This window comes from Streptomyces sp. C1-1 (genome assembly GCF_050214755.1).
Taxonomy (GTDB): domain Bacteria; phylum Actinomycetota; class Actinomycetes; order Streptomycetales; family Streptomycetaceae; genus Streptomyces.
The window spans coordinates 10,035,704-10,134,773 of sequence record NZ_CP189826.1; the positions used below are offsets into that span (position 1 = coordinate 10,035,704).

92 protein-coding genes and 11 pseudogenes (1 of these 103 only partly in view) are annotated in these 99,070 nt (G+C 69.4%); 53 read left to right on the forward strand and 50 right to left on the reverse strand.

The window, feature by feature from the left end:
- The 3 genes from ACQF4J_RS45850 to ACQF4J_RS45860 all read left to right on the forward strand — a co-directional run.
- Positions 1-409, forward strand: the 3' portion of a protein-coding gene (locus tag ACQF4J_RS45850; RefSeq protein ID WP_351583356.1) for an ATP-binding protein. 44 nt of this gene lie to the left of the window's left edge; only the last 409 of its 453 coding nucleotides appear in the window; its start codon lies beyond the left edge, outside the window; it ends in the stop codon at positions 407-409.
- Positions 410-583: 174 nt separating this feature from the next.
- On the forward strand, positions 584-1,051 hold the full coding sequence (locus ACQF4J_RS45855) for a pyridoxamine 5'-phosphate oxidase family protein (RefSeq protein ID WP_351583353.1): 468 nt from the start codon (positions 584-586) through the stop codon (positions 1,049-1,051).
- A gap of 307 nt (positions 1,052-1,358) precedes the next feature.
- Positions 1,359-1,691, forward strand: a complete 333-nt coding sequence (locus tag ACQF4J_RS45860; RefSeq protein WP_427168491.1) for a hypothetical protein — start codon at positions 1,359-1,361, stop codon at positions 1,689-1,691.
- A gap of 104 nt (positions 1,692-1,795) precedes the next feature.
- Here ACQF4J_RS45860 and ACQF4J_RS45865 read toward each other — a convergent pair whose 3' ends face one another.
- The gene (locus ACQF4J_RS45865) at positions 1,796-1,948 is read right to left on the reverse strand and encodes a hypothetical protein (RefSeq protein WP_351583347.1); all 153 of its coding nucleotides are present in this window, start codon (positions 1,946-1,948) and stop codon (positions 1,796-1,798) included.
- A 234-nt stretch (positions 1,949-2,182) separates the two neighbouring features.
- On the opposite strand from ACQF4J_RS45865, the gene ypfJ reads away from it, so the two are divergent.
- Positions 2,183-3,070 (forward strand): KPN_02809 family neutral zinc metallopeptidase, encoded by an 888-nt coding sequence (gene ypfJ / locus ACQF4J_RS45870; protein WP_427168492.1) that lies wholly within the window; start codon positions 2,183-2,185, stop codon positions 3,068-3,070.
- Between the two features lie 63 nt (positions 3,071-3,133).
- On the opposite strand, the pseudogene ACQF4J_RS45875 reads toward ypfJ, so the two are convergent.
- Positions 3,134-3,387, reverse strand: a pseudogene (locus ACQF4J_RS45875) (IS5 family transposase); the annotation flags it as partial.
- Between the two features lie 585 nt (positions 3,388-3,972).
- The gene (locus tag ACQF4J_RS45880; protein ID WP_123971155.1) at positions 3,973-4,563 is read right to left on the reverse strand and encodes a TetR/AcrR family transcriptional regulator; all 591 of its coding nucleotides are present in this window, start codon (positions 4,561-4,563) and stop codon (positions 3,973-3,975) included.
- A gap of 85 nt (positions 4,564-4,648) precedes the next feature.
- Here ACQF4J_RS45880 and ACQF4J_RS45885 point away from each other — a divergent pair, with 85 nt between their 5' ends.
- Both ACQF4J_RS45885 and ACQF4J_RS45890 read left to right on the forward strand, forming a co-directional pair.
- Positions 4,649-5,548, forward strand: a complete 900-nt coding sequence (locus tag ACQF4J_RS45885) for an alpha/beta fold hydrolase (protein ID WP_427168493.1) — start codon at positions 4,649-4,651, stop codon at positions 5,546-5,548.
- 1,489 nt (positions 5,549-7,037) lie between these two features.
- Entirely contained in the window at positions 7,038-7,418 is a 381-nt protein-coding gene (locus ACQF4J_RS45890; RefSeq protein ID WP_427168494.1) for a substrate-binding domain-containing protein, read from the forward strand.
- Here the strand turns inward: ACQF4J_RS45890 and ACQF4J_RS45895 are convergent.
- The 4 genes from ACQF4J_RS45895 to ACQF4J_RS45910 all read right to left on the reverse strand — a co-directional run bounded on the left by ACQF4J_RS45895 (position 7,415) and on the right by ACQF4J_RS45910 (position 11,410).
- Positions 7,415-7,837, reverse strand: a complete 423-nt coding sequence (locus ACQF4J_RS45895) for a PP2C family protein-serine/threonine phosphatase (protein ID WP_427168699.1) — start codon at positions 7,835-7,837, stop codon at positions 7,415-7,417. The genes ACQF4J_RS45890 and ACQF4J_RS45895 overlap by 4 nt on opposite strands.
- 334 nt (positions 7,838-8,171) lie before the next feature.
- Positions 8,172-8,816 carry a CHRD domain-containing protein gene (locus ACQF4J_RS45900; protein ID WP_351806854.1) on the reverse strand — a complete coding sequence of 215 codons (645 nt, stop codon included), beginning with the start codon at positions 8,814-8,816 and terminating at the stop codon, positions 8,172-8,174.
- 540 nt (positions 8,817-9,356) lie between these two features.
- Positions 9,357-10,595 carry an APC family permease gene (locus ACQF4J_RS45905; RefSeq protein WP_427168495.1) on the reverse strand — a complete coding sequence of 413 codons (1,239 nt, stop codon included), beginning with the start codon at positions 10,593-10,595 and terminating at the stop codon, positions 9,357-9,359.
- Entirely contained in the window at positions 10,592-11,410 is an 819-nt protein-coding gene (locus ACQF4J_RS45910; protein WP_427168496.1) for a carbon-nitrogen hydrolase family protein, read from the reverse strand. The genes ACQF4J_RS45905 and ACQF4J_RS45910 overlap by 4 nt, the downstream gene beginning before the upstream one ends.
- A gap of 114 nt (positions 11,411-11,524) precedes the next feature.
- Between ACQF4J_RS45910 and ACQF4J_RS45915 the strand changes: the two genes are divergently transcribed.
- Complete coding sequence (locus ACQF4J_RS45915; RefSeq protein ID WP_427168497.1) at positions 11,525-12,136, forward strand: TetR/AcrR family transcriptional regulator; 612 nt, start codon at positions 11,525-11,527, stop codon at positions 12,134-12,136.
- A gap of 149 nt (positions 12,137-12,285) precedes the next feature.
- On the opposite strand, the gene ACQF4J_RS45920 is transcribed toward ACQF4J_RS45915, so the two are convergent.
- Entirely contained in the window at positions 12,286-12,630 is a 345-nt protein-coding gene (locus ACQF4J_RS45920; protein ID WP_427168498.1) for a helix-turn-helix domain-containing protein, read from the reverse strand.
- Positions 12,564-12,800 carry a helix-turn-helix domain-containing protein gene (locus ACQF4J_RS45925; protein ID WP_427168701.1) on the reverse strand — a complete coding sequence of 79 codons (237 nt, stop codon included), beginning with the start codon at positions 12,798-12,800 and terminating at the stop codon, positions 12,564-12,566. The genes ACQF4J_RS45920 and ACQF4J_RS45925 overlap by 67 nt, the downstream gene beginning before the upstream one ends.
- Before the next feature lie 346 nt (positions 12,801-13,146).
- Here ACQF4J_RS45925 and ACQF4J_RS45930 point away from each other — a divergent pair, with 346 nt between their 5' ends.
- Complete coding sequence (locus ACQF4J_RS45930) at positions 13,147-14,229, forward strand: class I SAM-dependent methyltransferase (RefSeq protein ID WP_351584634.1); 1,083 nt, start codon at positions 13,147-13,149, stop codon at positions 14,227-14,229.
- Between the two features lie 131 nt (positions 14,230-14,360).
- Here ACQF4J_RS45930 and ACQF4J_RS45935 read toward each other — a convergent pair whose 3' ends face one another.
- Genes ACQF4J_RS45935 through ACQF4J_RS45950 form a run of 4 tightly spaced genes read right to left on the reverse strand, consistent with a single transcriptional unit; the run spans position 14,361 to position 17,639 of the window.
- Positions 14,361-15,290, reverse strand: coding sequence for an ABC transporter substrate-binding protein (locus tag ACQF4J_RS45935; RefSeq protein WP_351584632.1), 930 nt, complete (start codon positions 15,288-15,290; stop codon positions 14,361-14,363).
- A gap of 12 nt (positions 15,291-15,302) precedes the next feature.
- On the reverse strand, positions 15,303-15,965 hold the full coding sequence (locus ACQF4J_RS45940) for an ABC transporter permease (protein ID WP_351584630.1): 663 nt from the start codon (positions 15,963-15,965) through the stop codon (positions 15,303-15,305).
- A gap of 1 nt (position 15,966) precedes the next feature.
- A complete protein-coding gene (locus ACQF4J_RS45945) occupies positions 15,967-16,608 on the reverse strand; it encodes an ABC transporter permease (RefSeq protein WP_399902211.1) in 642 nt (213 codons plus the stop codon).
- Positions 16,605-17,639 carry an ABC transporter ATP-binding protein gene (locus ACQF4J_RS45950; RefSeq protein ID WP_351806844.1) on the reverse strand — a complete coding sequence of 345 codons (1,035 nt, stop codon included), beginning with the start codon at positions 17,637-17,639 and terminating at the stop codon, positions 16,605-16,607. Before ACQF4J_RS45950 ends, ACQF4J_RS45945 begins: the two co-directional genes overlap by 4 nt.
- Before the next feature lie 141 nt (positions 17,640-17,780).
- On the opposite strand from ACQF4J_RS45950, the gene ACQF4J_RS45955 reads away from it, so the two are divergent.
- The 3 genes and pseudogenes from ACQF4J_RS45955 (at position 17,781) to ACQF4J_RS45965 (ending at position 21,475) form a co-directional block, all read left to right on the forward strand.
- On the forward strand, positions 17,781-19,451 hold the full coding sequence (locus ACQF4J_RS45955) for an aromatic amino acid ammonia-lyase (RefSeq protein ID WP_427168499.1): 1,671 nt from the start codon (positions 17,781-17,783) through the stop codon (positions 19,449-19,451).
- A pseudogene (locus ACQF4J_RS45960) lies at positions 19,430-19,696 on the forward strand (MurR/RpiR family transcriptional regulator); the annotation flags it as partial. The gene ACQF4J_RS45955 and the pseudogene ACQF4J_RS45960, both read left to right, overlap by 22 nt.
- A gap of 1,035 nt (positions 19,697-20,731) precedes the next feature.
- Complete coding sequence (locus ACQF4J_RS45965) at positions 20,732-21,475, forward strand: SDR family NAD(P)-dependent oxidoreductase (RefSeq protein ID WP_427168500.1); 744 nt, start codon at positions 20,732-20,734, stop codon at positions 21,473-21,475.
- A 289-nt stretch (positions 21,476-21,764) separates the two neighbouring features.
- Here ACQF4J_RS45965 and ACQF4J_RS45970 read toward each other — a convergent pair whose 3' ends face one another.
- Positions 21,765-22,049, reverse strand: coding sequence for a hypothetical protein (locus ACQF4J_RS45970; RefSeq protein ID WP_427168501.1), 285 nt, complete (start codon positions 22,047-22,049; stop codon positions 21,765-21,767).
- A gap of 5 nt (positions 22,050-22,054) precedes the next feature.
- Here ACQF4J_RS45970 and ACQF4J_RS45975 point away from each other — a divergent pair, with 5 nt between their 5' ends.
- Complete coding sequence (locus ACQF4J_RS45975; RefSeq protein ID WP_427168703.1) at positions 22,055-22,465, forward strand: RICIN domain-containing protein; 411 nt, start codon at positions 22,055-22,057, stop codon at positions 22,463-22,465.
- Between the two features lie 65 nt (positions 22,466-22,530).
- The gene (locus ACQF4J_RS45980) at positions 22,531-22,845 is read left to right on the forward strand and encodes a hypothetical protein (protein WP_427168502.1); all 315 of its coding nucleotides are present in this window, start codon (positions 22,531-22,533) and stop codon (positions 22,843-22,845) included.
- Between the two features lie 57 nt (positions 22,846-22,902).
- Here ACQF4J_RS45980 and ACQF4J_RS45985 read toward each other — a convergent pair whose 3' ends face one another.
- The gene (locus ACQF4J_RS45985; protein WP_427168503.1) at positions 22,903-23,691 is read right to left on the reverse strand and encodes an alpha/beta fold hydrolase; all 789 of its coding nucleotides are present in this window, start codon (positions 23,689-23,691) and stop codon (positions 22,903-22,905) included.
- A 517-nt stretch (positions 23,692-24,208) separates the two neighbouring features.
- Here ACQF4J_RS45985 and ACQF4J_RS45990 point away from each other — a divergent pair.
- Entirely contained in the window at positions 24,209-25,825 is a 1,617-nt protein-coding gene (locus tag ACQF4J_RS45990; RefSeq protein ID WP_351584189.1) for a flavin monoamine oxidase family protein, read from the forward strand.
- Between the two features lie 206 nt (positions 25,826-26,031).
- Here the strand turns inward: ACQF4J_RS45990 and ACQF4J_RS45995 are convergent, their stop codons facing one another.
- The 3 genes from ACQF4J_RS45995 to ACQF4J_RS46005 form a co-directional block, all read right to left on the reverse strand.
- The gene (locus tag ACQF4J_RS45995; protein WP_427168504.1) at positions 26,032-26,421 is read right to left on the reverse strand and encodes a hypothetical protein; all 390 of its coding nucleotides are present in this window, start codon (positions 26,419-26,421) and stop codon (positions 26,032-26,034) included.
- On the reverse strand, positions 26,421-26,600 hold the full coding sequence (locus ACQF4J_RS46000) for a hypothetical protein (protein ID WP_427168505.1): 180 nt from the start codon (positions 26,598-26,600) through the stop codon (positions 26,421-26,423). The genes ACQF4J_RS45995 and ACQF4J_RS46000 overlap by 1 nt, the downstream gene beginning before the upstream one ends.
- A gap of 99 nt (positions 26,601-26,699) precedes the next feature.
- On the reverse strand, positions 26,700-27,314 hold the full coding sequence (locus ACQF4J_RS46005; RefSeq protein ID WP_351584181.1) for a hypothetical protein: 615 nt from the start codon (positions 27,312-27,314) through the stop codon (positions 26,700-26,702).
- A 429-nt stretch (positions 27,315-27,743) separates the two neighbouring features.
- Here ACQF4J_RS46005 and ACQF4J_RS46010 point away from each other — a divergent pair, with 429 nt between their 5' ends.
- Both ACQF4J_RS46010 and ACQF4J_RS46015 read left to right on the forward strand, forming a co-directional pair.
- A complete protein-coding gene (locus ACQF4J_RS46010; protein ID WP_351584178.1) occupies positions 27,744-28,292 on the forward strand; it encodes a SigE family RNA polymerase sigma factor in 549 nt (182 codons plus the stop codon).
- On the forward strand, positions 28,289-29,008 hold the full coding sequence (locus ACQF4J_RS46015; protein WP_427168506.1) for a SecDF P1 head subdomain-containing protein: 720 nt from the start codon (positions 28,289-28,291) through the stop codon (positions 29,006-29,008). Before ACQF4J_RS46010 ends, ACQF4J_RS46015 begins: the two co-directional genes overlap by 4 nt.
- A 233-nt stretch (positions 29,009-29,241) precedes the next feature.
- Here the strand turns inward: ACQF4J_RS46015 and ACQF4J_RS46020 are convergent, their stop codons facing one another.
- Complete coding sequence (locus ACQF4J_RS46020) at positions 29,242-29,964, reverse strand: hypothetical protein (RefSeq protein ID WP_351584172.1); 723 nt, start codon at positions 29,962-29,964, stop codon at positions 29,242-29,244.
- 577 nt (positions 29,965-30,541) lie between these two features.
- Complete coding sequence (locus ACQF4J_RS46025) at positions 30,542-30,772, reverse strand: hypothetical protein (protein WP_351584169.1); 231 nt, start codon at positions 30,770-30,772, stop codon at positions 30,542-30,544.
- A 210-nt stretch (positions 30,773-30,982) separates the two neighbouring features.
- Here ACQF4J_RS46025 and ACQF4J_RS46030 point away from each other — a divergent pair, with 210 nt between their 5' ends.
- The 5 genes from ACQF4J_RS46030 to ACQF4J_RS46050 all read left to right on the forward strand — a co-directional run bounded on the left by ACQF4J_RS46030 (position 30,983) and on the right by ACQF4J_RS46050 (position 34,722).
- A complete protein-coding gene (locus ACQF4J_RS46030) occupies positions 30,983-31,249 on the forward strand; it encodes a DUF6959 family protein (RefSeq protein ID WP_351584166.1) in 267 nt (88 codons plus the stop codon).
- 815 nt (positions 31,250-32,064) lie between these two features.
- A complete protein-coding gene (locus tag ACQF4J_RS46035; RefSeq protein ID WP_351806174.1) occupies positions 32,065-33,114 on the forward strand; it encodes a glycosyltransferase in 1,050 nt (349 codons plus the stop codon).
- 46 nt (positions 33,115-33,160) lie between these two features.
- Positions 33,161-33,334, forward strand: a complete 174-nt coding sequence (locus tag ACQF4J_RS46040) for a hypothetical protein (protein WP_351584160.1) — start codon at positions 33,161-33,163, stop codon at positions 33,332-33,334.
- A 12-nt stretch (positions 33,335-33,346) separates the two neighbouring features.
- Positions 33,347-33,937 (forward strand): class E sortase, encoded by a 591-nt coding sequence (locus tag ACQF4J_RS46045; RefSeq protein WP_351584157.1) that lies wholly within the window; start codon positions 33,347-33,349, stop codon positions 33,935-33,937.
- A 53-nt stretch (positions 33,938-33,990) separates the two neighbouring features.
- The gene (locus ACQF4J_RS46050) at positions 33,991-34,722 is read left to right on the forward strand and encodes a TetR/AcrR family transcriptional regulator (RefSeq protein WP_427168507.1); all 732 of its coding nucleotides are present in this window, start codon (positions 33,991-33,993) and stop codon (positions 34,720-34,722) included.
- A 34-nt stretch (positions 34,723-34,756) separates the two neighbouring features.
- Here ACQF4J_RS46050 and ACQF4J_RS46055 read toward each other — a convergent pair.
- The 5 genes and pseudogenes from ACQF4J_RS46055 to ACQF4J_RS46075 form a co-directional block, all read right to left on the reverse strand.
- Positions 34,757-34,944: pseudogene (locus ACQF4J_RS46055) on the reverse strand (short-chain dehydrogenase); the annotation flags it as partial.
- Positions 34,945-35,394: 450 nt separating this feature from the next.
- Complete coding sequence (locus tag ACQF4J_RS46060; protein ID WP_351584011.1) at positions 35,395-36,069, reverse strand: hypothetical protein; 675 nt, start codon at positions 36,067-36,069, stop codon at positions 35,395-35,397.
- A 119-nt stretch (positions 36,070-36,188) separates the two neighbouring features.
- Positions 36,189-36,413: pseudogene (locus tag ACQF4J_RS46065) on the reverse strand (alpha-amylase family glycosyl hydrolase); the annotation flags it as partial.
- On the reverse strand, positions 36,410-37,585 hold the full coding sequence (locus ACQF4J_RS46070) for a Gfo/Idh/MocA family protein (protein WP_427168705.1): 1,176 nt from the start codon (positions 37,583-37,585) through the stop codon (positions 36,410-36,412). The pseudogene ACQF4J_RS46065 and the gene ACQF4J_RS46070, both read right to left, overlap by 4 nt.
- Before the next feature lie 37 nt (positions 37,586-37,622).
- Positions 37,623-37,871, reverse strand: a complete 249-nt coding sequence (locus ACQF4J_RS46075; protein ID WP_427168719.1) for a hypothetical protein — start codon at positions 37,869-37,871, stop codon at positions 37,623-37,625.
- A gap of 294 nt (positions 37,872-38,165) precedes the next feature.
- Between ACQF4J_RS46075 and ACQF4J_RS46080 the strand changes: the two genes are divergently transcribed.
- Positions 38,166-38,960, forward strand: coding sequence for a hypothetical protein (locus ACQF4J_RS46080; protein ID WP_427168508.1), 795 nt, complete (start codon positions 38,166-38,168; stop codon positions 38,958-38,960).
- A 465-nt stretch (positions 38,961-39,425) separates the two neighbouring features.
- Here the strand turns inward: ACQF4J_RS46080 and ACQF4J_RS46085 are convergent, their stop codons facing one another.
- Complete coding sequence (locus ACQF4J_RS46085; protein WP_351584016.1) at positions 39,426-40,124, reverse strand: SDR family oxidoreductase; 699 nt, start codon at positions 40,122-40,124, stop codon at positions 39,426-39,428.
- Between the two features lie 821 nt (positions 40,125-40,945).
- Between ACQF4J_RS46085 and ACQF4J_RS46090 the strand changes: the two genes are divergently transcribed.
- Entirely contained in the window at positions 40,946-41,488 is a 543-nt protein-coding gene (locus ACQF4J_RS46090; RefSeq protein ID WP_351584019.1) for a hypothetical protein, read from the forward strand.
- Positions 41,489-42,344: 856 nt separating this feature from the next.
- Here the strand turns inward: ACQF4J_RS46090 and ACQF4J_RS46095 are convergent.
- Positions 42,345-44,234, reverse strand: coding sequence for a propionyl-CoA synthetase (locus tag ACQF4J_RS46095; protein WP_427168509.1), 1,890 nt, complete (start codon positions 44,232-44,234; stop codon positions 42,345-42,347).
- A 45-nt stretch (positions 44,235-44,279) separates the two neighbouring features.
- On the opposite strand from ACQF4J_RS46095, the gene ACQF4J_RS46100 reads away from it, so the two are divergent.
- Both ACQF4J_RS46100 and dacB read left to right on the forward strand, forming a co-directional pair.
- The gene (locus tag ACQF4J_RS46100) at positions 44,280-44,789 is read left to right on the forward strand and encodes an SDR family oxidoreductase (RefSeq protein ID WP_427168510.1); all 510 of its coding nucleotides are present in this window, start codon (positions 44,280-44,282) and stop codon (positions 44,787-44,789) included.
- A 756-nt stretch (positions 44,790-45,545) separates the two neighbouring features.
- Positions 45,546-47,156, forward strand: coding sequence for a D-alanyl-D-alanine carboxypeptidase/D-alanyl-D-alanine endopeptidase (dacB, locus tag ACQF4J_RS46105; RefSeq protein WP_427168511.1), 1,611 nt, complete (start codon positions 45,546-45,548; stop codon positions 47,154-47,156).
- Between the two features lie 719 nt (positions 47,157-47,875).
- Here the strand turns inward: dacB and ACQF4J_RS46110 are convergent.
- The 5 genes from ACQF4J_RS46110 to ACQF4J_RS46130 form a co-directional block, all read right to left on the reverse strand.
- Positions 47,876-48,583 (reverse strand): cupredoxin domain-containing protein, encoded by a 708-nt coding sequence (locus tag ACQF4J_RS46110; protein ID WP_427168512.1) that lies wholly within the window; start codon positions 48,581-48,583, stop codon positions 47,876-47,878.
- Complete coding sequence (locus ACQF4J_RS46115; protein ID WP_351806160.1) at positions 48,568-49,095, reverse strand: hypothetical protein; 528 nt, start codon at positions 49,093-49,095, stop codon at positions 48,568-48,570. The genes ACQF4J_RS46110 and ACQF4J_RS46115 overlap by 16 nt, the downstream gene beginning before the upstream one ends.
- Before the next feature lie 105 nt (positions 49,096-49,200).
- A complete protein-coding gene (locus ACQF4J_RS46120; protein ID WP_427168513.1) occupies positions 49,201-50,262 on the reverse strand; it encodes a cupredoxin domain-containing protein in 1,062 nt (353 codons plus the stop codon).
- 49 nt (positions 50,263-50,311) lie between these two features.
- Entirely contained in the window at positions 50,312-51,616 is a 1,305-nt protein-coding gene (locus tag ACQF4J_RS46125; RefSeq protein ID WP_427168514.1) for a copper resistance CopC/CopD family protein, read from the reverse strand.
- Positions 51,617-51,642: 26 nt separating this feature from the next.
- A complete protein-coding gene (locus tag ACQF4J_RS46130; RefSeq protein WP_351584831.1) occupies positions 51,643-52,293 on the reverse strand; it encodes a hypothetical protein in 651 nt (216 codons plus the stop codon).
- A gap of 694 nt (positions 52,294-52,987) precedes the next feature.
- On the opposite strand from ACQF4J_RS46130, the gene ACQF4J_RS46135 reads away from it, so the two are divergent.
- The 3 genes from ACQF4J_RS46135 to ACQF4J_RS46145 all read left to right on the forward strand — a co-directional run bounded on the left by ACQF4J_RS46135 (position 52,988) and on the right by ACQF4J_RS46145 (position 57,181).
- The gene (locus ACQF4J_RS46135; RefSeq protein ID WP_351584833.1) at positions 52,988-53,233 is read left to right on the forward strand and encodes an acyl-CoA carboxylase epsilon subunit; all 246 of its coding nucleotides are present in this window, start codon (positions 52,988-52,990) and stop codon (positions 53,231-53,233) included.
- A gap of 617 nt (positions 53,234-53,850) precedes the next feature.
- Positions 53,851-55,764, forward strand: coding sequence for a glycoside hydrolase family 15 protein (locus ACQF4J_RS46140; protein ID WP_351806152.1), 1,914 nt, complete (start codon positions 53,851-53,853; stop codon positions 55,762-55,764).
- A 37-nt stretch (positions 55,765-55,801) separates the two neighbouring features.
- Entirely contained in the window at positions 55,802-57,181 is a 1,380-nt protein-coding gene (locus ACQF4J_RS46145) for an MFS transporter (protein WP_427168515.1), read from the forward strand.
- A 176-nt stretch (positions 57,182-57,357) separates the two neighbouring features.
- On the opposite strand, the gene ACQF4J_RS46150 is transcribed toward ACQF4J_RS46145, so the two are convergent.
- Entirely contained in the window at positions 57,358-57,921 is a 564-nt protein-coding gene (locus ACQF4J_RS46150) for a GNAT family N-acetyltransferase (protein ID WP_427168516.1), read from the reverse strand.
- 51 nt (positions 57,922-57,972) lie between these two features.
- Here ACQF4J_RS46150 and ACQF4J_RS46155 point away from each other — a divergent pair.
- A pseudogene (locus tag ACQF4J_RS46155) lies at positions 57,973-58,645 on the forward strand (transposase); the annotation flags it as partial.
- 384 nt (positions 58,646-59,029) lie between these two features.
- Here the strand turns inward: ACQF4J_RS46155 and ACQF4J_RS46160 are convergent.
- The 5 genes and pseudogenes from ACQF4J_RS46160 to ACQF4J_RS46180 form a co-directional block, all read right to left on the reverse strand.
- Entirely contained in the window at positions 59,030-59,728 is a 699-nt protein-coding gene (locus tag ACQF4J_RS46160) for an integrase (protein WP_427168517.1), read from the reverse strand.
- Between the two features lie 176 nt (positions 59,729-59,904).
- Complete coding sequence (locus ACQF4J_RS46165; protein WP_351806139.1) at positions 59,905-60,177, reverse strand: hypothetical protein; 273 nt, start codon at positions 60,175-60,177, stop codon at positions 59,905-59,907.
- Positions 60,146-60,697: a hypothetical protein gene (locus ACQF4J_RS46170; protein WP_427168518.1), complete on the reverse strand. Its 552-nt coding sequence runs from the start codon at positions 60,695-60,697 to the stop codon at positions 60,146-60,148. Before ACQF4J_RS46170 ends, ACQF4J_RS46165 begins: the two co-directional genes overlap by 32 nt.
- A gap of 26 nt (positions 60,698-60,723) precedes the next feature.
- Positions 60,724-61,095, reverse strand: a complete 372-nt coding sequence (locus ACQF4J_RS46175; RefSeq protein WP_427168519.1) for a PadR family transcriptional regulator — start codon at positions 61,093-61,095, stop codon at positions 60,724-60,726.
- A 249-nt stretch (positions 61,096-61,344) separates the two neighbouring features.
- A pseudogene (locus ACQF4J_RS46180) lies at positions 61,345-61,481 on the reverse strand (IS5/IS1182 family transposase); the annotation flags it as partial.
- 163 nt (positions 61,482-61,644) lie between these two features.
- Between ACQF4J_RS46180 and ACQF4J_RS46185 the strand changes: the two are divergent.
- The 4 genes from ACQF4J_RS46185 (at position 61,645) to ACQF4J_RS46200 (ending at position 67,340) form a co-directional block, all read left to right on the forward strand.
- The gene (locus tag ACQF4J_RS46185) at positions 61,645-62,532 is read left to right on the forward strand and encodes a hypothetical protein (protein ID WP_427168520.1); all 888 of its coding nucleotides are present in this window, start codon (positions 61,645-61,647) and stop codon (positions 62,530-62,532) included.
- Positions 62,529-64,745: a bifunctional serine/threonine-protein kinase/ABC transporter substrate-binding protein gene (locus ACQF4J_RS46190; RefSeq protein WP_427168521.1), complete on the forward strand. Its 2,217-nt coding sequence runs from the start codon at positions 62,529-62,531 to the stop codon at positions 64,743-64,745. Before ACQF4J_RS46185 ends, ACQF4J_RS46190 begins: the two co-directional genes overlap by 4 nt.
- Positions 64,746-64,769: 24 nt before the next feature.
- On the forward strand, positions 64,770-67,001 hold the full coding sequence (locus tag ACQF4J_RS46195) for a protein kinase domain-containing protein (protein WP_427168522.1): 2,232 nt from the start codon (positions 64,770-64,772) through the stop codon (positions 66,999-67,001).
- A gap of 144 nt (positions 67,002-67,145) precedes the next feature.
- A complete protein-coding gene (locus tag ACQF4J_RS46200) occupies positions 67,146-67,340 on the forward strand; it encodes a hypothetical protein (protein WP_351583803.1) in 195 nt (64 codons plus the stop codon).
- Between the two features lie 164 nt (positions 67,341-67,504).
- On the opposite strand, the pseudogene ACQF4J_RS46205 reads toward ACQF4J_RS46200, so the two are convergent.
- From ACQF4J_RS46205 to ACQF4J_RS46215, 3 genes and pseudogenes are all read right to left on the reverse strand, one after another.
- Positions 67,505-68,130 (reverse strand): annotated as a pseudogene (locus ACQF4J_RS46205) (transposase family protein).
- A gap of 195 nt (positions 68,131-68,325) precedes the next feature.
- Positions 68,326-68,949, reverse strand: coding sequence for an NADPH-dependent F420 reductase (locus tag ACQF4J_RS46210; RefSeq protein ID WP_427168523.1), 624 nt, complete (start codon positions 68,947-68,949; stop codon positions 68,326-68,328).
- Between the two features lie 33 nt (positions 68,950-68,982).
- Entirely contained in the window at positions 68,983-69,717 is a 735-nt protein-coding gene (locus ACQF4J_RS46215) for an SDR family NAD(P)-dependent oxidoreductase (protein WP_351583797.1), read from the reverse strand.
- Between the two features lie 144 nt (positions 69,718-69,861).
- On the opposite strand from ACQF4J_RS46215, the gene ACQF4J_RS46220 reads away from it, so the two are divergent.
- From ACQF4J_RS46220 to ACQF4J_RS46240, 5 genes and pseudogenes are all read left to right on the forward strand, one after another.
- Positions 69,862-70,473, forward strand: a complete 612-nt coding sequence (locus ACQF4J_RS46220; RefSeq protein ID WP_351583794.1) for a TetR/AcrR family transcriptional regulator — start codon at positions 69,862-69,864, stop codon at positions 70,471-70,473.
- 497 nt (positions 70,474-70,970) lie between these two features.
- Positions 70,971-71,402 (forward strand): hypothetical protein, encoded by a 432-nt coding sequence (locus tag ACQF4J_RS46225; RefSeq protein ID WP_427168524.1) that lies wholly within the window; start codon positions 70,971-70,973, stop codon positions 71,400-71,402.
- 691 nt (positions 71,403-72,093) lie between these two features.
- A pseudogene (locus ACQF4J_RS46230) lies at positions 72,094-72,750 on the forward strand (IS256 family transposase); the annotation flags it as partial.
- Positions 72,747-73,079, forward strand: a complete 333-nt coding sequence (locus tag ACQF4J_RS46235) for a hypothetical protein (RefSeq protein WP_427168525.1) — start codon at positions 72,747-72,749, stop codon at positions 73,077-73,079. The pseudogene ACQF4J_RS46230 and the gene ACQF4J_RS46235, both read left to right, overlap by 4 nt.
- Before the next feature lie 168 nt (positions 73,080-73,247).
- Positions 73,248-74,027: a methylenetetrahydrofolate reductase gene (locus ACQF4J_RS46240; protein WP_351806121.1), complete on the forward strand. Its 780-nt coding sequence runs from the start codon at positions 73,248-73,250 to the stop codon at positions 74,025-74,027.
- Positions 74,028-74,118: 91 nt separating this feature from the next.
- On the opposite strand, the pseudogene ACQF4J_RS46245 reads toward ACQF4J_RS46240, so the two are convergent.
- A pseudogene (locus ACQF4J_RS46245) lies at positions 74,119-74,382 on the reverse strand (ATP-binding protein); the annotation flags it as partial.
- A 27-nt stretch (positions 74,383-74,409) separates the two neighbouring features.
- Here ACQF4J_RS46245 and ACQF4J_RS46250 point away from each other — a divergent pair.
- A pseudogene (locus tag ACQF4J_RS46250) lies at positions 74,410-75,124 on the forward strand (helix-turn-helix domain-containing protein); the annotation flags it as partial.
- A gap of 744 nt (positions 75,125-75,868) precedes the next feature.
- On the opposite strand, the gene ACQF4J_RS46255 reads toward ACQF4J_RS46250, so the two are convergent.
- Positions 75,869-76,279 (reverse strand): DUF6924 domain-containing protein, encoded by a 411-nt coding sequence (locus ACQF4J_RS46255; RefSeq protein ID WP_351583782.1) that lies wholly within the window; start codon positions 76,277-76,279, stop codon positions 75,869-75,871.
- Between the two features lie 804 nt (positions 76,280-77,083).
- Here ACQF4J_RS46255 and ACQF4J_RS46260 point away from each other — a divergent pair.
- Positions 77,084-78,667 carry an FAD-dependent monooxygenase gene (locus ACQF4J_RS46260; protein WP_427168526.1) on the forward strand — a complete coding sequence of 528 codons (1,584 nt, stop codon included), beginning with the start codon at positions 77,084-77,086 and terminating at the stop codon, positions 78,665-78,667.
- 429 nt (positions 78,668-79,096) lie between these two features.
- On the opposite strand, the gene ACQF4J_RS46265 is transcribed toward ACQF4J_RS46260, so the two are convergent.
- Complete coding sequence (locus ACQF4J_RS46265; protein ID WP_427168527.1) at positions 79,097-79,786, reverse strand: ScbR family autoregulator-binding transcription factor; 690 nt, start codon at positions 79,784-79,786, stop codon at positions 79,097-79,099.
- A 539-nt stretch (positions 79,787-80,325) separates the two neighbouring features.
- Here ACQF4J_RS46265 and ACQF4J_RS46270 point away from each other — a divergent pair.
- Positions 80,326-81,195 carry an NAD(P)H-binding protein gene (locus ACQF4J_RS46270; protein WP_427168706.1) on the forward strand — a complete coding sequence of 290 codons (870 nt, stop codon included), beginning with the start codon at positions 80,326-80,328 and terminating at the stop codon, positions 81,193-81,195.
- A gap of 348 nt (positions 81,196-81,543) precedes the next feature.
- Positions 81,544-82,188 (forward strand): hypothetical protein, encoded by a 645-nt coding sequence (locus ACQF4J_RS46275; protein WP_427168528.1) that lies wholly within the window; start codon positions 81,544-81,546, stop codon positions 82,186-82,188.
- 27 nt (positions 82,189-82,215) lie between these two features.
- On the opposite strand, the gene ACQF4J_RS46280 is transcribed toward ACQF4J_RS46275, so the two are convergent.
- Together ACQF4J_RS46280 and ACQF4J_RS46285 are read right to left on the reverse strand one after the other, a co-directional pair.
- Positions 82,216-82,983, reverse strand: coding sequence for a transposase (locus ACQF4J_RS46280; protein ID WP_427168529.1), 768 nt, complete (start codon positions 82,981-82,983; stop codon positions 82,216-82,218).
- A gap of 56 nt (positions 82,984-83,039) precedes the next feature.
- Positions 83,040-83,756, reverse strand: a complete 717-nt coding sequence (locus ACQF4J_RS46285) for a class I SAM-dependent methyltransferase (protein ID WP_427168530.1) — start codon at positions 83,754-83,756, stop codon at positions 83,040-83,042.
- Between the two features lie 74 nt (positions 83,757-83,830).
- Between ACQF4J_RS46285 and ilvY the strand changes: the two genes are divergently transcribed.
- The 3 genes from ilvY (at position 83,831) to ACQF4J_RS46300 (ending at position 86,746) form a co-directional block, all read left to right on the forward strand.
- Positions 83,831-84,730 carry an HTH-type transcriptional activator IlvY gene (gene ilvY / locus ACQF4J_RS46290; protein ID WP_427168531.1) on the forward strand — a complete coding sequence of 300 codons (900 nt, stop codon included), beginning with the start codon at positions 83,831-83,833 and terminating at the stop codon, positions 84,728-84,730.
- A 253-nt stretch (positions 84,731-84,983) separates the two neighbouring features.
- Positions 84,984-85,472, forward strand: coding sequence for a hypothetical protein (locus tag ACQF4J_RS46295; protein WP_427168532.1), 489 nt, complete (start codon positions 84,984-84,986; stop codon positions 85,470-85,472).
- 635 nt (positions 85,473-86,107) lie between these two features.
- Positions 86,108-86,746 carry an NADPH-dependent F420 reductase gene (locus tag ACQF4J_RS46300; protein ID WP_351584657.1) on the forward strand — a complete coding sequence of 213 codons (639 nt, stop codon included), beginning with the start codon at positions 86,108-86,110 and terminating at the stop codon, positions 86,744-86,746.
- Positions 86,747-87,175: 429 nt separating this feature from the next.
- On the opposite strand, the gene ACQF4J_RS46305 is transcribed toward ACQF4J_RS46300, so the two are convergent.
- The gene (locus ACQF4J_RS46305; RefSeq protein WP_427168533.1) at positions 87,176-88,132 is read right to left on the reverse strand and encodes a proline dehydrogenase family protein; all 957 of its coding nucleotides are present in this window, start codon (positions 88,130-88,132) and stop codon (positions 87,176-87,178) included.
- Between the two features lie 132 nt (positions 88,133-88,264).
- Here ACQF4J_RS46305 and ACQF4J_RS46310 point away from each other — a divergent pair, with 132 nt between their 5' ends.
- Complete coding sequence (locus ACQF4J_RS46310; protein WP_427168534.1) at positions 88,265-89,221, forward strand: GlxA family transcriptional regulator; 957 nt, start codon at positions 88,265-88,267, stop codon at positions 89,219-89,221.
- 330 nt (positions 89,222-89,551) lie between these two features.
- Here the strand turns inward: ACQF4J_RS46310 and ACQF4J_RS46315 are convergent, their stop codons facing one another.
- Complete coding sequence (locus ACQF4J_RS46315) at positions 89,552-90,052, reverse strand: hypothetical protein (RefSeq protein ID WP_351806938.1); 501 nt, start codon at positions 90,050-90,052, stop codon at positions 89,552-89,554.
- 619 nt (positions 90,053-90,671) lie between these two features.
- Positions 90,672-91,673: a ScbA/BarX family gamma-butyrolactone biosynthesis protein gene (locus ACQF4J_RS46320; protein WP_427168535.1), complete on the reverse strand. Its 1,002-nt coding sequence runs from the start codon at positions 91,671-91,673 to the stop codon at positions 90,672-90,674.
- Between the two features lie 908 nt (positions 91,674-92,581).
- Between ACQF4J_RS46320 and ACQF4J_RS46325 the strand changes: the two genes are divergently transcribed.
- From ACQF4J_RS46325 to ACQF4J_RS46345, 5 genes and pseudogenes are all read left to right on the forward strand, one after another.
- Entirely contained in the window at positions 92,582-93,220 is a 639-nt protein-coding gene (locus tag ACQF4J_RS46325) for a ScbR family autoregulator-binding transcription factor (protein ID WP_427168536.1), read from the forward strand.
- Positions 93,221-93,384: 164 nt separating this feature from the next.
- Positions 93,385-93,747 carry a type II toxin-antitoxin system prevent-host-death family antitoxin gene (locus ACQF4J_RS46330; RefSeq protein WP_427168537.1) on the forward strand — a complete coding sequence of 121 codons (363 nt, stop codon included), beginning with the start codon at positions 93,385-93,387 and terminating at the stop codon, positions 93,745-93,747.
- A gap of 242 nt (positions 93,748-93,989) precedes the next feature.
- A pseudogene (locus ACQF4J_RS46335) lies at positions 93,990-94,202 on the forward strand (ATP-binding protein); the annotation flags it as partial.
- A gap of 156 nt (positions 94,203-94,358) precedes the next feature.
- Entirely contained in the window at positions 94,359-94,901 is a 543-nt protein-coding gene (locus ACQF4J_RS46340; RefSeq protein ID WP_427168538.1) for a hypothetical protein, read from the forward strand.
- 726 nt (positions 94,902-95,627) lie between these two features.
- The gene (locus ACQF4J_RS46345; protein WP_351581712.1) at positions 95,628-96,089 is read left to right on the forward strand and encodes an iron chaperone; all 462 of its coding nucleotides are present in this window, start codon (positions 95,628-95,630) and stop codon (positions 96,087-96,089) included.
- 61 nt (positions 96,090-96,150) lie between these two features.
- Here ACQF4J_RS46345 and ACQF4J_RS46350 read toward each other — a convergent pair whose 3' ends face one another.
- On the reverse strand, positions 96,151-96,390 hold the full coding sequence (locus ACQF4J_RS46350) for a hypothetical protein (RefSeq protein WP_427168539.1): 240 nt from the start codon (positions 96,388-96,390) through the stop codon (positions 96,151-96,153).
- A gap of 1,052 nt (positions 96,391-97,442) precedes the next feature.
- Between ACQF4J_RS46350 and ACQF4J_RS46355 the strand changes: the two genes are divergently transcribed.
- Together ACQF4J_RS46355 and ACQF4J_RS46360 are read left to right on the forward strand one after the other, a co-directional pair.
- The gene (locus ACQF4J_RS46355) at positions 97,443-97,955 is read left to right on the forward strand and encodes a hypothetical protein (protein WP_427168540.1); all 513 of its coding nucleotides are present in this window, start codon (positions 97,443-97,445) and stop codon (positions 97,953-97,955) included.
- Between the two features lie 184 nt (positions 97,956-98,139).
- Positions 98,140-98,505 carry a DUF4440 domain-containing protein gene (locus ACQF4J_RS46360; protein ID WP_351581718.1) on the forward strand — a complete coding sequence of 122 codons (366 nt, stop codon included), beginning with the start codon at positions 98,140-98,142 and terminating at the stop codon, positions 98,503-98,505.
- Positions 98,506-99,070 lie beyond the last annotated feature (565 nt).

Sequence of the window (99,070 nt, forward strand, 5' to 3'; positions counted from 1 at the left end):
GGCCGCCCCGCAGACCTCCCTCGCGCTGGAGGGCGACGCCGAGTGCATTGCCCGGGCCCGTCACCTCGCCGCGGACTTCCTCCTCACGGCCAGCGCCGAGCACGGTGCGGTCGTCTCCGATCGGGTGGTGGATGTGACGCGGCTGGTGGTCAGCGAGCTGGTCACCAACGCCTGCAAGTACGCTCCGGGCCCGATCCTGCTGCACCTGCACATCAACGGTGGCGCGGTGGAGGTGGTGGTGTGGGATTCGGCTCCGGTACTGCCGGCAGCCCGCGCCGCTGATGCCGGCCGGGTGGGCCAGCACGGTCTGGAGATCGTGACAGCTCTCGCCCAGCGTCTCGTCGCCGAGCGCCAACCGGTCGGCAAACGCATCACCGCCCGTATCCCCCTCACCGGCACCGACCGATGAGATTCGCACCCGGCACGGCGGCGGGTGCCGCCTGAGGTACTATGCCACCTTTCCAGCTTGTGAGCGGGGCCCGGATGGCGAACGGTGGGGCCCAACTGGCCCTGCCTTGTATCACTCCCTGAGCGGCAATCTCGAAGTCTTCGGACCTGTGTTCGCGGCCTTGATGGAGCGGCCATGAAAAATGAACCCGTCGCCGCCGTGCCCGCCGCCCGCATGATCGAGCTGAGCCGCAAGCAGTGCCTCGAGCTGCTGGCGCTTGTCCCCTTCGGCCGGGTGGGTTTCACCCGCCGGGCGCTGCCGGTGATCCGCCCGGTCAACCATCTCGTCGACGGCGACACGATCGTCATCCGCACCCATCCCGGGTCGGCGCTGGCCCGCCACACGACGGTGGACGAGATTGTGGTCTACGAGGCCGACGACCTCGATGCGCGTACCCGGACCGGGTGGAGCGTGATGGTCACCGGCCGGGCCGGCCCGGTCACCGCACCCTGGGAAGCCGCCCGCTACCGGGCGCTGCTGATCCCCTGGACCGACCGGGACGTCGATGACATCGTCCGCATCCAGGCCGAACTCGTCACCGGCTACCGCCTGACCCGCTCACCAGCCCTCTCTTCGCCGCATCTCCAGGCGGCGGGACTGTAGGTGTCGGCGCACCTCTGAACACGGCAAGCGAGGTACGGAGATACATCCCCACCTGAAGAAGGCCACGTGCAGGTAGGAGAGCCGGGGCCGCCCGATCTCTGAGGGTGCGTGACGGGAGGGTCAGTCGAGGGCGCCCTCCGGCGTCGCTACGCGATGGGGCGCCGCCCCACCCTGGACAGCCCGCCCCGTCACGAGGCTGGCTGGCTATCAGCCGGCCCCGGCCCCGTGGCGGCCAGGCAGTTAGCCACGTTCACGTGGGGGCGCCGCCGAGGACCCGGACGGGGTCCTCCTGGAGATCGTCCGCGCCTTGCCTCGTATCGAGGAGACCGGCGTCGTGCCCCGCCCGCTGGCGGTCCGCGCCGAGAACCTGCTGGAAGCCCTGTTCGAGCCCGCGGACACCGTACCGGTGTTCGCCGGGCTCTCCCCTGGGCGCCGGGAGTTGCTGAGGGTCCTGGCCGAGTTGGTGACCGCCGCGGACTTCCAGCCCGTACCGTTCGGCTCCGACCCCCACGAGCGGTTCACCCAGTACGGCCTCCCCGGTACCCGCCCCGCCCTACGCGCCTACGTCGGGCTGTCCACCGAGGGTGGGGACCCGAGCGCTCCCCTCCCCGACCCTTGGGCACCGTTCCGCAACCACTGATGCCACCGCCCCTCACCGATCGCCGTCAGCCTCCTGCTGGGCCTGCTGGACGCCCCCGCCGCACGGCTGACTGCCTCGGACGCCGCAGTACTGGCCGAAGTCCCCTACCTGCACCCCCACCACGCCACCTCCATCCTGCAGGAGACCGGCATCCTGCACCACGAACCGGTGTGCGCGATGACCGCCTGGGCCACCTCGTACATCGCCGAGCTGCCGGCGCCGATGGCCGCCCAGATGGAGGTGTGGCTGACCGTCATCCGCGACGCCTGCACCCTCCCGCCGCGCCGCCGCTGCGCGGTGGACGGCGTGGAGGGGCCGTCACCGCGTACGGCGGTCCGCCGTTCACCCACAGAGCGGCGTCGCGACGTCGCCCGCAGGCTCCTTCGAGAGGCGGAGCATGAAGAGGTCGGGATGGGGATGTCCTCGTACGGGGTAGGCGAGCGGGACGACGCGGGGTGGTCCGGCGCGCTGCTTGAGAGAGGGTCAACGGGATGCAATTCGACGACGATGCTGCCCTGGACACGTCCGAGGTCGAGGACGGTCGGGGAGGTGCGCTGGGCGGGATCCCGGGCGGCGGGAAGACCGTCGGCGGGGGACTGGTCGGGCTCGTGGTGCTGGTCGCGTCCGTGCTCTGGGGTGTCGACCCCGGCATGTTCGGCTCCGGCAGCAGCGACACGTCCTCGTCCGGCGAGTCAGCCGCGGACCTCACGGCGCACTGCCGGACCGGTGCCGACGCCAACCGCAAGGAGGAGTGCCGGATCGTCGCCGTGGTGGACAGCGTGCAGGCATTCTGGAAGCAGACGGAGACAGCCGCCGGCAAGCCCTACCAGCAGGCCCCGACGTTCCTCTTCACCGGCAGTGTGAATACCGGTTGTGGGAACGCGACGTCCGACGTCGGCCCCTTCTACTGCTCAGCCGATGACAAGGTCTATCTCGACCTCGGCTTCTTCAACGACCTGAGCAGCAAGTTCGGCGCCAAGGGCGGCCCGTTCGCCGAGGCCTACGTCATCGCGCACGAATACGGCCACCACTTCCAGGACCTCAGCGGAACGATCTTCCGCGGCAGCGGAAAGGGCCAGAACAGCGGCTCGGTGAAACTCGAGTTGCAGGCGGACTGCTACGCCGGAGTGTGGGCCCACCACGCAACCACCACCCCCGACCCCAAGAGCGGTGAGCCACTGATCACCGACTTGACGAAGGACGACATCAACCGCGGGCTGGATGCGGCCGCCGCCGTCGGAGACGACCGTATCCAGCAGCGCTACCAGGGCAAGGTCACACCCGACACCTGGACCCACGGCTCCGCGAGCCAGCGCCAGCAATGGTTCTCCACCGGCTACCGCTCCGGCCGCGTCGCCGCCTGCAACACGTTCAGCTGACCACGCTGACAACAACGGTACGACACCCGGTTGGTGGGCCTCGCTGTGGGCAGATTGCGTATATATGGCGAGGTGGATCATGGCTTCGGAGCGGCGGACGCGCTCTGGTAGTCGCACGTGAGGCGGCGGTGGAACACCAGCCAGCCGTAGGTGCGCTCGACGGTCCAGCGTTTGGGCAACGGGGTGAATCCCCTGGTTCGGGGGGCGCGTTGGACGATTTCCATGTCGATGCCGAGGGTGGCGGCGTGTTCGCCGAGGTGCTGGTGGTAGCCGCCGTCCACCCGGGCTTTGCGGATAGGGGGATGGGCGGCGGCGACCAGGAGCCGGACGCGGAGAGCGTGACATTCGCTTCGAGGGCTTCGTGACGCAGAAGCCGGCTGAGGAGACGTCGGCGGGCTCGGGACGGTGGGCGCTCGGAGTCGAGTTGTGGCGGCTGTGGGCGGACTCGGGGCTCCACAAGGGCGTCGTGGTCGCCCGGGCCAATCACCTGCTCGATGAAAGGGGGGGTACGGCGTGTGAGCGCGTCCCGCTTCACCGAGCGGCTGTCGGGTCAGCCTGGGTCCAACTTTGCGCAACTGTGGGCACTGGTCGCGGTGATGCTGGTGGCCCGGGGCGATTTGACGCAAGAGGATGCCGCGCTCCCGCTCCGGAGCAGGACCGCAGCGGGCGACGGCCCACAGGTGCCAAGAGCCCTGGCAGGGCAAGCAAGCGGTCAGTCTTCCGCACCCCGGGCTCGTGCCGGGCGCACTTCGGGGGCCGGACCCAGTCGTGCCCGGGTGCGTTACGAGTACTGGTATGAACTATTGGGAGAGCGTGAATGCCGAACTCGGCCCGAACACTGGCCGACGGCTCGGCGTCTACCTTGAGGCGGCCGCCCGCGCACACTGCGGTCGATATGCCAGCTATCCGACCGGTCTCAGCGCCCGCGCGAGCGCGTCGACGGTCACCCCGACGATCGCCCGGAGTTGCTCCGGGCTCGACCCGGCCCTACCCATCACCGCGAGAGACTGGTTCACGGCCGCTACGTGTACGGCGAAGTCCTCGGCGTTCTCGTCGGACATTCCGCCGGCCTTCAGCGCGGTGCGCAGGCGCGGGCGCTGGAGGCCGAACAACTCTTTGACATGCTCTGCGACGCTCGGGCTCAGCGCCGGACTCGCCATGACCGACTGGGCCATCAGGCATCCGTCAGGCACGGCGGGGTCGGCGATGCGCCCCAGAGTGACGTCGAAGAACGCACGGACGGCGGCGACGGGGTCCTCGGCCGCGCACGAGAGGGCGGCGTCGAACTTGTCGCCGTAGCGCGTGGCGTAGCGATCCAGGCAGCGAAGGAAGAGCGCGTCCTTGTCGCCGAGCGAGGAGTAGATCGAGCTGCGGTTCAGGCCGGTCGCCCGGGACAGGTCGTCGAGCGAGGTGTCGGCGTAGCCGGAGCGCCAGAACTGGATCATCGCGGCGTCGAGCACCGTGTCCATGTCGAACTGTTTCTTGCCTGCCATGCGGCCCATCCTCCCATCTTGGACTGATCAGTTCAAGACGTGCTAGCGTCGAATCACGGTCCACCCGCCTCGATGGAGGATTCCCATGACCAACCCCGTCCCCGCCCTGCCCCTGCATGACCTGGCCGGATTCACGCACCGCTGGGTCGACGCCGACGGCGTCCGCCTGCACGCCGTCGAAGGCGGTCGGCCGGACGGACCGGCCGTCGTCCTGCTCACCGGGTTCCCGCAGACGTGGTGGGCCTGGCGAAAGGTCATGCCTGCTCTCGCCGATCGGTTCCGGGTCATAGCGATCGACCGGCCGGGCCAAGGCAATTCCGAGCATCCGGAGCTCAGCTACGACACGCACACGGTCGCCGCGCACATCCAGGCCGCCGTGAACGCTCTCGGCGTGCGGGACTACTGGCTCGCCGGGCACGACATCGGCGCCTGGGTCGCCTTCTCCCTCGCCCTGAACTACGAGAGCCGACTGCGCGGGGTCGCGCTGCTCGACGCCGGAATTCCCGGTATCACCATGCCGGAAGCGATCCCCCTCGACCCGACTCTGGCGTTCAAGACCTGGCACTTCGCGTTCCACGTGGTGCCCGATCTTCCCGAGACGCTGATAGCCGGCCGCGAGCGGGAGTACATCAGTTGGTTCCTGAAGACCAAGTCCCTCGCGCCCGACGCGTTCGAGGAAGCAGAGCTCGACCACTACGGCGCGGCCCTAGCCGTCGATGGCGGCCTGCGCGCCGGCCTCGCCTACTACCGCGACGCTGCCAAGTCCGCGCGCAAGAACCGCGCGGCACTCGAGCAACGGCGACTGACCGCGCCCGTCCTCGGAATCTCCAGCAGCCACGGCTCGATCCCGGATATGGCGGCCTCCATCAGCCCGTGGGCCGAGAACGTGACCGGCGTCATCGTGCCCGACGCCGGTCACTACATCCCCGAGGAGCAGCCCGAGGTCGTCGCCGCCGCCCTCACCGACTTCTTCAGCGGCCGTTAGTGCTCTAGCGGGAGGGCGATCCCCATCGCCGTCGGGGGCCCGTCAGTTACGGGGCCGCCCCGCGCGTCTACGGACGTGCCGTGAACCGCCCGTCGCCCCGCTTATGCAGCCACCCCCGGGCGGCGAGCTTGGTCATCTTCGCCCGCTAAGGTTCCAGCTTGCCGTGTACCGAGGCGGCCAGCCCCAGCCGCTCGCCGACCGCCCTGACCTACACCGGGCCGTCTGCCTCCGGCACGATCGCCAGGATCTTGCGGTAGTCGCCGGGCAGCCCGCCCTCGTCGGCCGCGTCGCCGCGGTGTGGGATGAGCAGGACTGCCCGTCCGGCCACCTTCGCCGATGCCGGAGCGACAACTCGGCGTCGGCCCGGGCCTGCTCGGCCAGGCGGTTCAACACTCCGCTCCGCGTCGCCAGTTCGTGCCGCTCGGCCTGCCTCCTGGAATCGCTTGCCCAACTCCTCGGCGAGAGCGCCCAGTTCGCTCCGGCGGGCGGTGATCCGCTGCCGCTCCTGCATCCCCCGCGCCCTCCCGCGTTCTCACGGCGTGCCGACCTGCTGACGGACCGTATGCGGGGGCCGGTCGTGGGCGCAGCCGACCCCGGCATCCAGCCAGAGCCGGACCTGCCCGATGATCTACACCATGGTCATCGGCCGCCGACCGCCACGAGTACCCAACTCGCCATTCACACCAGACCCGTGACCTGCGACTTCACGATGCACACCGCTCAATGGCGAACTGGACAAACCGCCCGCAGCGACGCGTACACACGCGATCGGTTCATCTCGTTGGCTGAGAACGCATCAGCCCTGGGCCGGGGCAAGTGTTCGGGACGTTGGCGGGCTCAGCTGGCGAAGTGCGAGGACTTCCCGCACTTGGTGCAGGCCCTGAATGCCGTGCTGCGCAAGCTGGGCTGGACAGCACGGCGGTGGCGGCTCGACCGCATGTCGACGGTCTGTTATCCCTCCAGCGGGCAGATCACCGCGGCATTCGCAACGAGGAACAGATTCTGCGCGGTGCTCACGGTGCCTGCCCGACGCTCAGCGCCTCAGCCACAGACCGCGGGACATGGACTTCGTCCACCCAAGCGGACCGGAGTACTTCGGCAACCACTTCTTCCCAGTGCTCGATGATGACTTTCCGGATTTCCGGATCGTGGTAAAGACGGTGGCAGAACTGGCAGTGGTGGGCGGTAACGCCCCTCCCACTCGATCTCGGGATTGTGGCGTGCTGCCCAGGCGACGATGCGTTCCGGCCCCTCGTAGTGGATCCACAACTTCAGCAGATCCTCTTCGGCCTCCGTGATCGCCCGGGCCAGGGAATCGGGCTGACGTACATGGCTCACGTTGAGTTCGGGGATGGCCCGCATGCCGAGGCCGCAGCAGGCGCCGATTCTACCGTCGGCCTGGACGGTATAGGTCTGGAGCAGGTTGTCGCACCCGGAGCGTCTGCCGATGTTGTGCCGGTCCACCACGGCGCCTACCGCATATGTGTGCGTGGACGCGTGGGTCATCGGCATCCAGGGGCTGAACACGACTGAAAGGTGCGCGAGCTGTTCGGGGCTTAGCGCCGGGGCACTGCGGGCCGCGCGAGGGCTCGGTAGCCGGGTTCCCGATGACCTTGCGGTCATCGGCTTCGACGGCCTCCAGCTCGGCACCCTCGTCGAGGCCCTGACCATCGTCGCGCTGGACACCCGCGAACTCGGCGCGCTCGCCGTCGAGCAGGCCGGACGGCTGCTGGCCCGCAGCGGACCGCTCAGCCACGACGAGGCGGCGGTCAAGGCCACACTGCGGCTGCGCGAGTCCGCCTGGTGGTGCCTCCCCCCAACGGGGCCGCTTGCTCGCCCGTGTCCGCGGTCGTTCGCCGTGCCGGTTTAGAACAGGAGCTGGTCGCCGGGCTGAAACCGGAAGCGTCGAGGGCGGTGGACGGTCGAGTTCAGCATGCCGAGATTCAGGGGAGGAGCAGGATCGCCTGTGTTGAGGAATTCGACACCGCCCGGGTGCTTCAGCAGAGGCGGGGGGTGGCCGCAGCTGAGGATCGTGATGTTGCCGCTGCGGCGGGGGATCTCTGCGAGTACGGCGATCGCGAAGAGTTCGCCCGGGTGGCTCGGGGCGAGGGCGGCAGCGTCGTCACGCAGCAGCGTGGTTTCCAGGCGCCCGGCAAGGATGGCCAGGTCGGCGGCCTCATATGCTGCTTCTCGAAAGGAGCCGAGTACCGCCGCGGCCACCGCCAGGGCCGGTAGCCCTTTGCCCCGGACGTCACCTATGACCACACGAATGGCGTGCGGGGTGTCCACCAAGGCGTAGAAGTCCCCGCCCACGCGAGCGTGCGGCGCTGCGGCCAGGTACAGACTCGCGATCCTGAAACACCTGCCTACCGGCAACCACCCGGCCCCGGACGCCGGTTCCTACACGACCTTGCGATGGGGACGCCGGCTCATCCTCCATGTGCTGGACGACTCAATGTCGGTACCGGGGACACACCGGAAGCCGAGTGGTGGGACCGGTGCGGTGAGTCGCCTGAAGGGTGCTTCCTGTTGCCGAACCACCGGCATGCTGTGCGCCGGTGCCCGGCCCTTCGAGAATGGCTCGCGCAAGGAACGCGAGCCGCCGACGTCGTACGAACATCGGTCACTGACCGGATGAGACAAGGGAGTTGAGGGTGTCCTCGCTGATGGAGTCGGGGACGTGCGTGCTGGAGGGAAGCTTGTAGGCCTGGCCGCGAACGGCGCCGCCGGGGCGCTCGTCGGTGTGGAGGTTGAAGTACCAGTTGCTCGGGTGGGCCTTGATCCGCTGGAGTAGGTCCGCGTCCTCAACGGTGACGGTGCCGTAGGTGAACTTCGAACCGTCCGCCAGCTTCTTCGTGAAGAAGGGGATCTTCACGTCGCCGTTGACGCCCTTCACGCCCTGGTGAAGGTGGCCCAGGGTCGGCGTCTGGATGCCGGTGAACGTGAACGCGTAGGAGACCTGGTCACCCTGGATCCGCATGAGCGCGAGGGCGTGACCGTCCTTGTCGCCCACGGCGGGGCCGCCCTTGACCGGTACCTCGGAGGCGCCGTCGAGGAGCGAGCCGAAGAAGGAGGCGCCCGCCTGGTTCTTGGCCCACCCCCCGGAGCCGTGCCCGGCGGCGGCGGCGGTGTCGTGTCCGGTGCTCTGCGAGGAGTGCGCGCCAGAGCTGGAGGCGGCGCCGGTCCCTGTGTCCTCGCCGTTGCAGGCGGTAAGCAGGGCGGCGGCGGTAAGGGTCATGGCGACGAGTCCGAAACGCTTGCTGTACATGGTGGTTATGGCCTCTCAGGTGGTTCAGCCGCGCCGATTCGCGGCCTGACATCCACATCACGGGCCGACCAGGAAGGCTGGCTCACGTGATGACGTGCCTGAGACACTTCTGGGACCGCATGCGGTCACACGGAACATGATGTTGACATGCCGGCTGCGCTGAGTCCTGGTCTCGGCCCGCCGAAGATACGAGCGACCCCCATGTCGGTCGGCAAGCCGCGCAGCGCCTGAACGCGACGGGCCCGTGCCGGCCAGCCGGGAGCAAGCTGGTGGCGATCACGGGTGTCAACAGCGAGATCGGAGCCGCGACGGCGACGTACCCCGTCGGGAAAGGCGCCTGGGGCGTGCTCGGAGCCCGCGCGAAGAACGGCTGCGCGAAGTGGTGGACCAGATCGTCGCGCAGGGGGGTTCGGCCGTCGGCGTCGTCATCGACGTGACGCGGCGGGAGGATCTGAAGCTCCTCACGGACACGACGGTCAGTCGCTTCGGCCGGCTCCGGGGCTCCCGGCAGCCGACAGCGGCCGGGAGCCCCACACCGGGTCAGGCAGTCGGCAGCAGGGGGCCGGAGCCCTCCGGCGTCACGGCTCCGGGGTCCTCGTCCGACCCGAGCCGCACCTCAGGAGCCGGACGCCGGAAGCCCTTGGTGATCACAGCAAGCCAGACGATGCCGATGACCAACCAGCCGAGGCCGAGCCGGACGGCGGTGCCGCCGAGCTGGGTGATCAGGTAGACGTCGACCGCGGCGCCGGCGGCCGGCAGCACGAAGTACCGCACGGGGGAGTGCCGGGTTCCGGAGCGCCACTGCCGCACGGCGTAGGCGATCATGCAGATGTTGACGAGGGTGAAGCCCAGGAACGCGCCGAAGTTGATGAATGAGGTGGCGTCGGCCAGCGAGAGGTTCATGGCCGGCAGGCCGACGGCGCCGATGACCAGCACGTTGACGACCGGGGTGAGCAGCCTGCGGTGCAGGCGCCCGAAGACTCGGCGCGGCAGGGCGCCGTCGCGGCCCATGACGAACATCAGGCGGCTGGTGCTGGCCTGGATGGCCACGCAGGAGGCGAACCCGCCCAGCATGCCGACGATGTTGGCGATGTCCGCGAAGGTCTTCCCGCCGACAGTGGTGGACAGCAGGTATCCGGCGGAGTTCTCGTCGGGGAAGGACCCGCCCGGGTGGGCCCACTGCATCAGGAAGGAGATGACCACGAAGACCGTGCCGCCCGTCAGCACGGTCAGGACGATGCTGCGCGGGATGGTGCGCTGCGGGTCGTGCACCTCCTCGCTGAGGGTGCTCACCGCGTCGAAGCCGAGGAAGGCGTAGGCGGCGACGGCGGCAGCCGCGGTGACGGCGGACACGCTGGTGGCATCGTTCCAGAAGGCCTGTCCGGCCGCGGGGGTGCCACCGTGGCCGAGTCCGTAGTGCACGCAGAGCACCGCGAGCACGACGAGGACGGCTGTGACGCCGAGCAGCAGTACCCGGTTGACCCGGTCGGCGACCTTCAGTCCGATCACGTTGATGGCTGTGGCGAGGACGACGTTGATGACCAGCCACGCCCACTCCGGGACGGCCGGGAACTGGGCGTGCAGGTAGATGGCCTGGAGCAGCCAGGCGACCATCGGCAGGAAGAGGTAGTCCAGCAGCAGGGCCCAGCCTGACAGGAACCCGAGGCGGGAGTCGAGTTCCTGACGGGCGTAGGTGTACACGGAGCCGGAACTGGGGTGCACCTTGGCCATCTTGGCGTAGCTGAGACCGGTCAGCAGCATGGCGCCGGTGGCGATCACGTAGGCGGTGGCCGCGGCACCCTTGCTGGTGGCGGCGATGACGCCGAAGATCGAGGTGACGACGGCGGGGGCACCTCGTCCAGGTCGATCACGTCGGTGAGCGTGGTGTCGCTGTCGGCCGCGGCCTCGGAGCGCACGTTTCCCTGAGGGTCCACGAGGATGCTGCGGCCGGTGCCGGCGGGCGCGGCGCGTTTGACGCTGGCGACGAATACCTGGTTGACGATGGCGTTGGCGCGGGCCAGTACGGTCTCCTGGGCGCGGTCGCTGCCGGATGTCAGTACGCAGTTCAGGACGAGCTCGGCGCCCATTCCGGCCAGGTGGCGGATGGTCTCCGGGAACCATGCGTCGTAGCAGATCGACAGGCCCACGCGGCCGACGCCGCCGAGGTCGAAGACGGTGAACTCGGCGCCGGGGGCGACGGTCTCGTAGGGTCGCCACGGGAAGATCTTGCGGTAGGTGGCGATCCGTTCGCCGCGCGGCGAGTACACGGGGGCGGTGTTGTACACGAGTCCGTCGGCTGCGCGCTCGTAGACGCTGCCCGGGGCGAGCCAGACACCCAGGTCGCCGGCAAGCTCGGCCAGAGCGTGGTCGCGCGGGCCGTCCATGGGTTCGGCGAGGGCTTCGGGCAGTTCGGCGGGTGTGAGTACTGCACCGCCCGCCGGGGCGCCCAAGTGCAGCTCGGGATAGGCGACCAGCGGTGCGGCCGGCAACCCCGCGGTGCGCCATCGCACGTCGGCGGCCAAGCCGTCCAGGTCGTCGGCGGTGCGCTGGGCGGCCTGGGCCAGCACTAGGGGAGGGGTCGGGACATGGGGCACCAGGTCTGGACTCGGTGATTAGTTAAACGAAATTTAGTTAACGAATGAGGGGCGGTCAATGGGTCGGCACGAGTGGATACGGGCGGCCTCCGGCGGTATGCGAGCATGTCAACCATGGCCCGACCCAAGAACCAGGCGGAACGCCGCGCCCAGCTGATCGACGCGACCGCCAGGACCGTGGTGGAACTCGGGGCCACCGCCACGAAGCTCAGGGACGTCGCCAGGGTCGCCGGCGTCACCCCCGCGTCGGTGCTCTACTACTACGCCGACATCCAGGAATTGTTCGCCGCCGTGTTCGAGCGCAGCGCCGCGACGTACTTCGTCAGCCGCGAGCGTGCCATCGTGCAGGCCGAAGGGCCGGTGGCGCGGTTGCGTGCCTGCGTCCGCAGCGGCGTGCCCTGGCCCGGTGAAGGCGAGCAGAGCACCCGGCTGCTCTTCGAACTGTTCCCGGTGGCCCTGCGCAACGAGGGCGCCGCCGACCGGCAGCGCGCCTTTGTGCACCAGCAGACCGAGCTCTACCGCCAGGTCCTCGAACTCGGCCACAAGAGCGGCGAGTTCACGCTGATCGGCGACGCCTGCGCCCTGGGGCGCTCCTTCGTGGCACTCGAGGACGGCTACGCGATGGACCTGTTGGTCGGCGACGCGACCGCCCAGGACATCGAGGACCGCCTGCTCGACCACGCCCGCATCGTCACGGGCAATCCTGCCTTCGGCCGCAGCGGATGACCGGCCAGCACACGAGCTCGCCCGATGGAGCCTGAAGGCATGTGAGAGGGGCTCCAGCGCCGGTGACTACTGACCTTGCTGGCGTGATGTCGTCAAGGCGAGTCCGGTTTCAGCTAGGCATCCATCTATGAGGTTGCTGCGGTAGCGGATCACACGGAGGCGGTGCCGAAGGGGGCGTATCGGGTGGTCGGGGTCATCGAGAGGCCGGCCTCGTCTTCGAAGCAGAGCCAAGCCCTGAGAGCCGCCACGGACTTTTCCGCTTGAGGCCAAGTCTCCGTCCCCCAACCGGTTACGGCTTCCTCGTCGCGCTCCACCGCGCGGCTGGCTGGAACCTGGTGGCTGAAGCCGTGCCGGTGCCGCATCTGCGCGATGGCCGACAACGTTATGTTCTTGTGAAACGGACGTCCGATCAGCGTCTTGATCCGTGTCAGCGTCCGCGTCTGGTCCGACCGGCCATCCGCCACCGGCCCCTTGGGCAACTCCTCCTCGAGCACCGCAAAGAGAGCCTGACTCGGCTTTGGGCCTGGGGCGCAGGTCCCGTCGACTCCAAGGCTGACCTATCACCGTGCTCCCATGCCTGGTGCCACCGCTGCACCGACCGCACGCTGACACGTAACTCCTCGGCGATGACAGCATTGTTGTGTCCCAGGGCGGATGTACGGATACCTCATGCCACCGGCCAACCACGTCAAGTGCAACTCGTCGACGCTCACGACATCACGCCAGCAGGGTCGGCAGTCTCTGTCGCGTCTGCTGGCGACGTCAGGCGGTCAGGCTGCCGCAAGATCACGCCGACTGAAGTGACGCCTTACGAGACGCGATCACCAAGTGGTGGCCGTTGAGATGCCACTCCTCGGGCGTGACGGAGTCGAGTCGGCGTGGATTCGCCGCCATCGTGGGGCGGGCGTTCTCGCTTCGTAAGATTCATGGCTTTGTGCCGGGCGTAGTGTGACATATGGGGCGCTGGACTTTTCCGGTGCACCGCGGCCGGTACGGCGGAAGGAGTGATCATGTCCACTATTGACGGGCAGCAGGCTCCCCTGGACCCCGCCAAGCAGGAGGCGTTTGCGGGCGAAGTCGTCGATGTCCTGAACAAGGCCGCGCTCGCTATGCTGGCCAGTGTCGGCCACCAGTGTGGCCTCTTCGACACCCTGTCCGCACTTCCGCCCTCCACCAGCGCTGAGATCGCAAAGGCGGCGGACTTGGACGAGCGGTATGTGCGCGAGTGGCTGGGCGGCATGGTCGTCGGCGGGTTCGTCGAGTACGAGCCGGAGAGGCAGACTTACGTCCTGCCACCCGAGCACGCCGCTTCGCTCACGACCGCGGCGGGACCGGACAACCTGGCCGGGATGATGCCCTACTTCGGCCTCATGGGCGAGGTCGAACAGCAGGTGGTGCGCTGCTTCCGCGAGGGCGGCGGCGTACCGTACTCGGCCTATCCACGCTTCCAGGCCCTGCAGGCCGAGGAGACCGCCCGGATCTACGACCTGGCACTGGTGGACACGATCGTGCCGCTGGTGCCCGGACTTGATGAGCGGCTGCGCGCCGGCATCGACATGCTCGACGTGGGCACCGGGCAGGGACACGCCCCTCTGGTGCTGGCCAGGGCCTTCCCGGCCAGCCGCTTCCACGGCCTGGACCAGTCGGAGGCCGGCATCGAGACCGCGCGAGCCCAGGCGGCTCGTGCCGGGCTGGACAACCTCCGTTACATACAGGCCGATTCGACGCAGATCACCGGCGAGTACGACTTCATCACCGCCCTTGACGTGATCCACGACCTGGCCCGGCCGGCCGAGACACTGGCAGCGATCGCGCGGGCCCTGCGCGCGGGCGGCACCTTCCTGATGGGCGACATCGCCGCGTCCAGCAAGCTGGAGGAGAACATCGCACACCCCTTCGGGCCTGCGCTGTACGGATTCTCCGTCTTCTACTGCATGACGACCTCGCTCAGCACGGGCGGAGTCGGCCTGGGCACCGCGTGGGGACAGCAGACGGCAGTGCGGATGCTGAAGGAGGCCGGCTTCGGGAACGTCGACGTCGAGGCCGTCGAGGGCGACCCGATCAACGTCTACTACGTTGCGACGAGGAATTGACGGTTGGCTGACGCCCGCCGACGCAGGCGCCAGGGCACAAGGAGTGCTGCCCTGGCCGCGCCGCGGCAGTGCCGTCGTCCTGGTGGCGACGGTGGTCAACTGACTGCTGTGCTTGTCGAGCGGACCGGCGATCAGACCAGCCCGTGCTGCTTCGCGTACGTGTTCGCCACGTCCTCCGGGTCCTTCTTGTCGTTGTCGACCCGGCTGTTGAGCTGGGTGAGCTGCTCGGTGGTGAGGACGTTGCCGAGCTTGGCCAGCGCCCTGCGGACCGTGTCGTCGCACTTGCGGTCGGCGATGAGCGGGACGATGTGCTGGCTGGGGATCAGGTTCTTCGGGTCGGCCAGCACCACCCAGCCGTTGGCGGCGATGTCGGTGTCGGTGGTGAAGAGGTTCGCCACGTCGACGTCCCCCTTCTTGAGGGCGCCCTTGACCAGGGGTCCATCGGAGTCCAGGGACTTGAACTCCTTGAACTCCACGCCGTAGAAGTCCTTCAGGCCCACGGCTCCCACCCGGCGCTTCTTCACCTCGGGCGCGGCACCGATGACCAGCTTGCCGTTCTGTTCGGCCAGGTCGGCGAGGGTGGTCAGGCCGTACTTGCGGGCGGTCGCCCGGGTGACGACGAAGCAGTCCGAGTCGGCCGCCTCCCCGTACGGCAGCACCTGGAGGCCGGCGGGCAGCGCGAGGGTGAGCGCGTTCTGCATGGTGCCGGGCTCCGAGGAGTTGTCCTTCGGCGCGAGGTAGTTCAGGAGGGCGCCCTGGTACTCGGGCAGCAGGTCGATGTCGCCGGCCTTCAGCGCGGGGATCACGATCTCCCGGGTGCCGAGGTTGGGACGGACCTTGACATTGACGCCCGCGGCCTTCAGGACGGCCGCATAGAGGTAGCCGAGGACCTGGTTCTCGGTGAAGTTGGCGGTGCCGATGGTGATGCCGCTCTTGCTGGAGCCACCGCCGCCGGACGTGGAGCCTTGACTGTCGAGCGAGGTGATGCCGCTCGCGCAGGCGGACAGGGCCGGGACGGACGCGGCCGCGAACAGGCCGCCGAGGAGGGTGCGTCGGTTCATGATCGGTGTTCCCTAGGCGGTGCGGTGGCGGAAGAGGAAGCGCTGCAGGCCCGACAGGGCCAGGTCCAGGGCGACGGCGACCACGGCGACCAGCACCGCGCCGCCCAGCACCTGCACGAGGTCGCGCTGGGCAAGGCCGTCGAAGACGTAGCGGCCGAGGCCGCCGAAGGAGACGTACGCGGCGATGGTGGCCGTGGCGACGACCTGGATCAGCGCGAGACGCAGGCCGGTCATGATCAGGGGGAGCGCGAGGGGCAACTCGACCTGGAACAGGACCTGGTGGCCCCGCATGCCCTGGCCGCGGGCCGCGTCCTTCACGTCCGGGTCCACAGCGGTCATCCCGGCGTAGGTGTTGGTGACGATCGCCGGGACCGCGAGGGCGACCAGGGCGACGTACACCGGCAGCATCGACAGCCCGCCCGCCAGGAAGACCAGCACGACCAGGCCGACGGTCGGCAGCGCGCGGCCGAAGGACGCGAGGTTGATCGCGATGAAGGCGCCCTTGCCGGTGTGGCCGATGAGCAGGCCGAGGGGGAGGCCGATGGCGGCGGCGATGAGGGTCGCGAGCAGCGAGTACTGGAGGTGTTCGGCGAGGCGGTGGGCGATGCCGTCGGTCCCGGACCAGCTCGCGCCGCTGGTGAGCCACTTGCCGAGGTTCTTGAAGAGCTCGTACATCTCAGGCTCGCCTCCTGCGCCACGGGGTCAGCACGTACTGGAGCGCCACCAGCAGCGCATCCGCGACCACGGCGAGCAGGATGGTGAGGACCACGCCCACGATCACCGGGGTCGGGAAGTCGCGCTGGAAGCCGTCGGTGAAGAGCTGGCCGAGGCCGCCGTCGCCGATATAGGTGGCGACCGAGACCAGCGAGATCGACATGACGGTCGCGATCCGCACGCCCGCCATGATCACGGGCAGCGCGAGCGGGAACTCTACGGTGAGCAGCGTGCGCAGGGGGCGCGTGCCCATCGCCTTCGCCGCTTCCTTTGTCTTCGCGGGGACCGAGTCCAGGCCCTCGACGGTGTTCCGCAGCAGCACGACCAGGGTGTAGACGGTCAGGCCGATGACCGTGGTGGTGCGGGTCAGGCCGCTGATCGGCAGCAGCAGCACGAAGATCGCGATCGACGGGATCGTGAAGAGGACGTTCGAGACGCCGAGCAGGAAGCCGCGCAGCGGGCGGATCCGGTGGGCGATCACCGCGAGCGGCAGCGAGATGAGCACGCCGAAGAAGACGGCGGTCATGGCGGCCTGGAGGTGGGAGAGCGTGAGGGAGGTCAGGTCGTCGGTGTGGTCGCCTATCCACGACCAGTCGATGGTCATGCCGCCACCCGTGCTTCCGTGTGCGCCCGGCCCGCGTGCTCGTGGATGTCGTCGCGGGAGGACACCCCGGTGAGGACGCCGTCTGCGTCGACGCGGGCGACCAAGCCGGTGGGGGAGGCGAGGGACTCGTCGAGCGCGGACAGCAGCGAGTCGGTGTCGCGCAGCGGCCGTACGGGGAGTTCGGCCTCCTTCGACGCCCAGTGCCGGGGCTTGCGCTGCTCGTCGAGGACGAGGGTCCAGGTGCCGCTCTCCGGCGCCGGGCCCTGCGGGACGTCGGCGAGGGTCTTCAGCGACAGCAGCTTCAGACCGCGCTCGGCGCCGAGGAAGCCGGCCACGAAGTCGTCGGCGGGGCGGGCGAGAAGCTCGGCGGGGGTGGCGCACTGAACCAGGTGGCCGCCGGTGCGGAAGATCGCGATCTGGTCGCCGAGGCGTACGGCTTCGTCCACGTCGTGGGTGACGAAGACGATGGTCTTGCTCAACTCCTTCTGCAGCCGCAGCAGTTCGTCCTGGAGCTGGGTGCGCACCACCGGGTCGACGGCGCCGAAGGGCTCGTCCATGAGCAGGACCGGCGGGTCGGCGGCCAGGGCGCGGGCGACGCCGACGCGCTGCTGCTGGCCGCCGGAGAGCTGGTGCGGGTAGCGCTTGCCGGCGTCGGCGGCCAGACCGACGGTCTCCAGCAGCTCCGCGGCGCGGGCGCGCGCCTTCTTCCGGTTCCAACCGAGCAGGAGCGGCACGGTGGCGACGTTGTCCAGCACCGTGCGGTGCGGGAAGAGGCCCGCCTGCTGGATGACGTACCCGATGGAGCGGCGCAGCTCGGCGGCGTCCTGCCGGGTCACGTCCTTGCCGCCGACCCGGATGGTGCCCGAGGTCGGCTCTATCATCCGGTTGATCATCCGCAGGGTGGTCGTCTTGCCGCAACCGGAAGATCCGACGAGGACCGTGACACCGCCTTCCGGCATTCGGAGGGAAAGGTCGTGGACTGCTGTCGTGCCGTTGGGGAAGCGCTTGTGGACCGCATCGAACTGGATCATGAGATGTCCCTTGCCCGGCTGTATAACGTCATGCAGAGTTCTCTGTAGCTGAATAGCTTGTCAACGGTTTGGTGTTAATCCGAAGTAACGGATGACCGCACGGCAAGACCGGATATCCGGTTAGGGGAGGGTTTCGGCGTGATGTCGTCTCAGATCGTGGACGTGCCGGATGCTGTGCACACCGGACTGGTGATCCTCGACGGGATCGGACTCGGCGTCGAGGACGTCGTCCGCCTCGCCGACGGCGCCGCGCGTCCGGTGCCCGGGACCGACGCCATGAAGCGGGTCACCGAGTCCTGGGACGCGGCCCGCCGGATCGCCGCGACGGGACGCGTCTACGGCCGCTCCACCGGCGTCGGCGCCAACCGGAACGAGGACGTTCCCACCGAGGCGGCCGCCGAACATGGGCTGCGGCTGCTGCGCAGCCACGCGGGCGCGATCGGTGACGAGCTGCCGGCCCGGCAGGTCCGGGCGATGCTCGCCGTACGGGCCAACCAGCTGCTCGCGGGCGGGGCGGGGCTGCGGCCGACGGTGGTGACGGCGTTGTGCGAGGCGCTGGCGAACGGGGCGTATCCGGTCGTCAACGAGTTCGGGTCGGTCGGCACGGGGGACATCGCGGCCCTGGCGCAGGTCGGGCTGGCGCTCGTGGGGGAGCATCCGTGGCTGGCGAGCGGAACCTGCGCGGATGCGGGCGGGCCGTCGGGCGGCCTCGGCGAAAAAGCCTTCGGCAGGTCGACCGCCGCCCACGGATCCGCTGCGGCCGGCGCCGCTGGGTCCGTTGCGGTCGGCGCCACCGGGTTCACCGCTGTCGACGCGCCTGGATCCGCCGCTGTCGGCGCCCCGGATCCGCAAATCCTCGATAACAACGACGCGTTGGCCTTCATCAGCAGCAACGCCCTCACCCTCGGCCAGTCCGCGCTGGCCCTGCACGAACTGCGTGCCCTGGTGGAGGCCACGCAGGTGGTCGCCGCGCTGTCGCTGCTGGCCGTGGACGGCTCCCACGAGGCCTACGCCGCCCCCGTGCACGCGGCCCGCCCGCACCGCGGCAGCACCGAGGTGGCCCGGCGCATGCGGTGGCTGATCGGCGCCGCCGACCGGCCCACCCCGCCCCTGGGCCGTATCCAGGACCCGTACGGCTTCCGCTGCCTGCCCCAGATCCACGGCCCGGCGCACGACGCGGCCGACGCGCTGGAGAAGGTGCTGGACGTGGAGATCAACGCGGCCGCCGAGAACCCGCTGATCTCGCCCGAGGACATGGCCGCCTACCACCACGGCGGCTTCTACCAGGCCCAGCTCGCCCTCGCCCTGGACCACTTCAGGCTCTCGCTGATGCAGGTGGCGCGGCTGTCGACCTCCCGCCTTTCCACCCTCAACGAACCCGCCTTCACCCGCCTGCGGCCCTTCCTCGCCGACCACGAGCCGGCCGCCTCCGGCGTGATGATCCTGGAGTACGCCGCCGGTGCCGCCCTCGGCGACCTGCGTGCCTTCTCCGCCCCCGCCTCCCTCGGCCACGCTGTACTCTCCCGGGGCGTCGAGGAACAGGCCAGTTTCGCCTCGCTCGCCGCACGCCAGACACTGCGCGCCTGTCGCGCGTACCGTCTCGTCGTCGGCTGCGAACTCGTCGCCGCCGTAAGGGCGTTGCGTCAGCGCGACTTCAGACCCGACCCGGAACTTCCGGTGGGACGTGCGCTTCGGCTCGCCGAATCCGTACTGGCACGGGACCAGGCCGACCGGCCGCTCACGGACGACGTGACGGCGGCGGCCGCACTGCTGGACCGGTTCCCCGGCATCTGGAGGGGGAGCGAGTCATGAGCCTGGAAGGGGACATGAGCGTGATGGACAGTCCTGCGGGGCGCCTGCAGGCGCTCTTCGAGGGGCACCGGCTGACGCCGACCCAGCGGCGCATCGCGCACAGCATGGTGCGCCGGGCCGCCGACGTGCCCTTCCTGTCCAGCGTGGAGCTGGCCGAACTGGCCGGGGTCAGCCAGCCGTCCGTGACCCGCTTCGCCGTGGCCCTCGGCTTCGACGGCTACCCCGCCCTGCGGTCGCTCATCCGTCCAGCTGGGACGCCCGGCCATGGCCAGTAGAAGGTCCGCCCGCCGTTGCCGGGCAGGGCGTAATCACCATGGCACGCGCGCACCAGGAAGTGCGTCGCGGGAACCCCCGGTCCAGCTGCCTGAGGCCGCTCTGCCCCTGCACCCCACCCTCGGACTGCTGACCGGCGGCCTACGACTACTGTCCGCCGTGCCCCGGCCCGGGTGGGTCACGCGCCGCCGCGCCACCTGCAACGCACCATCCGGAAAAGGACCTTGTATGCCCATCGCCTACGAGCGCATCGGCCCCGCGCCCGTGAGCGCGACGGCCACGCAGCACATGGTGCCCACACGCGACACCGTCGAACTCGCCACCGACGTCTACCTTCCCGCCTCCCCGGGCCGTCACCCCGCGGTCCTGTTCCGCCTGCCGCACGACAAGAACAGCCGCTATGCCCGTCGAAGAATTCGCGTACCGGCGCGACGTAGTGGGCGATCGTCCGTGCGCCGCATGCCCGGCCGGCCGAAGTTGCAGGCGACGAGGACGCGGCGTAGCCGTCCTCGGATTCGTGCACGAAGGGCACGGTCTCGCCCGGCGACGGAACTTGCCGCACACGTCCTGGACGACCGCGGCGCAACCGTGCGCGGTGAGTTTCGCGGCGATCTGCTCCATGTACGGCGGCCGTGCGGGCTCGGCATTGCGAGCGTCCGCGTACCGGCGTGACGGATGCCTTCACGGCAGCCGCGAGGGCGCGGGCCAGCGGGTGCTGAGGGTACGGAATGACGGGGGCGTGCTGAGGCGCATGCAGGCTGCCGCGTCACCCGGCCGGCCACGGGCGGCGACACCTGTACGACCTCGGCTTGTCACCCGGACGAGCCGCGACAGCGGCTCCCGGCTTGGTTTCGAGCGCGCTCCAATCCCTAGAGTTCCGGGGATGGACTTCCGCCCCACGGGTACGCCCTGCCACCGAGGACCACGGTCGCGAACGGCGACCGTGAACGCGGCGGTGAGCGCGACGTTGACCCGGCCAGGCCGGTTGTCAGGACAGAGGTGATCCTATGAAGGTGCTGGTGACCGGCGGGACGAGCGGACTCGGACTCGCCATGGCCTCAGCCCTGGCCGCTGCGGGAGCCTACGTCGCGCTGACCGGGCGGTCCGGCGAGCGTGCGGAGTCCGTCGCCGCGGGGCTGCCGGGGGCGACCGGCGTCGAAATGGACGTGCGCGACGATTCGTCGGTGGCCAGGGCCGTCGACCGAGCGTGGTCGCGGCTCGGCGGCATCGACATGCTGGTGAACAACGCCGGCATCGGCATGCGCACGGTCAACCCGCGCTTCATGACACAGCCGCAGGGCTTCTGGGAGGTGCCGTCCGACGCCTTCCGCGCGGTGATCGACACCAACCTGACCGGCTACTTCCTGGTCGCCCGCGAGATCACGCCACGGATGCTGGCATCCGGCGGTGGCCGCATCGTCAACATCTCGATCAACCACTCGACCATGCAACGCGCTGGCTTCGTTCCCTACGGGCCGTCGCGTGCCGGCAGCGAGGCGCTGTCCCGCATCATGGCGGCAGACCTGCGGGGCACGGGCGTCACCGTCAACCTGCTGCTGCCCGGAGGCGCGACGGTCACCGGGATGCTGCCCCCGGACGTCGCCACCGAGGGCCACGGGTTCCTGAGTCCCGCGGTGATGGGCCCGCCCATCGTCTGGCTGGCCTCCGACGACGCAGCCGGCGTGCATGACGAGCGCATCGTCGCCGCCGAGTTCGAACAATGGCTGCGGGACTGGGAGAGCCGACAGTGAGGGCGTGAGCGTGCGTGGGTGCCTGGATGCCGTGGATGTGCCGCATGAACGCGGAGCCGGTGCGGACGTCCGGAAGAAGGGCGCTTGCCACGGTCGCTCCGACATGGGACTCGCGCTGTCCGGCAGGATGACCGCGGAGGTGAAGGTCGCGGAGCGGCCCGGCATCAGCAGTTTCGGCGCGGTACCGGTCGGGCGAGCGGTCCATCCGGTGGGGGTAGCTGGCTCGACGTGGGGAGCGAAGACAGACCGGGGGCTGTCGTTGCGGACCTCGACCTCGACCGGCGCCTCATCACCGCCGGCGCCCACGGGGCAATGCCGTCCGGCACCGTGTCGCCGCCGGCCTTGGTGCCTGGGGCAGGCCGGCGACGACGTGCGGGACGCCGGACTTGCCTTCGGCCCGGGCGACGCGGAAGAGGGCCGCGCCGTGGGCCGGGCCGGCGGCGCTGATCGTGCCGGCGCTCTCGGTGACCCGGCCGGTCCAGGCGTTCTTCAGGGTGAACCGGCTTCCGTTCAGGCTGACCGAGGACGCCTTCATGGTCAGGGTCGCCGGGCTGGCGCCGCGGTTGAGCAGCACTCAAGCTGGTCAACCGCAAGAGCGGCAAGGTCATGGACGTCTCCGGCTCCTCCGCCTCCGACGGCGGGCCTTTCATCCAGGACACGTGGTCCGGCGGCGCGAACCAGCAGTGGAAGCTGCTCCCCGACTACGACGGCTCGTTCCGCCTGTCCAACGTCAACAGTGGCAAGGTGCTCGACGTCCCGGGCGGCTCCAACAGCAACGGCACAGCCCTGGACCAGCGGTCGGACGTCAACGGCACCCACCAGTGGTGGAAGCTCGTTCCGGCGGCCACCAGCGGCTACTACCGCCTCGTCAACATTAAGAGCGGACTGTGCGCAGACGTGCAGAGTGGATCCACCGCCGACGGCGCCAAGATCATCCAGTGGCCCGCCAACGGCGGCTCCAACCAGGAACGGCAGCCAGTCGGACTGTGACGGCCCTGGTCACGAGAGCGGCGGCGACCCGACTCGCCGCCGCGGCCTGGCTCCGGCATCACAGGATGACCAGGTGGCGGCTGGTCAACGGCACGGGCGTATCCGCGCCCCGCCTGCTGACCGAGAAGGGCATCCCCGTCTACGTCCAGCGGCAGGACGAGGTCCAGTGGGCCGACGGGGCCGAATGGAGCGAACGCCTGCTGGACGACACGTACCCTTCGCGGTCCGCCGAATGCTTGACCTCGGAGGCCACGAACAGCACGTCGCGCGGCTCCCAACTCCCCAAGGTCGCAAGCGGACGCTCGACGTACCACCCGCCCCGACACCGTCGGTCTTCGCCGACGCATAACCCGTTGTTCCTCTATGCGCGGGCCGCCTGATGCAACGCAGCCGGTGAGTCACGGCTGACTCGTGCTGTGGTGGCGCATCATCCCCGGCTACGGGCGGGTAGCAGGGGCGACGGCCTCAGCGATGGCGGCGGCCAGCGGTTCGGGAGCCTCCACCGGAAGGATGAACACCGAGCCCGGGATCGTCACCACACGGGCGTTCGGGCAGGCCCTCAGGGTGCTGCGCTCGGCGTCGGTGAGCCCGCCGTCGCCCTTCTCGGCATGGACAATCCAGGTCGGCACGCCAGCCTGACACAGCCGGACGGCCCGCTGCTCATCGTGGCGCAGCCATCGCGTGTACTCCAGCAGGATCCACCGCATGACTGCCGGGTCGTTTCTGTCGAAGTCGGCGCGCAGTTCGGCCTGGCGCTCCGTGGACATCCGCATGTGCTTGAGCATCACGCCGGTCGCCTTGCCCAGCAGCCTGACCGGGATGCCGCCGAGTACGCGGCCCAGCGCCACGAGCGTGCGGAAGAAGGCGGGTTCGTCGGGGGAGCTGAAGCTGACGCCCGACAGCACGACCGGCCCGGTGAACGCGCCGGAGGTGACCATCTCCACCGCGACGCAGGCGCCCATGCTGAACCCGGCCACGACGTCCGCCCGGATCTCGGCCGCCAGCTCCGCCGAAACCCGGGCGTAGGACGCCATGCTGCAGTCCTCCAGAGGTGCCGCCCCTGCGTGTCCTGGCATGGTCGCGGCTACCAGGCGCAGCCGTCCGAGCACGGGTTGCGCCATCACCTCCGCGAACGAGTCGGCGCTGCACATGCCCCCGGGAAGCAGTAGCACTGTGTTGGCGGCGTCTGCCGGGCCGGATTCGCGCAGCTGCCAGTGAGTGCCCATCACCCATCGTCTCCTCCCTGCCGTGCAGGTGTGGGCCCGAAGGCCGGCGCGTTACGGCTGGGCACCCAATCGGACAGAAATGGCGACCGCGGTGGAATGCTCCTTGTTCCACGCTAGAAGCGTGGATCGTGCTGCGCGACCGGCGGGCAACCGGGGGTGGCCCGGGCTCGACTGCAACCAACGGACCAGCCGTTAGCGCGAAGGCTTTGATCTTGAGTTACATGCCATCGCCCCGGGAGGGTGGCGGTGGGTCGGTGAGCGACCGGGCTGTCCGGTTCCGTGCGACCACATAGCGCGCGGTGAGCAGTGCCTGGATGGCGTAGAGATTCCTGGATGGCGAAGAAAGAAGAACCTCGCCGCGGTCGAGCGGGCCCCCGCGTCGGGTGCGTCTGGTCCCGCCCGGCGTCTCTTTGGCTCGGCTCCCGCAGAAACGTGCGGGATACACGAATGCGCGGTACGCCGTAACCGCCCCTTGGCACGCTTCCCTCGTCGTTCAAGATCGGAAGGGGAGCCTCTCATGGCAGATCTTCAGGCCGGAACGGGAACGAGCCGACGCGCGTTTCTTCGCAGTGTGGGTGTGACCGGCGGCGCCGGCGCCATGTTCGCCACGATGGGGGCGCTCGGTCTCGCCCCCACCGCCGCCTACGCAGCAGAGAAGGAAGCACCGTTCCGCGCCCCTAGGCGCAGCGATTTCACGCTCCAGGGTCGCAAGGGCAGGCCCGCCAAGGTCGTCGTCATCGGCGGCGGCATAGCCGGCCTCACCTCTGCCTACGAACTCGGCAAGGCCGGCTATGACTGTACGGTCCTCGAAGCACGCGATCGCGTAGGAGGCCGCAACCTCACCGTACGCGGCGGCGACCGGCTGACCGACATCAACGGTGTCAGCCAGACCGCGCGATTCGGCAAGGGCCAGTACATGAACGCCGGCCCCGCACGCATCGCCCAATGGATGGTGACGCTCGACTACTGCCGCGAACTCGGCGTGCCCGTCGAGGTCTTCACGAACACCAATGCCAGCGCGCTCATCTACAACGAGACCACCGGCATGAAGGCGCCGGTTCAGTACCGCACCGCCAAGGCCGACGTCTACGGCTACGTCTCCGAGCTGCTGTCCAAGGCCACGAACTCCGGAGCGCTGGACGCAGAGTTGACGGCGGACGACAAGGAGCGGCTGCTGACTTTCCTCAAGAGCTACGGCTCGCTCGGTTCCGACTACACGTACACGGGGACCGAACACCGCGGATTCAGCGTCGCCCCGGGTGCCGCCGGCACCCCCGGCGAGGAACTCGGCGACGTACCCTCGCTCTCCGAGGTGTTCGCCTCCAACGTAGGCCGCTACTTCTCCTTCGAGTTCGGCTACGACCAGGCGATGCTGATGTTCCAGCCCGTCGGCGGCATGGACCGGATACCGATGGCGTTCGCCCGCGCCATAGGTGAGGAGAGGATCCGCACCGGCGCAGCCGTCACCGACATCAAGAACACCTCCGACGGCGTGCAGATCACCTACACCCAGAAGGGCCGCACCCGCACCATCACGGCCGACTACTGCATTGCCACCCTTGCCCCGCACATCCTGGCCAAGACCTCGCACAACCTCGGCACCGCGGTGCAGACCGCCCTGCGGGCGGTGAAGCCTTCCTACGCGTCCAAGATCGGCCTCGAGTACAAGAGCCGCTGGTGGGAGAGAGATTTCAGGATCTTCGGCGGCATCACCGAGACCGACCTGGACCTCGATCACATCTGGTACCCGTCCTACGGACACCTGGGCGAACGCGGCCTGATCATCGGCTACTACAACACGGGCGCCCACTCCGAGGTCTACTCGGCGCTCACCCCGGCCCAGCGCCTGGAACGCGCCCTCGACCAGGGCGTCAAGATCCACGGCGGCAAGTACCGCAGCGAACTCGCCGCGTCATACTCCCACCAGTGGAAGCTCGTCCCTTACCTCGAAGGCGCTTGGCACTCCATGCCCGGTGGCCCCGACGCACCGGCGTACGCGCCGCTCAACACGGCCCAGGGGCACGTGTACTTCGCCGGCGACTACCTCAGCTATCTGGACGCCTGGCAGCATGGCGCGATCTCCTCTGCCCGCAAGGTCGTCACCGAGCTGCACCAGCGCGTGCTCGCCTCCTGATGAGCCTTCCTGGCTGCCGACCGTTCCTCTCTACGTGATTGCGGAGTAGACAGCTCTCCAGCCCGCCGTCGGCCCACCGCGGGTCTTCGCGCGACGCCATGCCGCCCGGCGGCCAAAGCGGCCCCTCCGCTCTACGCCCTGGGTGCGTACCCGTCCGGCGAGAGTTCGGAAAGGGGTCCTTCTTCTGCCCCCCGGGGGGCTGACCGCTACCGTCCGGGGTGAACGGCGTGGACGCCGGTGCCCGCGTAGGCCTTCGGTGTCAGGGTGAGCAGGAAGCGTCCGCTGGGGTGGGCGGCGCAGGGCCGGGCGGCGTGCATGGCGGCCCAGGAGTGCCCGAAGCGCAGCAGTTGGGTGGCGGTGACCGCGGCGTCGGTGTCGAACGCCTCGATCCGGATGAAGCGCAGCCCCTTGATGTAGCCGAGCAGGCCCGGCCGTTCGGCGTCGTCGGCGGTCAGCGACAGCACCGGCGCATACAACTCACCCAGTCCGCCGCAGGCCTGCACGTAGAACGCGGCGACCGTCTCGTCGAACGGGTCCTTCGGGTCGTACAAAGCGGCGGCGGTGGTGGGGTCCGGGACGACCGAGATCGCTGCCACTACGCGGCCGTGTGCGGACCGTGCGCCGCGGCGCCCAGGCGCTCCAGCAGAGCCCGGGCCTTGGCCTCGGCCTCCTCGCTCGGTGCGTGGCCGAGGGCGGCAGCGAGCTCGGCGGGGGCCAGTTCGGCCCGCTCGGCGTACTCGGCCTGGGAGGGAGTGCCCTGCGCGAGGTCTTCCACCAGGTGGCGGATGGTGGTGCCGTGCTCGGCCGCCAGCTGGGCGAGCCGGCCTCCTCGCCCGAAGCGGTGCCAGATTGAAACTGCCCGAATACCTCAGGCTCACCGGGTCCGGATGTCCGGCAAGGTGGTATCCGAGGCGGCATAGAGGAACTCCAGGAGCTTGCCGTATGCCTCGCTGTGCGCTCTCTCCTGCTCTGCCTGGTGCTGCGGCGTTTCTGATTCATTGTCAACCGCGTGCAGCCAGTCGATGACTGCACCGAAATAGGGGACCAAAGCGCCAGTAGCCGCTTGCGCGGCAGTGCCCATCTCGCTGGGACCTTCCACGTAAACGATGTGCTGAAGGCGGTCGAGCTGGCGGTGCAGAGCTCGTGCTTCGTTCCAGAGGCGGCGGGCGGTTTGGCGGCGTTCTTCGCGCTCCTCAGGAGGGTCGCTTGCTGCGATGCCTCCAAGTTTGAGGCCCGCTTCGCTCAGCGTTCCGTGTACCAGGTGACAGCTTTCGGCGAAGGCCAGGTAGGCACTCTTGCGCGATTCGCGGAGAGCACGAGCCCGGTCGGCATCTATCTGAAGGCGAGCCTGCCTCAATTGCGTCTCGGACTGGATCTCGGCCTGTTGCTCTGCCTTCCTTCCGGTGATCCAGGCGGATGCCGTAGCACCGAGTGCGCCGACCGCGGCGCCGACGACACCACCGAGGAGTCCTGCAAGTCCTGCGTCCATGGCGTGATTCTGCTGGCCGGGTCGTGCGCTTTACCAGTGTGGCGCGATCATTGCGCCTGGCCACCCAGCGAGGTCGCTGTGCCGGCGCCGGGTCTGCTCGATCCGCACCGCCGGCGCGATGACCAGATGCAACTGTTCGGTCGTGGCCATCCGGTACTGCGCCAGGACCGCCAGCGCCAGCCGGCCGTTCCGGCCGCATCTACGTCCAGCATCAGCGGTGCCTACCCTCCCGTACGGTCCGGCGCCGTTCCTCATCCGGCTACCGCGCGTACCGCCCAGGCCAGCAGCCAGCCCCGACCAAGATCCCGACCACCAGAGCCTGACCAGCGTCAGAATGAGATAACCCCGCCTCCGACGAGAAAGTCCGACAGGCAGGGCAGTCGAACCTCCTCCCGTACCCGTCTTTAAATGGGAACGAGGGAGGGCGCATTGAACGCCGACGAGGAACGCCAGTTCCGCGAGTTCGTGGCGGCACGGTCGAGATCGCTGCTGCACACGGCATACCTGCTGACCGGGGACTGGGAGCAGGGCCGGGACCTGCTCCAGACCGCGCTTGCCTCCACCGCTCGGCGTTGGTCGAAGCTGCGTGACCGGGAACAGCCGGAGATCTATGTGCGCCGGGCTCTCTACAACGCCCAGGTGGATCGCTTCCGGCTCCTCAGCTGGGGGCGGGAGACGGTCACGGACACCCTGCCGGACCAGCCGTCCGGGCAGGCCGCCGACTGGGCCGACACCGTGGTCCAGCGGCAGGACATCATGGCCGCGCTGCGGCGGCTGCCCAAGCGTCAGCGTGCGGTGATCGTGTTGCGCTACTTCGAGGACCGGCCGGACAACGAGATCGCCGCGATTCTGGGCGTCGCCCAGGGGACGGTCCGCAGCCAGACCCACAAGGCCCTGGCCTCTCTCCGCACCACCCTGGCCGAGGCAGGGCCGTCAGCCTCCTCTTCCACCGCCTCCGGAAGGGGCGTCATCGCATGAACGGTTCGACCGAACACCCGGTGCACGAAACGCTGCTGCACGATTCCCTGCACGCGCATGTCCGGGAGAGCGACGGTGACGCCGTCGGCGCCTGTCTGGTCGGCCTGGCCGACGGCGCGTTGCGGGTCGCCCGGCGGCGGCAGTGGCTGGCCCGTACCGGGGTCGGCGTCGCCGCAGTCGCCGTGGTCGCCATCGCCTGGGTGACTGTCGCGGATGGCGCGACCCCCCGCGCGCACGTGGTTCAGCCCGCGGCAGTGGGCGGCACCGGGAACACCGGGAAGGCGGCGCCGGTCTCCCTCCTGCCGGTCACATCGTCCACGGAACAGGCATGCACCCAAGGCAGCGGCGGCTACACCGTGCACGCCACCGCGAACCAACCGGCGTTCTGCGTCCGCGCCGACCGGGCCAGGGGCATGACCGACGTCCGTGTCACCTCCGCGAAGGCGGAGAAAAGCACCACCGACGGCACCTGGCAGGTCGAGGTGACCCTCAGCCCAGCCGACCGGACCCGCTTCGCCGCCCTCACCGGATCCATCGCGGGGGCCCCGGTCCCGCGCAACGGATTCGCCATCGTCATCGACGGCAAGCTCTGGGGCAGGCCCTCCGTGACCTCCTCGATCACCGGCGGCCGTTTCGAAATCGTCGGGGCCTACGTCGGAGACCTCACCAGCGCCACCGCCCACGACCTCGCCCACCGGCTGGATCCCGGCAAATGAGTAGTCGACTCCCCCCGGGCCCCTGGCCGGAGGTTTCACATGGAGTGGGTGACGAGATTCAAGCTCGCGCTCTCAGCTTGGGAAGCTGCGGGCATTTGGGGCTGATTCTCATGCTGACCTGGAGGAACGGTGAGGTTGCGGCCCCCTCCGGCTGTACGACTCTCCCCGTGATTCCCCGCTGTTCCCCGCCCGATCTGGTGCGCCCGTGGTGCGGCCACTGAGGCACAACGAGGTCAGTGCTCGCGTCGGCCGCACTCAGCTGGGTAGAGGACAGAACCCGGGAGTACATCGGACGGTGGCTGCCCAAGGTGGAAGCATGCGGCGCCCGAGACGTCGGTCGTCAACGCGTCGATCGCCACGGCGGTTGCTGCAGGTCGCTCAGAATGTGGGCTGTGCAGCTCGGCCTCGCCCGGTGTTGCGAAGGGTGTGCCCTCGAGTGCGGCGAGGGCGGTCAGAGTGCCGTCAGGCTGGAGCTCTGTCTCCTCGATGGTGATCCGCCAGTGAAGCTCTGCCTCTGCCAGGAGTTGCTTGCCGGATTTCCCATGGACGAGAAGGGCGCTGCGATGGCCGCGGATGAGGCGCGCTATGGCGCAGCAGAGGGGGACGTCGGTTCCGTAGGGGGTGTCCACCCGGTTGTGGCCGGCGGTCGGGAAGTAGCCCAGCGCGTCGTCCAAGAGCCTGAGGGCAGCCTCCTTGATGCGCGGCCGCTGGCCATGCTTGACGAGATCCAGCAGGGCGGGGGTGGCAGCGTAGGCGGCCGGAAACACCATGGCAGAGTGGCTGCAGACGAAGCCTCCATCGGCAAGCAGGGACGCGGCGTCGCCCGTCTCGTTGGCCGTGGTGGACACGGTCAGCAGTCGTAGTGCGTGAGCAACCCGTTCCGGATCGTCGCACTGGTGCCATGTCGGGTTGGGTATCGTCGACCAGTCCACGGCGTCAATGGCGTCAAGGGACACCCTCACATTCTGCCGGACTGAAGCTCTGAGCTCGGGAAGCTTGGGTCCTAAACGGGGATTGGTGGGATGACCTGCAGTGGAGCGGCGCCGACGTCGGATCGGTCGCTCAACTCATCCCCGGTATTGCCCGTGGTTCCCAGCACGATCTGGCACGTGTCTGGCACGGCCCTGCACCGTGAGCAGTCTGCGTCGTGACCGCTGAGGTTCCGTCCGCATGTCGGCTGTCCACTCGCAGGCGTTGCCTGAGTGCTAAATGATCACCGATCTAGAGCTTCGGTGTTCTTCGCGATCAGGTCGAGCTTGGCGACGACCGTCTCTCGATCCAGCACCATACGTTGGATCACGTCGAGATCAATCACGTAGGTCAGAGGCTCGACAGGTCCTCCAGGGCCGGTCGACCTGACTGTGACCGTGTACTGCCGTGGGAGGTCGGCTTTCTCGAAGAAGCGCGGACCGAAGGAGAAGTACCACTCCAGACGCCGACGTGGCGGCAGGTGGGGAATCTTGCGTGCGATAGCCCGAGCAATCTTCTCATCCCAGTCGCTTCGTTCGCCTCCCTGCAGGGGAGGTGTGACGCCTAGCTCGCATCGCGTGCGACGGTCGGTCCAATGTTCTCTACGGTGAATACCAAGAGGCCAGAACCCCCCGCGCGCGGTTGGATATCGGCAACCACATAGGGTTCGGCGGCCTCCTTGCGAACACGTTCGCCAAGCTCCAGTTGTCTGCGGCTATAGACCGCTTGTAGACGGGAGTAGACCAGTGCGGCGATGCTGATCAAGACGGCGATGACGGCGATGGCGTTGCTCATGGCCGGAGAGTACAAGCGGAGACCAACACTCCGGGCGGACCGTTGGTCAACGTACACGCTTTCCAACTGTGGTGGTGGGATGGTGGGCGTCGTTCAAGGGTGTTCACCTGCGTTCAGCGCTGTTCGAGAGTGCTACTGGCGTCGGCCTCGGGTCCGCTGCGAACGGCCCTGAATCAAGCTGAATGAGACGGAAACTGAGACAGGGACCCGATGGAACGAGTGGAAGCCGAGCTGTTCACCGATGCCGGCAACAACGCTGTCGTGCGCCTGCCTGGCCGTCGCTTTCCTGGAGTCCTGGTCCAGGGCGACACCCTCAGGATCCTCTCCGCCGACGTCGCCGAACTCGTCGAACTCTGCGCGGCCGGCGATCTGGAGGAGGCCCGCCAAGCGGCAAGCCTCCTCCACGAGGAACTCGGAGCGAAGCTACAGCGCTACACCGATGCTCTCGACGCCCACGGAGAGCGACACCCGTTCTGATCCGTAGCTCTGTGTGGATCGGTCAGTGGCGGTCATACCGGTTGCGCTACGGCCCTTCAAGGACGCTGCCAGGCGGGGTCGGTTACCGATCTTGCCAGTGCCGATGACGTTTGCCCTGGTCGCAGCGTCGGGCTGTCGTGGTCTCGGGTGGTTTCGAAGGGGCTCGGGGAGCGGTTGGCTCCCAGATGGCTCCCAGGCGTCCGGACTGGCTGGGCCTCGCCGCGCAGGGCGAGGCCGACCGAGAAGCCGGCGTTGTGCAGTCTTTGTGTCGCCCGGACGTCGATCGTTGCGATCCTCGATGGCCTCCAAGACCTGCTGAACTGCTGGACCGGCCTGTGCACCACGTGCCACCAGCCCCTGGCCCGACCCTGGACCACACACCAAACAGCAAGATCCCCCCGACCTGACGGAGTCCTGCCAGGCCGAGAGCCCCTGTTCCCTCAGGGCCGCCGCCGTCCGTTCGGCCACGGCCGCGTCGGCGTCGGTCACCAGGACCCGTGCGCCCGTCGCGTCGGTGAACTCCGTATTTCTCGAAGCGCTTTGTATCGCTCATGAGCCGAACCCACTGCCGGAACGATCAGCCGGGCAGACACCCCGGCAGGCTTGGGCGGCCCGAGCGGCGATGCAGTCAAACTTTGACATTACGCACTAAGTATCGTATGTATGGATACATCGTAAACTTACGAGCGAAGGACGGGACGGCGAGAAGGCAGCCCTCCAGCCGCACGGAGTACGTGGTGATCGACATGACGACGAGTTGCAATCGGCCCTTCCCGAGCCCCCTTCGCCGGCAACCCGAGCCGGGAGCCCCGAGGGTGACGGCGCTCGTACCCGCCTACAGGGAGGCGGACTCGCTCCCCCAAGTCCTCGATGCGCTGCAGACGCAGACACGTCCCGCGGACCGCATCATCGTGACTCTGGATCCGCACCAGGACAGCGGTCGAACCGAAGAACTGGAGCGAATTGCCCAAGAGGCGGGCGCCGAAGTCTGGCATTCGGTCGGCAACAGGCATAAGAAGGCCGGCAATCTCAACGGAGCGCTGGACAGATTGCTGCCGGACATGGCAGACGACGACTCAATCCTCATCCAGGACGCCGACACCTATCTGGATCCTTACTTCATCGAGGTGACCACCCGGAAGTTGGGGCAGGGCTACGGCGCCGTGGGCGGGAACTTCCGGGGTCGTTCGGGCGGCAGGCTCTGTGGCGTCTTCCAACGCAATGAGTTCGCCCGGTACGCCCGGGACACGGCTCGAAAGAACGGCAAGGTACTTTGCCTGACAGGCACCGCCTGCCTTTTCAAGGCCGGCGCTCTGAAAGGTGTGCTCGCCGCCCGAGAATCTGGTCTTCTGCCACCGGCCGACGGAGTGTACGACACGAAGGCACTGACCGAGGACAACGAGCTCACGCTCGCTCTGAAGCATCTCGGATTCCGCATCGTCGCTCCGGCCCGCGCGACCATGAGCACTGAAGTCATGGAAACATGGCGAGCCCTTGCGAAGCAGCGACTTCGCTGGAAGCGCGGAGCGCTCGAGAATCTGATCGGCTACGGCGTGACTCGTTACACCGCAGAAGGTTGGGTCAGGCAGGTCGTGGCGTTCCTCGGGGTATCCGTGTCGACCGTATATGTAGGTTCGGTCCTGTGGTTCCTCGCTTCTGGGTCGGGCCTGAGAATTGCTCCGTTCTGGATCGCCTTCACCGCCTTCTACGCGATTGAGCGGGCGATCACCGCAAAATCCAGGGGTTGGCGCGTGTCGGTTGCCTCGATGCTGGTCATACCGGAATGGTTCTACGACCTGTTTCTGCAGGGAGTGCACCTCCGTGCGCTCGTCGATACAGCTCTTCAACGAGAGCGAAACTGGTAGTTCAAGCAGTCCCCGGAAAGGGACCGAACAGACAGAGGAGACAATCATGGCAAACTATGCAGGCGCAGGGGCCACAATGGGCGGAACCAGTGGGGCAGGGGTTCTGCCCCTCACAGGCGGCCCGGACACCATCTGGTTCTGGATCGTCATGTTCGTTCTGATCTCGTCGGGATTCGCTGTGCTGCGGCTGTTTCCCCGAAAGGTCAAGGACGACTCCTGACCGGGGTCGGACATGAAAAAGGCAAGTCAACTTCTGGGTATCGGCCTGATACTCGTCGGTTTGCTCCTGGGAGGCTTCACGCTTCTCCAGACCTGGCACTCGGACAATCAGTACAGAGCCATCCAGCAGACACTGCACAAAGAGATCCAGATGTCGGCCGAGGTCCCTCACGAAGGCGGCGCGCTCGCGACGCTGAGGATTCCTCGATTCGGCTCGGGCTATGACCCCGTGATCGTTGAGGGCGTGTCTCAGAGTGCTCTTGCGAAGGGCCCCGGGCACTTTCCGGGGACGGCCATGCCGGGCGAAATCGGAAACTTCGCGATTGCCGGTCACCGCACGGGGTGGGGGCAGCCGTTCCATCGGCTGCCGGACCTGACAAAGGGCGACGAAATCAAGGTCTATTGGCACCGTAAGACATACACCTACCGGGTCACCCGGACCGAGGTCGTCAAGCCCTCCGACGTCGGCGTCGTGCTTCCCGTTCCCAACAGGCCGGGTGTCAGGCCGGACAAGGCTCGGATCACGCTCACCACCTGTACGGACCGCGGGTGGAAGGGCACATACATCCACCGGCTCGTCGTATGGGGCGAGCTGGAGAAATGATCACTAGGTGGCATAGGCCCCGGCGCCGCGTCGAGCCTTGAGGAGGCAGGCGAATGGCGAACGAATCAGCCGCCGGCACGGGTCGATCCGGCGACCGCGGGCGTCCTGCGAGACTCAGCCGTGAGCGTGTCCTGGCCAGCGCTTTGGAACTGGTTGATCGCGAAGGCCTCTCCGCACTGAGCATGCGTCTCCTGGGAGCCGATCTCGGCGTGGAGGCCATGAGCCTGTACCGCTATGTGCCCGGCAAGGAAGCCCTGGTGGACGGGCTGGTCGAGGCCCTCTACCTGCAACTGGAGGACCGCCTCGACCAGGCGCCCGTCCCGGCCGCGGCACCGACCGCCGGTGACTTCGAGCAGCGAGCCGGCCTGCAACGCATCGCTCTGACCATGTACCAGGTCTGCATCGACCACCCCCAGGTGGTGCCGCTCCTGTCCACCCGCATGATGGCGGTCCCGCTGGCCCGCAGGCCGCTGCCCGTCCTCAGGCATCACGAACGGGTGCTCACCCTCCTTCGCGACGCCGGACTGGACGAGGCCCAAAGCGCCACAGTCCTCCGCGCCTTCACCGCCTGGGTGCTCGGGTATATGTCGGTGGAACTGCGCGCCATGGTGGACAATCCAGAGGAACCGGACCCCGCGTTCCGGTTCGGCCTGCATCGCCTTCCCGCCCAGGACCTGCCAAAGCTGCGCGAGAGCATCCCCGCCCTCGCCGAACGCGGCGGCCCGGAGGGCCTGGCAGCCGGATTGGACGCACTGCTCGACCGCTTCTCCGGGCCACACGAGTAAGCCCCCGGCCAAGCACGCTCCGGCAGCATGCGGGTCACCAGTATCCGGTCGTGCCCGCCGGTTTGCCCGCGTCCTGGACCTCGACGAGGTAGCGCAAGGAGTCGGGGCGGTTGCCGTCGAGGTCCGTGAAGCCGTAGACCTGGGCGAGTCCGCCGCTGGAGAGGGACCAGCCGTTGAACCGCGCCACGTCGCGAGGGCGACGGCGCGCCCCACGAAGCGCGGCGGGAGCGCCACACCGCGACGTGCGGGCGTGGACACCACGGGAGTTGCGGCACAGCTTCGTGTCGTTGCTCTCTGACCACGGCATCCCGTGGTAGCGGATCGCCCTCTTAGTCGGTCACAGTAGCCAGGCGACGACAGAAGCTGATCTATCAGCACTCCTATGACGATCGATCAGCGTCCTGGCACGAATCTGGCACGCGACCGCTGACCATCACGGACAGCAAGGGGGCCCGGCTCTCTGACCTGGGCCTTGATCGTGGAGCGGGTGACGAGAATCGAACTCGCGCTCTCAGCCTGGGAAGCTGCGGGGATTGGGGACTAGTTGGGCAACGGGGCGAATCACTGGACCGTGGCCTCGTCGAGCCCGACCACTTTCACCGTGTTTCCCCGCTGTTCCCGGCTCGATCTGGTGCGGCTGTGGTGCGGCGTAGGTCAACGGGAGGCAGATGATCATTCGTACCAAAGTCCGGGAAGCGGTCCACGCTTGGTCGTTGCCGGAACCCTGGATATGGTGCTGCCCTTTTCGAGGTCGCCCCGGATGTGCAGATAGAGAGAGGGCGTCGGCAAGCCGACGGTCTGGATCCAGCCCTTGCCGTGCACATGGCCGGCGGCTGTCAGTTCTGCGGCCTGGCCCGGTGGGGCGATGCTCTCCGCGTAGCTTTGGCAGATCGTCTCGCCGCTGTCGGCGAACGCGTAGCGGGCAGCGTAGGCGTAGCCCTCGTGGAGCCAGACATACAACACGATCGGCTTGTCCAGAACCGCGCGGAACCACTCGGCGGCAAGCTCGGCGAGCCGTTCCGTGGAGCCCGTGGCATCAAGTGCCCAGGCGCTGGGGCGATCCGGGAGCAGATACAGCTGATTGTGCAGACGGTCTCCTCGGGCGCGGTCACCGACCAGATGCACACCCAGATCGATCAAGTGCCGGCGGGGCTCTGCCCGGTCGGACAGGCTGACATGGGCGAGGAGCGATTCCCAGTCGTCCGGGCGTCCGACCTCCCCGACGACATCTGCTGGCGCCCAGGCCATGCAATGCCCGCTCAGGGCAGATACGAAGGCTCTCTCAGTGTCGTCGAACTCGAAGTCGTCGTCCGGATCATCGATCTCGAACCAAGCACGCGTCGTCATGGGACGGACCTTATGACGAGAGCGAGGTGCGCACGGAGCTTGGGCGAGCTCGCCGAGGCCACGCGCCGTGATCGGTTCGGAGCCTTTGCCTGGCGCAGGATGCGAACCTGCGACACCCGCTCGGCGATGTCGTAGCCGCCGTCCGCCAGCGGCGAGGGGTAGAAGGGGGTGATCCACACCGCGTCGACCCCCAGCTGCGCCAGGTGGTCCAGGCGGGCGGTGGCTCCTGGCAGATCCCCGGTGCCGCCGCCGTTGCCGTCCGCGAAGGCGCGCGGGTGGATCTCGTAGCAGACCGCCTCCCGCCACCACGGCACGGGACCGGCGGGTTCGGGCACCACCGTCATCGGGCACCTGCCACCGGGACGGGAGAGCTGAGGGACACGGTGCGGCCGCTCTGCGCGGACCGGGTCGCCGCCCGGGCCACGGCCACCGCGGTCAGCCCGGCCGTGGCGTCGGCCTGCGGCGTGCCGCCGTGCACCGCGCAGTGCAGGTGGTCCGTCATGGCCGCCAGCACGCCCTCGGCGTACACGTGCTGCTTGCGGTGCTCCCCGCCCAGGCCCACGACGCAGTCGACCCGGTGCGGGATGCTGCGCGTGACTCCCCGGCAGCGGGCCGGCCGGGCGGGGCCGGCGTCGCGCGCCACGGATACCGTGATGCGCTCATGGCCGTGCGGCCGCAGTCCGGGAACCGTGAGCAGTTCGTGAGCCCGTGCGGGCAGCGCCTCCCAGCGGGCCGCGCCCGGCTCGTCGGTCCACGCGGTGATGGTGGCGTACGTCGGTATCCAGCCGGTGACGCGGGCCTCGGCGAAGCCGTAATCGAGCCGCATCAGCTGACGCTCGGCGCGGTGGGCGTGGGTGAAGGAGTGGGTGTGGGTGGCGACCGCGCCGCCGGGCTGGACGGCGGTGGCTACCACGATGTCCACCGGTCCGTCGTCCCGCCGCACCTGGCTGCCCTGCACCTGGAGCGGGTCGCCGCCCATCAGGGCGTTGGCGGCGTCGAAGAAGTGCACGCCGTGCTCGACGTGGATGTTGCCGCTGTGCGCCGGGTCCCAGAACCAGTGGCCGGCGCCGAGGTCCTCGTCGGAGGCGTCGTTCTCGAAGGCGAACCGCCGCAGCGGGTCCAGGAGTTGCTCCTGTCCGAGCCGCTTCAGCAGCCGCAGGACCGGGTTATGGCGCAGCACGTGGTCGACCACGAAGACGCCTGGCGAGCGGCGGCTCTCCTCCTCGACGCGCGCGGCGTCCTCGACGGTGAGCGCCATGGGCTTTTCGCAGAAGACGTGCTTGCCCGCCCGGAGAGCGGTCACCGCGGCATCCGCGTGCGCGGCCGGCGGGGTGGCCAGGACCACCACGTCGACGTCCGCCAGCGCGGCCACCTCCTCCACGCTCGTGTGGACGGACGCGCCGTACCGGCCGGCGAGCGTCTGCGCCCGCTGCCGGTCGCCGTCGGCGCACGCGGCGACGCGGACGCCGGGAAGGTCGCGTACGGCGCCAGCACGAACGTGCCGAAGGCTCCGCAGCCGACCAGGGCGACGGCGTGCCCGGCGGGACCGTGCATCACTCCGACCGGTCCAGGCGGGCCACGCCGATGTGCGCGTCTGCCATGCCGTAGAAGACGTAGCGCACGCCGTCGATCTCCTCGATCGCGGTCGGGAAGGCCGACTCTCGATCTCCAAACCCAACCGGATCGCCCCCGTTCACCGCCGCCTGCGTCGTCAGGGTGCCACGTCGCGCGGACAGCCAAAGCTCGTGTGAGATGCGCTGGAGGATCCGCGCGGCTCGGCCCGAACGCGGCCGGCGGCCCATGCCTGAGGGCTCATGTGGGGGGCCCTCCCACATCGAGCCCACCCTTGTTCGCCACCAGATCCGAGTCGGCCCAGCGGCACGTCGCGGCCCCACCTGACGGATGAGAGCGGCCGGCTTGAGGGTCAGAAGGGTCCAGACCAGCGGCGGCCAGCCCCCTTGGCTGCTCAGTTGCAAGCAGTCACACGCGACCTGGCAGCCCACGGTCGGCCAGTCTCCAGGACCGTGGGCTCTACGACGGCAACTCCATGGCCTGCTACCCGGTGTTCTGGACCGCGCCCGGAGGCGTGAAGCCCAGTGGGGGACGTCGACGGCGACGGACGGGCCGAGCGCTTCTGGCTGCCGGACCCCACTGACGGGGACGTGAGCGGACCCGTCTACGCCGAGGGCGACGACGGCCGCTACACCGAACTGCCGCTCGTCGACGGCCTGTCCGGGCAGATCGGCGACATCAACGGCGACGGGTACGGCGACCTGGTCACCGGAGTGCCCTACGACGCGTCCCTGACGTCGGGTGCCACCCCCGCCCATCGCGGCGGTGAGATCCAGGTGCTCTACGGGAGCGCGCAGGGCATCACACCCGGACAGAAACCGCAGATCATTCACCAGGACACCGCGGGTGTGCCCGGCGCCGGCGAGTTCGGTGACCTGTTCGGGATGTCCCTCGGTGTCGGCGACACCGACGGCGACAAGTACGCCGACGTCCTGGTCGGCACGCCGGGGGAGTCCGTGGGGTCCGCCAAGTACGCGGGCGGGGTGACGCTGCTGCGCGGATCCGCCGCCGGTCTCACCACGACTGGTTCGCGGGCCTACACGCAGAACACCAGTGGCGTGCCCGGGACCGCCGAGAGCGGTGACAACTTCGGCGCCGCCACCCACCTCGTCGACGTCACCAAGGACGGCAAGGCGGACGTGATGGTGGGCGCCCCCGGCGAGAACTCCGACGGTCTGCTGTGGACCGCCCGGGGATCCGCCTCCGGGCCCATGATCAGCGGATCCACGACCACGAGCGGAACCGCCGCCGGACTCAAGCGCAGATATGCCGAGATCGATTTCGGCGAAGCACTCCCCGGCGCCCGGTCCACCATCTGACGGGCGCAGCGGCCCATGTGCCGGGTGGCGTGCCGCAGTGACGGCCCGCCACCACCGGCCAGTCGAGCAGGCTGACCAGGCAGTACACACTGCACGTCGCAGCAGGCCGGGAGTACATGCGGCGGGACGTCTGGGGCGATGGTCGCCGCGCACGTCGCTTGCATTTCCGATGAGCGTCTCACCGAGAATGCCGAAACCCTCGGTCGAGGAAGTCCCCGCCGAAGTCGAGCGGTGTCGGCACGGAAAAGGCCAGTGCGAGCGAGACCGCGCCCCGGAAGCCGCACCGCGCGCCGACCACCCGGCCCGCTTGCTCATCCGGCGCAGCCGTTGCTGCGGACTGCGGTCCAGCAGCCGGATCAGCGGGCCAAGAGGAAGGCGAACCAGATCCGAAGGCGCCCCAGCCCGCGCCACACGATGCATGGCGGAGCCAACGGCCTTTCCCCGTACGGCCCTTGGAGTTCGTCCTCAGCCAACCTGCCCCGTCGGCCGCACCGTGATGTGGTTGATGTCCACCTCTGCGGGCTGGTTCAGGGCGAACACAATGGTGTCCGCGATCTGCTCGGCGGTCATCGTGGCGGCTGCCTCGGGGGTGCCGCCGCGGGCGTGCCAGAAGGGGGTGTCTACGACGCCGGGGGCGACAACGGTGACTCCGACTCCGTCCTGGCCGACCAGGAGGCGGGTGTTCTCGGCGAGGGCGTGGGCGGCCCACTTGGTGACGGAGTAGAGGTTGCCGGGGGTGTGGCGGACGCCGGCGACCGAGCCGATGATCACGATTCGACCCTTGGACGTCCTCAGGTGGGGCAGGGTCTCCTTGATCAGCAGGGCGGGGCCCAGGACGTTGGTGAGGATCATGTTGCGCATGTCCTCAGGGGCGTGGGTCTCCAAGTTGCCGGGCAGGGAGAAACCAGCGTTGGCTATGACGTTGTCCAACTGGCCCCAGGTGTCCAGCACATGGCGGACGGCGGCGGCGACGTCATCTGCCTCGCCGGCGTCGCCGGTGATCGTCAGCAGCCGCCCGCCCGCCCCAACGGTGGTGGCGAAGGCGGCCAGCTTGCCCGCGTCGCGTCCGGTGACGGCCACGCGGTGGCCCTGCTTGATCAGGGCGCGGGCGGTGGCGGCGCCGATTCCGGTCGAGCCACCGGTGATCAGCGTGACGGGTTCCATGGGACGGCCTCCTCGGCGACGGGGTCATCGGGGCAAAGCGCCTGCACTCTACCCAGCGATCTTCGACGCTCGCTCCCCTCTTCTCCGACGGCTCCGCTCCTGGCTGTAGATCAGGAACTGACAGCGCTTCGTCAAGTGGAGGTGTTTGCGATGCTCAAGAGCATGTCGAGAGTGGACCCCCAGGCCCGCACTGCATGCGCCTTCGTTCCCCAGCCGCTGGCAGGAGACGGCCCGGAATCGCGGCGACGGCGTCTCGCCGTAGCCTCGGCGCGTGGCATCGGGGTTGGGGTCCCAGTTGCTCACCATCCTCTTCCGTCACATTCATCGCACGTTGTGTGACGGGTGGACCGTGCCCCGAGTTCGCCTCCTGCGTGCCCCAAGGCGGTATGCGCAAGGGGGCGCGTGACAGCGCTTGTCCCCGTTTGTTCGCCGTCCTTGTGCGCTGGCGCTGGCTGTATGCGGTGAACTGCACACCTCCCCTCTGGTCCTCCCTTCCACGCACCGTTTCACTGGGCGCTCACGCGCTTTCAACGCATGTCGCACCCAGGAAAACAGTGGCGATGAGTGATCACTCATTGCGTCAGGGGTGACAGCCGGCTCGGACCCCGCCGGCTGTGCCGCACTCCTCAACGAGTCATCCTGCCGACGGCTGGGGAACGAAGACGCGCGCAGTGCGGGTCTGCGTGGCAGCGGCGTCAGTTCGGTGGGAGTGCTCGGTCGGGGCAGCGTGCCACCACCTGTCGTGCGGGGGGTGATCAAGTGATCGGTCGGGTCGGATGGCGGCCGGGTTGTGCGTCCCGCCAGGACGCAGGAGGTTGGGGATGGCGCTGATGCGCTGGACGAACGCGGTCGAGTGGCTGGCTGCTGCATCTCGCGAGCCGGGCTTGTGCAAGAGCGACTGGCAGCACGGCACCACAGGCATCCGCCTTCTGGCCGCAGGGCGATTCTGGGACGTGCTGATCGTTCCCGCCTGCCTCGGGCTGCGTACAGCCGACGTTCTGTCCTGCGTGCCTCGCGTCGAACCCGGGCCCGCGCTGCTCGACAGCAGGAGACAGCACGTCGGCTTCTTCCTGCCGCATGACCCCTCAAGCATCTGGGCCGGACACAACATCCGTTACCTCACCACGGGCGGCTGGATCGCAACGCCTGCTCCGCACTGCCGCTGGGGTGACCTGCGCTGGATCTGTCCACCCGACGGACGTGGCACCCTGAACCAACCTTCAGTCTTGGAAGTCACGCTGCATGCGGCGATGGGCGAACTAGCCCGCGACCACGGCACCACACACCATCGCGCCACCCCCCACCGAAGCACGGACGCATCAGGACTCTCCTGCACCCCGACCCCTGTCATCCCCCATGCGTGACCGGGAGTTCAGCGTGTGATGATCTTGTCTGTGTCCAAGGCGGCGAATCCCCTCGCCAGCGCCTATTAGGGGGCGGTCTTCGTCACCGGTCCGCGCGTTGTAGGCGGTCAGCATGGTCAGCGCGCTGTAGACCTCCGGTGAGGACATGCTGGCTGAGAGAGCAATGAACTGGTCGGGAGGCAGCTCCACCTCCGGTCAGAAAGGGACAGCGGCGGTATCGGGGGCTTCCAGGACGGCAGTCACGATCAACACGTCGTCATCCTCGCCTCGGTCGGTTCAGCTTGCACAGGGGTGTCCCATGGCCTCGGCGTCCCGAAGTCCAAGAGGCAGTTGCCGAGGTCACCAGCAGCCCGCCGATGTCGTACGTCGGTTCGTGTTGAGTAGGCCTCGGTAGTATCAGGCCGCCTACTGCCGCACCGGCCCGTCACCAGCCGCACCCCGGCGGCCCCAAGCCATTTCGCTCAGCCCGCCGCCGTCTGTTCCTTGCCCGACCTTAACGACGGCGCTGTCAACCGCTGGCGCAGATCACCGGCCAGCCGATCACTCGGCGATCAACAGCCGTCACCAATTGGAGACTGCCTCCCAGTACGCCATGATCGCGCAGGCCTTTCGAGAGGATCCCGGCGGCGAGTAGTGCCTGGATCTGACGAACCACTCGTCGAGCCGGGGACGCCTCGGTGCCCGCTGCTGTCGTTGAGCCCGCACCCCGCGGTCGTGTCGCCGTAACTGGGTGCACGAGCCGGTATGCGAATGGAGTCAGTAAAGCAGCCGGTCGTAGGTGCCACGGTAGGTGCGGAGTTGGGCCGCCGGTTGCCGCCTGACGTCCACCGGCGGTCAGGCGGCCCTTGGCCGATGGTTACGGGGTGGGATCCTGGCTGCGCAGAACGGGGCGGAGAGCGTCGATGACGCTCGCGTTGTCCACGGTGGAAGGAATGGGCTCGTCGTGGCCGTCGGCGATGCCGCGCATCGTCTTGCGCAGGATCTTTCCCGATCGGGTCTTCGGCAGGGCGGCAACGACCGCAACGCTCTTGAGTGACGCGACGGCGCCGATGCGGTCGCGCACGAGCTGGACCAGTTCGGCCTCGATCTCGCTCGCCTCGCGGCTGGTGCCGGCTTTCAGGACGACGAAACCGCGCGGGATCTGCCCCTTCAGAGCGTCAGCGACGCCGATGACTGCGCATTCCGCCACATCGGGATGAGCCGCCAGGACTTCCTCCATGCTGCCGGTGGACAGTCGATGTCCGGCCACGTTGATGACATCGTCTGTACGGCCCATGACGAACACGTAGCCGTCGTCGTCGATGTGTCCGCTGTCGCCGGTGAGGTAGTAGCCGTCGAAGGCGGAGAGGTAAGAGGCGACGTAGCGGTCGTCGTCGTTCCACAGGGTGGGCAGGGCGCCCGGCGGCAGGGGAAGCTTCACGACGATGGCACCGTCGACGCCCGGGGGTGCCGGATCGCCCGAGGGGTCCACGACGCGGACATCCCAGCCCGGTAGCGGGCGGGTCGGTGAACCGGGCTTGACGGGCGCGGCTTCGATGCCCATCGGGTTGGCGACGATGGGCCAGCCCGTCTCGGTCTGCCACCAGTGGTCGATCACCGGGATGTCCAGAAGGGTGCTCGCCCAGTGGTACGTCTCGGGATCGAGGCGCTCGCCTGCCAGGAAGAGGTAGCGCAGGCCGGAGATGTCATAATTCGCGGTGAGCAGCCCCTTCGGGTCCTCTTTACGGATGGCCCGGAAAGCTGTGGGCGCGGTGAACATCGACTTGACGCGGTACTCGGCGGCGACGCGCCAGAACTGCCCCGCGTCCGGAGTGCCGACCGGCTTGCCCTCGTACAGGACCGTGGTCGCGCCGACCAGCAGCGGGGCGTAGACGATGTACGAGTGGCCGACGACCCAGCCGACGTCCGATCCGGTGAACATCGTTTCGCCTGGGCCCATGTCGTACACCGCACCCATCGACCAGTGCAGGGCCACCGCGTACCCGCCGCTGTCGCGGACAACTCCCTTCGGCTTTCCGGTCGTTCCAGACGTGTAGAGGATGTAGAGGGGGGCGTTCGCAGGGACGGGCACGCAGTCGGCCGGTGGTGCCGCGGCTACCAGGTCGGCCCAGTCGAGATCGTCGGTCCCCAACTCGGCCCGCTCCTGAGGGCGTTGCAGGATCACGTTCTTTTGCGGTTTGTGGACCGCGAGTTCGATGGCTCGGTCGAGCAGCGGCTTGTACGCGATGACCCGCTTGCCCTCGATGCCGCAGGAGGCGGAGACGACGACCTTGGGGGCGGCGTCGTCGATGCGGAGGGCGAGTTCGTGCGCGGCGAACCCGCCGAAGACCACCGAGTGGATCGCACCGATCCGTGCACAGGCCAGCATCGCGATGGCGGCCTCAGGGACCATCGGCATGTAGATCACCACGCGGTCCCCCTGTCCAACACCCAGTCGCGCCAGCCCTCCTGCGAAGGTCGCTACTTCGTCCCTCAGTTGGGTGTAGCTGTAGGTGCGCCGGGTGCCGGTCACGGGCGAGTCGTAGATGAGTGCGGGTTGATCGCCATGTCCCGCTTCGACGTGACGGTCCAGCGCGTTGAAGCAGACGTTCAGTCGCCCGTCGGGAAACCAGCGGTAGAACGGGGCGCCGGAGGCGTCCAGGGCGCGTCGCGGAGCGACATCCCAGTCGATGCCCTGCGCAGCCGCAAGCCAGAAGCTCTCAGGGTCTTCGCTGCTGGCGTGGAAGACATCCTCGTATTTACCCATTGCGCACTCCTTCGTGGCACCCCGGGGGCTGGGGGAGGGGACAGCGTGCAGCATGCTGTCTCCACCCATACCTCAGATTGGCCAAGATGGCCGAGCAGGTTGCCGGAGACTGTATTCCGGGTCGCCGGCGTCCCGGTAGCGTCGACGAGCCTCGTCCGCGGGTCCTGTCCTGAGGCCCTGGTCAGGCGCCTAGGTGAGTGCGGGGCCAGTGCCCCACCGCCCGATCGGCTCGTTCGCCGCGGGCGCACGGCTCGCGCCGAGGGCGAGGCCGCGCTGCGTTCCTTCACCCGCAGCTGGGTGGCGGAACTCTTCACCCGCGGTATCCGCGTCAGCAGCATCGCGCTCGGCCCGATCGAGACGCCCGGCCTGAGCGGTCTCGCGGGGGGTCCCGAGGCCGCTGAACAACTGCTGCAGGGCCTGGCTGCCGGGGTTCCCATGCAGCGGCTCGGTCGCCCGGAGGGGATCGCCGAAACTGTCCTCTTCCTTGCCGGCGAGGCCGGCAGCTACATGACCGGTGCCGAGATATACGTCGACGGCGGGGCCAGCCAGATCTGACCACCGCAGCCGGTCCTCTGAACCCCGCCCCCTGGCCCGCCTGTCCCGGGAAGGCCCGCCGAACTCCCTGAGCGGACCCGGCAGGCGGGCAGGCCGGGGGTGGGGTGGGTCGTAGTGGATGTGCAGGAAGGCGAAGACGGTGTGCAGAGTGGAGGCGGTGTTGATGCAGCCGGCCGGCGTCAACACCGGCCACCGCAACCTGCTCATCGTCTGCGGCTGGTCAGGACAGCAAGGCCGACGCGGATGCGGAGGGGTGGCTTGACGGTCCATGAGGGCCCCCTGCAGTCGGGTCATCGGTCGACCTGCCAGCCTCTCGCCGGTCACTGCCCGCCGTGGAACGCGAGGAAGCACAACGGCTCTTCCGCGGGACGTCCGCCCCTGTCAGGACCGCGGTCAGCAAGCCGGCGGCTGCTCGGACCCGCTGTGAGGGATCGCCATGCATGCTCACCGTGTACTGCCGCCAGCCCCCAGGGCCGGTACGGCGTGGGAGTGCCGCTGGACGGCGAACCTGCACGGCGGATCGATCGTCGTCTCAGGGCCCTTCTGTGACGCGAACCGATTCTGTGTGGTGGGTCGGCGGCGCGGGCTCGGCTGTGATCGGCTGAAGGGATGATCTGTGCCCGACATGCCGTCATCGGGGAGTGGAGCCGGAAGGGTGAGTGGGGCCTGGCCCGTACGATTCTGCCGAATTTGTCGTATACCTCACGGCTTTTCGGTTTGGACTGCTTCCTCGAATCGGCGGTGTGCATGAAATCGATGTTCCGTAGTCGGCTGCGGCCCTGGGCCGCAGCCTGCGCGACGCTCGTGACCCTGGCGGGCGTGGCCGTCACCGCTCCTGCGGCGCTGGCGGCCGCGCCGGCACGCACACTCGAAACGGGGCACGTCAGCGACCTCCCGCCCGCCGTCGAGGCGATCATGCACAAGCCCGGCTACGAGAGTGCGCAGTGGGGCGTCTACGAGGTCGACCCCTCGACCGGGGAGGTGATCCACTCCCGGTTCGCGCGGCAGTCCTTCGTCCCCGGCTCGGACACCAAGCTCGTCACCCTCTCGGCCGCTTGGCACAGCCTGGGCCCCGGCCACCGTTTCACCACGCCCGTGTACGCGGCGGGCACGCGCCACGGCTCGACGCTGAAGGGGAACCTGGCACTGGTCGCCCAGGGCGACCTGACGATGGGCGGGCGGACCAGGCCCGACGGTTCGGTGGACTACACCGACATCGACCACACGTCCGCCAACGACCTGCCCGGCGCCACGCTCACCCCGGAGAACCCGCTCGCCGGCGTGGACCAGATCGCCCGGCAGGTGCGTCATGCAGGCCTCACCCGCGTCCAGGGCGACGTCGTCGTCGATCCCAGGATCTTCACGCCCCCGCAGCTGGACCCGCAGCCCACCCCGCTGATCATCAACGACAACCTCATCGACCTGCTCACCACCCCCACCACCCCCGGGCACCCGGCCAAGCTGTTGTGGCGCCCGCAGGTCAAGCCGTACAGCGTCGACTTCAAGGTGAAGACGGTGGCCGCCGGCGGGACGACGAACATCACGGTCAAGGCCTCCCCGGACGGCACCAAGATCACCGTGTCCGGTCGGATCGCGGCCGGGACGCAGCCCGTCCTGAGGACCTCACCCATCCAGGATCCCAACGCCTTCGGCCGCACCGCGCTGATCGAGGCACTCGGCCGGGCAGGCGTCAGTGTCAGCGCCCGGCCAACCGGCCCCAACCCGGAGCGCAAACTGCCCGCCTCCTACGACCACGATCCGCGGGTGGCCGCCTATGTCTCCCCGCCCTACCGGCAGTACGCCAAGCTGATCCTGAAGGTCAGCCACAACCTCGGCGCCAACCTGGCCCTGTGCAACATGGCCGGTCTGCGGGGCAGCAAGGACTGCTTCGCCGGCGGATTCGGGGTCGAGCACGACTTCCTGACCCGGGTCGCGCACGTCGACCCGACGCAGTTCCAACTCGACGACGGACGCGGCGGCGACGCGACAGAGAAGGCCACGCCAGTCGGCCTCGCCCAGGTTCTCGCCTATTGGCTGCACACCCCCGACGCGACCGCCTTCCGGCTGTCGCTGCCCATTCTGGGGGTCGACGGCTCGAACGCGAGCTCCTGCACTCACTGCCCGGCCAGGGGCAAGGTCTTCGCCAAACCGGGTACCGTCATCGGCCTGGACCGGCTCAACGGCCGGCTCGCCGTGGCGGACCAGAGCCAGGCCGGCTACTTGCTGACCGACGACGGCCATGTGGTCATCTTCGTTGAACTGGTCAACTCCGCCACCGCCCCCGACATCCAGGGCGTCATGCGCATCTTCGACGACACCAACCAGATCTCCGCCCTGCTGCAGGAGGAGGCCTCGGCACACCCGTGACGGCGCGTGGCAACCGGCACCTGCGCCGACGGTACGGAAAACGCCCGGGACAGGCGCCGAGGTCTTCGCCCCGGACGATGAGTTCACCCGCGGCGGCCGGGAGTCCGGCGCCGGCGCGGGTGCGGGCGGGGGTGAGCGGGTAGCAGCGCTGCCTGGCCACGTCCCGCCCGTCCGGGGCCCAGCCGAGGTCGATGGCGTCGAGGGCTTGCATACGCTCGGGTGACAGCTCTCCGGCATAGGGGACGCCCATTTCCCCGGCATCGCGTCGTGCGGCGTTCTCGCGTGTCTTGCGGGCGGCGGTGCGATGGTTCTTCGCCCATACTCCGATCGGGAGCCCAGGTCGTCGACGAAGCGTTCTCCGCCCGCGGCATCCCGCCTGGCGCGGTGCGGGCCGACATCAACGGCCGCCGGTGGGGCCTGACCGGGTACATGCTCCTGAGGGCGACGCCAGCCGTAGTGGTGGCGCAAAGGTAGTCGGCATGGACGGCGTCCGTGATGGCCCGCTGCGTCGTCTCGGATGTGGTGCCGACGTGGAGCGGCCGTGTATCCGAATCAGGGTCGGTTTGTGCCGCCGAGCCGCGCTTGCAGCACCCCGTGGACGATCGCGCTGAAGAGCGACGCTCCGATCGTCTGGCCGCCCCTGCTTCACGCTCTGCTCGTCCTGTCTCCTGCTGAGGGGGCGAGCAGAGCGTTGTGAAGCGTGTGCTCTTCCAGTGGCGTCAGTCTTCTTTCCCGTTGTCGGAGGCCGCAGTCGCGGCCGCGGCGGAGCGGGATCCCACCAGGAGCAGGCACAGGACGGCGACGCCGGCGATGATGCCGGCCAGGCCCAGGAGCGGGTCCAGTGGGCGGGTCGCGCCGGCGGGCTGCGCCGCCGGTGTTGCTTGCGGCTGTGCGGCGGCGGCCGGGACGGTGGAGGCGGTGGGGCTGTCGCTGGCAGCGGGCGCGGGGGCCGTAGCACTGCGGTGTGCGGGTGCGGCGGATGCCGGGCTGCGGGTGTGTGCGGGATTCGGCCGAGGCGTCATTGGCGTGTCGTGGTGGGAGGTCGGGCTCGGAGCCGGAGCACGGGCGGCAGCGGCCCTGACGACGATCTGCGCGGTCATGCCGGGGTGGACGGTGCAGACGTAGCCGTACGTTCCGGCGGTGGTGAAGGCGTAGCTCCAGGTACCGCCCTTGTTCAACATCGGTGAGTGGAACGAGGCGGGGCCCGAGGCGGACTTCACGTCGTGCGGTGCGGTGTCCTGGTTGACCCAGGTGACGGTGTCGCCGGCCGTGATCGTGAGCGAGCGGGGGCCGAACGCGTAGCCGGACATGACGATCTGGTGGCCGGCGGCCTGCGCGGCGGGCGCCTGCAGGAAGGTGAGGGCGGCCGTCAGGAGCAGCGCGGCGAGCAGGGCGCCCGGGATGCGGAGGGTCAGGCGGGGCGGCATGTGAACTCCGCGGCGATGAGCAGACGCAAGCGGTCTGCGGGGCGGATGCGGGACAGGGCGAAGCCGGTGGTGCGGCGCAGCGGGCGGTAGCGGAGGCGGATGGTGCCGAGGACGAGGAGGCTGGTGTCGGTGCGTTCGACGACGCGTAGGGCCAGCGTCCCGGGAAAGCCGGGGACGGTCGTATCGCCGGTGGCGAGTTCGCCCGAAACGCGCAGCCGCGCGTCGTTGGCGCAGGGTTCGATCGCGGTGCTGACGAAGGTCAGCTCCTCGCCCTCGAGTGCGGTGCCGGTCAGCTTCAGGCTCAGGGCGCAGTCGTCGAGGGACGGCGCGACGGTGAGGGTCGCTCCGTCCGCGGTGACGCGGCGGCGCAAAGTCGGCAGGGGACCGAGGAGGGTGGTCAGTTCGACGATGCGGCGGTCGCCCGCGGCGCCGTAGGTACCAGGGTGAGGCAGCCAGGACGGGCCGGGGACGGGAGGGGGAAGGGCGTGGGTGGGAAGGGTCTGTGTGTTCACGGCGGGCACCTCGGTGTGCGAGGGAGGCGGGGGAGGGGACAATGGCCGGTGGCGGGCCGGCCGACTGCGACTCGGCCGGCCCGCCACCTTTCTTCAGGGACCGCTTCAGCAGGAGTTGGTGAGGTAGTCCTCGGTGGGGGTGAGCATGTGCTCGGCCCAGACGGTGTGCATCTTCACGTAGGCGTCCGGGTTGAGGAGGTCTGAGACCTGCTGGCCCAGGGACTCCTGCAGGTGCGCGGAGTTGATGTGCTGCAGGAGCACGGTGAGGGTGTCGTCGCCGACGGAGCCGGCGCCGTTGACGGCCGGGGTGAGAATCGACTCCACCCAGACGGTGTGCATCTTGAGGTAGCTGTCGAGCTTGAGCGCGTCCTGGACCTGCTGGCCGGGGGACTCCTCCAGGTGGGCCTTGTCGATGTGCTGGAGGATCGGCAGCAGGACCTGCTGGATGCTGACGCACTGCTCGGAGCCGCCGTTACCGCTTCCGCCGCTCGTACCGCCCGAGCCGCTGCTCCCGCTGGTCGAGCCCCCGCTGGAGCCGCCGGAGCTCGATCCGCCCGTGCTGCCGCCGGTGGAACCTCCGGTCGTGCCGCCGGTCGAACCGCCCGTGGATCCTCCGGTCGAACCGCCCGTGGAGCCGCCGCTCGAACCCCCTGTGCTGCCCCCGGTGGAGCCGCCGCTGTCGGCGACCACGGTGATGGAGGCCGTCATGTCCGGGTGGACGGCGCAGTAGTACTTGTAGGTGCCGGCCTCGGTGAAGGTGTACGACCAGCTGTCGCCCTTGTTCAGCGTGCCGGAGTCGAACTTGGCCGGGCCGCTGGTGGTGGTGACCGTGTGCGGCGCGCTGTCCTCGTTGATCCACTTCACGGTCTGGCCGACCTTGACGGTCAGCTTCGGCTGGGCGAACTTGTAGTTCGTGATCTTGATGGTGTAGTCGGCCGCCTTGGCCTGCGCCGCCGCCGGCTGTGCCATCGAGTGGGCTTCCGCGGCCGGCTGCGCGGTGGCGGGAGCCGGGGCTCCACTGGCCGTCTGCAGGAGCGCGAGGCAGCCCGCGGAAGCCAGGGCCGCGCCCAGGCCGACCGTCAGCAGTACCCGGTCGCCGCGCCGGGCACGGGATACGTGCCCTCGCTGCCGCCGAGCGCCGTCGGCGGCGGAGTCGTCAGTGCTCATAGGGATGGTTCTCCTTCAAGAGAAACGGGTGGTACGGGTGGTGCACCGATCAGCGGCCAGGGGCGGACGTGACCAGCAGACTCGTCGCGGCAAGGACGACGAGGACAAGCCCCGTCTCCGCCGCGACCGAGTGGACGAAGGGCCGGACGGTGGCGCGATCGCCGCGCAACAGAACGGCGATGTCGAGCCGGGTGCGCACCCAGCTCCGGCTGCGCTGGGCGCCCACCAACACGGCGCCCAGCACGGCGAGTTTGATCAGCAGGAGATGCCCGTAGCCGGTGTCGACGAGCGCGCTGAACGAGCCGACGACCTGCCAGGCGAGCACCGCTCCGGCCACTGCGATCGCCGCGACGCAGACGCCGGCCAGCGTGGAGTAGCCGTGCACGGCGGCCGACAGTTCCGCCGGCCGACGCCGGGGCAGCACGCCGAACAGCAGGAAGGCGAGACCGCCCAGCCAAAGGCAGACGCCGAGCAGATGGACGAGATCGGCCACAGCACCCCAACCCGGGTGACTGCCTTCGGAGTTGTGGCCCGCCATGCCCGTAGTACGCAGCAGACCCAGGCTGACGGCCGCCGCGCCGACCCGCCAGCCCGGCGACCGGGCCGCCCGCTCCCCGCCCTGCATCAGCGCGGCCAGCACCACGGCCGCTAGCACCCACATCAGGGCCCGGCACGCGAGTACGACACCGACCTCGCTGGTCAGCAGGTCCGTGTACGTGGACACCTTCAGCGCGTCACCGAGACCGCCCAACGCGCCGTACGCGCCCTGCAGTCCGGCACCCGCCAGAGTGGCGACGAGCCCGGCCGCCCAGGACACGGCCAGGATCCGGCGCGTCCTGCGATCCTGGGAGCCCTGCGGCCACAACATCGCCAAGAACCCGAGGCCGCCGACGAACAGGGCCAACGCCAGATAGTCCACCCAGCGGACGGCGACCCACACCTTGCGCACGGCATCGGAAGGCGCGGGAGCCGCTGCCGCGTCGTTCCCGGCCGCCGGCGCGGAGGCGGAGGCACCTGCACCGATGACGAAGGACACGCTGCCGGAGGTCGGATGCCCGTCCTCTTCATCAACGACATGCCAGTCCAGAGTCACTCGGCCGGCCTCGACGGTGGCATGGGGGAGGGTCACGACGACGGACGCCGCGCGGCGTTGCCCGGTGGCCGGCCTCGCGACGGTCAAGGGCCTGCCGCCCGCCGCCACGTGCACGTCGGCCAGGTCCAGGGCCTCGCTGAAGGTGAGCGTCACCGTGCCCGGGGCGTGGGACAGCCGGGCGCCGTCCTTGGGGGTTGACGACTCCAGTTCGGTGTGGGCGGAGGCGACGGGCGCGCCGACCAGCAGAGCCAACAGAGCCATAACGGCTGTTACCACGGCGCGAGTTCTCACCGCGTCAGCTCCGCAACCACGGCCGGGTCGGACGCCACACCGACGCAGACCCCCGTCGAATCGACCGAGTCGGCCGCTGAGTCAGCGGCCGCGGACGCGGACGCGGAAGGAGCGGGCGACGGGGAACTGCCGCCCGCGAGACCACTCAGGCCGTTCAGAAGTCCGGTCACGGGAGTGATCACCCCGTCGAGAAGCGGCTGCACCAGATGCGCATCGCCGTCCTCGCAGGACGGCGACGGAGCAGGAGAAGGGGATGAGGAGGCAGGCGACGAGGGCGAGGGTGAGGGCGATGCGTTGCCGGAAGGGCCCGGAAGACGGCCCGCACCGGCGTCCCCGGCAGGGCCACCGCCGTCCTGCGTGCCGCTGCCCGTAGGCACCGCACCGACGGGCAGCGGCCAGGAACCGTCCCACGTCCCGCCCCCGGAACCGCCGGGATCGGTACCGGTATCGGCAGGGCCGGAGCTGCTGCGCTCCGACGGGAGCGTGGGGGCCTTGGCGGCCGGAGGAGCGGCCATGTTCACGCTCTGGCCGCCGGTGCCGCCGATACCCGACGCGTATCCGAGGACGACGATCACCGCCGCGACGAGCGCACCGGCGACGATCTCGTCGCGGTGGTCTCCGGGCCAGGACATTCTGGCGAAGGGCATGACTCCTCCTGACGGCGGCACGCGCTGGCAATGCCGAAGAACGGGATGGCAATGCCCAGGAGTGGACCGACACAACGAGTCCCTGTGAATACGCGTCAGTTAATGCGCCGTTTCATTGCCTCACTTCCGCGCCATGGCGAACTGTGAGAACGGGCCTCACCGGTCGAATACGCGATTACCGGTCATGGAGTAATCATGGAGCAATGGTGAATGCGAATGGAGTAGTCATTATTCCTTCACCGAATTCACTTGCCTGCATATGCGGCCGTGCAGTTGGAGGTGCGGCAGATTCAGCGATCGACCCCCGCTCGCGCTGGTTTCATAGGCGGAAACCAGGAACGGTCCGGCCTGCCCTTGCGCACGCCCCCGTCGATGATCAGCCGCTGGAGATGAGCAGCAGGAGGCCAGGGGTCGCCAGGAAACTCGTTCGACCACGAGAACGAAGATGATGTGGGTGAGCAGCCGGCCGACGCGCGCGGCGCAGCCCGCGGGGGAGCGGGCCGGTTCTGTCGCGGGAGCGGATAGTGCTCACGGTAAAGGGCCGCCGCGGTAGATGTGCTCACCTGAAACAACGGCTCGTGATGCCGCTTGCTACGCCGGAACATTGCTGGTGCACGTGCCGGAGAGCAGGGACGTTCACCCGAACAGCGTAGATGCGGCTGCAGAGCAACCTGTTCGAGCGCACGGTGAGGGCATGTTCACAGTGCCTCAGCCGGGCGAGCTGATTCGTGTGGTGCGCGGTACACCCGACGCTGACGAGATTGCGGCGTTGCTGGCGGTCATCGCGGCGGTCGGTAACGCCGCTGACGAGCGAAATGGCGTCGACTGCCGCCGGCGCGCTCGCTGGGATCGTGGAGTGAGGCCATATCGGCCGCCCGGCTCCTGGCGCCAGGAGGCAGGCTCTTCGATGAACGGAGTCCCTCGCAGGACGCAACGCTGACCGCCGTGAGCGCGACCCTCGGCAGCCCGGTGCCGCTCCAGGACGTCGGCGCCATGCTGCGCGCTATGAGTCCCGGCATGCCCGCCAATCTGTTCGCCTCGCCCGTCGAGACCACCCGTCAAGACGTCCCTGAGACCGCTCCAAGGTCCTCGCGGACCACGGCTCGCCGGCCTTCCTCCCCGACGGCGACCTCCGGGACGTCTTGCGGGACCTGGACACGGCGCCGCTGGAAGACCTCTCGGCCGGCTGGCGCACGGCTGCCCAGGTGCGGGCGTGGGCTAGTCGCGCAGTTGAGATGATGCCGACCCGACGGCGCTGCACAGGCATCCGCTGGCGTCTTCGGCAAGCAGGCCGCCATCCGGCGGCGACGCGCCATCAAGGCCCTGCTCGTCACTGCGCAGCGGCAAGCCAGGCAGCGCCGACAGTGGCCTAGTCAAGAAAGCAGCAGGTCGGCCCAGCGTTGCGCAGCCGCGATGCCCATTTCGGCACGTGGGCGTGGGGTTTCACCCGCAGTGGGTGAGGCGGCGGTCATGGACTTGCCGAAGGCTTGCCTGCCCAGGTCCGTGACGGCTTCCTGACGTGTCGTCGCGGCGTTCCTGACCGAGCAGGGGGACCACGTGAACCGGTATCCGCCCATCGCTGAGCACGGCATGGTCGGCGATCTCCAGACCGCCGCCCTGGTGTCGTCCGACGGCACCGTCGACTGGTGGTGCACGCCCCGCTTCGACTCGCCCAGTGTCTTCGCCTCGCTCCTGGACGACGAACGCGGCGGCCACTGTCGCCTGGCCGCGGAGTTCCCCGATGGCGACACCATGACCGTCCGGCAGCTGTATCTGTCCGACACGGCCGTCCTGGTCACCCGCTTCATGGCGCCGGGTGGGGTCGGTGAGGTGGCCGACTTCATGGTGCCGAACGACTCGTCGGCCCCGACGGGCGTCCACCAGCTGGTGAGGGTCGCACGGGTCGTCCGGGGCAGTCTGCCCTTCGTGCTGAGCTGCCAGCCCCGCTTCGACTACGGTCGCGCCACGCACACGTGCTCGCGGACCGACGGGCACTCAGTGGCCTTCCACGGCCCGGGAACGGACCTGCATCTGCAGTCCACGGCCGGCGTCGTCCTCCATGACGACGGCAACGACATCAGTGCCCGCTTCACCCTCTCCGCCGGCCAGGCGGCAGCAGTCGTGCTGACGAGCACGCCTGGCCAGGATCCCGCTCCACCCCGCCCGTCGCTGGAAAGTGTCGCCGACGCCCTGGAGGCCTGCCGTACGTTCTGGCTGTCGTGGCTGCGCTCGTGCACCTACCGGGGCCGCTGGCAGGACATCGTGAACCGGTCGGCGATCACCCTCAAGCTGCTCACGTACGCCCCCAGCGGAGCGCCCATCGCCGCCGCGACCATGGGTCTGCCCGAGCAGATCGGCGGCGAGCGCAACTGGGACTACCGCTACACATGGATTCGGGACGCGTCGCTGTCAGTCAGAGCCCTCATCGACCTGGGCTTCCATGAGGAGGCGCATGCCTTCCGCCGCTGGCTGCGCGAGCGCATCGAAGCCAAGACCACGCCGTCGGCGGACCCGCTGCAGATCATGTACCGGATCGACGGTGACCCCCATCTCACCGAGGACACCCTCGACCATCTGGAGGGATACCGGGGATCCCGCCCGGTGCGTGCGGGCAACGCAGCCGCCGACCAGCTCCAGCTCGACATCTACGGCGAGGCGTCCGACGCGCTGATCGTGGGCGGGGACATCGGCGCGGTCCGCGGCTGGCAGGCACTGAGTGACGTACTGGACTGGCTTGCCGACCACTGGGACCAGCCCGACGAAGGCATCTGGGAGACCCGGGGAGGGCGACAGGACTTCACCTACAGCCGACTGATGACCTGGGTGGCATTCGACCGCGGCATCCGCGCGGCCACCGAATTCTCCCGGCCCGCCGACATCACCCGATGGACCGACGCCCGCGACACCGTCTTCCGCCAGATCATCGAACGCGGCTGGCACGACAAGCGCCAGGCCTTTGTCCAGCATTACGACACCGACGTCCTGGACGCATCACTCCTGCTGATGCCACGCGTCGGCTTCGTCTCACCGCACGACCCCGACTGGCTGAGCACCCTGGACGCCATGGACAGGGAACTCGTCAGCGACAGTCTCGTCTACCGCTACGACCCGGCGGCCTCGCCCGACGGACTGCGCGGCTCGGAAGGCACTTTCAACCTGTGCAGCTTCTTCTACGTCGAAGCACTCGCGCGCAGTGGCCGGCTGAATCAGGCCCGCCATGCCTTCGACAAGATGCTCACCTACGCCAACCACGTAGGCCTGTTCGCCGAGGAGATCGGCCCTTCGGGCGAGCAGCTCGGCAACTTCCCGCAGGCGTTCACCCACCTCGCTCTGGTCACCGCGGCCATGGCGCTCGACGAAGAGCTGGAGAAAGCGCAGAGCGGGTCGCCTCACGCCAGCCATGGGAACCCGGCAACGCATGGACTCACGGCACCGGACGAGGACACAGGCCGGGGCGTCACCGGTGGCTGAGACCGCCAGGACGGGCCGGCCGACAGGGCTAAGACGAGTGCTGGCCGCCCTCGCGCTGGCACAGTTCATCTGCAGCTTCGCGGGCTCCAACATGAACGTGATGATCAACGACATCAGCAAAGACCTGGACACCACCGTCCAGGGAGTCCAGGTGGCCATCACGATCTTCCTGCTGGTGATGGCCGCGCTGATGATCCCCGGTGGCAGACTCACCGACCGCTACGGCCGCAAACGCTGTTTCCTGACCGGCCTGGTCATCTACGCGATCGGGGCCCTGCTGAGCGCCGCCGCTCCGGGACTCGGCGTCCTGATCGTCGGTAACTCGATCCTCGAAGGCATCGGCACCGCGCTGCTGATCCCGCCCGTCTACATCCTCACGACCCTCCTCTACCCCGACGTCACCTCCCGGGCCCGTGCCTTCGGCGTCATCATGGCCCTGGGCGGCATCGGAGCGGCGGCGGGACCGCTGATCGGCGGTCTCATCACGACCGCGATCAGCTGGCGTGCGGCGTTCGTGTTCCAGGCCCTGGTGATCGCGGTGATCGTTCTGCTCAGCCGTCGCATCGACGACCCGCTGCCCCCGGACCCGACCCGTTCCTTCGACATCGGGGGCGCGATTCTCTCCGCCGTCGGCCTCGTCCTCGTGGTCATGGGCATCCTGGCCGCGGACAACAGCGTCTGGCTCATGATCGCCCTGCTGGTGCTCGGAGCCCTGGTGCTCTTCTGGTTCTTCCGCTCCGCCCGGGCCAAGGAGGCGTCCGGCCGGGAGCCGCTGCTGTCCCTGAGCCTCTTCCGCAACCGCACCTCCAACCTCGGGCTCGTCACCCAGAACATCCAATGGCTGCTGCTCATGGGCACGTCGTTCACGGCCGCCGCCTACCTTCAGGTCGTGCGCGGCTACGACGCCATCCAGACCGGCGTCGTCTTCACGGCGGCCACCCTGGGCCTGCTGGCATCGTCCCTGTCCGCCGAGCGCCTGGCCCGCCGGCTCCTCCAGAGAACACTCATCACGTCCGGCTTCGTCATCTCCATCGCCGGCGTGGTGGTCCTGATCATCCTGGCCAAAAGCTTCTCCACCGCGTGGGCGTTCGTCCCCGGGCTGCTCCTCGTAGGGATCGGGCTGGGCGTGATGCTGACCCCGTCCGTCAACGTCGTCCAGTCGAGCTTCCCCGAGGAGCGACAGGGAGAGATCTCAGGCCTGTCCCGCAGCGTGTCGAACCTCGGCTCGTCCTTCGGTACGGCCATCGCGGGCACCATCCTCGTGGCCGGCCTCACCAAGGGCGCCTACGCCGCCGCGATGATCACCCTGGCCGCCATCGGCCTCGTCGGTCTCGCCGCGGCCGCGCTCTTGCCCCGAGAACCACGTCCGCCGACCGCCCGAGTCACCCGTCCCGCTGCTCCCAGGGCCCACACCTGACCACCCTCTCACCGAGGCGCGAGCGCCCCCGCGATCTGCTCGGCCCAGCCCTCGGCATCGCCAGGTTGCACAACCTCACCCTCGCCGGATAGGCCAGCGGGCCAGCGGAGGCCAGGCATGTCCAAGCGACCTGGAGCACCCCTTGGCCCCGCGCTGGCTTGTGAGCGCCAGGGTCGTCACTGGGTATCGACGCACAGATCCCGTACGTACCAGTCGAGCCGTGTCCCGTCCGCGCCGTGTGTGTGCTTGTCGGGGGTAAAGCCCGCCCGACGGGCGACTGCGGAAGACGCGGCGTTCTCCGGCTCTACCCGGATCACAGCCTGCTTCGCTCCTTCACTCGTCGCATATCGGGAGACCAAGACGACCGCGCGGGTGGCCAGGCCGCGCCCTCTCCATGACGGGTAGAGGCCGTAGGCGACATTCACCTGGGCGGGAGACAAGCCCTCTGCTGTGAAGCGCAGGTCGATCGTCCCCGCGAGCGCCTCGTCGATGCCTACCCGGATGCCGAAAGCGCGGAGTGGGCCGGCCGTGTCCCACTGTTCCAGGCAGTGCCGTATGTAGGCTTCGACACCCTCGCGTGTGCCGGGACCGCCGCTGAGCCAGCGCACCAGCTGCTCATCCTCCCCCGCGAGGTGTGCCTCCGCATCGTCCAGGCGTAGCGGGGACAGAGTGATGATCCCGTCGGACAGTTGCACTTCATGCATCCGGCGATTCTTGACGCCTGAGCTGCGTTGCGCCATCGGATTCTGCGGGACATCGCGCAGGGCCCCACCACAAGAGATGATCTTGGGATGGCTGGTGTGATCACGGCGTCGGAGCCTTTCTGGATAGCCCCGTTCACTGGGCTGAGCCCACGTCAGTTCAGCAAGCTGATCACCGCGCTGCGCTGAGCAGGCGCGGATGCGGTCCGCAGAGGACGGCCGTGGAGTCTTCCACTGGAGCACCGGGCCCTGCTGGTCGCGGCTTACTGGCGCACGAACCTGACGCTGCGGCAGCTTGCGCCGCTGTTCGGCATCTCGAAGTCCGCCGCCGACCGCATCATCGCCCACCTCGGGCCCTTGCTCGCGCTGCAGCCGCGCAGGCGGTTCCCCAAGGACACCGTGCTGATCGTGGACGGAACCCTGGTGCCCACTCGTGACCACCGCCGAGCAGTCGAAGAATTACCGGTACTCAACCAACCACCAGGTCGTCATCGATGCCGACACCCGGCTCGTGGTCGCCGTCGGCCGGCAGGTGCCCGGCAACCGCAACGACTGCAAGGCGTGGGAACTGTCCGGCGCGAAGGAGGCTGTCGGCAGGACCACGGTCATCGCCGACGGCGGCTACCGGGGCACCGGCTTGGTCATCCCGCACCGCCGCGAGCGCGGCCAGGCCGAACTCCCGGCCTGGAAAGGGGAGCACAACGCCTCTCACCGCAAGGTCCGCGTCCGCGTCGAGCACGTCTTCGCCCGGATGAAGGGCTGGCCGACTTCGACGCCCGCCTGCCCGAACTGTTCGCTGGCCATAGCGCCGAAGCAGGCGCACGCCCCGCGCCTTACCCCGCCTCCTGCCGACCGCAGGCATGGGCGGCAGCGTCGTCGGTCCTCGTGCTCCAGTCAGCCCTGGGCCTCGACGCGGACGTGCCGGGCGGCACGGTCACGGTAGCGCCCACCTTCGCACCCGAGTACGGCCCGCTGACGGTGACGGGACTGAGGGTGGCCGCCCACCCGTTGGGCGTTGTTGTCGCAGCGGACGGCACAACAAACGTGGTGGCCTCGGATGGACTGACGGTGGTCAACGAGCTGCCGTGACCAGCAATGACTACCTCGCTTCTCAAGCTTCCCCTACAGTCAGTCGGCGGCATGCGGGTTAGGCGCCGTCCCGGCCGGCGATGTCGCGGAAGGTTGGGATGCCAAGGTCCACGGCGATGCTACGGCGGCCCTGTTCGGCGTCCAGCTGTGCGAGCTTGTCCTGGGCTCCGGCAAGGCTGACTTCGAGTCCTTCCAACTCGCCCAGCCAGCCTTCGCGTTCGGCCTCGGTGATGCGGGCCAGGAGGTTGTCGCGGATCTCGACCAGGCGGCCACGCTGGCCTGGGTCGGGGCGGAGCATGGAGCAGCGAATGCAGGCGTGTTCGTGGATACAGGAGGTGCCGAAGGCGCGGGCGCAGATGCCGACGGAGAGCTTGCGTCTTTCGAAGTGGCCAAGGAAGGCGTCCCATTCCTCGGATGTGGGGGTGCGATATTCCTCGCTGGGGCGCTGGGCCCGGCGGCGGGCGATGAACGCGCGGTGGGCCTCGATGGCTTCGGCCGGGTAGATCGCGTTGTAGCCCAAGGTGGTGTTGATGTCGGAGTCTCCGGCGATGACTTGGGCGATGTGTGGGGGGAGTCCGCTGCGGATGGCGTCGGTGATGAAGATGCGCCGGAAGTCGTGCGGGTCGAAGTCCAGGGGGCAGCCGTCGGCGTCGGTCAGGCCGGTGGCGTCGAGGACGTCGTTGAGGCATTTGCGGAGGAACTCGCCGTTCATGGCGGAGATCTCGCCGCTGCGGTCGTACTGGAACAGCAGCGGCATGGGCGGATTCCATACGCGTTCGTTGTAGTCATAGTCGGCGACCTGCGGGACGGCGCCGGTCCGCGGGTCCCGGACCCGGGCAGGGCGATCCGGCTGCGGCTGGTCGTCCAGCTGCGTGCCGCGTTAAACGAGGTGACTGATGCGGCCTTGGATGAGGGGATGGCCGCGGCGAAGGATCAGCCGGTGGTGTGCTCCCGCGGGCTCCCGCACAGGACGTATGCGGCTGCTCTCTCCAATGGCGCCGCGAGGGCCGCGGGGGCGGGGAACACCGTGCTGGCGAGGACGGCGGTCCGTCCGGTCCGTTCGTTCCAGTAGGCCATGACCTGGTAGCCGAGGATCTCGCCTCCGTGTCCCCAGTCGGCGCCGCACGGGTCCTGGACGCGTTCGATGCCCAGGCCGTACCGGGTGCCGTTCGGGTCAGCAGGGTCTTCCGCGACCGTCGTCTTCATGTCCTTCAGCATGTGCCGGCTCAGCAGTGCGCCGCGCCCGCCAGAGCCGGCCGAAGATCACCGTCCCGGCGGCCAGGCCGAGGTAGTCGACCGGAGTGAACGCGCCGCCCAACGTGCTGGTGCTCTTGCCGTCGGCGAAGGTGAAGGTCATCCCGTCGAATACATAGGCCACCGCGGACCAGTGGAATGTACCGGTCGCGTGCGGGTCGGCCGCCAGGACGCCGGCCCGGTATCCGGCGGCGCCAGCGTCGTGGAGCCAGGTCAGAAAGACCACCGCCGCCAGCAGGAATACCGCCCCGGCGGACCATGCGGGTCGCAGCTGCGCGCCGTATTCGGCGGCCAGGTATTCGGCGGCGAGCCGGCGTACGCTGCCCAGCCGGCGCAGGGCCGTGGCGGTACCGACGTCCGCTGCGGTGTCGTGGAGATTGCCGCGCAGTTCGCGGCGCCCGGCCGTCCTGGAGCGCCATGGCAGGTCCTGGAGGTGATGGTCGAACGTCCACACAACCCGTTCGATGCGCAACTGGTCGGTTCACGGGAGGGAGTTGGTCATTTCTCGACTTCCTCGGAAGGAGGGGCGGGTTGGGTTGGCGCGGGGGCAGTGAGCACCGGATTGACCACGGCTGCCAGCGACAGCCATCCGGCGATGCCCTCCGTCAGGGCGGCGTAACCGGCCTGGGTGGGGCGGTAGTACTTGCGCGCGGGGCCGGACCGGGAGGAGACCAGCCGGGCGCTGACCCGCGCCTCGCGCTCCAGCCGGGCCAGCGCGGGGTAGACCGTGCCCTCGGCGATTCCGGCCAGGCCGACCTCGCGCAGGCGTTGCACCAGCTCGTAACCGTAGGACTCGCGCTCCGAGAGCATTCGCAGCAACAACAAGGACAGGACGCCCTTGAGCAGCTGCGGATCATGTGGCGTCGTCACGCAGCCAGATTAAACCCAGTACTTTGCATCGTCTAGTAGTGGCATGCAACCCGCTGCGAGGCCCCGAGGGATGCCCGTATCCAGACCGGCGCAGAACCGCGCCACGTCCGCCTTCAGGAAACCGATCGTCCGGTCGTCACTCACCCGCCCCAACCTGGCAGCCCGGCTCACACCCCGTCAGAAGTTTTTGACAGCTCCGCCGGTTTCCTGTTCCGTTCCTACCGGGACTCCTGAGTCTTCTCAGCCGGTCTAGCGGTTCGATTCGATGTCGTGCAGGACGAGTTTGGCGAGCACGATTGTGGTGCGCGACGCGGGCAGTAGCGCAGCTTGACCAAGATCTTCCAGGTCTTGAGAGTGGCGATCGCTTGTTCGCCGCAAGCACGGATCTCGCCGGCTCGGCTGGGTCTCACCGGCCCTGCCGGGCGCGGTGCACGACCTGACCGCGGCCATGTGTCAACTCCTTTCCAGGCGGCCCCAGTTGGTGTCGACATATGCCTTGGTGGGTCACACTGCCTCCAAGGGGAACAGCCATACGGACGGGGAGCTGGGATGGCGGAGTGGAGACCGGTCCTGGCCGTGGTGGCGGGGACGCTGCTGCTGGCGGGATGCACGGGTGGGGCGGACGGGAACGCATCGGCCGGCGGGACGCCGAAAGCGGGGCGGAACACGGGCGCCGAGGCCGGTCCGGGGCCGTCCTCCTCGGCTTCCGCCCCCGCCACCGACGAGCCCTACACGGTGGCCGAGGCCCGGGCACCCCGGACCCGCGCTGAGGCGATCGCCTTCGTGCGCGGGATCACCGTACGGCCGGACTACTTCGGCACCGGGTTCCGCAAGGACGAGCCGTACGAGAGCGATCCCGCCGAGTGGGCCGTGCTCGGACAGGACTGCGTGTGGCACCGCCGGCCGCTGCCCGCCACCGCACTGGCCAGTCTCACCAGGAGGTTCGTCCTCCCCGCGCACGGCGGCAAGGGGCCGGTGCACGTGTCGTTGACCATCACCGTGCACAGGGACACCGTCTCGGCACGCCGTGACATGGGCGTGTCCCTGGAGGAGGCGTTGCGCTGTCCGCAGCAGCAGCTGAGCGACACGGAGCGGGTGCGCGGCCTGTACTCACGCGCCGATCCCTTCTCCGAGGCGCGCAACTCCATCGCCGACGACGACCTGACGGAGAGCGGGGAGTACCTCGTGGACGGTGAGAAAGGGGCCCTTCCCTTCGACTGGTACAAGTTACGGCTCGGTCCGGTCACGGTGGCCGCCACGGACCGTGTCGGCGCGGGCCGCGGCAAGGACGAGAACACCGAGGTCTCCGGGAACGTGGGGCAGGGGGTGGGCCTGACCGCCGCCGGGATCGACCGCCGGTACGGGAACCACGCGGGCGCGACGGCGGGCGCGGGCGCCTCCATGTCGCCCGGCGTCGGTACGGAGGGCACGGGATGAGCGAACCGCTGAGGCCCTCCGACCCCTCCCGCATCGCCGGGTTCCGGCTGCTGCGACGGCTCGGCGCGGGAGGTATGGGCGTCGTCTACCTGGGCCGCGACGAGGCGGGGACGCTCGCCGCGGTCAAGGTGATCCGGGGCGGGAGCGCCGGGGACCCCGCCTTCCGGGCCCGCTTCGCGCGGGAGGCCGAGCTGGCCCGGCGGGTGGAGAGCCCCTGGGTGGTGCCGGTACTCGGCGCGGACGCCGAGGCGGACGAGCCCTGGCTCGCGACCGCGTTCGTCCCCGGGCCCTCGCTCGTCGAGGCGGTCGGCGCGCACGGCCCCCTGCCGTCGTCCGCCGCGCGGACCCTCGGCCGGCTGCTGGCCGAGGCCCTCGCGGGCCTGCACGCGGCCGGACTCGTCCACCGGGACGTCAAACCGGGCAACGTGCTGCTGGCCCTGGACGGGCCGCGGCTGATCGACTTCGGTGTCGCCCGCGCCGAGGACGACACGGCCCTGACCGCCTCAGGCCTGGTGGTCGGCACCCCCGGTTTCCTCGCCCCGGAACAGGCTCGCGGCGAACCGGCCGGCCCCGCGAGCGACGTCTTCGCGCTGGGCGGTGTCCTGACCTACGCGCTGACCGGCCGCCCGCCCTTCGGCACCGGCGAGCCGGAGGCCATGCTCTACCGCACCGTCCACGACGAACCCGTCCTCGACGGGATCGAGGACGGACCGCGTGCCCTCGTGGCCCGCTGCCTGGGCAAGGACCCGACGGTGAGACCAACCGCCGAGGAACTGCGGCGACTGCTCGCCGGGCCCGAGGACGGGTCGGACGGGGGCGGCTGGCTTCCCGACGCGGTCGCCCGCGTGATCGCCGTACGCTCCGCCGAAGGGCTCGCGCTGCCCGAGATCGAGCCGACGGCCCTCGACGAGTCCGGCGCAACCCGCCCGGAGACGGACGGCGGCCCCGAGGACGCCGCCCGCCGTCCGGGACGCCGCCGGCTGCTGCTGGCCGGCGGGGCCCTGGTGCTGGCCGCGGGCAGCGCTACGGCCGCCGCGCTGCTCGCCACCGGCGACGACGGGAGGAAGACCCCGAGCACCACTCGTCCCGTCTACGTCCTGGGCGTGCACAGCACGGCGGGCGCCTCCGCGGCCCTCTTCAGCCGGCCCTGCGAGCGCGCCGCCCGGCTCGCGGTCGCCCAGCACAACGCCACCGCCGGCCGCGCCTACGACCTGGAGGTGCGGGTCCTGCGCGACGGCGGCGACGCGGCGAGCGCCCAGCAGGTCGCCGGACGTTTCACGGCGGACCGCGCTGTGGTCGCCGTGTTCGGGCCGGTCGGCGAGATTCCGATGCGGACGGCGTCGGCCGTCTACGGACAGGCCGGACTGACCAACGTCTCCAGCACCACGGGCCAGCAGGACTACTTCGTCACCTCGCCCATGTCGACCTTCCAGACCGGTACTCCGCACACCGTGCTCGGCGGCCTGATCGGGTTGCACGCCCTGCTGACCAAGCAGCTGGGCCGGATCGGCGTGGTCCTCGACCGGTCCGGCGGCACCGCCGTCCAGGACCAGGGCAGCCTGCTGGTCAGCCAGTGGCGGGACACCCTCGGCGGCGCGGTCGTGCCCAGGGTCGTGGCGGAGGACACCGGCGACGGCCCGGCGACGGTGCGTTCACTGCTCACGTCCGACGTCACCGCCTTCGCCTATCTGGGCCCGCTGGACGCCACGGTCCGCGCGTCCCGGGACCTGGCCGCGGCCGGTTTCCGGGGCCCCCGCTGGATGCAGCACCTGCTGTACGGCTCGGACTTCCCGCGCCTGGCGGGCGCCGCGGGCGAGGGCTGGTACGTGGTCGACTCCTCCGTGGACGCCTCCGCACTGACGTCGAAGAGGGCACGCGACTTCACCGCCGCCTGGCGCAGGCGCTACGGCGCCGTCCCGGAGCCGCACGCCGCCGAGGCGTACGACACGGTACGGATGCTGCTCACCGAGTTCGCCCGCACGGTGCCGGCCGGGGCGGGCCGGCGCCCGGGGCGGGCCGAACTCGGCGAGCGGCTGGCGAAGGCCAGGTACCGGGGCATCGCGAAGACCTATGCCTTCGGTGACTACCACCAGTACCAGGCAGGTTCGGACGGCTGGGAGGAGAGCACCTTCGTGCACGTGGTCCACGACGGGCGCTTCCGGCAGGTGGGGTCGATCGGGGATCTGCACCGCGCGAGCAAGGCCCAGGGCTGACGACGGAATCGGAGGGCGCACGGCATGGAACGGCTCCTGTCCTCCGATCCGTCCGTGATCGGCGGGTACCGGCTGGTGGGCAGGCTCGGCGCGGGCGGCATGGGCGTGGTCTACCTGGCGCGCTCCCCGCTCGGGACCTGGTGCGCGCTGAAGTCGATCCGCTCCGAGCACGCCGACGACCCCGGCTTCCGGGCCCGCTTCCGGCGCGAGGCGGAACTCGCGGCGCGACTGACGGGTCGCTGGACCGTGCCCGTCGTCGCGGCCGACGCCGAGGCCCGCTCCCCGTGGCTGGCCACCGCCTACGTGCCCGGTCCCTCCCTCGCGGAGGCGGTCGCCCGGCACGGCCCCTGGCCCGAGGCGGAGCTGTTCTCGCTGGGCGCCGCGCTGGCGGAGGCCCTCGAAGGGGTGCACGCCTGCGGACTGGTCCACCGTGACGTGAAACCGGCGAACATCCTGCTCGCCGCCGACGGGCCGCGGCTGATCGACTTCGGGATCGCCCGTGCGGTCGGGGCGACCGCGCTCACCGCGGACGGGTCCGTCATCGGCTCCCCCGGCTACCTCTCGCCGGAACAGGCACGCGGGCGCACCGTCGGCCCGCCGAGCGACGTGTTCTCCCTGGGCTGTGTCCTCGCGCACGCGGCCACCGGCCGGCCGGTGTTCGGCTCCGGCGGGGCCGCGGGCGTGCTGTACCGGACCGTGCACGAGGAACCCGACCTGCACGGCCTGCCCGACGGACTCGCCGGGATCGTACGGCCCTGTCTGTCCAAGGACCCGGAACAGCGGCCGGGCATCGCCGAACTCCGGAACAGGCTGGGACCGTTCGACGAGCGGGTCTGGCTGCCGGAGGGGCTGCCCGCGCTGGTCGCCGCCAGGGCCGCGCGGGTCCTCGACCTGCCGGTGCCTGACGCCACCGTCGCCGACGGCCCTGCCGCGAACGCCGAGGGGCCGGACGCCGGGGGACCGGACGCCGAAGGGCTGGAAGCAAAGAGGTCCGACGCAGGGAGGCCCGACGCGACGAGGCCCGACGCCGGGACGCGGGGCGACGCGATGGGCCCCGCCGCGGGGGCACCCACCACCCGTCGGCGTCTGCTGGCCGCATCGGGCGCGGTCCTCGGCGTCTCGGCGGCCGGCGCGGGCACCTGGTGGTGGCGGTGGGGCCGCCCCTCCTCCTCCGCTCCGGCCGGTTCCGCTCGGCGTCCCCGGCGGGTGGTAGCCCTGCTGGGAGACCGGTCCGACCCCGCGTTCACGGCCCACGAGCGCGGCGCCCGCCTCGCCGTCGACCAGCACAACCAGAACCCCTCCCGGCCCTTCACCCTCGCCCTGCGCACAGCCGACGACGGCGGCACCGCCCGGAGATCCGCCGCCACCGCCACCGCGCTGGCCGCCGACCCGGACGTGACCGTGGTGATCGGCGCCGGAACGAACGCCACCGTGCCGGCGGCCGTCCCCGTGTGCACCCGGGGCCAGGTGACTCTGCTGGTCACCCGCGCCGACACCGACCAGCTGGACGGCGTCAACGAGACCACCACGCTGCTGCTGCGCTCCACGAGAACCGCCGGGCCACCCGCGATCCTGCGCTATCTGAACCGGGTGGTGAGACCCTCCCGCACGGTGGTCGTCCACGACCTGACCGATGCCGCGGACGCACTGCAGACGGTCCGGATCGTCACCGTCTACGGGAAGCTCGCCGGCGACACCACGGTCGAGGAGGTCCCCGCCGGCCGGGACTTCACCGCAACCGCCCGGCGCATCGCCGCCCGCCCCGACGACGCGGTCCTCTTCGCGGGCGTACGCCCCGACCGCGCCGCCGCCTGTGCCCGCGCCCTGCGGGAGGCGGGGCACCGGGGCACGCGGGTGGCCACCGAGCACGTGCTCGGCGGCCGGTTCCTCGCGGCGGCCGGGCGCTGGCGGGTGGGCACGGCGTACACGGACGCCGCCGTCGATCCGCGCACCGCGACGTTCGCTGCCGCGCACCGCGACCGCTACGGCGCCGCCCCCGCTCCCTGGGCGGCCGAGGCCTACGACGCCGTACGCTTCGCCGCCCATGGCCTGACCGCCGCCGGCGACGAGGCCCGCGCCGCCCTGCGCTCCGAACTCCTGCGCCGCCCCTGGCAGGGCATCACCCGCAGCGTCCGCTACGACCCGGACTCCCAGTTCTTCGAGGCGGCCGAGGACAGCGGCGAGTTCCTCTACGAGGTGACAGGCGGCGCCGCCCGCTTCGTCGCCCGCGCCGGCGACCTCGGCGGTACGGCCTGAACCGGGTCCGGGGAAGCCGGCCGGTGGACCGGGCACGGACGGCCGACCCGCCGGTGCCGGTCGGCGGGTCGGCAGCGCGTGCCATCGAAGGGTGGAAACGGGGGTGGCGCTGGTGGTGCGCGCGGACCGCTTCAATGGCTGCCCATGCCACCGGGGACGATCGGCCCCGACTTCCCTTCGATACCCGTCCCGCTCCCGCTCCCGCTCCCGCTCGGCGCGAGCTTCCCGCTCCCGCTCTGGCCGCTGCTGTTCAACAACGTCACGCTGCGCACGGACGGCCTGCAGGTAGTCGTCGACCTGGTTGGCCTGGGGTTGAGAACCATGGACGTCAGATCGTGAGCTAGACCTGCGTCAGTGGTGGCGACATCCGCCTCGAGGCCGCGCCGGTCCCGACCTCGTGGACGGGGCCGTCCTTCACGAGCGACGCCGAAGTGGCCGCCCTCCTCACCGCCAAGGCAGACGATGGCCGGCCGCTCGGCCAACTGCCCATTGACTGAGCATTTTCAGCGGTGCCGTTCCAGGGTGAGGACGGCTCGGGCGATTGACGTCATTCGATTCGGACTGCACCGGGCGTGACGGAAGATCCGCCAGGCTTTCAGGCGGGCCACTCCTCGTTCGACCGGAGCGCGCGTCCTTGCCAGGGCCCGGTTGAAGGTCTTCTGGGTGGGGGTGAGGTCGCGACCGGGGAGGCGTTTGACGGCCGTCGTCGTCCAGGAGCCGGCGCCTTGGTAGGCCAGGTCTCGTGGGCCCGTCCGGGCAGTGCCGGGGGAAAGCCACAGCAGCCGACCCGCGGGATCGGTCACGACTTGGACGTTCAGACCGTGCCTGCGGTGCTTGGCCGAGTAGTCGGCCCGGCCGAGCCGACCCGGTCGCACTCGGCGAGCGTTCCGTCGAGCAGGACGTACTCCGGATCTCCCTCGCGCAGGGCTTTCAGCAGGCCCGGCGCCAGACCGGCGAGCAGGTCGACGAGGACGGTGACATAGGTGTGCGCGGTGCCGACCGAGATCCCGAAGGCGTCCGCTAGCTGAGAGAAGGTGTCGTGCTTGCGCAGGTACACCAGACCGACCAGGGCACGCTGGTGCGGCGGGAGCTTGCAGCGGCGGTCGCCCTCACGGGTGACGATGAGCATCGTGACCCACTCGACCAGCGCATGCGGAAGGTCGAGTGCGGCAGGCTACGGAACCAACGAGGCTCCCGCACCAGCGAGTTGAGACGTCCAACACCTCCCTCAACGGCACGGGAGCCCTGTCCGTTGCGCACCCCGCCCTCACGCCAGCTCCCCCCGATCGGCAGCCGCTCCGAAAAGGCTCCGTCAATGGTTTGCTCAGGCGGGAAGTTCGGTGATGCTGAGGGCGAAGTCCAAGTTCCCCACCCCGTGGTTGGCGAGGCCTACCGTGACCACGCCCGCTCCTTCCAGCCAGTGCGCCATTTTCAGGCCGCCGACGTCCAGCGGGCGCATCCCGAGGCTCTTGATGAACGCTTCCACACTTGCCTTGGCCTGCGCGCTGTCGCCGGCGATGAAGACGTCGGGCCGACCCTTCTCCAGGACCTGGCGGAAGACGGTGTTGAACGCCTTCACCACGCTTGCGCCGGCCGGGGCGGCCTTGGCGACTTCCTGCGCGATGGAGGTCTCCTCGCGATGGGCCAGCCCATCGAACGTGGAATTGAAGGGATTGCTGATGTCGACGATGACCTTGCCCGCCAGAGCGTCTCCGTACTGGGCGACGACCGGCACGACGCCGTCGTACAACAGGGCCACGATGACGATGTCCCCGACCGGGGCGGTGCCCCATTCTCCCGTTGTGGCGCCGTCGCCGAGAGCCTTGGCCAGGTCGGCGGCCTTGGACTGATCGCGGCCCATGAACTCGACGGTGTGGCCGCCCGCTATCGCCCGCGCGCCGATGGTGCGGGCCATGTTCCCGGTGCCGATGATGCTGATGCTGCTCATGAAAGGTCCTGCCCTGGTTGTGTGTTGTCCGGTTCAGATGGCGGTGGTGCCGCCGTCGGCGACGAGTTCCATGCCGTTGACGTAGCTGGAGTCGTCGGAGGCCAGGAAGAGGGCGGCGGTGGCGATTTCGTCGGGGCGGCCCATCTGGCCGCGGGGGATGAGGGACTCGAACTGGCGCTTGGTGGCCTCGTCGAAGAGTTCTTCCTGCTTGGCGGTGGCGACCTGGCCGGGGGTCAGGACGTTGACGCGGATGCGGCGGTCCTTGAGCTCGTTGAGCCAGACGCGGGCCCATGCCTGCTGGACGGCCTTGCTGCCGGCGTAGACGCTCCAGCCGGGGAAGGCGCCGAGGGAGGCGTTGGAGCCGGTCATGAGGATGGAGCCTCCGTCGTTGAAGAGCGGGAGGGCCTTCTGGACGGTGAACAGGGTGCCGCGGGCGTTGAGGTAGAACGCGGCGTCGAAGTGGGCCTCGGTGATCTCGCCGAGCGGAGCGGGCTCGCCCCCGCCGGCGCTGGCCCACAGCACGTCAAGGCTGCCCTTCTCCCGCTTGACGGTGTCGTACAGGCGGTCCAGGTCGTCCAGGTCGGCGGCGTCGCCCTGGACGCCGGTGACGTTGCGGCCGATCTGCGTCACGGCCTCGTCCAGGGCGTCCTGGCGGCGGCCGGTGATGAAGACGTGCGCTCCCTCGTCGACGAACAGCTTCGCGCCGGCCAGCGCCATGCCGGTGGTGCCGCCGGTGATGACCGCGACCTTGCCGTCGAGCTTTCCCATAGCCATTCCCTTGGGTCGGTGGTGCCGTGTGTACGTGGGGCGACGGCGTTAAGTACACCGCTCTGTGTGCTTACGGTACGGGGTGGGCGGCGGGGACGCAAACTATGTACACCGACCGTTACCCATGCGGGGTATCATGGACCTATGACGGAGTTGGAGAAGGGCCCCACGGGCCGCCGCCGCGGCCGGGGCGCCCGCGAACGCATCCTCAGCGCGTCCCAGCAACTGTTCCGCGAGCAGGGCATCAACCGCACCGGCATGGACCAGCTTTGCGCCGCCGCCGAGGTGTCCAAGCGCACGGCCTACCAGCACTTCACCGGCAAGGACGAACTCGTCGCCGAGTACCTGCGCCGGTTCGACCCCTCCGTTCTGTCCGGCGTGTTCGACCGCACCGACCTCACGCCCCGCGAACGGCTCCTCGCCGCCTTCGACATCCCCCCCACCACCCCCCTGTGCCCCTACATCGCCGCCGCCGTCGAACTCCACGACCCCCAGCACCCCGCATCCCAGTACGCACGTGAGTACAAGAAAGCCGTCGCCGCGCGGCTTGCCGCCACCGCCCGCGAAGCCGGCGCCGCCGACCCTGAACAGCTCGGCGAGCAGCTCGCGCTACTCATCGACGGCGCCGCGGCCCGCACCCGGGTCCTCAACGCCGACGCCTTCCCCACCGCCGCCGCCGTCGCCGCCGTCCTCATCGACAACGCCATCCCCGCCAAAGCCAGCGATGACCGGCGACGGGAGGAAGTGCCAAGTTGACTTGGCACTCCGTGGCCGGGCTGGACGCGCTGCCGGTCGCGCGGCTGCACCCGCTGGTACGCGACACCAGCCGCCCGGCACCTGGCCCGGACCTGCCGGCTTTTACGGAACTGGCCGCTCGCCCACGCTGCCGTAGTGCTGAACAGCCTCAGTGCTCTGCCGGACAGCTCAACGGCACGGGAGCCCTGTCTGTTGCGGACCTCGCCCTCACCCTGCCACCGTCACCGGATCAGTGGCCACGCTGAAAATGCTCATTGCCGCAAATGCCCAGGGGAACGATCGCTGCGGGGGACGGTCTCCTCACGGCCCCCCATGCGCAGTCGTCCAACTCTCCTGACATCAGCGAGCACAGGCGAACCGGCTCCCGCGCACGCACTGCACAGCAAGTAACGGCCCAGCTGCGGGGGCACCGGCCACGACCGCGCCGGCTGGCGGGGGGAGGGCGATCGTGGTGGGGCCGGGCCCGCGCGGGAGGCTGCCGACATGCAGGAGCGGCAGTGGATCACCGCTCGCCGGAGCGACTGGACGCCTTCGCCGAGCAGTTGACCAAGCAGCTGCAGGAGGTGCAGGTCGAGCGGGAGGAACTGGCGATCGCGGAGCGGGTGTTGAAACGTCTGGCCGAGCAGGCCCAGGCTGATGTCGAGGCGGTTGCTCCGGTGTCGGCGAAGGTTTCCGGGCGGACGGTTCTGCTGATCCCGCACCACAGCGACGCGGCCGATGAGGGTGCACTGCCGGGCGACTACCGCAGAATCCTGGTGATCGTGCGGGAGGCGGACGGCCCGGTGCAGGTCAGGGTGGTTGGTGAGCAGCGGGGCCTGGACGCGTCGGTGCGTGGCAGGCTGGAGCCGCTTCGGGCGAAGATGACCAAATCGGCCGACCGCGGCTGGCTGCACAAACGCCCTGACGGGGGGTTCACCGCACGTGCGTAGTGCCGCGTCAGGCAACGTTCGCCTTCTGTAGGCTCTCGTCGCCGAACAGGAGGTTCGATTTGGGCACTCGTCCGCACAGATCCTGGCTGGTCGCCGCGCTCGTCGCGGGAGTTCTGAGTGCTTGCGATCCGACGACCATGGATCCTATAGACCCCGCTAACTTCAGTTCCGTCGCCTTCATCAATGACACCGGCTCCCCAGTTGTCCTGTTCGAGTGTGGCGACAGCCGTGGGCGTGACTGCCATGACATGAGCGGTCGACTCGCCCCCGGAGACCGCAGCGACCAGCAGGTGTACTGGGGAGCAGGTCTCGATCCCTGGCAAGTTCGGGACGCACGGGGGCAGATCGTCGGCTGGCTGCTGGTGAACACACCTCGTCGTGAATCCGGAGCTGTCTACTACCTCGGCGATGCCGATTCCAAGCCCGCCAAGCCGACGAACCCGCGCGTCTCGCCACACCCTGACCCGACGCGGTAATTCGGTTCCCCTGGGACACACTGCCCCGGACGCACACCGCCGACGAATGGCTACCTGAGATGGGCGACAGGGCGAACGTTGCCTGATGCGACAATAGCTGCGCGGGCGGAGGCGTAACTGGCCGGCCCCCGGCGGTAGTTGCGTTTGGTGTGAAGAAAAACAACCATCACGTCGAGGGCCCTGACGGCCTTGTCTACACCGCCCGCCTGCCAACCAAGGAGCTGATCGCCCTGGCCGAGGGCCTGCGCGAGTCCACCGAGTCGTGGGCCGACCTGCTGCGCGACTGCAGTCGGCGCGGCATGCGCGACCCCGAACTGGTCGTCGGCGACGGCGCGATGGGACTGTGGAGCGCACTGACCGAGGTGTTCCCCGCCGCCCGCCACCAGCGCTGCTGGGTCCACAAGGCCCGCAATGTCACGAACGCCCTGCCGAAGTCCGCCCTGCCGAAGTCCGCTCAGCCGAGCGCAACGAAGGCGATGCAGGAGATCTACCGCGCCGAGGACCGGGCCCACGCCAAGAAGGCGATCGAGGCGTTCACCCGCACCTACGGCACCAAGTGGCCCAAGGCCGTCGCGAAGATCACCGACGACGCCGAGGAACTGCTGGCGTTCTACGACTTCCCGGCCGAGCACTGGATCCACCTGCGGACCACGAACCCGATCGAGTCGACGTTCTCCACGGCCAAGCTCCGTACGAAGGTCGCCCGCGGCGCCGGCAGCCCGGCCGCGGCCCTCGCAATGGTGTTCAAGCTCGTCGAGTCCGCCCAGGCCCGCTGGCGCGCGATCACCGGCGCCCACCTCGTTCCCCTGGTCCGGGCGGGTGCCCGGTTCAAGAACGGCGTCCTGGTCGAGCGAGAGGGGGCGGCCGCGTGAGCAAGAGCCCCAGCCCCGGCAGCTGTCCTAGCAGTGTAGAACTGCAGATTGTCCGGGTCATCGCCGCGTCCCTCGAACAAGCCACTGTCAATGTGCGCTGCCTGCGGGGACCGGTCCGTCGCGGTGCCCGCTTCAACCGGCTCAGCGGTTCAGCACAAGCGATCGGCCTGACGATGACGCAAGCCGTCGTCTACGGGCATCGAGTGGCAGAACTCGACACTGGCCTCACCGCCTTCGTGACGCTCCGAGGAAAGGGCGTTGAGCATCTCAAGTCGGACACCTTGGCCTCCAGGTCGCAGGTCATCGAAGGCGCCAACCCCTTGCCCTAACCAAGCGATCCACAGGAATTGACAATTTGCATCGGGTGACGGTGAGTTCCGGGAACAGTTGACGGGGTTCGGCGGTGGATGTGTCGGTGAGATTCAGCAACACGTCCCGTCCCATCGAGCTGGCCCGAACTCTCCAATCTCCAGCCGAGGCGTCGATAGGATCTGGGCATGGCTGATCGTCGTTTCGAGCTGATCTGTGAGGTCGAGCCGCCCACTCGTCCGGAGCTGACCCGGGTGCGTCACCAGATCGGTGTGATGAGTCCGATCGCCGACTCGTTCCTGATCCCCGACAATCACATCGGCCGGGCGACCGTGTCCAGTGTCGCGGTGGCTCATGAGGTGCAGGCCATGGGCGCACGTTCCATCGCCTGTCTGAACTCGCGAGATCGCAACTTGCTGGGTTTCCAGCGCGACTTGCTGACGGCCGCCGCTTATGGGGTGGAGCGGTTCTTGTTCGTCCATGGCGACAAGCCCAGCGCGGGAGGCCGAACAAGCGAGCTGACCGTCCGCGCCATGATCGAACAAGCGCGGGCAGCGGAGCAGGACCCGGCATTCGGCGGATGCAGCCCTTTCCGGGCCGGGGTCACCTCCGGGCTGCGTCCGCTCCCGGGGTGGAAGAGCGCCGCCGACTTCGTCTTCGTCCAGGTCAGTTACTCGTTGGAGAATCTGCTGCGCTGGCGCGACAGCGTTTCGCTGAGCGTGCCGGTGTATGCAGGGGTGATGGTGCTGGCCAGCGCCGGCATGGCCCGCAACCTCGCAGCCAAGATTCCGGACATCGACATCCCCGACCAGTTGGTCGCAGACGTGGAACGCGACCGTGACGCCGGCGTCGCAGCAGCCTGCGAGCAGATCCTGGCCATCCGTGACAGCGGCGCGTTCGACGGTGTTCATCTGGTGCCGGTCAGCCGGTATCGGCAGGTCGCCGCGTTGCTGGAACGTGAGCTGTGATCGCGGACTGAGTTCCGATACAAAGGTTGAGCAGGGCTGGGGACGGGGCGCTGAGCACCGTTCTCGGCGCATGGGTCTCCGGCTCTGCTCGGGTCGCGGCGGCTTGTTCGGCCTTGGCCCGGGATTGAGCGAGGCGGTAGGAGTCGGTGTCGGTCTCGATGATGGTGCCGTTGAAGGTCAGCCGGTCGACGATGGCCGTGCAGAGCCGGGGATCGGTGAAGGTCTTGGTCCAGCCGCCGAAGGCTTCGTTGGAGGCGATGGCGACGCTGTTCTTCTCCTCGCGTTCCGTCAGAACCTGAAACAGCAGTTCGGCGCCGTGCTTGTCGAGCTCCATGTAGCCGAGTTCGTCGATGCAACTGCCGACAACGAGCACCACTGCCGCGTGAACCTTTCCGACCTGTACCGTCGTCTTCTGGCCGACGTCCTCGACATCGGTACACCGTACCCCTGGTGATTAACGGCGGGTATGCAGTCCAGGCTCACGGCCTGGTCGATCGGCTCTCCCAGGAGCTCGACGTCGCCACCGAGAACCCGGCACCGATCAGTGAGATCGTCCACGTCGTGAGCGACGGTCTTGCGAAGCGGGATTGGCAGGTCGAAGAGATCGAGATCGGGGCGCTGTCCGGCAGGCTCATTATCACCGATCCCGCATCGGGCGAGCAGTGCGAGGTCGACGTGCTGAAGGAAGTCCTCTGCCTCCGAAGGCCAGCCGGTACGGCCCGGTGCTAGCGCTGGACGACGTGATCGGGACGAAGGTGCGGGCCCGTGCCGACCGAGGCGCCGTCCGTAACCTCATCGACGTCCACGCCGCCGCCCAGCACCGGTCCACAGCGGAGCTTGAGAACCTCGGACGGCGCCACGCCAGGTACGCCTTCAGCCTGGAAGTTCTCCGTGCCCGCCTTGTCGGCGCGCAATGGTGGGAGATCGGCCTGGCCTGCCTGGACCCTCGATGGGCGGGAGGCCGTCCCCGCCAACTCAGCACTGACGACGAGGACTTCGTCGTCCAGACGGCCACCACCCGCCCGACCAAGCTCGGCCAGCCCATCACCCGCTGGTCGATCCGCAAACTCGCCGCCTACCTGCGCCGCATACACGGGCGCGTCATCCGAATCGGCCGGGAAGCCTTACGGTGTCTGCTCCCGCGCCGCGGCGTCACTTCCAGCGCACCAAGCCCTGGAAGGAATCGTCCGACCCCGAACGCGACGCCAAGCTCGACCGGATCGAGCAGGTACTGGACCGCTTCCCGGACCGGGTCTTCGCCTTCGACGAGTTCGAGCCCCTGGGAATCCGGCCCACCGCAGGCTCCTGCTGGGCGAAACAGGGCAAGCCCAACCGGCTCCCGGCGACCTACCGTCGTACGCACGGCGTCACATACTTCCACGGCTGCTACTCCGTCGGCGACGACACACTCTGGGGCGTCAACCGCCGCCGCAAAGGCACCGCCGACACGCTGGCCACGTTGAAGTCGATCCGCGCCGCCCGGCCCGACGACGCCCCCGATTTACATCATCCTGGACAACCTCTCCGTACACACCGGCGTGGACATCCGCCGCTGGTCGAAGAAGAACACGGTCGAAACTGTGCTTCACCTGGACGTACGCCTCCTGGGCCAACCCGATCGAGGCGCACTTCGGCCCACTGCGGCAGTTCACCCTGGCCAACTCCCACCACCGCAGCCACCCCACGCAAACCCAGGCACTGCACCGCTACCTGCGCCGGCGCAACGCCAACGCCCGCCACCCCGACGTACTCGCCGCCCAGCGCAGGGAACGCGCCCGCATCCGCGGTGAGAAGGGAATCCGCTGGGGGAGGGGGTCCCGCCGCCGCAGCCTGACAGTGGCTCAGAAGCCCCGGAAAACACCGTCGTCGTCGACGGCACCGACGAACTCCTCGAAGTCCATGTTCGCGCCCGAGAGGTTGTTCTCGATGCTCCACAGCTCGGCTGCCACCACGCGGACACAACGCCCGCGACCACCCCGCAGGTCCACCACGAGGAGCGGCAGGTCGGCCGAGGTGACAGCCGCGGAATCCGCCAGCACAAGAAGGGGATGCCGGTACGCGGGATGGATCAGGTCAATGGCCTGCTCAGGCGTCACGCCCTCGTACCTCCGGTCATCGACGAGCGCGACGTTGGCCAAGAAGCCGTCCTTGCTGGGCGAATACAACGCCGCCCGCAGAGCGTCCCAGGCACCGTCCGCCGAGAAGTCAGTGCGCACAACGAGGGCTTCCAAAGTGCTGGGGAGTTGCTTCATGCGCGGACAGTACCGCCAAGCCGGTGAACCATTCCGGTCACAGCACTAGCACGTTCTGCGCGAGCACAGTTGCCAGGAGCACCGATACTTCAGCCGCCGCCAGTAGATGAGGACGCAGGCGAGGGAGACCAGGGCGTCGTGGATTTCTAGGCGTCGTTCCCAGAGGATTGCGAGGCGGTCTGCTCTACGTAGCGGAGTTTGCCCAAGCCCGGGATGTTCAGGCTGCCCTTGCGGGAGATGACTGGCAGGATCTGGCGGTTGCGTGGTGCCCGGCGTTGGGGTTGCTGTCATTGCCCTTGTCGCCGAGGAGTGAGTCGGGGCGTCTGCGGTGGCGTCCTGGACGGCTGGCGACGGGCGGGATGCCGTCGAGCAAGGCGACGGTCTGGGTGACGTGAGTGCCGTCGGCGTTGCAGTCGGTTGTTCGTGGGAGGTGGGTGCGGGCTGTCTGCGGGTTCTTCCGGCGGGCTCGGTGGTCTGCAACTCCATTGCGGTGTGGGGCATTTGGCGTGTTTTCCGTGGTCGTTGGATGGGTGTGGGGTCTGGGGGGGTGGGTGTGGTTTTTGGGTGGGGGGTGGTGGGTTTCGGGTGGTGCGGGTCCGTTGCTAGAAAACCGCTCACCCGGTATCTTTTCTGGTGTTCGCTCGTACGGACGAGCGGCTGGGCGGCTCGACTTCCTCGGGGAAGGCGGTTGGTTTCCCGGGGGGTTGGGGTTGTTCGGGGTGGGGTGGCTGCCGGGGTTGGGTGTGCTGCGCCTCCTTCGTCCTCGTCGCTCGTGTGCTGGTCCACGACTGGGGGAGGTCCGGGATGGTGCGCGGCGTTGAGGGGCGTGTGGTGATCGTCGGTGGGGGGCCTGTGGGGATGTTGCTGGCCTGTGAGCTGGCGGGGCGGGGGGTGCGCACGGTGGTGATCGAGTCGCGTTCGGCGGTCTCCGGGTGTCCGAGGGCGACGACGTTGCATGCGCGTGCGGTGCAGTGTCTGGTGCGGCGGGGGTATCTGGGCGGGCTGGTGGCCGGTGGTGGGGGCGGGGCGGCCGGGGTGGGTGGCGGCCGGGCGCCGGTGAGCAGCCTGTTTCATTTTGCGGGTATGGCGGGGTTGGTGATTTCGGTGCCGTCGGGGGAGCCGGAGCCGGTGTTGAAGTGTGCGCAGGAGGTGTTGGAGCGGCATTTCGAGCGGCGGGCGCGGGCGGCGGGGGTGCGGATCCTGCGCGGGCACCGGGTGACAGCGATACGGCAGGGGCCGGGCGGGGTGAGCGTCACCGCGCAGGCGCCGGGCGGTGCGGCGGTGGTGTGCAGGGGTGCCTACCTGGTGGGAGCCGACGGGGCGCGCAGTGTGGTGCGCCGTCAGGCCGGTTTCGCTTCCCGTGCTTATCCGGCCACGGTGTCGGCGATGGCGGGGGATGTCCGCCTCGACGAGGGCAGTCTTGAGGCGGGGTGGCAGCGTACGGAGCGGGGCTGGATCGTCGCCAAGCCCCTGGAGGGCGGGTGGGTCCGCCTGCGGACCCTGAACTGCTCGGGTGCGCATCCCGAGCGTGATCGGCCGCTGGTGCTGGAGGAGTTGCGGCGTGAGGTGGGCTGGATCACCGGCCGGGACATCGTGATGGGGGAGGGCCGGTGGTTGAGCCGGTTCAGTGATTTCTCCCGGCTGGCCGCCTGCTACCGGATGGGGCGCATCTTCTTGGCGGGGGATGCGGCGCATGTGCATTTCCCCGTCGGCGGCCAGGGGCTGAGCACCGGGGTGCTGGATGCCGTCAACCTCGGCTGGAAGCTGGCGCTGGCGGTGCGTGGTGAGGCGGGGGAGGGGCTGCTGGACACCTATGACCTGGAACGCCGGCCCGCAGCCCAGCGGGTGATCGACCACACCCGTGCCCAGCTCACTTTGATGCGGCCCGGCCCGGAACTCGAGCCGTTGCGGGCGCTGTTCGGGGAGCTGGTGGCGAAGGGTGGGGAGAGTGGTGTGCTGGCGTCGATGGTCAGTGCCCAGGACACCGTGCTGCCCGGTCGCGATGCAGGCTGCTCTGCCTGGGAAGGAACGTTCCTCCACAACACGGTCCTGCACACCCGTCAGGGCCAGGCCGATGTGATCGGTCTGCTGCGCCAGGGACGCCCGCTGCTGCTGCTCTTCGGCGATAACCGCTGCACCGACGGCTGTGCTGAGCAGGCCGAGGGGTGGGCGGGGCGGGTGCGGGTGGTGCACGCCGAGCCGGTGCCCGATCTTGCCTGCGGGGCGCTGCTGGTGCGGCCCGATGGCTACATCGCCTGGGCGTCGGAGGCTGAGGGGCCGGGCGCTTGGGCGTCGGGGGCCGACGGGCCGGCCGCTGCGCTGAGAGCACTCTTCGGCCCGCGCGCGGAAGTGGAGGCCACCGGTGTGCTCGCCGGGGCGGTCAGCTGACCCATGGCAGCTTCAGCACGGGGTGCAGAGCCTGCAGTTCTGCGTAGAGGGTTGCCCCGCGGGTCTTGGTGAGGTCGACGGCGGCGCTGGGCAGGACGTGGCGCGGCAGGGCGCTGGCGCCAAGGTGGGGCGGCGGGTGTGCCTGCGGGGACGGTCGCTGACCGGTGCTGGCTGCGATGCGGGGCGTGGGGCCTGCAGTTCGGTGCGGACGATGGCCCTGCGGGTTTCGGTGAAGTGGACCGCGGCGAGGGCGGAGGGGGCGGCGGATGCGTGGGCCGGGACGGTCTGCTGACCGATGGGGCGTGGACCGTCGCGCCCCTGCTCTCGGTGAGGTCGCCTGCGGAGGGGGCGGCCGGGCTGGGCGGCAGGGGGTGCGGTGGGGCGCTGGCTCTGAGGTGGGGGAGGCTTTCGGTGTGGTGGTGGGGGTGGTCAGCTGGCGGCTGCGGGTTCCTGGGTGGGGTGGAGGGTGGGGAGGTCGGGGTGGAGGGTTTGGAGTTCGGTGTAGACAGTGGCGCCGCGGGTGTTGGTGAGGTCGACGGCGGCGAGGACGGAGGGGATGACGACGCTGGGCAGGATGTGGCGGAGCAGGGCGCTGACGCGTGGGGGGAGGTCCTGGTAGTTGGACAGGGCCTGGGACATGGCCTGGATGCCGGCGAAGGCGCCGACGAGGACGTCGGCGGTCTCGGTGAGGGTGACGTGGGGCAGGAGTTCGCCCTGGGCCTTGGCCTCGCCCAGGAGTTGGGCGCCTACGTCGCTCCAGCGCAGGAAGGGTCCGCTGCGGTCGAGTCCCTGGGCCTGCTGGTCGAGGGAGAGGCGGACGCCGGCGCGGACCATGGGGTCGGTCTGCAGGCGGTAGGCGTGCAGGACGACGGTGTCGACCATCTGCTGCACCTTGCAGGCCCGCTCGGGGATGGGCACGTCGAGGTCCTGGGCGTGCAGGACGCCCTCGGCGAGGTGTTCCTTGGAGGGGAAGTGGAAGTACAGGGCTCCCTTGGTCACGCCGGCGCTGGCGAGGATCTCGTTCACGGTGGCCGCCTGGTAGCCGCGTTCCTCGAAGACCCGGGCCGCTGCCGACAGGATCGCGCGCCGGGTGCGGACCGCCCGCTCTTGTTTCGCCATGGCGGCCTCCTCCTTGTCGAATGAGCCCGGAGACCCAATAAAAAACCGTCCAGTTTGTATATTACAGGTGTTTCGTGGGAGCGCACCCCCTTCCGGCCGTGAAACGTTCAAGGGGGTGCGCCTCGCAGCGCGGCAACCCCGAGAGGGGGCGCCGCAACTGCTGGGTGGGAGCCGGCCGCCCCAACCAACGGGGGCGGGAGTCGGGTACCGGACCCGGGTGGTAGGAGCCGTGCACGACCGCGGCGGGGGCGGACGTCGGTGCCGCACTCCGCGAGGCGGGCACCAGGCACCGAACCGGGCCGGGGCGATAGCCGCGCAGGCCACGGCGACGGCGAAAGTCGTGCACCGCGCCCCCCGGGGGGCGGGGGTCGTGTGCCGGACCCGGGGCGTGTAGGCGTCGCCTTCCTGCTTCGGGGTGAGAGTTACGCGCCGAAGTCGGTGGGGCGGGGGCTCGGTATGGCGGATGAGAGGGGTGGGGAGTCGATGGGTGGATCGCGGGGCGGGTTGTGGGTGTCTGGGCGGGGAAGGGGGTGCGTCGGATGATTTTGGTGACCGGGGGGACGGGGACGGTGGGCCGGGAACTGCTGGGGCGGCTTGGGGCCGGCCGGCGGGTGCGTGTGATGGCCAGGGATCCCGCCCGGGTGGCCCGGCTGGTCCAGGCGGTGGAGGTGACCGAGAGGGTGGAGACGGTTGCCGCGGACTATGGGGATGCGCGCTCGCTGGCTGCGGCACTTCAGAGTGTACGGACGGCGTTCCTGGTCACGACGGATGTGACCGGCGGTGATGACGAGCGGTTCCTGGACGCGGCGGTGAGGGCGGGCGTACGGCGGGTGGTGAAGCTTTCCGCCGCTGCGGTGCTGGATGAGCAGGCGGATGATCTGATCACCCGGTGGCAGCGCGGCGGTGAGGAGCTGCTGCGCGGCTCGGGCCTTGAGTGGACGCTGCTGCGCCCGCGGGCGTTCACCTCCAACGCTCTGGCCTGGGCGCCGTCAATTCGCAGTGCGCGTACGGTGCGTGTGCTGTACGGGACCTCTCCCAGCGCCTGTGTGGATCCCCGCGACGTCGCGGCGGTTGCCGCACGTGTGCTGACCGAGGAGGGCCATGCCGGCCGCGCCTACACCCTGACCGGTCCCGAGTCCGTCACCGCAGCCGAACAGACCGAGCAGTTGAGTCGGCTGCTGCGGGTCCGGCTGCGTTGTGAGGAACTGTCCCTCGACGAGGCGCGCGCCGCTCTCGCACGGCGTTATCCGGCGCCGGTGGCCGAGGCGCTGCTTCAGAGCGCGCAGCGTCAGCGGGCCGGGGCGAAGGCGGGCGTCACGGACACGGTCGCCGCGCTGACCGGAGGCCGGGCGGGCTCGTTCGGCGGGTGGGCGAGGGACCATCTGGCGGCCTTCGTGCCGGACGGGTGACCGGCCGGCGGACTCCGGGGGCATCCTCCTTTCGTGAAAGACCCGCCGCTGCCGCAGGCCCCGGGGCCGGGCGCGGTCGGCCGGGGCGGGCCCGCGAGCGAATCGGGCCCGGCGGGATGCCGTTGAGGGGCCATACGAGGACCTCGCCCAGGTTTCGGTGTATGACTGGGCCGCCATCACCCTCATGACCAGGCGCCTCGCACGGAAAGGCGCCACCCCCAGCTGGCCGAGGAGACCGGCGCCGGCCGTTGGTGGAGCCTGTGGCCAGCCGAACGAGGCTTAGGGCTGTCCCGCAACGTTGAGGCGGGCGGTTGAGAGACCGAGAGGTTCGCCGCCTATCCTCCTGTTGTGCAGCTGCCTCGGGATCCGTCGAATGTCGCCCATGCCCTGGTGGCCGCGTTTCCGACCCGTCTTGCCGGTGACGTGCAGAGTGTCCTGGCGGTCATGCCGGAGGCCAGGCTCGCGCCGATGATGCCCTTCGAGGTCGAGGTGCAGGGCGAGACCGTCGCCATCCCGTCGCGCATCTACAACGAGGAGCCGGGCGCCGACTTGGAGCGGCCCCTGGCCGGAACCCAGCAGGTGATTTTGCACTGCCTGTACTCCCGGCACAGTGATGGCCGGGTCCGCCAGCGGCACCTTGAGCAGATTGTGGCGTCGGGCGAGCCGTGGGTGGTCCCGTTCGTGGTGCAGTTGGCCGGCGAATACGTGCTGGAGATCCTTGAGGCGATCGGCCGGGGTCTTCCCGGACTCGCGGTCCCGGGCTCGGCCCAGCGCCGCCTCTATGGGGAGTTCATCGCTCGGAATCCGGCCTTCTTCGCGCGCACGGAGCGGCGCGTGGTGAGCTACTGGTCGTGCTACTACCGCTGGAAGTACGGAGCGTTTGGGGCGTATCCCGGATGCGTCCTTTTGGAAACGTTCCGGGCCGCTGTGGTGGAACAGGTGGGCGCGCAGTGGCCGCGGCACACGCCGCGCCGCGCGGGCGGACGCGGGTGAGCGACCTGCCTGAGTTCGGCCACGGTCCTATCCAGCAAGGTTGAGATTGTGCAGGCGGGCGACGCCGCGCATGGCGTGGTGGACGCCGTCGCCCTTGAGCCGGCAGTCGCGGAGAATCTTCCAGGTCTTCATCCGGGCGAAGAGGTGCTCCACTCGTGCACGGACCTGCTTGTGTGAGCGGTTGTGCTCCCGCTTCCAGCCGGGCAGTTCCTCGCCCTGGGTGCGGCGGAGCGGCATGATCAATCCGGTCCCTGGACAGCCGCCATCAGCTATCACGGTCGTCCGGCCGACCGCTGTCTTGGCCCCCGATTCCTCCCACGCCTTGCAGTCGTTCCGGTTGCCCGGCAGCGGCCGTCCGACCACAACGACCAGGCGAGTGTCGGCATCGATGACGACCTGGTGATTGGTGGAGTACCGATAGTTCTTCGACTGCTCGGCCACCGCGTGATCGCGGGTGGGCACCAACGTCCCGTCCACGATCAGCACAGTCCCCCTCGCGAACCGGCGTCGGGGCGGCAACGCCAGCAGAGGGCCGATGTGGTCGATGATCCGGTCGGCCGTTGACTTCGAAATCCCGAACAGCAGGGCCAGTTGACGCATGGTCAAGTCGGTGCGCCAGTAGGCCGCGACCAAGAAAATACGGTCCTCAAGCGACAGGCCCCACGGACGCCCCGTCCGTGGTTCGGCTGCACTCTCGCGCTGCACCGCGGTCACCAACTTGCCGAAGCAGCGCGGGCTCAGCCCGGTGAACGGACGTATCCAATACGGCTCTGACGCCGTGATCACACCAGCCACACCAAGATCATCTCGCCGTGACCAGCAGTTACGGGACACCTCTTTGGTGTGAGCGGCTATCGGCGGCGGCAGCAGAACTCTGCATGAGTGGGACGGGGAAAAGCGCGGGAGACGATGTCGAACCCAGTTCGTTGCAACATGCCCTCGACGATCCAGGTGTAGGTGGAGAACTCCTCCCGGGCATGCGCTTCGAAGTCGGCCTTGGTGAAGCCCTCGCCCTCCGGGCGGCCAGCTGTGTTGATCCACTGCTGCAGGTGTGTCTCTGCGCTGGAGGGCTCGAAACTGAAGATCACGTCCCACAAGTAAAAGGTCCCGCCGGGACGGAGCATCCCAGCTGCGTTGAGCAGGGCCTGCTGCTTCCAGAAGTCCGGGAGCTGGTGCAGGGCCGACTTCGTGGTCACCACGTCGGCGAGGGGGCCCTGGTGGGTGTAGTCGAGAAAGCCGGCGTGGTGCCACTGCGGTGCAACACCGAACCGATCGGCCCGCGCCTTGGCGAAGGTCAGCATTTCCTCGGAGATGTCCACACCGTGCGCGACGGCCCCGCGTCGTGCGGCCTGAACGGCCAGTGAGCCGGTACCACACGCGAGATCGACCAGGTGGGTGCCCTCGGTGACACCCAACCGGTCCAGCAGTGCGTCGTCCGCTTGCGGGTCAGTGCCCTGGTTGTGGTCGTAGGCAGCAACAGCTGATTTGCTGCCCAAGTCGACGCCGACCGGCGCGTATTCGGCGAAGTACCAGACCGGCCGGGGACGTGTGGTGTCGCTTCGTGGCATGCACCGTTTGTAGGCTCCCCGCGGAACTTACGGCAACGGCAACTTACGCACCGCTGCATTGCGAAAGGTGAAAGGTGCAGAACCACGACCAGTACCGGCTCTTCCTCCACCTCGCAGAGACGCTCAGCTTCACCCGCACCGCGGCTGACTGCCACGTCAGCCCTGCCACGCTGTCCCGGACCGTGCAGCGGCTTGAGGCCGCCACCGGACATCGCCTCCTCGACCGCGGACCTCACGGGGTATGCCTGACCACGCACGGCCGCGCCTTCCGCCAATATGCAGCCCAAGCCCTGGACCTATGGGCCCGCTACCGCAGCGACGGTGCAGCGGACGATGACCTCAGCGGACACCTACGGGTGTTCGCCTCCGTCACCGCATGCCACACCCTCCTGCCCGACCTGCTCACCCCCTTGCGTGACGCGCACCCGCGCGTGAGCATCTCCTTACGCACCGGCGACGCCGCAGCCGCCCTCGCCCTGCTCGACCAGGGCGAGGTCGACCTTGCCGTTGCAGCCCTCCCAGCCCGGATTCCCGCCACCGTGCTCGCCCGGCAGATCACACAGACCCCGCTCGTCCTCGTTCAGACCCGGCCTCCGTTGGCCGACGAGGAGTTCACCGCCGCGGCGGAGCCCTTCGTCCTGCCACGGCAGGGACTCGTACGAGCTGCCGCAGACAAGTGGTTCCGAGACCTGGGTATCCACCCGCACATCGCTGCCGAGACCGACGGTCACGAAGCCCTGCTCACACTGGTCGCCCTGGGCTACGGCACGGGCGTCGTCCCCGATCTTGTCCTGCAACACAGCGGGCTCCGCGCCAGACTCCGGCAGGTGACCGCCCCATCCGTACCAGATCAGCTCGCCATCGGCGTCTGCATCCGACGGGCCGACGTACATCGCCCCTTGGTCGCCGCAGCCTGGGCGGAAACCCGCTCTCAGCGCCACACAGGTCATGGACATTACGACACCAAACTGTGAAGATCCTTTCGCTTTGCCAAGTGCTTTGCGAAGCAAGGATCTTGCACATGAGAAGTCGACACAGACCGGCGCCCACCCGTGCGCTGGTCTATGCCGCGTACGCCATGGCTGGCGTGCTGAGTGTGGGCCTGGGCGTACAGGTGCACGCCACCGCGGTAGCCGCGGCCCCGGTGTCGTCGGGGACAGCCCTATCCGATGACGAGGGCGCGGCGATCGGAGCGGCCCGCATCAGCGCGGCCGCGGGATGGTACTGATGACTAAGTCGTACAGGAAGCGTTTGTGGACGGCGGGGGTGGCGCTGGTCGTCCTGGGAGCGGCAGCCGTCACGTGGTGGCTGCTGCGAGATCCCACGCCGTACTCCCTGCGCAGGACGCCGGCGGTGAAGGTCACCGTCAACGCTGCGAAATCGCAGTACCCCGATGCCAAGCAGGTCGCCAACGACGTCAATCTGCTCGTCAAGGTGTACGTCCAGCGCCTTCAGGCCGGTGACGCCACCGACCTGGCGCGCATCGGCGCCCCCTGGTACACGGGCCGGACACAGGCCGCCCAAAAGCTGATCGCCCGATACGGCGCACACGCCGACGAACCCGTCGAGGCAATCGTTCAGGACCCGGTAGTTCCCTACCTCGCCAAAGTCGAACTCCGCTACAACGACGGGCGACGGCAGACGGTGGACCTCAGCCGCGACCACGATCACGTGTGGTGGCTGCAACTGGGCGACGGAGACCCCGTAGCGCCGTAAGCACCGGATACGCCGACGACAGTGCCAGTAGCCGCCCGCGAGTTCTCGCGGGCGGCTACTCGTCACAGGACCAGCCTTCCAGTCCCTTTGGTGGTCTGCAGCGTCTCCTCGACGGTCCACCTGCGCCCGGCCACCCGGCACCAGGGTGGCCGAGACAATGAGCGGGCGGCCCGTCGGGAACGTTGGCCAGAGCCCAGTTGAGGGAGCGGTGCCCCGTGGCGCCAGCGCTTGCGGAGAGCTTCTTGCCAGGCCCGCTTTGACCGCCCACCGCCGGCCCGGCTGTCCCAGTCACGCGCTCAACGCCGCCGTACGCCTGAAGACAGGCGGATACGTTTGTACCGGAATGGTCCTTCAAGGTTCGTCTATCGACGGCCATCGCTGGTACGCGTTCGCTCGCCCGGCCGAAGCACTGGCCGGACTGGGCGGCACTGAGAGGTGCGTCGCGACACGCTGTCGGGCGCGCGGGTGACGCGCGGGCCTTTGGTGCATAGAAGCGTCGCATCGCGGGTTAGGCATGCAGCTACGCCAGGATGCGACCTGATGGGCCCCGAGGGCCTTGACCTCACCTCTGCTCGCCGCCCGGACGGACAGCCCGGGGCCCTGCCGCTCACCCAGCCCGATCGGAAGGCAGCAACTTGAAGATCAACATCGTGGGTCCGGGCAACATGGGCCGAGCCATCGCCGCCCGCGCACTCACCGGCGGCCACGGCGTGTGCCTCGTCCATCCCGACGCCGAGCGCGGCCGAGCGGCAGCCGCCGAGCTCAAGCAGCACTTCCCGGACGGCGAGGCCGACTCGGCCACTACGGCGCAGGCGGCCGACATGACCGTGCTGGCCCTGCCCTACGACGCAACGTTGGAGGTCGCCGGATCCGCCCGTGCCACGCTGTCCGGACAGGTCGTGGTGGACATCTGCAATCCCGTCGACTTCGCCACCATGGACTCGCGGGTTACGCCCGCCGATACGTCGGCGGCGGAGCAGATCCAGCAGATCGTCGGCACGGACGCAATGGTCGTCAAGGCGTTCAACACCACGTTCGCCGGGCTGCTCTCGACGGGTGAAGGCCACGGCTTCCCGCTCGACGTGCTGATCGCCGGTGACGACTCTGCTGCCAAGGCAAAGGTCGCGGAGCTCATCTCCTCTGGCGCGATGCGTCCCCTGGACGTCGGTCCGCTGCGCCGTGCACGGGAGCTCGAGGCGTTGGGTTTCCTGCACATCTCCGTCCAGCAGCCCCTGGAGCTGAACTGGCAGAGCGCCATCAAGATCCTCCCCTGACGGAGCCGGACAGGCCGGTCCGCCAGGCTCTCCTCAGTCAGCCGAAAGCCCGCGCGAACGGCTCGGCTTCCCCCTGGATGACGAACTGACAGCGGCCGCAACGCGCTGCGGCGACCAAAGCGGTTCGCGGCGGACATCGAAGCTCGAGCGCCTCGTTGGGTCCGTCGATCACTGTTGTCCGGTTCCGGTGATGATGCCCCCCTTTTTTTGCTCCGGTCCGGCCGGTCTTCGCCGGATGACGCGTGTGAGTGGTCTGAAGTCTGAGCGGCAGGCCTTGGAGTGAGGTGAATCGTTGCATCCGCGGTGAGGATTGTGGGGCGGTGGCGGTGCGGGGGGTGTCGTTGCGGCGGAGGGGTTGTGGCCCTCGGATCGGTGGCGTGTTGCCGGGTGGTTCGGGCGTTGTGACGCGGGGCCGGGATGGGGTGGTGGTCATGCGGTGGCGTCGATGAGGGCTTGGAGGAGGCGTTGGGGGTCTTCGGCGATCCGGTTGCAGAGGTAGAGCCACCATTGGGTGCCGTAGACGATGTACTCGCGGGTGGGGTGGCCGCGTTCGGCCATGGTCTGGAGGCGGTCGGGCCCGAGGCCGAGGAGGGTCTCGAACTCCCAGGGACGGGAGTCGGTGTTCTTGTCTGCGAGGTGCTGGTCGATGTGGTTGATCAGGTGCCAGTCGTGGGTGGCGAAGGAGCACGGGTGGCCTGAGTCGGCCAGCTGGTGGGCGTAGGCGAGGTAGGCGGCGGTGAGGGCCGGGGCCTCGCGCGGGTGGGCGATGGCCTCGGGTTCGAGGAAGGCGCCCTTGACCAGGCGGATGCGGCCGGGGCGGGAGATCAGTTCCGGCAGGTCGTCTGCGGTGCGATGCAGGCGTGCCTGGAGTGTGATGCCCACATGGTCGAACCGCTCGCACAGCTTGCGGTGCAGGGCAAGCACCTCGTCGGTCCGGTCGGAGCCTTCAGCCGAGATCATCATCTCCCGCCCGGTTTCGGCGGTGGCCTGGGCGATGCGGGAGGCGTTGGCGAGGGCAAGCTCCGTATCGACGGCGAGGCCGATGTGGGACAGGTCGAGGGAGATCGAGCATCCTGGTGGCAGCAGACGGGCCGCGGAGAGGAACGTGTCGGTCTCTTGCGTGGCTCGCTGCGGGTCGCGGCAGCTCTCGCCCATGTACTCGACGTTCACGCGGTGGCCGGCGGCCAGGACCTGCTGCGCCCGGTCCAGGGCGTCCTGGAGGGTTTCGCCGGCCACGTAGCGCCGCGCGACTTTGCGGGCCAGGGGGCCGAGGACCGGGTCGCCCGGGACGCGCCACTTCAGCTCCTCGTCGAGCGCGAGCCCGCGCAGGACCTGGGCAGCCTGGGATTGGAGGGCGGCGTCGGTGGCGGGGGTCTGCGTGGTCATGCGCTGTGCCTTGCTGTTCGGGGGATGGATGAACGCCTGCGAGCCTTCCAGACAGGTGCCGTGACCTTGGAGTGGCAGAAACGACAGGTAGGCTGAAATTCCTGCCATTGCGGTGAGAGGGATGGGGATCCGGTGCTTGACGACGTCGCTGTCCTGGCCCTCCAGGGTGCCCACGCCTTCGAGCTGGGCGTGTTCTGCGAGGTCTTCGGGATCGACCGCAGCGATGACGCGCTGCCCGTGTACGACTTCGCTGTTGTCTCGGCCACGGGTGACAGCGTGCCGACCCGCCACGGCTTCGAGGTGCTGGCCCGGCACGGCCTGGAGCGGCTGGCCTCGGCGGACCTCATCTGCGTCCCTGCCTACGACCCCGACGTGCGTCAGCCGGAGCATCTGATTGACGCGCTGCGAGCCGCTGTGAAACGTGGCGCTCGGGTCCTGAGCATCTGCACCGGGGCCTTCCTTCTGGGCGAGGCCGGGCTGCTCGACGAGCGGCGCTGTACCACGCATTGGCGCTACACCGACGAGCTCGCCCGCCGCCACCCGCGTGCCCGGGTCGAGTCGGACGTGCTCTACATCGACGAGGACCCGGTCATCACCGGTGCCGGCACCGCCGCCGGTGTCGACACCTGCCTCCACCTCATCCGCAAGGAGCACGGCAGCGCCGTCGCCAACGCGATCGCGCGCCGCATGGTCACACCCCCGCACCGTGAGGGCGGCCAGCACCAGTACCGCCAGCGTCCCCTCCCCCGGGAGGGGATGGGGTCTCTCGCCCCTGTCCTGGCCTGGGTGGAAGCCAACCTCGACCGGGACCTGACCGTCGACGCAATGGCCTGCCGTGCGCACCTTTCCGCGCGTACCTTCGCCCGGCGCTTCCGGCAGGAGACCGGGACCACGCCGCTGCAGTGGCTGACCGGGCAGCGGGTCCTGCTCGCGCAGCACCACCTGGAGAGCGCAGACGACTCCGTAGCCGCGATTGCCCGCCGGACGGGCTTCGGAACCGTCGACAACCTGCGCCACCACTTCGCCCGACGCCTCGGCACGACGCCCCAGATGTACCGGCGCGCGTTCAGGACCCCGCCTGCCGGCTGACGATCCGTGCCCTGCACAGCTCCACTGGGGCCGTGCCGTGCTGTCGGTCTTCGTGAGCAGACCGGGTCGGCAAGCCGTCACCGACCGTGACTCCATGTCAGCGGCCCAGGCGACGCACACCACCCAGGATCGAAGGCCCGGAAAGCCCGGAGAGCGGGGATGCGAACTCGCCTGGATGCGTCGGCCGGACCCGGGCGGATGCGGCGTGATGCGCCCGGCGTGTGCGGATCGTTCAGGCCTGCGGTCTTGGGTCGCTGTGTTGCCGCTGCCGCTGCTGCTGCCGTGGCCGTGGCCGTCGCCGTCGGGCGTTGTCAACGCCGGTGTGCGTGGTCACTGCAGGGCGCCGCTGCGTCTGCCCTCGTCGAGCAGGGCCTGTACCAGGGCGGACTTCGCTCCGGGTGCGACGAACCACAGGGGTGTGGCGGAACGGTTTCTGAGGATTTCGATGCGGTGGCAGGCCACGACGTATCCCACCATGGTCATCTGCTGCACGCCGGTCACCTCGCTCCACGCCACGAAGTCGCGTATCCGGCCGGACCTGCCGGTGACGGCCACGCCGTCCGTGCACAGGCAACACCTGTTCACACCGAGCCGGGCGGTCAGCCGGCGCCATCCGAACTTCAGGGTGTAGACGGCGGCCACCACGGCTGTCGCGACGGCGGCGTTGTTGTTGACCGCGGAGGGATTGACGACCGTAGTGACGAGCAGAACGATCCAGCCGAGCAGCATAAATCCCCGCAGCACCTGCGCCGTGGTGCCTATCGCCGGGTTGATGACGGCGTAATCGCCGCGTATGTCACCGAGCCCGAGACCGGCCACTCTGTTGTGCACGGGCGCCTCCTCGATCGAAGCCGGATCCGCGCGCAGGACATGCGCGTGGCGGGGCAGGGCATACCCGCGCCGCCGGTGTCCCGAACGGGGGTGTCACGGTCGGCTCCCAGCACCTGTGGCCCTCAAGGGGCCGCTGTGGCTCGGGAGTTGGTCATGGTGGGCGTGTGTCGTCGGCCTGCCGGCCGGGGCGTGTCCTCGTGAGGGTTCGGCTCGGGGCCATCGCCTCTTGCTGGCGGTGGGCGGGGGAGGGTGTGTGGAGGGGGTTCGGTAAGTATCGCCGTCTGTTGTGGCGGGGCGGCATCAATCGTGTGATTGCCTCGCGCGGTGTGCCTGCGGTTCGGAACGGGGCAGGGCGCGCCGGGTGGTCGGGCGTACCTTCGTCTGGCTCTACCCGTTCAGTCGGCTCCGCGTCCGCTGCGGGCCATGTGCCGGTCTCGACCCGGGGCTGGTAGTGGCCTGCAGCCTCATCTGCGGCGGGCGTTCGGGTGTGTGGGCCGGGGGTGGTGTGGTGGTTTGCGTGTCCCGGTGGGTGGCTGGCCGGTGCGGCCCGGGTGGCCTGTGCTCCCCTTCCTGGGAGGTTCGTGGTTTTCGGGAGGGGGAGCGCGGGCCGCGGGGGTGGTCAGTGGTGGGGTGGGGGCGTGGTGAGGGTGCAGCGGAAGACGGTGGTTGCGTTCTGCCGGGCGGTGACGTGGACGGTTCTGGCTTCTTCGTCGTGCGTGGCCTGGCTGGTGGTGTCGGTGACGGTCGCTTCGATCAGGCAGGGGGTGTCGAGTTCGACGTAGTGCAGGAATTGGCTGGTGAGGGTGTGGGGGAGGGTGGTGTGGCCGAGGGTGTGGGTGGTGGCTTGGCGGGCGGCTTCGATGAGGAGCATGCCGGGGACGTGGTCGAGGGGGTGGTCGAAGAGGGCGGGGTGGCGGGTGTCGACGCGTAGTTGCCAGCGGTGGGGGTGGCCGAGGGGGGAGAGGACGACGTCGGTGGGGGACATGCGTCCGACCCTCTGGGGTGGTTCGGGGGCGGTCAGGGGCAGGACGGCGCCGGTGCCGGTGGGGCTGTGGGTGGCGCGCAGGCGTTGGTAGACCTTGGGGGGGATGCAGGTCAGGGTGCCGCCTCCGGTGGCGGCGAGGTGGCCGTCGCGGTGGAGGGCCACGTCGATGCGCAGGCCGGTCAGTTCGCCGCGGCGCTGCTTGATGTCGTGGCAGCGGACGTCGAGTTCGAGGGAGGCGGGGGTGGCGGCCACGCGGATGTGTGCGGGCCGGACGGCCACGTTGAGGTTGCTGACGAGGAAGTGGTGGCCGAGGGGGACGGCGTATTCGGCGTGGGCGAGGAGCAGGCCGGTCTGGCGGATCGTTTCGGCGGCGATGAGGGGGTCGTGGCAGCCGTCGACGGCGGTGAAGAAGCTGTGTCCGCGGGGCCACTGGGCGGCCAGGGCGAAGTGGTGATCGCCGCGGCGTGCCCAGTCGGTCAGCATGACCTCGGCGACGGATGCGCGGTGGACGAGTTCTTTGGGGACGGTGCTGGTCAGTGGCTGGAAGGCGGGGGCGCCGCCGGCGGGGGCGCCGGGGTCCTGCGGGTGCGTCATGCCGGGTATCACGCGGGTGGTGCGGTAGGTGCTGACAGACATGGACATGGTTTTCCCCCGAGCCGCCGTGGCCTGGATGTGGCCGGAATGTGGGTGGTGGAGCGCCGAGGACAGTGAAGATACATACCACCCGGTTTAATTTCTAGAAGGAATGCGGGGTTCCCGTGGGCAAAATGTGGAGCACCGCGTTCCCCCTCTGTCGGAGGAGTGCTCGAAGCGCGCTCTGTCCCTGCTCAACGGGCACCTTCCGCGTCCTCGCGGCGCCGTGGAGCATCCCGTGGTCCCTTGGGGCGGCGGGGGGTGTCGTCCGTCGTCTTCTCGAGCCGTTCTCGAGCGGCGTGTCCGAGGGTGTCTCCCATGCGAGGGGCATATTCCCTGATCACGGTGGGCCGGGAGGGGCTGTGCGGGCCACACCGGCGGCCGCGGCCGCCGGGCCGCCCCGCGGGTGAGGGGGCGCGCCCGGACCGCGGGGAGGGGGCGCCGGCGGCCCGGTGCCGCCGGTGCGCCGCCCCCCCCGCGTTCCGGTGTGCCGGAAAACAGCATGGGGACGGCGTCGGCTTCGCAAGACCTTCACGCTTAAAATAGAGACCGCGTGCGCGGTTTGTTACAATCCTGTGCGTCGGTCGGCGGTGACGGCTCAGCGGGTGGGGAGCGCGTGCGCGCTTTTGTCTCTCTCGTGTGCGGTGTCGTGCGGGCCGGTGGGCGGGAGGGTGCCGGCCCGTCCGGATGGCCTCGGGGGGATGCGCCCGGTTTTGGGCGGGGTTGTATACGGCCCGGTCCGGTCGGCCGTCGGTGTGTGCTGACGCGTGCGGGTGCGGGTGCGGGTGTGGCAGGTCGGGTCGGGGGGCGGGTGGGTCCGGCGGGGGACGGGTCGTGGGGGCAGGCAGGGATGTGGGGGCCGGTCGGTGGCGGCGGGCCCGGAGGCCGTGAGGCAAAGGGGAGATGGGGCGATGGTGAAGCAGGAGCGGGCTGCGCGTACGCGTGAGTCGTTGGTGCGGGCGGCGGCCGAGGTGTTCGCCCGGGACGGCTTTGTTCTGGCGTCGTTGACGTCGATCAGCAGGCGGGCCGGGGTGAGCAACGGCGCGCTGCACTTTCATTTCGCCAGCAAGCAGGCGCTGGCGCGGGCGGTCGAGGAGGAGGCGGCCGCTGTCCTGCGGGCGATCGGTGCCGTGGTGCAGGCGGGCGGTTCCCGTCCGCTGCAGCGGCTCATCGATGCCACCCATGCCCTGATGGAGCGCCTGGAGCAGGATGTGGTGGTGCGGGCCGGTTTCGAGCTGGGCAGCGGTCCGCCGCGCCGGGACGGGGCGGTGGACTTGCGCGGGCAGTGGCAGAGCTGGGTGGAGGAGGTCCTCAAGGACGCCGAGCGTGACGGCATCCTCGCCCCGGGTGTGTCCGCGGCCGATGCCGCGGTCACGGTGGTGGCGGCGACGGTCGGGTTCGAGCAGCTCGGCGCGGAGGACCCCATGTGGATGTCGGCGCAGACGCTGGTGCAGTTCTGGGATCTGCTGCTGCCCCGACTGGCCGCGGCCGGCGTCCTTGACGGGCTCAAGCCCGGCGGCACCCCGGCGGCGGCCTCCCGCCAGGGATGACGGCACCGGCACCCGTGGTCTGTCACGGGTCGGCGCTGCCTTGGCTGGCGTGTCCGCCTTGGCTGCCGTGTGGTGCTGGCCGGGCAGTTCGGTTCGCGTGGCAGAGGGTGGCGCTGCAGGGCAGGTCCGCCCTGGCCTGCCCGTTGAGGCGGGGTGGCGCTCCGGTGGAAACACCCGGCCGGGCCTGCGGCCGGAACTCCTTTGCGGAAGAAGGCGGTGACACCGTTTGGGATGGCCCTGGCGCGCACCCGCGCATCGAGACGCTCGCGCGCAGCAGCATGTGCTCCATGGAGATCACGGTCCGCGAGTTCGGCCAGAAGTCCTGCCAGATCCTCGCCGCCGCAGCCGGTGGGACCGTCGCCGTCACCAAGAACGGCATCCCCGTGGCACGGGTGGTGCCGATCAACGACACCGGGGTGCCCCCGTGCCCGACTGACGCCATGGGCGACTTCGACCTGCCCGATCTCGATCTGCCCGACCTCACCGACGATGAGAGCGGGGATGCTGTTCAGGGGATGGCCGCGTGAGCCTGCTCGCCGTCGCCGTCGCCGTCGCCGTCGCCGTCGCCGGCGCCGTCGGCCTGGACCGCCTGCTTGCTGCGCAACTCACCGGTCACCGGGAGTCCACAGGGCCCGGGCAGCGGCCGGCCGTCTCGTCATCTCTGCTCTGGTCCTGGCCGGACCGGACTGTCTGATCTTCATCCGTGCCGGAGTCTGTACGGCCCTGATCGCGGCATGCTTCATCGAACGTAACGTCGTGACCCGGCGCCCTGGCTGCCGCGCGGGTGAACGAGCTGGTCGAGGCGGCCGGCGAGAAGCAGTGGAACAAGGCGATTGCCCGTTGCGGCCGTGTCGGCCTGCTCTGCATCGACGGACTCGGCCACATGGAACTCGACCGCCGCGGTGCCGAGCTCCTCTTCCCGGTTCTGGCCGGGCGCGAGCAGAACGACAGCGTCCCCGTCGCCTCCGACGAGTCCTTCGGCATAGCGCACATGTTCCGGCGAACCTGTGCCAGGTGGCGCCGAAGGGTGGCAGGTTCCAGCTCTTTGCCGAGCCATGCGAATGTGGTGGGCCCCGTGGGGTATCGCCCTCGAATACTTGCTCCTGGCGGAGCGTGTGGAGGTGGGACTCTGTCCCTCATGAGCGAGCCCATCCCTGATGACCACGACCGAGCCGCGTACTCCCGCGAAGGGCTCGCCCGGCTCGTACTCGCCGACAACGCCACGGAGGTAGCTGACAGTGCTGCAGGGTTGGTGGGTACCCGCAACGATGCCGGCACCGGATTCGGCGGTCGGGTCGGCCAAGCCCGGCAGCTCATCGAATTGGCCGAACGGACTTTGAACGCGGCCATCATCGACGAAGCCGAACGCGGCAGCTCCTGGACGCAGATTGCGGCCTGCTTGGACATCAGCGCCGAAGACGCCGAAGAGCGCTACAGCTGCGCTGTCCAAGCGGGGAAGGACGCGTTCGACGAGCCGTACCGGCCGGATGAAACCGGTCGCAGACGAATCCCGCAGCTGCCTACTGCAGCGTACGACCCCAACTGGGCATGCGCTCAGCTGGATCGGTGGGCCTGCCTCCGGCACGTCGGGATCGACGACAGGCAGGCCGTCAGTGCCAGCCTCGTCATGGCCGAGTCTGCGGGGGAGCGGATCCCGGCGGAGGAAGAGACCACGCGCTGATCGTCGCCCTGGAGGAGACCGCCGCCCAGACCTGCTGCCTCGGTTTGTGCTGGTCGGGCAGGCGTCCCGGGGCAGCCCGATCAGCAAGGCAGATGAGGGTGGCCTGCGTGCCATGCCGAAGGCGGCGGCGAGCTTGGGGTCCAGGGTGTTCACCAGGTCGAGGAGCCGGGTGCTGCGGATCACCCGGGGCAGGTGTCCGCAGTCGTCAAGGACGTGGGCAACAAAGGCAGTTGAGGCAGGCCGGATTCCGCCCGGCCGTGGTTTCCGTTGGTGACCATCATGTGCGGGTTGGCGCAGCCCTGGCAGGTCACCGGGGACCGCCGCCCGCAGGAGCCAATCTCGCGGGCAGGTGAAATGCTCGTGGGCCTGGTTGGCCGGCAGGTGCTGCCCACGCCGGGGACATCTGCCGGAGGATCCCGCGCAACGGATCGGGACGGGCGCCGTTGAGGAACGGCAGAGTGCAGGGCTCCGGCTGGAGGGAACGGGTGGTCCACCGCGCGGCAGAGCCACGACGCCTGCCCGAACGCGCCGAAACATCGCCCGGCCGCCGGCCGCGGTGGGCGGCGCGGTGCCGCCGTCAGGGGGGAGGGGTGCAGGGGGTTCGAGTGGTCCTGTAGTGGGTCTCAAGGGTTTGGGTGTGGGGGGATGTTGTACTGGCGGCTGGGACCGGGTCCGGCCGCGCGCACCGGGGTCGGTCTTGGTGACCCATGGGCTACGGGAGAGAGCATGAGCAGCGCCAAGAGCGGCACGAGCGGCACGTATGAGGGGTTCTCGGCCGAGGAACGGGCCGCGATGAAGGAGCACGCCAAGGAGCAGAAGGCGGCGGCGCGGCGCGGTTCGCAGGCGGAGAAGGCGGCGCTGGCGGAGCAGGACGTGCTGGCCAAGATTGCCGAGATGCAGGGTGCGGACCGGGTGATGGCCGAGCGGGTCCATGCCGTCGTCACCGCCAGTGCCCCCCAGCTCGCGCCGAAGCTGTGGTACGGCATGCCCGCCTACGCCCTGGACGGCAAGGTGGTCTGTTTCTTCCAGAGCGCGGCGAAGTTCAAGGCCCGCTACGCCACGCTCGGCTTCAACGATCCGGCCCGGCTGGACGAGGGTTCCATGTGGGCGACCGCTTTCGCCCTGAGCGAGGTGACGGCCGAGGTGGAGGAGCAGATCGCGGCGCTGGTCAAGCGGGCGGCCGGCTAGGCCTTGTCTCTTTGGCCCGTCCTGGCGGCGCTGGTGCCCTCGGGTGAGGGATGAGCGTGCGTCACCCGGTGGGCTTGACGGCGTGGCCGGTCACAGTGATCCCGAGCCCGATGATGAGGGGCGTCCATGAGGCGAAGGCCAAACTGGAGACCATGAACAGCACTCCGGTTCCCCGGAGTCTGGGGTTGCGCACGGTGGTGGCGAGCCATCGTGCGGGCACCCGGTTGCTGATCAGGGCGTAGATGCCGGTCCCGGTCCCGGTCACTGCCAGAACTGCCAGGGCGAGGAGCCAGAGCGCCAAGAGTCCACCGAAGGTCATCATTGCCCCGCCCCCCGAGTTCGGCTGCGGCAAAGCTACTCGGCGTAGCCGGGCGAAAGGGGGGCAGCGGGTGCTGGCGCGGTCCTGCGGGGGACCGTGCCCGCGGGTGCGGGGAACAGTGGTCGAGCGTACCGGCGGTGGTCCCGGCCCGGGCGAAGAAGACGCGGGGCCCAGGACCCCGGGGGCCGGGTGCCGGGCGCCGGACGCCGGTGGCGGGCTTCCCTGTGCCTTCCGGTGGACGTGCCGGGTGGGGGAGGGCTGGTGGTCCGGCGGCTGCGAGTGTCCGGCGGTTCTTGTGATCTGGGCCTTCGTGACCACCGCACGGTCAAGAGCCTGGCCGGCGCCGCGGAGCCGGAGGGCCTTTGCCGCGGTCGGTGCCAGCACAACTGGACCTTCCTGCTCCCTCGATGAGTACGGGCCCTGCCCGGACGAACGCTGGGACGGGGGCTGCACCGGAGCCTGCAAGCTCTGGCAGGAGAGTGTTTCCCCTGGGCTGGCGGGGCGGCTGCGGCCGGGGTCAGCGCCTGCCGGCGGGGCCAGGCGCACCTTGCCGCGGCCGGTCACCGCGCAGGCCGCCGGTGCCCCGGGTGGTGGCGGGATGGATCCTCAGCCGGCCCGGGACGCTGACCGAGATCGGACAGTTCCGGCTCAAGGCCGTCCTTGCCGGCTGCCCTGAACGCGACGCCCTGACCGGTCACGTCCGGCCCTGCCGCCCCGATGCGCACCGGGCGGCAGGGACAACGGCTGCCGCAGTGGCGCGGCGCCGTCCGCCGGGACGGCCTTCCCGGCCTCCGCGCTCTCGCGGCCGGCATCGGCGGGGACCGCCACGCGGTCATCGCCGGCCTGCCCCTTGCCCTGGAACTCCGGCGTCGTCGAAGGACACGTCAAGCAGGGGCAAGGGTGCGCAAGCGCCAGGTGTTCGGCCGAGCGGTGTCGCCCTGCTGTGCAAGCCCGTACTGCCGGCCGTCTGATCAGTCATCCTGCTCTCGGTGATAGGACTTCCCCTTACGGAAAGGCGAGGAGAAGGCGGCAGCGTGGACGCAGCAGTGGCGATCAGTCTGATCCGCATGGCCGCTGCGGACTTGGCCGGGCAGCCCTGGCAGCGCCCCTCGGACGCCTGCCTGGTCCAGCTGGGCCTGGACGCCCTGATGGCCGGCATCGAGGCTCCCTCGCTGTACCTGCTGGCCGGCCTGACGCGGGGTGAGTATCCCCAGGCCCGCGAGCTGTTCGGCCTGGTGCTGGAAGAGTTGGGTCTGCTGCCGCCGGCCTCAAAAGATCTTGCCGGGGCGCGATGGACCGCAGCCCGGTGGTGGGCCGGCCAGATCGTGGCGTGCCGACTCGATCCCGTGCACGGTGCGAAGCTGATCCATGAGGAAGCCGCAGCCGAACTCGGCTACCCCGACGCGCTGCAGCCCATCGTTGATCTGGCGAGAGCCCTCGACCTGCCGGACACGCAGCCTGCGGACCCGCGGCGCCTTCGCGACCGGGTCACCTCCGCGGCGCGGGACTTCCTCGCCGCACCCGCGCACCAGAACCACAGCCTGTGAGCCATGTCGCCTGCCCCGCCGTGCCCGTGCACGGAAAAAGCCCGTGGAGCACCGGCACGTGGGCCTGGGGTGCGGGGGCAGCCGGTGATCACCTCGTCGAGGAAGGCGTGCGAGTGCTGACCGGCACCGCGTCGAGCGGTCAATTCGCTGTGCCGTGGCAGGGCCGCGTCCGTAGGGTTCCTGCATGACGGAGGAGAGTGAGCGGGCCGTGCAGGCGGCCATCGAGGGGGAGATGCGGCTTCTTGATCCCGAGGTGCGGGCGTCCCCGGAGCGTGTCCTGGAGCTCTTGGACCCGGACTTCACCGAGATCGGGGCCTCGGGACGCCGGTGGGATGCGCAGTCGCTCCTCACGGTGACCAGTGGCGGCTCGGTGTCCCCAAAGTCTCCGGTCAAGGTCAGCGAGATGTCCGGAGCCGTCCTTGCGCCGGGCGTCGTTCACCTGACGTACCTCGCCGACAACCAGGGCCGCCGGGCCTGGCGGAGCTCTTTGTGGCGCCTGACGCAGACGGGCTGGCGGATGTACTTCCACCAGGGCACTCTGACCGGCTGAGCGGCCGCCCGCCCGCCCGCAAGAGCAGCGCCCGCCCGCAAGGGCAGCGCCCGCCCGCCCGTCCGGCCGCCCGTCCGGTCCCGTCCTTCGCGGCCTGGGGCCGAGGAGCACCGCGTGGCCCTGCGGTGCCGTGCCGCGGCCGGCGCGTGCCATGCCGGTACCGGGACCGGCACGGCGCGGGATGCCGTGCCGGTCCGGGGACCGGGCGGGCCCCGCCACGTCCCACGTCCCACGCCCCACGCCCCCCGCCCCACGCCGTGCGGGCCGGGGCGGCAGAGGGGAGGGGCGGGGCGGGGGAGGGGCGGAGTCGAAGGGGCCCCGGTGCGCTCCCTCTGCGCGCGGTCAGCCGGGCGGGGCGGCCCGCAGACGCGCGGTGAACGCGGGGCCGGCCCCGCTGGTGGCCGGTGACGCGGACCGTCTGCGGCTCACCGCAAGGGGCGCCGGTGCGGGCCCGCGGCGTTCCGGCGCCTCTTGAGCGGCGCTGAAGTGGCTCTGTAGCGCGGTGGCGGACGGTGGCGGCAGCCGAGAGGAGCGGGATATGGGGGAAAGGGACGTGGTGCCCTTC

What these genes read in the sequence shown, in the direction of transcription:
- ACQF4J_RS46050 (WP_427168507.1), top strand. Translation starts at nt 33,991, where the DNA reads ATGGCGAACGAATCAGCCGCCGGCACGGGTCGATCCGGCGACCGCGGG.
- ACQF4J_RS46120 (WP_427168513.1), bottom strand. Translation starts at nt 50,262, where the DNA reads ATGAGCACTGACGACTCCGCCGCCGACGGCGCTCGGCGGCAGCGAGGG.
- ACQF4J_RS45900 (WP_351806854.1), bottom strand. Translation starts at nt 8,816, where the DNA reads ATGTACAGCAAGCGTTTCGGACTCGTCGCCATGACCCTTACCGCCGCC.
- ACQF4J_RS46285 (WP_427168530.1), bottom strand. Translation starts at nt 83,756, where the DNA reads ATGCCACGAAGCGACACCACACGTCCCCGGCCGGTCTGGTACTTCGCC.
- ACQF4J_RS46320 (WP_427168535.1), bottom strand. Translation starts at nt 91,673, where the DNA reads ATGTCTGTCAGCACCTACCGCACCACCCGCGTGATACCCGGCATGACG.
- ACQF4J_RS46295 (WP_427168532.1), top strand. Translation starts at nt 84,984, where the DNA reads ATGACTAAGTCGTACAGGAAGCGTTTGTGGACGGCGGGGGTGGCGCTG.
- ACQF4J_RS45985 (WP_427168503.1), bottom strand. Translation starts at nt 23,691, where the DNA reads ATGGGCACTCACTGGCAGCTGCGCGAATCCGGCCCGGCAGACGCCGCC.
- ACQF4J_RS46015 (WP_427168506.1), top strand. Translation starts at nt 28,289, where the DNA reads ATGAACGGTTCGACCGAACACCCGGTGCACGAAACGCTGCTGCACGAT.
- ACQF4J_RS46160 (WP_427168517.1), bottom strand. Translation starts at nt 59,728, where the DNA reads ATGCCGCTGCTGTTCCAGTACGACCGCAGCGGCGAGATCTCCGCCATG.
- ACQF4J_RS45935 (WP_351584632.1), bottom strand. Translation starts at nt 15,290, where the DNA reads ATGAACCGACGCACCCTCCTCGGCGGCCTGTTCGCGGCCGCGTCCGTC.
- ACQF4J_RS46045 (WP_351584157.1), top strand. Translation starts at nt 33,347, where the DNA reads ATGAAAAAGGCAAGTCAACTTCTGGGTATCGGCCTGATACTCGTCGGT.
- ACQF4J_RS46040 (WP_351584160.1), top strand. Translation starts at nt 33,161, where the DNA reads ATGGCAAACTATGCAGGCGCAGGGGCCACAATGGGCGGAACCAGTGGG.
- ACQF4J_RS45915 (WP_427168497.1), top strand. Translation starts at nt 11,525, where the DNA reads ATGGCCCGACCCAAGAACCAGGCGGAACGCCGCGCCCAGCTGATCGAC.
- ACQF4J_RS46325 (WP_427168536.1), top strand. Translation starts at nt 92,582, where the DNA reads ATGGTGAAGCAGGAGCGGGCTGCGCGTACGCGTGAGTCGTTGGTGCGG.
- ACQF4J_RS46270 (WP_427168706.1), top strand. Translation starts at nt 80,326, where the DNA reads ATGATTTTGGTGACCGGGGGGACGGGGACGGTGGGCCGGGAACTGCTG.
- ACQF4J_RS46095 (WP_427168509.1), bottom strand. Translation starts at nt 44,234, where the DNA reads ATGGGTAAATACGAGGATGTCTTCCACGCCAGCAGCGAAGACCCTGAG.
- ACQF4J_RS46060 (WP_351584011.1), bottom strand. Translation starts at nt 36,069, where the DNA reads ATGACGACGCGTGCTTGGTTCGAGATCGATGATCCGGACGACGACTTC.
- ACQF4J_RS46075 (WP_427168719.1), bottom strand. Translation starts at nt 37,871, where the DNA reads ATGGGCCGCCGGCCGCGTTCGGGCCGAGCCGCGCGGATCCTCCAGCGC.
- ACQF4J_RS46125 (WP_427168514.1), bottom strand. Translation starts at nt 51,616, where the DNA reads ATGGCTCTGTTGGCTCTGCTGGTCGGCGCGCCCGTCGCCTCCGCCCAC.
- ACQF4J_RS45950 (WP_351806844.1), bottom strand. Translation starts at nt 17,639, where the DNA reads ATGATCCAGTTCGATGCGGTCCACAAGCGCTTCCCCAACGGCACGACA.
- ACQF4J_RS45980 (WP_427168502.1), top strand. Translation starts at nt 22,531, where the DNA reads ATGACCAGGTGGCGGCTGGTCAACGGCACGGGCGTATCCGCGCCCCGC.
- ACQF4J_RS45940 (WP_351584630.1), bottom strand. Translation starts at nt 15,965, where the DNA reads ATGTACGAGCTCTTCAAGAACCTCGGCAAGTGGCTCACCAGCGGCGCG.
- dacB (WP_427168511.1), top strand. Translation starts at nt 45,546, where the DNA reads ATGTTCCGTAGTCGGCTGCGGCCCTGGGCCGCAGCCTGCGCGACGCTC.
- ACQF4J_RS46030 (WP_351584166.1), top strand. Translation starts at nt 30,983, where the DNA reads ATGGAACGAGTGGAAGCCGAGCTGTTCACCGATGCCGGCAACAACGCT.
- ACQF4J_RS45885 (WP_427168493.1), top strand. Translation starts at nt 4,649, where the DNA reads ATGACCAACCCCGTCCCCGCCCTGCCCCTGCATGACCTGGCCGGATTC.
- ACQF4J_RS45855 (WP_351583353.1), top strand. Translation starts at nt 584, where the DNA reads ATGAAAAATGAACCCGTCGCCGCCGTGCCCGCCGCCCGCATGATCGAG.
- ACQF4J_RS46025 (WP_351584169.1), bottom strand. Translation starts at nt 30,772, where the DNA reads ATGAGCAACGCCATCGCCGTCATCGCCGTCTTGATCAGCATCGCCGCA.
- ACQF4J_RS46135 (WP_351584833.1), top strand. Translation starts at nt 52,988, where the DNA reads ATGTTCACAGTGCCTCAGCCGGGCGAGCTGATTCGTGTGGTGCGCGGT.
- ACQF4J_RS46005 (WP_351584181.1), bottom strand. Translation starts at nt 27,314, where the DNA reads ATGGACGCAGGACTTGCAGGACTCCTCGGTGGTGTCGTCGGCGCCGCG.
- ypfJ (WP_427168492.1), top strand. Translation starts at nt 2,183, where the DNA reads ATGCAATTCGACGACGATGCTGCCCTGGACACGTCCGAGGTCGAGGAC.
- ACQF4J_RS46210 (WP_427168523.1), bottom strand. Translation starts at nt 68,949, where the DNA reads ATGAGCAGCATCAGCATCATCGGCACCGGGAACATGGCCCGCACCATC.
- ACQF4J_RS46305 (WP_427168533.1), bottom strand. Translation starts at nt 88,132, where the DNA reads ATGACCACGCAGACCCCCGCCACCGACGCCGCCCTCCAATCCCAGGCT.
- ACQF4J_RS46200 (WP_351583803.1), top strand. Translation starts at nt 67,146, where the DNA reads ATGCCACCGGGGACGATCGGCCCCGACTTCCCTTCGATACCCGTCCCG.
- ACQF4J_RS46110 (WP_427168512.1), bottom strand. Translation starts at nt 48,583, where the DNA reads ATGCCGCCCCGCCTGACCCTCCGCATCCCGGGCGCCCTGCTCGCCGCG.
- ACQF4J_RS46240 (WP_351806121.1), top strand. Translation starts at nt 73,248, where the DNA reads ATGGCTGATCGTCGTTTCGAGCTGATCTGTGAGGTCGAGCCGCCCACT.
- ACQF4J_RS46255 (WP_351583782.1), bottom strand. Translation starts at nt 76,279, where the DNA reads ATGAAGCAACTCCCCAGCACTTTGGAAGCCCTCGTTGTGCGCACTGAC.
- ACQF4J_RS46265 (WP_427168527.1), bottom strand. Translation starts at nt 79,786, where the DNA reads ATGGCGAAACAAGAGCGGGCGGTCCGCACCCGGCGCGCGATCCTGTCG.
- ACQF4J_RS46185 (WP_427168520.1), top strand. Translation starts at nt 61,645, where the DNA reads ATGGCGGAGTGGAGACCGGTCCTGGCCGTGGTGGCGGGGACGCTGCTG.
- ACQF4J_RS46165 (WP_351806139.1), bottom strand. Translation starts at nt 60,177, where the DNA reads ATGAAGACGACGGTCGCGGAAGACCCTGCTGACCCGAACGGCACCCGG.
- ACQF4J_RS46260 (WP_427168526.1), top strand. Translation starts at nt 77,084, where the DNA reads ATGGTGCGCGGCGTTGAGGGGCGTGTGGTGATCGTCGGTGGGGGGCCT.
- ACQF4J_RS46345 (WP_351581712.1), top strand. Translation starts at nt 95,628, where the DNA reads ATGAGCAGCGCCAAGAGCGGCACGAGCGGCACGTATGAGGGGTTCTCG.
- ACQF4J_RS45965 (WP_427168500.1), top strand. Translation starts at nt 20,732, where the DNA reads ATGAAGGTGCTGGTGACCGGCGGGACGAGCGGACTCGGACTCGCCATG.
- ACQF4J_RS46360 (WP_351581718.1), top strand. Translation starts at nt 98,140, where the DNA reads ATGACGGAGGAGAGTGAGCGGGCCGTGCAGGCGGCCATCGAGGGGGAG.
- ACQF4J_RS46150 (WP_427168516.1), bottom strand. Translation starts at nt 57,921, where the DNA reads ATGGCGCAACGCAGCTCAGGCGTCAAGAATCGCCGGATGCATGAAGTG.
- ACQF4J_RS45990 (WP_351584189.1), top strand. Translation starts at nt 24,209, where the DNA reads ATGGCAGATCTTCAGGCCGGAACGGGAACGAGCCGACGCGCGTTTCTT.
- ACQF4J_RS46220 (WP_351583794.1), top strand. Translation starts at nt 69,862, where the DNA reads ATGACGGAGTTGGAGAAGGGCCCCACGGGCCGCCGCCGCGGCCGGGGC.
- ACQF4J_RS45880 (WP_123971155.1), bottom strand. Translation starts at nt 4,563, where the DNA reads ATGGCAGGCAAGAAACAGTTCGACATGGACACGGTGCTCGACGCCGCG.
- ACQF4J_RS46215 (WP_351583797.1), bottom strand. Translation starts at nt 69,717, where the DNA reads ATGGGAAAGCTCGACGGCAAGGTCGCGGTCATCACCGGCGGCACCACC.
- ACQF4J_RS46195 (WP_427168522.1), top strand. Translation starts at nt 64,770, where the DNA reads ATGGAACGGCTCCTGTCCTCCGATCCGTCCGTGATCGGCGGGTACCGG.
- ACQF4J_RS46340 (WP_427168538.1), top strand. Translation starts at nt 94,359, where the DNA reads ATGAGCGAGCCCATCCCTGATGACCACGACCGAGCCGCGTACTCCCGC.
- ACQF4J_RS45930 (WP_351584634.1), top strand. Translation starts at nt 13,147, where the DNA reads ATGTCCACTATTGACGGGCAGCAGGCTCCCCTGGACCCCGCCAAGCAG.
- ACQF4J_RS45945 (WP_399902211.1), bottom strand. Translation starts at nt 16,608, where the DNA reads ATGACCATCGACTGGTCGTGGATAGGCGACCACACCGACGACCTGACC.
- ACQF4J_RS45865 (WP_351583347.1), bottom strand. Translation starts at nt 1,948, where the DNA reads ATGACGGTCAGCCACACCTCCATCTGGGCGGCCATCGGCGCCGGCAGC.
- ACQF4J_RS46090 (WP_351584019.1), top strand. Translation starts at nt 40,946, where the DNA reads ATGGCGCTGATGCGCTGGACGAACGCGGTCGAGTGGCTGGCTGCTGCA.
- ACQF4J_RS46190 (WP_427168521.1), top strand. Translation starts at nt 62,529, where the DNA reads ATGAGCGAACCGCTGAGGCCCTCCGACCCCTCCCGCATCGCCGGGTTC.
- ACQF4J_RS46085 (WP_351584016.1), bottom strand. Translation starts at nt 40,124, where the DNA reads ATGGAACCCGTCACGCTGATCACCGGTGGCTCGACCGGAATCGGCGCC.
- ACQF4J_RS45955 (WP_427168499.1), top strand. Translation starts at nt 17,781, where the DNA reads ATGTCGTCTCAGATCGTGGACGTGCCGGATGCTGTGCACACCGGACTG.
- ACQF4J_RS46130 (WP_351584831.1), bottom strand. Translation starts at nt 52,293, where the DNA reads ATGCCCTTCGCCAGAATGTCCTGGCCCGGAGACCACCGCGACGAGATC.